The following is a 115343-nucleotide window of genomic DNA, read 5'->3' on the forward strand; positions in this document are numbered from 1 at the left end:
AATTGTAGCTTGGTCTCCTGACGATTGAACAATCCCGTCTTGGCCATTAATCCCCTTATATAAGAGGTCATTGATAGGAACAAAATAAACATGCTTGTAATCATCAAGAACGTCCTTAGTTTTATCGTTCCAATCGTCAATAACTTTTTGCATATCGGTTAATTCTGGAAAATTCAAGTAGAAAGGATTATAAATCCCCAGAACAAAAATGAGTAGTTCCTTATTATCTTTTTTTGCTAAATCAATAATCTTCCGCAACCGCTCTTGATACTGACGAGCTGGTTTTTTAAAACTGGACACTTGTAAGTCAGCTAAATTGTTTCGAATAACAGCCATAACATCGTTACCACCAACGGTTAAGGTCATCACATCAGCTTTTTTTAAGGCTTTTCGAATGTCTTTTTCTTTGGTCATTCGATCAAGGATTTGCTGGCTGGTATTACCGGATACGCCATAATTTTGAGAGATCACGTTAGCTTTTAGATAATCTCCCATATCACTTGCTAATAAGGGAACAAAACCGCCTTGATTGGTCAAGTCTCCCACGCCTTCAGTCAAGGAATCTCCTATGGCAACGTAATGAATATCCATTTGCTCATTTTTTAGAAAATCACTTTTTTTCAATCGTGAATCTGATTTAGGGATAAGAAAATTGAGCATTAGAAACGCCAGGCCTAAACTGACCAGAAAGAAAAGGAGACCGTTAAGAAATCGACGATTATTCATAACGAACCATAACCGCAAAGGCTCCCTCACCCGTATGCGTCTGGATAATAGAGCCAGTTTCTAAAACCGTAATAGATCCTGTGTAGTGAGCTGCAATTTTTTCTTTTAGCATTAAGGCAAAATCAGCTTCTCCAGCATAAGAAATGGCTACCTCAGCTATCGGACGGTGGCTGTTATCAGCCAGATAGCCATCTAACCATTTGGTAAAGGTTTTATTTCCTCTCCCTTTGACAAGAGTTTTGAGTTCATCATTTTTAAGTTCCATCAACACCCTAACATTTAGAAGTGAGCTAAGAACTCCCGTTACACGGCCGATTCGGCCCCCTTTGACAAGGTTTTCTAACGTTGAAACCCCAATATAGAGTTCTGTTTTTGACTTAATGTCTTGAACCGCAGCCAAAATATCTTCTAGGCTTGCACCCACTTGTGCCAACTTTGCTGCTGCAACAACTTGGAATTTCAAGGCTTGGTCTGTGAATCCAGAATCTAAAACCGTTACTGGCGCTTCAGCAATTTCTGCTCCTTGACGTGATGCTTCGATAGTTCCTGATAAAGCTGGGGACAGGTGGATGGCAACAATGTCGGTTGCCCCTTCTTTAACAAGCTTCTCATAAGTTTCAGCAAAAAGACCAACCGGAGGTTGACTCGTTTTGGGAAGAGACTTACTAGCCTTCATTAGGCTCAAAAAGTAACCTTCTTCTTTCAAGTCATTATCAGAATATAATTTGCTCTCAATCATAACGGATAGAGGCACGACAGTAATGTCCAATGCCTTAACTAATTCTGGTTCAATGGTCATTGATGAATCTGCAACAATTTTAATAGTTCCCATGTATTTTTCCATTCTAGACTAGTTTCTCACCTTCTTATTTTATCACTCCTTGGTAAATAAATCAAAATTAGTCACGTATCTTCTGAGTATTTATTAACTAAGAAGTTAACAAACCAGCTGTTTTGTTTTTTAAATATGATGATCGCAGAGTTTTAAACCAATATAAAACAGGAGCCTTATCTAAATAATCTGACTCCTGTGTTGTGTTATCCATGTCTTATCTTCTCAGACCTGCCTTATCAGCCAATTGATGAGGGCTCAGTTTTTTTAATCACCAGAAGAGTTGCAAAACCTAGGCAAGTCATCCCTAACCAAGGTAGAGTGGTCCACGATTGATCTCCTGTTACTGGTAAGTCTTTCTTCTCCTTGCGCACTAGGAAGCTAATTTTTCGGTTATAGGGCACGGGAACATCTTTTCTGTTATCCCTAATATAAGAAATAATGCGTCCTAACTCATCAATAATAACACTTGGTTTATTCGTTTGCTGACTAGCTTCTCTTCTCCTATCAATGGTTTGTTCGACCTTTTTCTTTTCATATTGGGCTGCTAAAACTTCGCCAAACACTTCACCATGAGAATACACCTGAGTTGTTAAATCAGACTTTTTAGACACTAAAGATGCTAATTTTGTAGTCGCTGCATTCAAAGCTTCCATTTTTTCAAGCAATTGACGCTTTGCTATCATATAACGCAGATCTGGGCTTGGGGCTGTTCTCACGTGTGGTGTCGGTTTATCACTATTTTCCTGATCATCAAGAAACGGAAGACTAACAGCGATAGCGTTCATCAACATAGGCGTATCAGCTTCACCAGCAGGGACTTCTGCTAAACTAGGCTTGTCTAACCCTTCATCTTCAGCGGATGGCTCATCTTCTCTTTCAAAGTAGTGACCCTCATCCTCTTCAAGGTCATCCTCAAAATCATCTGCTAATGGAAAATCTGGTATTTCCTGTTTTGATTCAGACTGCTCTTGAGGCACGGGTTTCGCATAGATTGATGTGTCTTGGTCAGTAGTTATTTGACGGTCTGCTTTCATATCCTTACTTGACTGTTGAGTTGCTCCCACTGTTGAAAAACCGCAACTTAGGACAGCCAATACCACAATGCTTGCGAAATACAATTTTTTATTAGACATGTATGTCTCCTGGATTAAAATTCTCTTATATATTCTACTATTTATCAGGGGTTTGTCAAGACAGTTGAGCAAAAAGAAACCGCCAAACGTCCTGCTAGATGGCATCGGAGCGCTATGACTCCAGAATCTAACCACAGACTAATCTGACGGTTTCTCTTTCTCATCAAAAGACTATTCTATTGAATAGTCACAGTTTTTTCTGTTTATTAATGTTTGGCCAGTAATTCACGAGCCTGAGTGAGAGCAGCTTCTGTCATGTCTGCACCAGCAAGCATTCTGGCAATTTCTTCCACACGTTCTTCAAAAGTTAACAACCTTACCTTCGAAACGGTGGATTCTTCTTTACTCTCTTTAGAAATAAAATACTGGTAATCAGCAATGGCAATGACTTGAGGTAAGTGTGAAATAGCGAGAACTTGCCCATGTCGCCCAATTTTATAAATTTTTTGGGCAATGGCTTGAGCAACTCGACCAGAAACACCTGTATCTACTTCATCAAAAACAATACTCGTTTTATCTTCTTTTTTAGAGATAGCTGCTTTGATGGCCAACATCAAGCGTGATAATTCACCTCCCGAAGCCACCTTGACAAGGGGCTTGAATCCTTCACCTGGATTAGTGGAGATGTAAAATTCTAAGCTTTCATTACCATCACGATTGAATTTTGATGTGGTAAAGTGAACTTTGAAGTCTGCTTTTTCCATATAAAGTTCCTTAAGTTCAGCTTTGATATCAGTTTCTAGTTGCTCCGCCAATTGATGGCGAGAGACACTTAACTCCGAAGCAGCAGCAACCAATTGTTTTTCTAAGCTTTTCAATTCTGCCTCTAGGTCCCCTGAAGACAACTCATCGCCTGTTAATAGCTGGTATTCTTTAACGATATTATCGTAGTAGTCAAGCACATCATTCACATCGCCACCGTATTTACGGGTTAAGCTATTGAGTGTATCCAAGCGAAATTCAATTTCCTGTAATCGCCCACCATCAAAATCCAGTTGGTCAATGGTATCTGATAATTGCTTGCTCACTTCTTCAAGAATATAATAGGCTTCAGAAATCGAAGTCGACATCCCCTTGTACTCAGAATCAAACTGCTCAATTGATAGCAAGTCATTCATGCTAGAGCGAATATTGGATAGGCTTGAAAAATCTTCATTATCTAGCATGATATAAGCATTGGTTAAGGTATCAGCAATTTTCTTATGATTTAACAAACGATCACGTTCTTGACCTAGTCGCTCATCTTCTCCTCGATGCAAAGCTGCAGTTTCAATCTCCGCTATCTGAAAAGCCAACATGTCGATACGATCTTTATGTTCTTTTTCATTTTTTTGTTTATCAATAACCTGTCGACGCAAGCTTTTATAGCGATCAAAAATAAGCTGATAGTGCTCTTTCAATTGCTCAAAAGCCTTATCACCAAAAGCATCCAAAATTTGCTGGTGGAGCTGTGGTCTCATTAATTCTTCTTGGTCATGTTGCCCATGAATATCTACCAAAAACTGCCCGACCTCTTTTAAGGTCGCTAAGTTAACCATCTGACCATTAATACGGCTCACGCTTCTGCCATTTTCAAAAATATCTCGACGGATTACCAAATCTTCTTCCATTGCAATTCCAGAGGCTTCTAAATATGCAACCAGTGCCGGATTGGCATCTACGGAAAAAAAGCCTTCAATTTCTGCCTTATTAGCGCCGTGGCGAATCACTTCTGTACTAGCACGCGCACCAAGCATCATAGTCATGGCATCAATAATAATGGACTTTCCAGCTCCTGTTTCACCCGTCAAAACTGTCATGCCATTTTCAAAATTCAGAGAGATTTCCTCAATAATGGCAAAATTTTTAATGGAAATTTCTAATAGCATCACTTTCTCCCTGTTCTTCTAAGTTTGCCTCTGCATCCAGAGCAAGACTTCCTGACGAATCTTATCGGCATCTGCTGCTGATTTAGCAATCAAAAGTAAACTGTCATCATCTGCAATAAGACTAAAAATAGCTTCTGGAAAATCAGTTAACAAGTAACGTTTTATGAGTTTGCTATTCCCAGGAACTACTTTTAAATAAAGATGTTGCTCAAGTCCTGCTGTAGGGTCCGAAATAGCCAAAATGGTACTTTTAATAGAACGTGGTCCTTGGATAATCTTTTTACGACTATCTTGAGAGAGACCGTAGACATAGCGACCACTGCCAGAAGGAATTTTAACAATGCCAATTTCATTCATGTCTCTTGAAATAGTAGCCTGGGTCAATTCTAACCCATGCTCTGCCAGCAATTTTAAGAGGTCATGTTGCGTCTCAATTGGATGCGTCAAAACCATTTTTTTGATTAATTCAAGTCGTTCACTCTTTTTCATGTTTCTCAAACTCCTTATGTGCCTTGGCAACAACTTCCTGAATCAGATGCGGGGCTAACGTTTCAGATGTCTGTGACTTAACAAGATGAGCTAAAAATTCGATATTGCCATGACCACCCTGAATAGGGGAAAAATCAAGTCCCTTAACTGTAAATCCGTAATCTAAGGCAAAATCCATGACCTTTTGAATCACTTTTTCATGAATCTGTTTGTCTTTGACGATGCCTTTTTTACCAATCTGCTCGCGCCCAGCTTCAAATTGCGGTTTAATGAGAGCGATAACCTGTCCCTGATCTGACAAAACGTTATGCAGGGCTGGCAAAATCAATCTGAGAGAAATGAAGGACACATCAATACTGGCAAATACAGGCTGTCCCTCACTAAAGTCCTCTAGCTGAGCATAACGAAAATTATACTGTTCCATACTTCTCACTCGTGGATCTTGTCTGAGTTTCCATACCAACTGATTGGTCCCAACGTCGACAGCATAGACTAATTTGGCCCCATCTTGTAACATAACATCCGTAAATCCACCTGTTGAAGCGCCAATATCAATCCCAATTTGATTAGCAACCGATACACCAAAAACATGCAGCCCCTTTTCCAGTTTTAATCCACCACGACTGACGTATTTGAGTTTTTCGCCTTTAAGTTTTAACTCAGTCCCATCGTCAATTTTGTCACCTGGCTTGTCATAGCGTTGGCCATTAATCACAGAGACCACTAACCCTGCCATAACACCGCGCTTAGCTTGCTCTCTGGTCTCAAATAATCCTTGCTTATAGGCTAACACATCTACTCTTTCTTTAGGCATTAAGTCGTAACCCTTCTATCAGTTTTGTAATCGTTTGAGGCTTAAAGCCTACATCGCTTTCTAGTGTCTGAAAAATCGTCAAAGCCTGATCTAAACTCTCTGTCAACAGTTGGTAAGAGGCTTCTAACCCCAGTAAACTTGGGTAAGTAGCTTTTTCTGCGAATAAGTCCTTTTTAGGTGTTTTTCCAAGATCTTCAAAGCTAGCTGTCACGTCTAAAATATCATCCCTAATCTGAAAGGCGTGTCCGATGAGCATTCCCGCCTGCTCTAGTTGTTGACGAACAGTAATAGTCTGTTCTGTTACAAGAGCTGCTGCTTTAAAAGGAAAAGCTAATAATTTTCCGGTTTTATTGAGGTGAATCAGTGACAACTGAGGGAGACTCAAAGCTTGATTTTCCCCTTTCATATCTAGCATCTGACCACCAACCATACCAAAAGTTCCTGAAGCTAGGGAAAGTTCTTGGATTAAGGCTACTTTAACCTCACTATTTAATTCAGCTTGAGCTATTAACCCAAAGGGGTCTAAAAATAAGCTGTCTCCCGCCAAAATGGCCGTGGCTTCTCCAAATTGTTTGTGATTGGTCAGTCTGCCACGTCGGTAATCATCATTATCCATGGCTGGCAAATCATCGTGAATCAGACTTCCTGTATGAATCATTTCAAGAGCTGCAGCCAAATCAAAATGAGCATTCTGTAACGATACCCCAAATCCCTCAATCATCTCTAATAAGATAAGTGGGCGAATGCGCTTGCCACCACTGTCAACAGAATACAAGATGGCATCAATCAACTCTTCAGATACACCGTTACTAGTCGTCTTATAGTAGCGACGAATGGCTTCGTCAATTCTAGCTAATTTGTCCATTAATCATCCATATCTACTTCTGTGCCATCAGCTTGCATCACTTTGACGAGTGTTTTTTCTGCCGCTTGTAAGGTCCTTTGAAGTTCTTTTGAGAGAAGCATTCCTTTTTGAAATTCTGAAATGGCTTCTTCTAAGGGCACATCCCCATTTTCAAGTTTGTTCACAATAGTCTCTAAATCTTGTAAATTTTCTTCAAATGTTTTCGTTTTTGACATCTTTTACCTCTACATCTAATTGTCCATCACGCATCTTAATGGTTAACTGATCACCCTTTGTTATCTGACTTACAGAGGCTACCAGTTCTTGATTTTTTTCAATCAACGCATAACCACGCGCAATAATTCGGCCAGTGTCCAGTGATAGCAAAGCATCCTGTGCTTTTTCAAATCGGGCCAGCTGGCTATCGTACTGATTTGTCATATTAGCCATCAGTAAACGCTTAGCGGTAGCAACACGGTCTTGGTACCGCTCGATTTTTGTCTGTAATTGACTATTAGCCAAGGCATGATCCAACTGAACCTTGTTTTCTTTGGCGGAACTCAGACGATCTTTCATCGTATTCATCAGGGTCATGCTAAGGCGATCAATTTTTTGCAAGTAGGCATCATATAATCGTTCTGGCTGCCTAAAAATAACAGATTGTGATAGTTTATCCACCCACTCTTGCCGCTGCTTAATCCGTCTTAAGCAGGCCTGATAGGAACGATTTTGCCGCTCTACTATCCAAGACATAAGTTCTGTTTTTGTAATAGGCGTTGCTAACTCTGCTGCTGCTGTTGGTGTAGCTGCTCTGCGGTCTGCCACAAAATCCGCCAGGGTTGTATCAGTTTCATGACCCACACTCGAAATCACTGGAAGTTTCGATTCAAAGATAGCCTGAACCATTATTTCCTCGTTGAAAGCCCAAAGGTCTTCTATCGAGCCACCTCCACGGCCAACAATGAGCAAGTCCAAATCCTCTCTTTGGTTGGCTCTTCGAATATTCGCCACTACTTCTTGGGCGGCTCCATCACCTTGTACTTTAGTTGGGAATAATAAAATCTCAACCCCTGGAAAACGCCGTGAAACGGTTGTGATAATATCTCGAATCACAGCGCCACTTGGACTTGTAATGACCCCAATTTTTGACACAAACTGAGGTAAGGGCTGCTTGTGTTTTTGCTCAAAATAACCTTCTGCAGTTAATTTTTTCTTTAATTGTTCAAACTGCAAAGCCAAGGCACCTATGCCGTCTGGCTCTGCCTTTTCAATCACGATAGAATAGGAACCACTCGGTTCATAAAGTTGGACTCGCCCAATCACATTAATTTTCATGCCTTCTTCTAGGTCAAATCCTAGTTTTTTATAGACTCCTGCCCACATGGTGGCTTGAATCACAGCACTTTCATCTTTTAAGGAAAAATATTGATGAGTCGGTCGTTTTCGAAAATTGGACACTTGACCAGTCAGATAAACCCGTTCCAAATAAGGGTCACGGTCAAATTTTAATTTTAAATATTTCGTCAAATGAGTGACGGTTAAATAATCTGCCATCAAGCCACCTTTCACTTAGTTGGACCTGACATAGTCCCTTTGCATACTAATGCAATTATACCATTTTTCTGAATAAATAGTGAGCAGAAAACCAGAAAAAGGAGCCTCTTTCGGCTCCTCTCTTACTCTATTCTAAACCCTTTATCAGCACTACTCATTTTCTTCGCTGAATGCTTTCATCCATTTTGGAATTTCCTGGCTAATAGCTGTTGGTAAGACCACATAAGCTTCTTGAGCTAATGCATCAGCAATGGCTGAGTGAAGATAGGCCGCACAGGCTACCCTATCAAACAAATCAACCCGCTTAAACTGAACAGCCATTGCCGCAATCATACCTGCCAAAGTATCCCCCATACCACCAGTTGCTTGATATGGCCCTCCAACAGTTAGCTCATAAATCTTATCATCTTGATAGAGTTTAGTTGCTGAACTTTTAGCCACCAAAATCGTACCTTGAGGAAATTGCTGCAAGAATTTTTGAGTGTTGGGCACCGTCTGTTGGTCAATGGCTAATCCAGAAAGGCGTTCCCACTCTTTCTGGTGGGGAGTAAGGATAATTGGTGACGTCAAATCTTGAAAGAAATAGTTTTTTTGAGCAGCAATCGTTAAAGCAGAGCCATCAACTAACAAGAGTTGATGACCTTTGATATGAGACACGACCCATTCAAATAATCTTTGTGCTTTGCTATTTTCAGAAAGCCCTGGACCAATAAGGACTAAATCTGCCACTTCAAGTTGTCTTAGCAACAAGTCCCTGTCATCCACTGAAAATGCCATTGCTTCTGGTAAATGGCTATGCAAGGCTGAGATATTTGATTGATCAGTCGCAACAGTGATTAAACCTACTCCACTGTTTAAAGCTGCCAGAGCTGCCATAATAATAGCACCACCATAAGGTGCTAAGCCCCCTATCAGAAGCAAGCGCCCGTAATTGCCTTTATTAGTTTCTTTTTGCCTTGGTAAAATCACTTTTCTCGCAAGATCATGGTCACTAATCATCGACTCACACTCCGTAAAGCTGCTTGGTAAGTTTGTTCTAATAACATGGTAATCGTCATCGGACCGACTCCCCCAGGAACAGGGGTAATTTTAGAGGCAACTTGAGAAACTTCATCAAAAGCCACATCTCCAATAAGTTTACCATTATCATCACGGTTCATTCCAACATCAATAACAACGGCCCCTTCTTTAACAAAGTCTTTCGTCACGAAATGACCTTGTCCAATGGCCACAATTAAAACATCCGCATGGCGGCAGACGTCTTCTAAATGTCGTGTCCTAGAATGCGTCAACGTTACCGTTGCATTCTTATCTAACAAGAGTTGAGCCATTGGTTTGCCTACAATGTTAGATCTTCCGATAATCACCGCATGCTTACCTTCAAGGTCCACCTCGTATTCGCGTAACATTTCCATAATACCTGCCGGTGTGCAAGGAACCATCAAGGGGCGACCAGACCAAAGGTGACCGGTATTCATTGGGTGAAAACCATCCACATCTTTTTTAGGATCAATAGCAAGGATAATTTTCTTATCATTAATGTGATTTGGCAAGGGTAATTGGACCAAGATGCCATGAATCGTGTCATCTTCATTATAGCGTTCAATGACGCCAATCAATTCTTCCTGGCAAATAGATTCTGACAACCTAACGGTTTCGCTTTTGAAGCCAGCAGCAATAGCTGCGCGTTCTTTGTTGCGAACATACACTTGACTGGCAGGATTATCCCCAACCAAGATAACTACTAAACCTGGTACAATCCCCTTCTCCTGTTTTAATTGCTGCGCCTTAATAGTTAATTCGCTTTGCATTTTTTGAGCTAGGGCTTTCCCATCCATTATTTCAGTCATCCAATTCCCCTTTCATTTTCATCTCTCTATTATAGCAGAAAATTAGTGGTGCGTTCTCTTATTTATCATCTTGGCCGGTTCCATGTCTATTTGCCATAGCATAAAGCCTATCGAAATGGCCTCCTAATTCAAAAAAGAAGCTTTCTGAAAGCCTCTTTTATTGACATGATAATCACTGAACCTGTTCCATTTTCTTGCGACAAGCTGCTTCAATAGCATCTAATTTAGCAAGACTATCAGCTTGTGTTTGCCCAATGGTGTAGAGATAAAGTTTGATTTTTGGTTCTGTTCCAGACGGCCTAAGAGCATACCAAGACCCTTCATCAAAATAATACTTGAGGCAGTTTTGTTTTGGAAATTCTTGATAACCTTCTTTGAAGTCAATCGTCGTTTTTAAAGTTAAATCTGCCACTGCTTTTAGAGGATATTGACGAAAATCATTCATGATTCTAGCAATACGTTCTTGACCTTCAATCCCCTCTAATTCCAAGGAAATCTGTCGTTCGTTATAATAGCCAAAAGTAGTGTAGATGGTTTCTAAAACATCCAGTAAGGTTTGGCCTCTTTCCTTATAATAGGCAGCCATCTCCACAACCATCATCGAGGCGCTAACAGCGTCTTTGTCCCGAACAAAGGTTCCGTAGCAAAAACCAATACTCTCCTCGTAACCAAAGAGATAGTTTTTAGCCTTGGTCACTTCGTATTCATTTGCCTTGCCACAAATGTTCTTAAAACCAGTCAAGGTTTCAACGGTTTCAATTCCATAATGGCTCGCAATAGCCCGTGACAAATCACCTGTAACAATAGACTTGACCAAAACAGGATGCTCTGGCAAATTGTCTAAGGCTGAACGCTGTGAAAAAATGTAATAAGACAAGAGCGCACCGATTTTATTGCCATTTAAAAAGACATACTCTCCTGCTGAATTTTTCACTTCTAAAGCCACACGATCACAGTCTGGGTCAGTCGCAATCAGAATATCGGCATCAACTTCCTCGCCTAATTTTTCGGAATAGGCAAAAGCTTTAGGGACTTCTGGGTTAGGGTAACCAACTGTTGTAAAGTCAGGATCGGGTAATTCTTGTTCAGGCACCACATAAACATTGTCAAAACCACGACGTTTCAAGATTTCACGCACTGGTAAATTCCCAACGCCGCTAAGTGGCGTATAAACCACACGAACAGACTTATCAATAGACGTATCGTTAATGGCTAAACCAAGCACTTCTTGCTTGTATGCTTCTTCAACACTATCATCAATATAGCTAACAAGACCGCTCGCTAAGGCTTCCTTGAAAGGCATTTGCTTAATGGATTGATAATCAGTTAACTCAGCCATATGGCCTGCAATCTGGTCTGCAATATCATCTAGAATTTGAGACCCTTCTTGCCAATAAGCCTTGTAACCGTTATAGGCTTGTGGATTATGACTAGCGGTAATCATGACTCCTGAGACACAACCCAAGGCACGAATAGCATAGGAACACATGGGTGTTGGTCTAATGCCCTTATAAATATAAGCCCTGATACCATTCGCCGCCATAATAGAGCACGTTAACTCTGCAAATTCTTGAGACTGATAACGCACATCATAGCTAACAGCAATTCCTCTTGCAACTGCCTCAGTACCATGATCAATGATGGTATTGGCTAAAGCTTGGGCAGCTTTTCCAACCATATAAGTATTCATACGATTGGTTCCTGCACCAAGCTTGCCTCTTAGCCCTGCTGTCCCAAATTCAAGTGTCTTGTAAAACCGATCTTGAATCTCAGTCTCATTATCTTGAATTGCTACTAAATCTTTCTTGATGTCTTCACTGAGCGCATCATTTGTTAACCACTCTTGATAAACCTCTTTGTAAGTCATATGACATTTCCTATTCTAAAATCACATAATAAAAGTTATTCTATCGTCAGGCATATCCTTTAAAGAAAACTAACTGAATAGTAACAAATAACGCCGATTAAGTCAACTTATTTTTTAAATTAATTTATGTTAAAAAATGCAAGTGACAGCCATTTTAATGAAGCCTCTCCTCTTGCATTTGCGCTTTTTCCTTCGCCCATTCATACCTAGCAATCGCTCGTTTGCGTTGCTCTGCATGATCCACTAGAGGATGAGGATAATCTTTCCCAATAATACAAGCAATACTTTCTTGTAGAGCCTCTGGCATTTTCCAAGGCTCATAAAGGTACTTTTGAGGAACGCTAACCAAGCTAGGCAGGTAAGACCTTATGAAGTCACCATCTGGATCAAATCGTTTGCCTTGAGTGACCGGATTAAAAATCCTAAAATAAGGAACCGCATCCGTTCCAACGGAGGCAGCCCACTGCCAACCACCAATATTACTTGCAGCATCATAATCAATCAACTGTTCTTGAAAATAAGCTTCCCCCAAACGCCAATCAATCTGCAAATCCTTGGTTAAAAAGGAGGCTACTACCATGCGTAAGCGATTATGCATCCACCCCGTCGCTCGTAATTGTTTCATAGCTGCATCAATAATAGGATAGCCTGTTTGTCCTTCTTTCCATGCCTTGAAAGCTGCTGGGTTCTCGTCCCATTCTAAATGACGAAAAGCTTCTTGTATAGCTAGCTTTTTCTGATTAGGGTTGGCCACATAGACCATATGGTAAAAATCACGCCAAGCTAATTCTTTGAGGAAAACTGCTTGTCCGGAACTAGCAGGTGCTTGGCTAACAGCTTGATAGACTGTCCGTATACTAACCATTCCTAATCTTAAATAAGGCGATAAGAAGCTTGTCCCACACCGGGATGGAAAATCTCTCGTTGTATCATAGTCAGCTAGTTGATTGTCCACAAAATGATTTAGCCTTTCCTTGGCTTCTTTAACAGTCATCACATCATTAAAAGTTGTGTCTTTTAACGTTTCAATCAGCTCCAAAGTTGCTTGAGGTGTTTTCAGACTTAACCAATTTCCCCGAGATAAATCAACAACAACTGGCGTTTCTTTAGGAAGGCATTGCCAGACGCGATAGTATGGTGTAAAGACCTTATAATACTCCCCTGACTGGTTCTTTATTTCTTGACTACCATGCAAATAATGATCCTGGTAAGCATGAATATTAATCTTTTTTGCTCTAAACCATTGCGCTGCTTGTTGGTCTCGCCTGCGACCAAACCCTGACTCATCATAATTGAAATACACATCCGTCCACTGGTCTAACTGTTGGGCTAACTGCTCAAAACAAGTGATTAAATCACCATTCATCACATAGAGATCAATCCCTTTTTCTTTCAACTCCTCTTTAAATGCCAAAACACTTGCTACAACAGCTGACTGATTTCGACTTGGAGGCTGACTGAGTTGCTCTTGATTAAATTGAAACACACATAAAGTTGGAGACTGACTGGCAATAGCACGAGCTAAAGCTTTTTGGTCTTCTATTCTTAAGTCTCTACGAAACCACATTACGGAAACCATATCTTATTCCTTTCTCGTTCTTTGTTAGGTCTCACGTGCACTGTCACTTTTTCTTATTGTAACAGAAAACGAAAGCAATCGCCTCTCAAAAACCTTAATAGCTGCATATCGAAAAGCCTTCAGTCCATATGAACCAAAGGCTTTTAACAAGTATGATGAGGTGAGCCACTAAAACATGACTTTTCTAAAGCGTTATTTTTTATTTGTTGAGGTTTTTCCATATCTTCCTTGATAGGACAAGAACACTGACAGTCCCCACAAGAGCCCTTTTGTTTATAATAATGGGTAAGGGGTAGGACAACAAGAATACCGATCACAGCTGCTAAAATAAGAGTTGACATTAGTTTTTTTCCTCCTGACTAATACGCTCAAGGTTGCTCATGGTAATAACTTGATCAGACACAAATGCTGGTTTTCTCAAAATAGCATATAAGAGAGCAACTATCTCGAGTCCTGCCAAAATCGTCCAGAAAGTGACTTCTTGCCCCATAAAGACCAACCCCACCTGATAAAGGATAAAACTGAGAAGATAAGCCAGACCTGTCTGAAAACCGATGGCTAATAGTGACCACCTGACGCTATTCATTTCACGTTTAATAGCACCGATGGCTGCAAAGCAAGGCGCATACAACAAATTAAACAGCAAAAATGAATAGGCAGCTAAGGCAATATAATCCATTTGAAGGCTAGCCCAGAGGGCCCCGCTGGTTTCCGTCGCATCTGCCTGATGATATAAGATACCGAAGGTAGCCACAACGGTTTCTTTGGTCAATAAACCAGTAAGAGCTGCCACGGTTGCTTTCCAATTGCCAAATCCTAACGGTTTAAAGAGCCAAGCAAAGAGGCGACCAAAGTCAGCTAGCATGCTGTGGTCTGTTTCAACAACCTGCAAATAGCCATTATAAGTTGACAAAAACCAGATTAAAATCGTCAATGAAAAAATAATGGTACCGGCTCGTTTGACAAAACTCCACGCCTTCCCAAAGGCATAATGCGTCACCGTTAACATATTAGGTAAATGGTAGGCTGGCAATTCCATGATAAAGGGACTAGCCTGTCCGCCTAATAACTTGGTCTTTTTAAGAGCAATTCCAGATAAAATAATAGAAGCAATCCCCACAAAGTAAGCACTCGGAGCAATGAAAGGATTATTAGGGAAAAAAGCTCCAGAAATTAGCGCAATAATCGCTAGCTTGGCAGAACAAGGCATAAAAGTAGCTGTCATGATTGTAATTTTCCGGTCTCGCTCATTTTCAATAGTGCGGCTGGCCATAATAGCCGGAACACCACAACCTGTCGCAATGAGCATAGGAATAAAAGATTTGCCAGAAAGCCCAAATCGTCTAAAAATACGGTCCATGACAAAAGCAATCCGACTCATATAGCCAATATCTTCTAAAATGCCTAGGCAGATAAAAAGAACAAAAATTTGAGGAACAAATCCTATAACAGCACCAATCCCTGCAAGAATCCCATCAATAATGAGAGATTGTAACCAGGCTTCAACCTTTAGATAATCTAAGGCTGTGCTGGCTGCATTCGGAAAGTAGTCGCCAAATAAAACATCATTGACCCAATCCGTTCCCATGGTTCCCACCGTTTGAATAGCTAAAAAATAGACCAAAAACATGGCTGAAGCAAAAATGGGGAGGGCTAAAAATCGATTGGTGACAATGCGATCAATTTGATCTGAACATCGCCATTCCAAATCATTAGTTTCAATCTGAGCCATGTGACAAACTTGTTCAATATATGCATAGCGCTCATTAATAACAATAGATTCAGCATCCTCCCCAAAAATATCTTCAGTGATCTTAATAATCATTTCAATTTCTTTGGCAAGAGCATCCTCCAAAGCTAACGCTTGCTGAACTAAAGGGTCTCGCTCAAATAATTTAAGACTATAATATCGCCAGGCCATTCCTAAATCAACTCCCTGCAACACTTCCATAATTTGAGCTAGTGCCGCTTCCAATCGATTATCATAAATCGGAAAATAAGGTGTTTCCTTAGGATATGCTATTTCCTTTTGGCAACTGCTAATTAGCTGGTTAAGCCCTATGTTTTTTAAAGCACTGGTTGCTACAATGGGGAAACCCAGTTGGTAACTTAGCTTATCCAGATTAATCTGTTTTTGACTAGCTTCTAACACATCAGACATGTTGAGCGCCATAACCAAAGGCAGGCCAATTTCCATCAGTTGTGTGGTCAAGTAGAGGTTCCGCTCCAAATGAGTACCGTCTACCACATTAATAATAGCTTGAGCATCTTGGCTAAGCAGGTAGTCTCTTGCAACCTGTTCTTCTGGACTATAGGGTGACATTGAGTAAACACCAGGGAGATCTTGAATCTCAATTGTCTTATTTGACTTTAAGAAGCCACTTTTACGATCAACCGTAACACCAGGCCAATTTCCTACCCGCTGATTAGTTCCTGTTAAGAGGTTAAAAAGACTCGTTTTTCCACTGTTAGGATTACCAATCAAGGCCATTTTTGTCATGACATGTCCTCATCTTCTAGCTGCCGTACAGCAATTAATTGAGCTTCCGACTGACGTAAACTTAGCTCATACCCCCTCAGACTAATTTCTAGGGGGTCACCTAAAGGCGCTCGCTTACGTAACTGAAAACGAGTTCCCTTCGTTAGCCCATATCCATTAAACGCCGCTTCGTTTCCTTGCTCGCATAAATAGCTTCGACAATAGCCACTTCCATGATTTCTAATTCTGATAAAGGAAGTGTTTGCCCTCCTTCATTAACTTCACTGACCTCAATAGCATCTAAAAGACTCTTATCAAAGGCCAGACGACTTGTTTTAATCATCAAAATTGCATTTTGCTTCGTCTGCGACATGACCTTGACTTGGCTTCCCTTCTTGATACCAAGATGAGCCATATGCCTTTGATGGTCTTGAGGTAATGCTATGCTAAGTACCTGATAGGCGATGCCACTTCTTACCTGAGATAATTTCACCATAAGCTCTCCTTTTAATTACAGTGTCCATTATAACATACTCTGTTCTTCCCACTACAAGGTACTTTAAGTTTTTTGTCTTTTTAATCTCATATAATAATGATTCTAAAAAAGAAATGGCAATAGCAATTCCTAAAGAGTTGTCATCAAAAAAACTTGAGTCTGCATAGACTCAAGTTTAACAAGAGGTAATTTGATTGTTAGAGAACTTTACTTAAAAAATCTTTTGTACGTTCTTCTTTAGTCAGATCAAAAAGTTGGTTTGGACTTCCTTCTTCCACAATAACGCCACCATCCATAAAAATCACACGGTCTGCGACTTCTTTAGCAAAGCCCATTTCATGGGTGACAATGACCATCGTCATCCCGGATTTAGCCAAATCCTGCATGACAGCCAAAACCTCACCCACCATTTCGGGATCCAAGGCTGAAGTAGGCTCGTCAAATAGTAAGACGTCTGGATCCATGGCTAGGCCACGCGCAATCGCAATTCGCTGCTGCTGTCCCCCAGATAGACTAGATGGGTAAGCCTTGGCTTTTTCTGACAATCCAACTTTATCTAACAGTGCCAAAGCCGTTTTGTCAGCTTCTGCTTTAGAAATGCCTTTCGTTTTAATAGGTGACAAGGTAATATTGTCTAAAACGGTCATATTAGGGAAAAGATTAAATTGTTGAAATACCATTCCCATTTTTTCACGCATTGTAAAAATGTCATTTCTTTTATCTGTAATGTCAATGCCTTCAAACGTTATCTGACCTTTCGTAGGAACCTCAAGAAGGTTCATGGTGCGAAGTAAAGTTGATTTTCCAGAACCAGAAGGGCCAATAATCACCACGACTTCTCCTGGCATAATGTTTAAATCAATTCCTTTAAGCACCTCGTTTTGCCCATAATATTTGTGTAACGCTTTTATTGCAATAATAGGTTCCGTCATTAATGATTACCTCCTTGTGCCATACGACGCTCTAAGACTGCCAATAATTGTGATAGCACTGTCGTGACCATTAAATAGTAAAAAGCAGCAACTAGTAAAGGAGCAATTGGAGAATAGGTAGCTGTTGCTACTGACTGAGCGCCATTCCAAAGTTCCATAACACCAATAGTTTGCAAGAGAGCACTATCTTTAATGATCGTGATAAATTCATTGCCTAAAGCAGGAAGAATATTTTTAAAGGCTTGAGGCAAAATCACATAGCGCATGGCATTTCGAGGGCGGATACCTAGTGAATAGGCTGCTTCAAGTTGCCCTTTTGGAACAGCTTCAATACCCGCTCTAACAATTTCTGAAATGTAAGCACCGCTATTTAACGAGATGATAATAATACCAGGAAGTAATCTTGAAAAATCTAAATTCAAAACGCCAAAACCGATAGTTGGCATTTGATTAAAATGCATCCAAGCAAAGGCAATCATAATTTGAACAACCATTGGTGTCCCACGAAAAATCCACACATAAGTATTGACTAGCCAAGTCAAAGGCTTTATTTGAGTACGTTTGATTAGTGTTACCAAAACCCCAATAATGGTTCCAAAAAAGACGACACTAGCCGAAATCATAATGGTGACGAGAACACCATAGTTAAAGTAGGCCCAGTATTTGGGCAAAAATGATAAATCCATCTATATCTCCTTATAAGTCCTAAGGTCACAACAATAAAGATAATTATACCATTTGATGAATATTAATACAATACTTTTTTAGCAACAAAAAAACCTGCCTCAGGCAAGTCTCTTTATGATATTCAGCTTAATATAATAAATCGTAGATTTCCATTGCAATCAAGTCAATACTATCAAAGGAATATGACTCACGCGCTTCGATATCACGCAATGTGAAAACTGGTCCGTTTTCAGGGTCATTTGAAAAGGCAACTTCTGCTACAACAACACCATCACGTTCAAAATTTCGCTTGAGATTACCGCCATCTGTTACCATCAATTCCAAACGATTGATGATTCTCACCAAATGTGATTCCATTTCGTTTCTCCTATTCGTTTTTTATCCCTATTATTTTAACACAATTCGCGCCAAACAAACAAGAAAAGTAGCATTTTTCTTCACATTTTCCCATTTTTAGCCTTTTGTGCCTCCTACCTCTTAACCTTTTGAAAAATAGCAGGGATGATAAGAACAATTATCACTCTCTCCCTGACAGTGCTAACATCCTAAGCTTTTTACTTGATTTCCAAAACAGTGGTGCTATAATATGAGTATAAAGTTTGACCATTTTTGACTAAATGACTTTGACTTTTAGATAAACCCTTGGAGGTATATTATGCTTTGTCAAAATTGTAATTTAAACGAATCAACCATCCACCTCTACACGAATGTTAATGGAAAACAAAAACAAGTTGACCTTTGTCAAAACTGTTATCAAATCATGAAGACTGACCCTACTAATCCTATTTTAGGTGGTCTAAATGGAGGTCAAAGAGCCCAAGAACGCTCATCCACCCCCTTCTTTGATGACTTTTTTGGTGATTTAAATAATTTTAGAGCCTTTGGTAACCTTCCGAATACCCCGCCTACACAAGCAGGCCAAAATGGCAACGGAGGAGGACGCCATGGTGGTCATTTCAATGGGCAACGTCCCACTCAGCCACAAACACAAAATCAGCAAGTAAAGGGCTTGTTAGAAGAATTTGGGATTAATGTTACAGATATTGCAAGACATGGTGATATTGACCCTGTCATCGGTCGAGATGACGAGATTACACGTGTCATCGAAATCCTTAACCGTCGGACTAAAAATAACCCTGTGCTTATTGGGGAACCAGGAGTTGGTAAAACAGCTGTTGTAGAAGGTCTAGCCCAGAAAATTGTAGATGGCACAGTACCTCACAAATTGCAAGGTAAGCAAGTGATTCGTCTAGATGTGGTTAGTCTTGTTCAGGGCACAGGTATCCGTGGTCAATTCGAAGAACGCATGCAAAAATTAATGGAAGAAATTCGTCAACGCAAAGATGTGATTCTCTTTATTGATGAAATTCATGAAATTGTAGGTGCTGGTTCTGCTGGAGATGGCAATATGGATGCTGGCAATATTTTAAAACCAGCCTTGGCCCGTGGTGAGTTGCAACTCGTTGGTGCTACTACCTTAAATGAATACCGTATTATTGAAAAAGATGCTGCCTTGGAGCGGCGGATGCAGCCGGTGAAAGTTGACGAACCTTCTGTAGAAGAAACCATTACCATCTTAAAAGGTATCCAGCCCAAATATGAAGACTATCATCATGTCAAATATAGCCCAGCAGCTATCGAGGCTGCTGCACACTTATCCAATCGCTACATTCAAGACCGATTCCTCCCTGATAAGGCCATTGACCTTCTGGACGAAGCTGGTTCAAAAATGAATTTAACCCTTAATTTTGTTGACCCTAAAGAGATTGACAAACGTCTGATTGAAGCAGAAAACCTCAAGGCTCAAGCAACTCGTGACGAAGATTACGAACGAGCAGCCTATTTCCGAGATCAAATTGCGAAATACAAGGAAATGCAAGCTCAAAAAGTCGACGAACAGGATATTCCTATCATTACTGAAAAAACCATTGAAGCCATCATTGAACAAAAAACTAATATTCCAGTTGGCGATTTGAAAGAAAAAGAACAATCTCAACTCGTTAATTTGGCTAATGATTTGAAAGCTCACGTGATTGGCCAAGATGATGCCGTTGACAAAATTGCCAAGGCCATTCGCCGGAACCGTGTGGGATTAGGAACTCCAAATCGTCCTATTGGTTCTTTCCTATTCGTTGGGCCAACAGGTGTTGGTAAAACAGAATTGTCTAAGCAACTAGCTATTGAACTCTTTGGCTCTGCTGACAATATGATTCGCTTTGACATGTCCGAATACATGGAAAAACATGCCGTTGCTAAATTAGTCGGGGCTCCTCCTGGTTATGTGGGCTATGAAGAAGCTGGCCAGTTAACGGAACAAGTTCGCCGCAATCCATATTCACTTATTCTCTTAGATGAAGTGGAAAAGGCTCATCCTGACGTCATGCACATGTTTTTACAAGTTCTTGATGATGGCCGTTTAACAGATGGTCAAGGACGAACAGTCAGCTTCAAGGATACTATTATTATCATGACCTCTAATGCCGGAACAGGTAAAAGTGAAGCTTCTGTTGGATTTGGTGCAGCTAGAGAAGGACGAACAAGTTCTGTCCTTGGTGAATTAAGTAACTTCTTCAGCCCAGAGTTCATGAACCGTTTCGATGGTATTATTGAATTTAAGGCCTTGAGCAAAGATAACCTCTTGCATATCGTTGATTTAATGCTGGAAGATGTTAATAAGCGCTTAGGCTATAATGGGATTCACCTTGATGTGACGCAAAAAGTCAAAGAAAAATTAGTAGATTTAGGCTATGATCCTAAAATGGGTGCTCGACCGCTCCGTCGTACCATCCAAGATTATATCGAAGATGCGATTACGGACTACTATTTGGAACATCCAACTGAAAAGGACTTGCGTGCCATAATGACAAGTAACGGTAATGTTATGATTAAAGCTGCCAAAAAAGATGAAACGGTAACAGCTAAACAAGATCAGACCGACGAGAACTAAACCTAAAAGAGAGTTTTCTCATTGAAACTCTCTTTTTTTCGTGAACTAGTCAAAAGAAAACATTTTTATAAGAATAATGGCTCAAAATTTAGTATAATAAGAAAAAGGAGGGATACGATGACAATTCCAACATTCGGTAACTATAGTGAACATGAAAACTATGTGGCACGTTATGGTGTTTATGCCATCATTCCTAATCAAGAACGCACCAAAGTGATTCTCGTGCAAGCTCCTAATGGCGCTTGGTTTTTACCTGGTGGTGAAATTGAGGCTGGTGAAAAGCATGCTCAGGCCTTAGAACGTGAGTTATTGGAAGAACTAGGATTTACTGCTCAGATTGGTTCTTACTATGGTCAAGCTGATGAATACTTCTACTCTCGCCATCGTGATACCCATTTCTATCATCCAGCCTATCTTTATGAAGTGACTGCGTTTCAAGAAGTTTCTCAACCCTTAGAAGATTTCAACACTTTGGCTTGGTTTTCTACTGAAGAAGCTATCTCTAAATTAAAACGCGGAAGTCATAAATGGGGTGTTGAGCAATGGCAAAAAAAAGCATCATTCTACTAACTAACTCTTTTAAATAGTGCTATAATAGGTATAGGATATTCAGGAGGACATTTATGAGACTCATCAACACGACTAGTAGTCACCCAGAACTCGTCAGAAATCAGCTGCAGAATACAGATGCTCGTTTAGTTGAGGTTTATTCAGCAGGAAATACAGATGTCATTTTTACCCAAGCACCAAAACATTATGAACTACTAATTTCAAATAAATACCGTGCCATCAAGGAAGATGAACTTGAAGTGATTCGTGAATTTTTCATGAAACGTAAAATTGACCCTGCTATCGTTATTCCTGGGCAATCCAAGACCCTACATACGAATAACTTGATTGAAATTTCATTCCAAACAACTGTCTAGAAGCAGTTAGCGACATTACTCTAACTTAGGTCCTTTTTAAAGGGCCTAAGTTTTTTTAGTTATCATGATGAGATCTTATTATATGTCATATCATCCTTACTTTAAAATGCAGTCACAGCAGTTAACATAGGCTAAATGAGCTTATGTCATCATACTAAAAGATCATCAGGTTGTAGACAAAATACCTCTAAGAGAATTTGTTTACAATATCATTTAAAAATAGTATCACTGTTTGCATTGTGTTAGTCAGAGGCGAGTGAAGCGAGCCCAAACTGGGTACTTTACGCTAGAACAAAAACGCCAGAAACATAATGTTTCTGGCGTTTGGAGATTTGGAGACTTAGGCTCACCGTCTAGGTATAAAATCCGTAGGGAGTTGCTACCATCCGTGCTACCTAAGTAAAGTATAGAATTATTTACCACTGTCTTCAAACCCTTCAGCAACAGCTTCTGGGAAATTTTCTTCAATGATCTTAGCGCTATGGTCGCAGACAAATGCATTGTAAGAACGCATGCGAGTAGTTGGGTCAATGCGGCGTGAACGCTCACAAACTTCTCCCACTGCATGTTCAACTGTAAAGGCAATACCTTCAAATGCTACGGCATCAGCAGGAGCATCTGCCAAGTCAGCGATGGTTAATTGAGACACAATCAAAAGTAAAGCAATATCGCTATCCAACGCTGTCAACAAGGTTTTCACTTCTTCGCTAGCGTAGATAGTCAAATGAGCTTCCAATGATTTCCCAATAACCTTGGCATTTCGCGCTTCTTCCAAAGCTTTTTGAGCTTGGGTACGCAAAGTCATGAAAGCTGACCAAGCTTCTAAAATATCCTCTTGAGCTGAGAAGGTTTCTGCCACAGGCATTTCTGCCAATTGAACAAATGCTTCTGACTCATGCTCTAGATAAGACCAGATTTCTTCAGTAGTGTGAGGCAAGATTGGCGTCAATAACTTCGTAATCTTAACCAAGATATCATAGAAGACTGTCTGCATGCGACGACGTTCTAAGCTGTTTGCAGCTTCAATATAGACAACGTCTTTAGCAAAATCAAGATAGAAGGCTGATAAATCAACCGTAACAAAGTTCACCACTGCTTTGTAAATAGTCATAAAGTCATAACGCTTATAAGCGTCATTAATCGTTGCTACCAACTGATTAAAGACAATTGTCATGTACTTATCAACAGCTCCTAGGTCTGCATAAGCTACTGTATCCGTAGCAGGGTTGAAATCAGATGTATTAGCAATCAAGAAGCGAAGGGTATTACGGATTTTACGGTAGGTTTCAGAGACTTGACCAAGAATCTCCATAGAAACACGGACATCATTATCGGTATCCACAGAAGCTACCCACAAACGGAGAATATCTGCACCATATTGTTTAGCCACATCATTTGGAGAAATAATATTGCCTTTTGATTTAGACATTTTTTCTCCCTTACCATCAAGAACAAAGCCTTGCGATAAGATAGCCTTATAAGGAGCATAACCGTTAACAGCCACAGAAGTGATTAAGGATGAATTGAACCAACCACGATACTGGTCAGAACCTTCTAGGTATAGGTCAGCTGGATAAGATAGGTTTTCCCTAGCATTCATAACACCATTCCAAGAAGAACCAGAGTCAAACCAAACATCCATGATATCAGTTTCTTTTGTAAACTCACCATTTGGTGACCCTGGATGAGTGAAGCCTTCTGGTAATAGGTCTTTAGCGTCTTTTTGCCACCAAATGATTGAGCCATTTTCTTGGAACAAATTGGCCACATGATCTGTTACTTCCTTAGTCATAATAGCTGTGCCATCTTCCGCATAGAAGATTGGAAGTGGAACACCCCAAGCACGTTGACGAGAAATAACCCAATCACCACGATCACGAATCATATTGTAAAGACGTGTTTTACCCCAAGAAGGATGGAAAGTTGTTTTTTCAATTTCATCTAAAATATCCTGACGGAAGTCAGAAACAGAAGCAAACCATTGCGGTACAGCACGCCAGATGATTGGTTTTTTCGTCCGCCAGTCAAATGGGTATGAGTGATTGATCACTTCTTGTGCTAATAAGAGGTCACCAAGTTTATCTATGACAATTGGCGTTACCTTATCATAAAATTGTCCGTGGAAATCTGGTCCTGCATTTTCCATCATGAGACCACGTTCATCAACTGTTACAGCAACTTCCAGTTTATATTTTGTACCAACATTGTAGTCATCCTCACCAAAACCTGGTGCTGTGTGGACAATCCCTGTCCCTGATTCAAGAGTAACATGATCACCTAGGATAACGAGTTCTTCTACGTCAGTGTCCCAAGGGTGTTCTGTCACGATGTACTCTAGATCAGCTCCTTTATGACTAGCTAAAGTCTCAAAAGACTCCCAACCAAATTTTCCAGCAAGGCTATCTAAAAGGCCTTCTGCCACAACATACTGACGGTCTGAACCAGCAGGTTTCACCACAAGATAATCCATATCAGGCCCAACTGTCAATCCACGTGATGCTGTAACGGTAAATGGTGTTGTGGTCCAAACAACGATATACGTATTGGTATCAAGGACGTTTTTACCATCTTTAACTTTATTGGCGTAGTATAAAGAGGTTGAGTCAATATCATGGTATTCAATTTCAGCTTCTGCCAAGGCCGATTCTGAAGACCAAGACCAATAAACTGGTTTAGCGCCACGATAGATGTATCCTTTATCAGCCATCACCCCAAAGACACGGATTTGATCAGCTTCAAATTGTGGATCCAAAGTCACGTAAGGGTTCTCCCAGTCCGCTGACACACCCAGACGTTTGAAGTCATCACGTTGTTTATTCACTTGGCTTAAAGCATATTGACGGCACATGTCAAGATAGTCAGCCAAATCCATTTCCTTACGCTTCACACCTTGTTTAGCCAAGACTTGTTCTATTGGAAGCCCATGTGTATCCCAACCTGGAACATAAGGTGCTTGGAAGCCTGACATAGACTTAGAGCGAACAATAATATCTTTTGAAATTTTATTAAGAGCATGCCCAACGTGAATATTGCCATTGGCATATGGAGGACCATCATGAAGATGGAAAGCTGGTTTGCCAGCATTAAGTTCTTGGCGTTTTGTGTACAAATCTGCTTCTTCCCAAGCTGCTTGCCATTGTGGTTCTTTATTAGGAAGACCAGCTCGCATTGGAAATGCTGTTTTCCCAAGATTAAGTGTTTCTTTTAATTTCATTGTATCAAACTCCTTCTAAACAATCTTGAAACTATATAAAAAAAGCCTCGTCTCAAAAAAGGACGAAAGCTCGTGGTACCACCTTAGTTCAGAATAGCTACAAAATAACTATTCCCTCTTTGCTCGTAAGGTGAACCAACCTCTTCGCCTACTGTCATTCAGCGAAAATATAAGAAAATGATAATGTGAATGCTCAGGGAATGCAGGACTCTCATCGTCTCCCGCTTGCTGTGATTGTAAGCAAACCATCTTGTTTTTCTATATCTTAAATATTCAATTTAAACGTCTGTGTCTCACTAAGATTTACAGGTTCAGCTTCTGCCTCATTCTGATGCTCTTGTTGGTGAGCTTCTAATTCTTTGTTACTTTCATCAACACGACGTTGCAATTCCTCTAGTTCTTCTGGAGTAAACTGACGTGTAGCATCAAAAGAAGCACTATCATCAGAATCCGGAATATCTTCATTAAGAACAGTCTTTACAACTTCTTTGAACGCTGCATCCGAATTTTGAAGGTAAATTGCGGTTGGCTGTAACAACTCATCCCATTCAGGTGAATTTGATAAGCTCAATTGTGACTCAATTGATGAAATCAAACGTTGATGGAAAACACGGGTTTGACGTTTCAATTCTTCTGTCTCAATCGCCACACGCTTTGCTTCGTCAGTTGCATCACGTAGCATTTGATTTGCCTTTGCTTTTGATGCATCCAGCAAGTGCTGAGCATCATAAGTCGCTTTGCTAACCAAGTTTGTTGCTTCCGCATTAGCCGTTGCTTTCACTTTTTCAGCTGTTTCTTGAGCTAAGATTACAGACTGGCTAAGTGACTCTTTCATTTCATCAAAATAAGATAATTTTTCCTCAAGGTCTTTAATACGCGCTTCGTTGTCACGATTTTTACGAACTAAAGCCTCATAGTCGTCAACAACAATGTCAAGGAATTCGTTAACTTCCTCTTCACTATATCCACGGAATTTGGTTTTAAACGTTTTATCTTTAATTTCTAGTGCTGTAAGTGCCATTATGTCTCCTTATTTATGCATCATTTTACTAAGCGTCAATTTGTATTTCCCATTTTTGGTCAATCCATTATCCGTTAGAAGGGTAAACCGACCATAACCTCTAATGCTCACCATATCCCCTATGGCTAAATGATCAGCTACCTTATGAACCTGCCGGTAGTTAACTTTCACTTTGTCAGTTTCAATCAATGTCATGGCTTGTGCTCGTGATTTTTTCAACACCGTCGCAACCAAGCGATCTAACCGCAGGCTCGAAACCATGATATCCACAAGTTGCGCATCATTAGAGGATTTGATCAGTTGATTCAAAGGAATTTCCTTCAACGAAACACTCGCTCTGGCTATTTTAGAAATGGTTGTTAACACATAATCTAATAGCTGTCGATTAATCATGAGTTGCGCATACCCTGTTTCCACAAAGATATCCCCAAGTAGATTTCGTTTAATCCCCAGTTCATTAATCAAAGTTCCTAAAATTTGACCATGCGTTAACTGATTAAACTTTGCTTGATAGGTTATTTCTACCAAAGCTATCTGAAAATCAGCTTCATCCAAGTCATAATAATCCGGTACAACAATCACACGACCATACTCACTTGGATAATAATCTGTTGAGGAAAAAACCTTTAAATCCGTTGGAGCAACCAGACTTTTTAGAATCGTTATCTCTCTAGGATTTAAAAAATCAGTGACTTCTAAAAAATAGTGACTATCCACCCTGTTAATCATATCAGACATTTTCTCAATAAAAGGGTATTCCTCAGGATAAAAATGCTGATAAAGTTGTTTGTGATTAACCATTAAATAAACACTCTAATCAAAATTTGAGCTAAGAAATTTAAACCAATGATAATAACAAAAATAGTAAAATCAAGGCCCGCAAATTGTAAGTTCAATGCTCTAAAGGGCTTCAAGACTGGTTCAACAATACCGCTAAGTAAACGACCAATCCAAGAGTTATAAGCTCCTGGGAACCATGATAATAGGGCATAAGCTATTAACAAGTAGCTGTAAACTCTGATTAAGCGAAGGAGGATAGATAATATCAATATCATATAAGTTACCGTCTCTTCATATCAAAGTCAAAACCAATATCTTGGCCGTTATTTGGGATATTCATATCTTCAATATTAACAGATACATTTGATGGGGTCAACAAATACATAGAAGACCCAACCTTCTGCAAGGTTCCATAAAGAACCTTACTTGCACCATCAATAAAATCCAAACAGCGTCTAGCTTGAGCATCTAGCATGTATTGAAAATCAATCAAGACACACTCATTGACAATCAGAAGATCAACAATTTCTTGAGCATCCTCATATTTACGAGGATATTTCAAGGCAATTGTTGTTTGATCAGGTTGACTAACATGCTGATATTGCTCACGACGACTAGCAGCAGTTTGAACGGTTGGATTTACCCTTCTCTCAATAGACTCTTGCGAAGTTCTTGCTTGCGTCTGATAATGACGTTCAGATGCACTTGGTCTTGGTTGTGTTTGAGGTCTTGACTGAGGCTGCGCTTGATGTCTCACTTGTTGACTTTGTTGTGATTGGCTGACTCTCGGTGCCTGTTTTGGCTGACTACTTGGTCTCACTGACTGCTGTGGTCTTGAAGCAACTTCTTCAGTTGCATCTGTTGCTTCTTCTTCCACCTCGTTAACACCGTCAGTATCAAAATAAGAAATCATCTTATTAAATGTGTCTTTAATTGCCATCTTATTCTCCATTTAGTGAAAGAAAGACGTTCCAATACGAACGAAAGTTGAGCCTTCCTGAATAGCAATTAAATAATCGCCACTCATACCCATACTCAATTCTGTAAAAGGCATGTTCTTTCTTTTTTTTGACTGCAAGTTTTTTCTCAATTGATTAGCTTCTCGGAAGATAGAGGCAATTCTTTCTTGACTAGCATCTGCTGGCGCCATCGTCATGAGACCGACAAGCTGGACATTTTCCATCTTACTAATCTCCTCAATTGCTACTTCAATCTCAGAGACCTTAAAGCCATGCTTGCTATCTTCTTCAGAAATATTAACTTGTAGAAAACACTTTACAGGATGATCAGCTCTCTTTTCAATTTCTGAAGCTAACTTTACAGAATCCAAAGCATGGAAATAATCAACAAAATTGATAACCTCCTTTACTTTACGACGTTGTAAAGTTCCAATGAGATGCCACGTCACCGATCTATCTTTTAATGCTTCATATTTATCAAGAAATTTATCCACACGGTTTTCAGCGATATGCTCGATTCCGGTATCAATAAGCTGACCTGCAATTGTACTGTCCACATATTTTGTCACAGCGATCACCGAAACACTATGCTCAGGTCTATGTGCTGCTTCAGTAGCTAAGCGGACATTGTCAAAAACAATCCTTTTATTTTTTTGTAAATCCATTATTAACGGTTTTTAAAAAATGGTGGTGTTTCTAATTCATCGTCAATGTCATCATTTGCTGAGAAAGTTGACATATTTAATTGGTTATCCAGTTCACCTTCTGTTGGCCGAGAAATATTATCACGTCTCAAATCCCAGTTACCAAATGCTGACCCTTGGTTCTGGTTATGACTTGGGGCAGACGTTTGTGCATTCGACATCTCGCGTGTTTCACCCATATCAAAATCGAAACTTGAACGACGGTCAAAACCTGGTTGAACGGGTTGCTTCACTTGTTCTGAAGCATATTGAGCACCAGCTGCTTGTTGAGCATTCGCTTGAGCAAATGTACGTGGTTGACGGAAGCCAGATACTTGTTCAGCCTTATCTTGTCGCACACCAGTCGCAACAACTGTGACACGAATTTCATCCTTCATCGTATCATCAATAGATGTTCCTAGCCAAATGTTAACTCCTTGACCAGCTGCTTGACCAACGATTTCAGAAGCTTCCTCTGCTTCTGTAAGGGTCATGTCAAGTCCACCTGTCACGTTAACGATAACGTCTTCTGCGCCATCAATGGTTGTTTCAAGAAGTGGTGAATAAATGGCTTTACGAGCTGCTTCAACGATGCGTTCTTCTCCAGAACCAATTCCGATACCCATAAGGGCATTTCCCTTATTTGCCATAACAGTCTTCACGTCGGCAAAATCAAGGTTAATAAGGCCTGGGCTTGTAATCAAATCAGTAATACCTTGAACACCTTGGCGTAGGACGTTGTCAGCTTCGCTAAGTGCTTCAAGCAATGGTGTTTTTTTATCAACGATTTCAAGAAGGTTATTATTTGAAATAATCAACAACGTGTCAACTTGCTCGCGCAATTCTTGGATACCTTCAATTGCAAAGTTACCACGTTTATTTCCTTCAAATCCAAATGGACGAGTAACAACAGCTACGGTCAAGGCTCCTAGACTTTTAGCAATACGTGCGATTACTGGTGCAGCTCCTGTACCAGATCCACCACCCATACCAGCAGTGATGAAGACCATGTCTGCACCAGTAAGAGCTTCTGACAAAACTTCTTCACTTTCTTCAGCAGCTTTACGACCAACTTCCGGTTGGCCTCCAGCACCTAGACCACGCGTTAATTTTGGTCCAAGCTGGATAACTGTTTCAGCCTTTGATGAACTCAATGCTTGAATATCAGTGTTTGCAGCGATAAACTCAACACCTGCAACACCTTCATCAATCATGCGATTGATAGCGTTTCCGCCACCTCCACCAACACCGATTACTTTAATGATTGCACCTTGAATTGATGCCGTATCGAATGAAAATGCCATTTTATTTCCTCACTTTATTACTTTTAGTCAAACATGCTTCCAAAGATACCACGAACGCGTTCTGAAATCTTTTGCTTAGGTTCAGCAGGTGCTTGTGGCTCATAGGTTGCTTGTGGTACTTGTTGCTCATAGCGAACAGGTGTTTCGGATCTTCTTGCCTCATTGTAGTCTGGCAAGTAAGACTCCTGACCAGTAAAGTCAATTGGCTTACGTCTCAAGAATTCCTCACCTGAAACCGCATTTTGAGCAAGAACATCTACTTCTGACATCATGCCCACGTATTCTACCAAGCTAATCACATTCGCAAACATTGGGTTTCGAATACCAACTTGGTTTGGAACGTGAAGTTTTACAGTTGTTCCAAAAATATCTTGAGCAACTTCAATCACACCTGGCATAATAGCACCACCACCAATGAGAACAATACCACCTGGTAAATCAAGCAAGCGTCCTCTTTCCAAATCTTGTTTCACACGATCTAAAATGTGGCGGATACGGGCTGAAATAATTTCAGACAAGTAACGTTCAGTCACTTCAACTGGTTCTTCGCTACCAACTACATCTACTTTAACCGTCTCTGTCAGGCTTGCTTCAGCCATGTTAGCTTGACCAAAATTATATTTCAAGGCTTCAGCAATAGATAAAGAGGTTTTCAACACTTTAGAGATATCTTTGGTGATATACTCACCACCCTCTGCATAAATATTAGTGTACTGTAATTCTTGAGCTCTCATTGAGGCAACTGTTGTTTGCCCACCGCCCATATCAATAACAGTAGCACCAAACTCACGTTCACCTTCATTTAAAACAGTCTTAGCCATTGCTAATGGTGAAATAATAATATTTTCAACCTTGATGCCCGCACGCTCCACCGTTTTACGTAAATTGTGTAAGATGGTACTTGGGCCAGTGTAAATCAAGCCACGCATTTCTAACCTAATCCCCATCATCCCACGTGGATCACGAATACCCTGGAAACCATCAACAATAAACTCTTCTGGAACCAATGAAATCACTTCACGTTCGGGTGTAATGCTTTTTGTGAGGGCTGATTTTACCACACTGTCAACATCTTCATCTTTGATTTCTTTTGATTCACTTGGAACAGGAATCATCCCCTGTGTTGGCTCAATTTGAAGCAGATTTGCTGGTAACCCAACATTCACCTTTTCAATTGTCATTCCTGCTTTTTCTTCTGCTTGTTCTACTGCAGTTTTGATGGCAGTCGCTGCTGCCTCAATATCAATTATTATGCCATCTTTTACGCCGGCACTTGGAACATTACTCACACCAATGACGTTCATCTCACCAGAAATAAATTCTGCAACTAAAACTTTTATTGAGCTTGTTCCAATGTCCAAACCAGTAAAAAAGCCATTTCTAGCCATTCACTTGACCTCACTTACTTTCCAAACTTTTACTATTCTAAAAACTGCTAAAAAACAGAATTATTCAGAGAATATTATAACATAAAAAAACGTAAAATGTTATCATTTTACGCATTTTGTTATATAAACTTAACTTTTTCTAGTCAATTTAATCAAACATGATTATATCTGGTTTTAAAAGGCTTTTTACAACTATTTTCGATACCAAAATTAGGTGTTCGATGGACTTGCCTGATTTGGATTAGTAACCTCTGTTGTTTCAGACGCTTGACCTTGTCCTGTATCAGTAGCATGTTGATTTCCTGACTGGTCTTGAGACGGATTGCTATCAGCACTTTCGCCTTCTTTGTTAGATGTATTTTGTTCTGCTGCTACTGGTACTTCTACTTGATTTTCAATGTCAGCTGTTGTGGTATAGATTCCCACTTCCATGTCAACTATACTATCACTTTCAAGATTTTTTTTCAATTTTTGATAGTAAGGTAGTTTTAAGGTAAGTTGTGACTGCGGAACCCTAATCAGATTGCCATCATGCATGTCAATGACCAATAAATCTGATGTAGTTTTAGAACCAGCCAAAGAAACTGATTTTATGTTTTTGACTAAAGATTTAGGCAAGGTTGTTAGTTGTTTAACCAATTCTTGGATAGCTTTTTTATCTTCTAAATTAATAATCAAAAAAGATTTTGGCAGTTCTGAAGCCTTAACCTTATCAACCCGCTTACCATTTTCCAAGATAGGTTGAAAACCTCCTTCGACTTGTGCGTAGGCAATGACCTCAAATTCGGTCACATTAAACTGAAAATGATTAGGAAACTGATAAGACATCTTAACAGACTTAACCCAAGGGTTAGCGTCAACAATAGCTTGTTCGTAAAGACCAGGGGATGTCAGTAAGGTGAGCCAGTAATCTGAAGCTTTCACCTTACTTGCTTTTACTAATTCTTCTAAATTCGTTTGATGATTACCTTTTATCGAAAAATCTTTAACCTTACTGTAAGGGGTAATCATGAAAATAGATGCTGCCATGAGTAATAGTGATACTAATATAACAGGTAAGGATTTTTGAAAGGCAATTTGACTTAAACTTTTCTCTTTTACTTTCTTGATCTTTTTTTTCTTCTTAGGAAGAACAGGTGGTTCATCCGCACTTGGGCTTTTCGTCTCATCTTTGGGCTCAACTGGTTTATCTTCTTCTGAAGTCGATTGAAGTTGTGCTTTTTTCTCAGTCAACAGTTTCTCTTTGAGTTTTTTTTCTTCCTCAGCTTGCTGTTTCTTTTTCTTCAAAAATTCGATATTGCGTTTTTGCCATTCTGTCAAAATGAGCTTATCGTCTTTTTTTTTCTCTTTATCTTTTGCCATTTACTTCTCCTTAATCGCGGAGCTAATATCGGCTCTCAAAAGGTCATAAAACAAGTCCAACGACTGAATGTCCTTTGTGGCTAACATCGTTGCCTCATAATGCGCTTGGTTATCGAACAATTCTCTTATTGCCTTTTTAAGATTATCCAAAGTTAATTCGGGTTCCAACAACTGCTTGGCATAGCCCTTTGCTTCAAAATAAGCGGCATTCTCCAATTGATCGCCACGGCTAGCTTCTCTTCCCAGAGGTACAATGAGATGTAGCTTAGCCATTGCCAATAATTCAAAGAGGGTATTCGAGCCTCCTCGAGTGATAACAAGATCCGCCATCCCCATTAAGGGCTGATATAGATCCGTGACATAATCTACACGATAGAGATTAGGACTCAGTTCATTAAGATTAGGATCTCCCGTCACATTAATAATATTATAAGCCTGCCTTAACTCCGGATGGTCGCTAACAAACTGATTAAAGACTTGAGCCCCTGCCGAACCTCCAATAAATAAAAGGTTTTTTAAGTCACTATTAAAATAAGACTTAATGGCATCAAGTTGAGTGGTCCCCGACACCTCTTGGGCAGTTGCTGAAACCTTTGTTACCGCACCAAGATGCTTGGTTCTAGGCAAGAGGTGGTCCTGCTCAAAAGTGGTATACATGGTGGTCGCGAGTTTATAGGCAATTTTATTAGCAAGCCCCATTGATCGATCCGATTCGTGAATAAACACTGGTTTCCCCAGAAACTTAGCAGCCATGACAGGTGGAACGGAAACAAAACCACCTTTGGAAAAGAGCGCTTGCGGTCGAATCTTAGCGATAATCACCAGTGACTGCAACAAGCCTAGCGCAACCTTAAAGATATCCACTACATTTTGCCATGAAAAATAGCGGCGCAGCTTTCCAGTGGCAATGGCATGGAAAGTCACATCAAGTCCTGATTTTTCGATTTCCTGGTGCTCAATGCCGTTCTTGTCTCCAATGTAATGTACTTCCCAGCCGTCGCTGATAAACTTTGGAATAAGAATTAAATTTAAGGTCACATGACCGACGGTTCCGCCACCTGTCAATACAATTTTCTTAGACATTAGGCATCTCCTTTTAATTTTGCAAAGGTTGCCAAAAATTCATCCCCGCGGACTTCAAAGTTAGGATACATGTCCCAACTAGCATTGGCCGGGCTAAGCAAGATTGTATCTCCTGCCTGTGCTTCTTGGAAAGCTAATTCAGTCGCGGCAGCAACATCAGCTGCTTCACGGTAAGGAACATTTGCCATTTCCGCTGCTCGCTTCATTCGCTCCGCTGATTCTCCCAAGATAATCATTTGTTTCAAACCTCTAAGGTCTGGTACTAAATCGTCAAATTCATTTCCCCGATCTAGTCCACCTGCAATCAAAACTAGCTTCTTATTGTCAAAGCCAGATAAAGCTTTCTGAGTTGCTAAAATATTGGTTGATTTACTGTCATTATAAAAGATTATATCTTTAATTTTCCCGACAAGTTGTAGGCGATGTTTAACACCCCCAAAATGGGAAAGAACTTCCACAATAACATCGTCGGCAATGCCAGACAATTTAGCCACGGCAATTGCTGCTAAAGCATTCTCAATATTATGCTCCCCCGGAACACCCAAGTTAACCACAGGCATTATAGGATGTCCTTTAAAATAAAGCATCCCGTCTTCCAGATAAGCTCCGTCAACCACTTCTTGAGTTGAAAAAGGAATGACCGTTGCCTTAGTTATTTTAGCTAAGGCTGCTGAGATTTCTTGATTAGCATTTAAAATGAGATAGTCTTCAGCTGTCATTTCAGCCTGAATCCTCCATTTGGCCGCCACATAATCCTCAAAACTCCCATGATAATCGAGATGAGTGGGCATCAGGTTTGTGATAACAGCGATATGGGGCTTAAATGTGTCAACCCCCATTAATTGGAAAGAGGATAATTCCATTACTAGCGTGTCATTAGCGCTAGCTTTTTGAACGATTTCGGAGGCAGGATAACCAATATTTCCTGATAATAAAGCAGATTGACCATCTGCATTTAAGACATCGGCAATCATTGTTGTAGTCGTTGTTTTTCCATTTGTCCCTGTAATCCCAACAATATAGGATTCGGATACCAAATAAGCCAACTCAACTTCGGTCAAGACAGGAATTTGTTTTTCAAGCGCACGTGTAACCATAGGGTTATCGTAATGAATTCCTGGATTTTTGACCATATATTCAAAGTCTTCATCCAATAATTCTAGGGGATGACTGCCACAAACAACCTTAATACCTTCTTCCAACAAGGCTTGTGCTGCTGGATTTTCTTCAAAAGGTTTTCCATCATTAACGGTGACAAGAGCACCTAGTTTGGCTAAGAGTCTTGCAGCTGCTTCGCCCGATCTCGCTAAGCCTAATATTAATACTTTTTTATTTTCAAATTCTCTGATTTTTTTCATCTGAGCCCACACTATCCATTCTATTTGGTTTCTATTTTACCTTTATTTAAAAGCTTTTTCAAGATTTTAAAAAAGGATCTGATGCTTTCTAGATTAGAATCCGTTTCCAAAAAGAGGTGCCATTGTTCTCATTATAAGTATCAAAAAAGACAAACATCAACAGAGATATTTGCCTTTTCTACTAACTACATCAAGTCTCCCAGCCTAACGTTAAGGATGTTATCACTCAAGAATCTCCCAATACCTTAAGTTAAACGTCCAAATTGGTCAAAAACGTACCATTTTCCTTCAATCTGATAGCTACCTGTCACTACATTACAATCGCTACCGCAATAATAGTAATCATTGTTATCTTTTACCCATTGATTTTGAACAAATTGACCATTTACAGCGTAGCGATATTGCCCTTGATCGTTATGATACCATGTTCCATGACTAACAACATTTTTAAAGGTAATGTTTCTATCATCCCCTAACACATCACCACCAAAAGTAGCTGGATTACTGAAAACAGAACCTTGACTGGTCATTGTTACTTCCTCAGCATAGTCTTCTCCATCTAACTGATCATAACCCTTAGACGCTTTTGGTGAATGACTCTTTGCTGATTGGTTTTTAAACAGCTCAGCAAAAGTTTGGTCATCTAAATAGGTTGTGGCACTTGCTTTTTCTCCTTGAAGGTTACGACCATAAACAAGCCATTCACTAGGGTTACTTCGCATCATCCAATCTTCAAAAGCTTTACTGTATTCCATTTCTCTAAAACCATTGGCCTCACGAACTGACATTTCCACAGGCGTATAGTTTCTTCCAAAATGAGTGATTTGTACTTTTTTACCTGGACGATTGCCACTCGTTGTGTCGAGATAATACCATGCCCCATCATAATGAACTCTGGTTACCTGGTGAGGAATGCCATTATAATTGACACCACCAACGACATAAGCTTTAATGCCCATTAGGTTAAGGGCTCTTGCTGTAATGGCGCTATAGCCGACACAAACAGCCTTTTGACGTTCTGTCACTGAAAAGATATCTGAGGCTCTATAATAAGCTTGTTTATTATCAATACTACTACCTTCTAAATCATAATCAAACGTATTTGTGACATACAGACACCATTTACGAAGTCTTTCTTTTTCAGTCGTTTCTTTCATCGCTCCCGATTCTTCAATCAAGGCTTTGATTTTCTCATCATTCGCAAGATAGCGTTCTAAACTAGCATTTGAATTTTCATAGCCTCCAATAGAACCACTACCAATCCCCTCAACATAATTCATCATGCGAATATTTCGTGAGTAAAACGTCTGAGAGCCAATAGTCATTGGTCGGGACTGTTGACCAATTGATAATCCTGCATTGGCTAATAATAATTTTAAAGGAACACTTTCAGTTAAATCAAAACTAGCAACCACTAACTTCTCTGTTAAATCAAAACCTTGAATTGTCTTGCGAACTAGCGCATTATATTCTTCTAAATTATTAAGAACATAACTTCCTTTTGGAATTAATAAAAGTATATTCCCCCCACTAGACCATCCATGATTTACTTTAACAAAGTCATATTTTGAAACATAATCTGAACCTAAGTGATCAGCTAAATTTCGTTCCATTTCAAACGGCCAAACTCGAAAATGCTTATCTGTTCCAAGTACATAAGCATTTAAACCTGTCAGTTTGTCGCCTCCTCTTTCTTGAATAACCCCTTCAATAATTTGGTCCGTGCTGATACTTACTTTTTCAAGATGGTCTGTTTGCGAAAGATGATCTTTCCGATCCAATTCGCGAGATACCATACTTGCTTGGTTAGTATCAGCTTTAACATATAGTGGTGCTACCAAAAAACAAGTTGATAGTGCCACTATTCCTAATTGACCTAGCATTTTTTTCATAGCTAGTCCTCCTTTTTATATCATCTATCCCCAATAGTATTATATTACTTTTTTTAGAAAATGTAAAATTTTTAATAAAAAATATTTAGTGTAAAAAAAATTAAAAATAGTTAAACTCTAAAGTGTAACAACGATGATAACAAAGAGTGAAGGGCTTATCTTTAGACATTAGTAATAAAGAGTGGACTGAGATGGTGACGAGAAAATTGTTATGACTTACAGAAACAGGTGTTATTTAACTCTGTTTTTTTTAGGCAGTTTGAATAAGTCTTTGAGAGCATAGTATCCCAATACTATCATCCCGAGTCCTACAAATATTTCAGGAGGTGTCTGCATGATTTTGATAAAACTCAGTCCAGCTAAAACAATGAGGAGGGCAACTAGACCCACAAGACCAATCATACCAATCGTATTACGCACACTTTTAGGTGCCATAAACAGATAGTAGGAAATAATTAAGGCCGCAATAATAAGATAGAACATCCTCATCTCCTTTGATTCTAATAAAGTAGGTAGCCCTTAGACGCAAAAAGACCTTTAGAAAAGTTTCTTTCCTAAATATCTTTTTGTTATTCATTTTTTATGGTTTATTCAGCTGATTTTTTCTTTTTATTGGCTTTATCACGCGCAGCTTTATTCAAGATTTGTTTACGCAAGCGGATAGATTCTGGCGTTACTTCCATGTATTCGTCGTCATTCAAGAACTCCAATGACTCTTCAAGCGTCAGAATACGAGGTGTTTTAATCACAGCTGTTTGGTCCTTAGTGGCTGAACGAACGTTTGTCATTTGTTTAGCCGTTGTGATGTTAACCCCAAGGTCATTGTCACGTGAGTTTTCACCGACAATCATTCCTTCGTAGACTTCTGTTCCCGGATTAACAAAGATAGTTCCACGTTCTTCAATACGCATGATTGAATAAGTGGTTGCCTTACCATTATCAATAGAAACAAGGGCTCCACGGTGACGGCCACCAATTTCACCTGCAACGACTGGCATGTATTGGTCAAAGGTATGGTTCATAATCCCATAACCACGTGTCATTGAAAGGAATTCTGTTGAGTAACCAATCAAACCACGAGCAGGAATCAAGAAAATCAAACGCGTTTGACCATTACCAACCATTTGCATATCAAGCATGTCCCCTTTACGTTCTGAAAGGGATTGAATAATAGCACCTTGGTATTCTTCTGGCGTGTCAATTTGCACACGTTCGAAGGGTTCACATTTGACACCATCAATTTCTTTGATAATAACTTCTGGACGCGATACTTGAAGTTCGTAGCCTTCACGGCGCATGGTTTCGATAAGAATTGACAAGTGCAATTCACCACGGCCTGAAACAGTCCATTTATCTGGAGAATCTGTTGGGTCAACACGAAGTGAAACGTCTGTTTGCAACTCTGCCAATAAGCGCTCTTCAACTTTACGAGACGTGATCCATTTACCTTCACGTCCTGCAAAAGGTGAATTATTGACCAAGAAAGTCATCTGAAGCGTTGGCTCATCAATCCGAAGAATTGGCAGAGCTTCCACAAAATCAGTCGGTGTAATGGTTTCTCCAACGAAGATATCTTCCATACCTGAAACAGCAATCAAGTCACCTGCTTTTGCTTCTTGAATTTCACGACGTTCCAATCCGAAGAAACCAAACAGTTTTGTGACACGGAAGTTTTTAGTTGTACCATCAAGTTTTGAAAGGGTTACTTGATCACCCACTTTAACAGTACCACGGAAGACACGACCGATACCGATACGACCTACGAAATCATTGTAGTCCAAAAGCGACACTTGGAATTGCAAAGGCTCATCTGAATTATCAACTGGCGCTGGAATATGATCAATGATCGTATCAAAGATAGGTGCCATGGTATGCTCTTGGTCAACAGGGTCATCTGATAATGATGATGTGCCATTAATAGCTGACGCGTAAACAACTGGGAATTCCAATTGCTCATCATCGGCACCAAGTTCGATGAATAATTCAAGCACTTCATCTACAACTTCTGCTGGACGAGCTGAAGGTTTGTCAATCTTGTTCACAACAACAATTGGGATAAGATTTTGTTCAAGTGCTTTTTTCAATACGAAACGAGTCTGAGGCATTGTTCCTTCGTAGGCATCCACAACAAGAACAACCCCGTCAACCATTTTCATGATACGTTCAACTTCACCACCGAAGTCCGCGTGTCCTGGGGTATCCATAATGTTAATACGAACATCGTTGTAGGCTACCGCCGTATTTTTCGCAAGGATTGTAATCCCGCGTTCTTTTTCAAGGTCATTGGAATCCATGGCGCGCTCTTGAAGCTCTTTACGCTCATCAAGAGTATGGGATTGTTTTAATAATTCATCTACAAGTGTTGTTTTTCCGTGGTCAACGTGGGCAATAATCGCTACGTTACGGATATCATTTCTTAAGTTAGTCATTTGTTCCTCTAAGTAAATATATTTTAACTAGATAAGTATAACACAAAATATTTTAAAAAACTGGTTTTAATCAATTGTAAATGTTTTCAGATTTTCAAAGCTCTTATATACCCAAAAAAGAGCTAAGGTTTCCTAGACAATGATTGCCTAAACTCCCTTAACTCCATGTTATGATTCCCTAAATTATTTATTTAACTTTGCCATCCCAGTAATCAATACCGTCTTTTAAAACATAGACATTCTCAAAACCAGCCTTTTTGAGTAATTTCACCGCACGCACACGGTACTGCGGCCGCATATTTTCGTAGATAAGAACGGGTTTGTCCTTGCGAAGACCTTTGATAGCTGCTTCAAATTGTTGCGCTGGAAAATTTCGAGCTCCTAGGATGTGTTTGTTTCTATAAGCCGCTGGCTCTCGTAAATCAATCAATTGACCTTGTCGCATCAAGTCCTTGAAGGTCTCATTATCAACTTGCTTCGCCATTCTCCGAAAAGAGAAATAGTTCCATGTGTAATAGCCAACAATTCCGACAAGAAGTAACCATCCGATAAGTGTGATTGGAGACATATCCCCCTCCTATTCTGAAACAAACTGTCTAGCAAGGCTAGCGGCACCGATAATACCAGCATCGTTACCAAGCTCTGCAATCTTAATTTTAGTTGAATACCTCACTTGTGGAAAGGTGAAGGTCACAAAATATTTTTCAATGCGTGAACGTAAGAATTCTCCTGCTGCCGACACGCCTCCACCAATAACCACTGAATCTGGATTCAAGATATTGGAAATATTTGCTGACGCAAGACCAAGGTAGTAACCAACCTTTTCCACAACAGAATCTGCAAAGGTATCCCCTGCTTCTGCTGCCATAAAAATATCTTTGCTGGTAACACCTTCGCCATTGTCAATAGCTGCTTTGATGGCAGAATCCCCTTCGTAGGCTTCTGCTAATAAGCGTGCCACCTTGACAACACCTGTTGCTGAGGCTACTGTTTCCAAACAGCCGTGTGAGCCACAAGTACAGGCAAAACCATTTTCCGGCTCAACAATCATGTGGCCGATTTCACCACCTGCTCCTGCAACACCATGAATCAAGTTACCATCGGCGATAATCCCCCACCGACACCAGTTCCTAGTGTCATGAAAACAACATCAGGATTATTTTCGCCAGCTCCAACCCAACGCTCACCAAGAGCAGCCACATTGGCATCATTATCAATGGCAAAAGGAATACCTAATTCTTTTTCAATAATGGAACCGACTTCCTGAGTTTCTTTCCAGTTAAGGTTGAATGCCCCAGTCACTGTATTAGCAGTACGGTCAACAGCCCCTGGTGACCCCATACCGATACCAATAAAATCTGCACTGCTTAGACCATATAATTCCAAGCGGTGTTTGATGGAAGCGATGATATCAGGGACAATGTGCTTGCCCCCTTCTAAAATATTAGTCTCAATCGCCCATTTTTCTTGGACTTCTCCTGCTGCTGTTAAAATACCAAATTTAACAGTGGTTCCACCTAAATCAATCCCCAGTAACTTTTGACTCATTTGCCTATCCTTCTTTTTCCATTTCTAATCTATGCTCACACCGTAAAATCAACTCGGCTTTTAAATAGTCATTCTTGTCTAACAGGCCGCTATCATAGAGGCGCTGCAATTCAATCTTCATCATTTCAATATCATAGAGACGTTTGCCAAGATAAACAAAAATGCCAAAGTTTTTTAACAGTTGTTGCACATCATATAGTGTTTTCATATAACTAGATTTTAGCAAATTCTAAGAGAGATTTCAAGACAAGTATGGAATCGCTTTCTATATTTCTGAAAATGAACCGATGATTCCATCAAAAAGAAGCCAATTTTATCATTGACTTCTTTCATCCTAAGGCATTGTTAATTAAAGTGCTGGACCTTGTCCACGCTCTGCTTGGAGCATCCAGATGGTTTTTTCAGCTTCTGTCTTAGCTGCTGTAAACAAATCATTTGTACCGGCATCCCCTTCTTCATCAGTAATGTCTAAACCAACTTGGTAAAGGCTGCTGAGGTAAAGGTAAACTTCGACCAATCTTGCTAAGTGTTGAGCTACTGTTTTATCGTAGCTGCCTTTTGTTTCGTCAAGTTTAGAGTGTTTTGAAAACTCAGCAAGAGTAGAATAAGGTGCTCCTCCAATAGTGATCAAACGTTCGCTCATTTCATCTAAGGTAGCGTTTAAGCTGTCCAGCAATTCATCCATTTTTGGGTGAAGGTACAAGAAACCTGGACCACGCATATACCAGTGTACTTGGTGCACAATAGATGCAGCCACAGATAAGTCAGCTACTGTTTGATTTAAAACAGCTTTTGTTTTTTCATTTTTAGAAGCTTCTTTTTTAGAAATATTGTGGGTTACTGAAGCATAAATATTGTCAACGAGTGTATTTGTCATAATAACGTCTCCTTACTTTTCGGCTTATAGGGCAAGAATGGAGGGTGAGCAACGATTACTATCAAGAAGAAATCATTGTCGCCTAATCCTATTCGACAATAACGGACTGAACTAATAGGCAAAGCACCTTATTTAGAATTATTCTCGTTTCATAGCTTTATTTTACAACGATTAGGAAAAGATTGCAAGTATTTGATTTATTTTCGAATAAGTAAGTATGAATATCTTTTTTAGTTTCTGTCTGGCTCTCTTTTTAAGCCTACTGTTTCGCTACCTGCTCCAATTTTTTACAGACACGAACCATAAAAAAATAGCTGAGATTGATAATGGTTCAATGACTCTCAAGGAAAGATTACAGCATTGTCAGTTATCATTGATGAAGTATGTCCTCGTCAGCTATCACACTTACTTTGCTTTAGAAATTAGTTTATTTACAATCTTTATGGCAACCTTGATAGGCTGGATGGGCGTGAAGCACTGCTATTTGCTGCTATTTTCTTTATTACTCAGTCTCTTTGATTGGCAGTCACAAGAATATCCTTTCCTTTTGTGGCTAGTGACTTTTGTTAGTTTGCTCCCTTTTTATTCCATTAACCACACCTCGCTTTTATTACTGTTGTTAGGACTGTTAGCCTATCTCCGACCTTTTTCAATTGGCGCAGGGGATTTCCTGTATCTCGCGAGTTTGGCGTTAGTGTTGGACTTAATGTCTCTTATCTGGTTAGTCCAACTGGCCTCTTTAGCAGGTATTGCTGCTTGCTTATTGCTACATACAAAACACATTCCCTTTATCCCTTACTTAACTTTTGGGTTACTTTGTATTATCTTTCTTGAAAAATACTTAATCTACTAAAAACCCTAGCCACTTTGGTGACTAGGGTTAAGGTTTTATAACATCCCTGCTTGTAATTGATACATTTTATAATACGTACCTTTTTGATTAAGCAATTCTTCGTGACGTCCATGTTCAATAATTTTTCCTTTATCAAGCACATAGATACAATTAGCATCTTGAATGGTTGATAAGCGATGAGCAATAGCAATGGTTGTACGGCCTTGTCGCATTTTAGCTAGAGAACGTTGTACAATAGCTTCTGTTTCAGAATCGATATTGGCAGTCGCTTCATCAAGAATTAGAATTTTAGGCTTGCTGGCTACTGTTCTTGCAAATGCTAATAACTGCCGCTGACCTGTCGAAAAGCTTGCCCCTCTTTCACTAACAGAAGATTGGTACTGGTCTGGTAATTTTTGAATAAATTGATTCGCATCGACAAAAGCAGCTGCAGCTTTGACTTCTTCATCACTTAGGCTTTGATACATCCGGATGTTAGAAGCGATAGTCCCATGATATAAAAATGGATCCTGCAAAACTAACCCAATAGACTGGCGCAATTCCTCTTGAGAATAATCACGAATATCATGCCCATCAAGTAAAATATGTCCCGATTGGAAGTCATAAAAGCGCATGAAAACGTTAATGATAGAAGACTTCCCAGAACCTGTCGCTCCTACAAAAGCAATGGTCTCTCCTTTCTTAACCTCAAAAGAAATATTATCCAAAACCTTTTGTTTACCATCATAAGAGAATGATACGTTTTTAAAGGCAATATTCCCTTCTGTGACTTTAATTGGTTGATTAGCTTGCTGTGGTTCAAAGGCTTCTTCGTCAATTAATTTGAAGACACGGCCTGCTGACACCATCGAGGTCTGCAAAGTTGAAAAGTTCTGAGTAACTTCAATTAAAGGATCAAATAAACGATTAATGTACTGGATAAAGGCGTACATCATCCCAGCCGTAATGGCACCACTAAGTCCTTTGAAACCAAAATAAGCCATTAATACCGCATACGCTAACAATTTCAAAAGGGACATGGCTGGACGTAAGAAAATACTATCTAAAGCTACCGATTTGTTGGCATAACGAACATGCTCTTGATTGATGACTTCAAACTCATCTTTCAATCGATCCTCTTGTCCAAATGCCTGAATAATACGAATCCCTTCGATACTTTCTGCCAGTTTGCTGTTGATATCGCTGAGTAAACTTCTTGTTTTATCAATCACTTGCACCGATTTTTTCCGATAAAGATTGACCAAAACCACAATAAAAGGAAGAAAAATCACGACTAGGCTTGTTAAGGTCACATCTAACAACAGCATGGTATAAAGGGTCACAGAAAAAATAAAAATAGCAGAAATAAAACTAGATAATATGCCCGAAAACATATCACTGATAGCTTCGGTGTCGTTGGTTATCCGAGAGACAATAGAACCTGCTGGCGTTTTATCAAAATAAGCCATACCTAACGCCTGCATTTTAGTAAAGGCATCCCGTCTGATATCTCTGACAATACTATATGATACACTCGCAAAAAAGAGATTCCCAAGGTATTGAACCACACTTTGAATGAGATACATGCCATAGTAACCCAATAAAAGTAGGAAAGCTGGCTGATTCAAAGCTGTCAAATAGTGATCAATGAAGCGTGACGCAATCAACGGTATGATACTTTTGATAACAGTGGTTAACAATAAGAGCGCTAAGGCAAATAGAGTGAGCCATTTATAAGGTTTCAAATAGGATAAGAGGCGTTTAAAAACTTGCCATTGATTATTTGTCCTCATGGTCTTCTACCTCCATTTCCAATTGTTGTGAGGCATAGGTTTTAGCGTACCATCCTCCCGCTGCTACTAAGTCCTCATGATGGCCACTCTCAATAATACGACCATGTTGTAAAACCAAAATCAAATCTGCGTGAACAACCGCACTCAAACGGTGAGCGGTAATAATGGTTGTCTTATCTTGTCTTGTTTGTTTCAGGTTCTCAATAATAGCATGCTCTGTTTTGGCATCAACAGCTGATAAGGAATCATCTAAAATTAAAATATCTGGGTCCAATATCATCGCACGACTCATCGCAATCCGTTGTTTTTGCCCACCAGATAAGGACACCCCTTTTTCACCGATTAAGGTATGAAAACCTTGTGGCATTTCCATAATATCATTATAAACATGGGAGAGACGTGTCGCTGCCTCTACTTCCTCAACCGATAACTTAGGATTACCAAAACGAACATTTTCTAAAATACTAGTCGCAAATAAAAATTGGTCTTGAGGAACATAGCCCATTAAATGCCGCAAATCTTTTAGACGATAATTCTTAATATTGTGATTATTCAAGCAAATAGCGCCATCAGTCACGTCATATTCTCTCAATAGAAGCTTAATAAGACTTGTTTTACCCGAGCCTGTCTGTCCAACCAATCCTAAGGTTTGTCCTTTTTCTAACCTGAAATGAATATCGATCAATGTTTCTTCTTTATCGTAAGAAAAATGATTGATATCGTAGGTCAAAGAACCATTAGAAATTGTTGTTAGGGGATGACTGCTCTCTTCAACATCCGAGGCTTGTTCTAATAATTGACTGATACGCTCATAGGAGACACTTCCCCGTTGAACCATATTGAATAAAAAGCCAACTGCCATCAAAGGCCAGACAAGCATATCGAGGTAGGTCATAAAGGTCACTAAATTCCCAATCGTTACTTGCCCAGCCTTGATCATAAAAGCCCCAACTAATAAGGTTAGCACATAGGATAAGCCAATAAAAAGAAGCACCACCGGATCAAACATGACATCATAAAACATCGTTCTCATATTCTTCTTAAAGGTCATCTGATTGATTTCCTGGAAAGAAGCTACTTCATCCCTTTGATAGCCAAACGATTTGGTCACTTTAATACCAGCTACACTTTCTTGAACCTTGTTATTCAATTCTGAGAAAGCTGCCTGAGATTCTCCAAATGCCTTGTGAGTTTTGCGTCCTAGACGACTAGTTACGTAAGCCATCAAGGGCAAAGGCAAGACTGCAATGACTGTCATTTGCCAAGAAATTGTGAAGAGCATGGTTAATAAGGTCATAATCGCTGTTATCGAGGCGTCAACCCCAGACATAACCCCACCTCCTGCCAAACGAGTAAGGGAATTAATATCATTGGTCGCGTGGGCCATCAAATCCCCTGTCCGATAACGTTGGTAGAAAGAAGGAGACATCTTGGTAAAGTGCTCAAAGAGTTTAAAACGCATGACACGTCCTAATCGATAAGACGTCCCAAAAATATAGATTCGCCAGACGTAGCGTAAGGCATACATTGCTAAAGCAGCTATTATAAGCCAAAAAAGGTACCAAAGCAACTCGCTTTTAGTTAGTCGTTGGCTAGTAATCCCATCAATCACAATCCCCATGATTTTTGGGGGAATTAAATTCAAAAAAGCCACCAAACTTAAGGATAAAATCCCGATAAGATAGGGTTTCTTTTCTTCCTTAAAAAACCACCATAAGTTTTTCAAAATAGACATTAACTCTCCCTCCACATTAATATATCTTTCAATCTAATCTTATATCAGTAATAAAAATTCTCTCCATTAGAGAGAATTTTAGCTTAAATTCGTCTTACAAAGACCTAGACAGGCGATGATGCAGCCATCGATAACTATAAAAGGCCAGTAAAGCACCCAAGCTATTTGTCCACAAGTCATCCAACTCAAATACTCGATTAGCATCTATCAGAACATCAAGCAACAGTTGGGTCAATTCGATAATCAAACTGATTCTAAACCCTAGCCATAAACTTTTGCTTGAGCTCTGCCAATTTTCCCATAGGCAATGGATCATAAAAACCAAGGGATAGAGTAAAAAAACATTCATTACATTTTGCCCAATAACCCAGCCAAGTTCCAAAGCGGTTAACAATTGAGGTAGCGACCATAGGCTATTCAAAGGTACCAAGAGGAAACGAAGGCGTCCAACTGCTATGACATGTGGTGTTTGTATGCCTTCAAACAAGTTGGGTTGAGGGGTAAAACACATCAAAACAATGGCCAAACCATAAGTCGCTAGAACAAGGAGGAAAAACCACCGCCATTTTCTCCTCACTAATCCTTCCTGATTAAAGACTTGCTTTAGCATCCTTTTATGCGTTGGTTGCTGCAGCTTTTTCACGGTCTTTTTTCATGGTATTGGAACGTAATTGTCCACAGGCCGCATCAATATCGGTACCGTGCTCTTGACGCACGACACAGTTGACACCGTTTTTCTTCAACACATCGTAAAATGCTGAAACGCGTTCTTTAGGACTTCTGCTGTATTGGTCGTGTTCTGAAACAGGATTGTAGGGAATCAAGTTAACGTAAGACAATTTGCGAATATTTTTAGTCAGGTCTGCCAACTCCTGGGCCTGCTCAACACCATCATTGACCTCATTTAACATGATGTATTCAAAGGTTACACGACGGTTAGTTGTTTCAATATAATACTCAATGGCTGCAAAAAGTTTTTCGAGTGGGAAAGATCGGTTGATTCTCATGATGCTTGAACGCAAGTCATTATTAGGGGCATGAAGTGATACCGCCAAATTAACCTGCACTCCTTCGTTGGCAAACTCACGAATCTTATGCGCCAAACCGGAAGTTGATACCGTAATATGGCGAGCACCAATAGCCAGACCATTGTCATCATTAATCGTCCGTAAGAAACTCATCACATTTTGGTAATTGTCAAATGGCTCACCAATTCCCATAACAACCACATGACTGACACGTTCGTCTTGACCACGCTCATCAAAGTATTTTTGAACTAGCATAATCTGAGCTGTGATTTCACCACTGTTTAAATCACGCTGTTTTTTGATTAAACCACTAGCACAGAAGGTACAGCCAATATTACAACCAACTTGTGTGGTAACACAAACAGAATGCCCATAATGCTGGCGCATCAAAACTGTTTCAATGAGCATACCATCTGGTAACTCAAACAAATACTTAACAGTTCCGTCAGCTGACTCTTGAACAATACGTTGCTTCAGAGGATTGACACAAAAATTTTCCTTTAAAATAGCAATAAAATCTTTGGAAATATTAGTCATGTCATCAAAAGACTGAACACGTTTTTTATAGACCCAATCCCAAATTTGGGTAGCTCTAAATTTCTTTTGTCCGTGGTCAATAGCCCAAGCAATTAAGTCTTCCCGGGTCAAGCTGTAAATGGATGGTTTCATGGATTACTGATCCTTCTTTCTGATAATAAAGTGATCAAACTTAGCATTAAGCTGCTTGGTCTGATTACGTTTCGACCTGCTCTTACTGTTTTCTTTACGCTTTTTACTAGTAAAGGTTTGTTTGTCAACTGGTTTTTCCTTTGGAGAACGCTTCTGTTTGTTTTTTTGAGGTGCTACCTGTGGATTTGTTTGACCTGATTTCCGTCGATTTGGTTTTGACTTAGAGGACTTTTTCCGCCTTGGCTGACGCTCCTCTTCGAAAGTGATTTCTTTGGGATTAGGATTTTCCAAAACAAAATAGGCACAGCCAAAACTGCAAAACTCTTTAATATAGTCTTCTAAGCGTGAAATGCGGTTTGTTTTTTTAACGTCATTACTGTCCTTGTAAAACCCTTTGAGACGTAGTTGCTCATTTCCCCAATCGCCAACAATATAGTCGTACTTGAGTAAAATCTCTGTATAACGTTGACCAAAACTGGTCGTATCAAAGGCATTTTTAACATTTTCAAGCAAGAGGAACGCTATACCTTCTGCCTTGACCTGCTGGTCAAAGTGACTAAATTCTGGCCCAGGAAATTTATTGTAGTTATACATTTCTGGTGAAATGTCTTTTTTCATGTGACTCCTTTCATAAGAATCCTTAAATATCAATGGTTAGGTTATTTCAATCGTGGTAACTCCTGCTACTCTTGTCAATCATGTAGGAATAGTTTATTTCCTTAGAATTAGAGTGACTGACAAAACCGAGTTTCAACGTTACCCGTAACTCATCTATTATACACTATTTTTAAGCTTTTGTAAGTAGGAAACAAGTCATCATACACGCCGTACGCATGAAAACTTTCTCTTCATCCTTTTGTGCCCGGACATCAATTTTGAAAAGATTCCTTTTTAAATCAATCATCTGCTTAGCCTCTTTCTTCAAATAATTGGACTAAATAATCTTCCAAATGGACAGAAATATACCGTTGTTTGCGACGATAACTGAGGTCTTTTTTAGGAAATACCATCACTTTGAGAAAATATAAGCACATTTTTCGGATAAGATTTAGGTTAAATGCGGCTCTTTTATCCAATGTCTGATGATGATCTTCATGATAAACAACGTCCAATAACCAGTGCATACTCTCTATCTGCCAATGACCTCGTACACAATTGGCAAATGTGAGGACATCCGGCTTAAAGCTAAAGATAAAATAACGTTTCTCTTGACTCAGCTGATCATCCTTATCAATCGTGTGACGAGTCATCCCAATACCACGTAACTTATGCCATTTGGGATGGTTTTGACACAACCATTTGATATCGGAAGACACCCAGTATTCTCTAACTTCAATCTGTCCCCTAGATTTTTCAACAGTCTGATAATACTGTCCATTTTCTTGGAGTTCTTCCAATAAGTTGACATCACTAAAATAAAGAGCAATATCATCATAAAGTGTTTCTTGATTTCCTTTGACGGCTAAGCAATAGTCTGCTTTACCTTTAATGATCGTATCAACGATAGCCGTCTGCGTGCCCATTGCGTCTATCGTTACAATGCTTTTACGGATATCAATCGTCCGCAATAACTGAGGAATGGCAACAATTTCATTACTTTTCTCCTCAACCGCTACCTGTCCCAAACTAAGATGATGACCCCCATCATAAGCCGTTACAATATGAACAGGCTTCTGATTTTTACCTCGATTGCCTCGAATCGTTTTACCGTCCACTGAAATCAGTTGATGAACGGCATCTAAGCTTGTCAATGATTGCTCAAATTGAACTTTAAGCTCTTTTAAACGGTCTGAATTAACAAGACTAATCACACGCTCTAAGGTATCATGAGACGGACAACCTTCACTCAAATCAACGTAGGTCGCAAACAATGGTTCATTCATTTCAATAAAATCTTCCATCTCCTTCCAGGTTTCAATGCCGGCTAACTGACAAACGAAGACAAGAAATAGAATGGTTAATAAGGGGTAGCGAATTTTCCAAGATTGACGACTATCCAATTCAACTGCGCAATCATCAATAGAAATAATAAAATCAATCATCGTAGTAACCTCATCTATAGTGTACTACTTTGATTGATTTTGTCATTATGAATCTAGTTTTCTGAAAACAAAAGTTTCTTCATGCGTTTGGCGTGAGTCATCATAGCAAGAACGGCTACCAATCACCATCGGTCTAAGTTAAATCTCTCACTTAAGATGTTTAAGAATGATTCTCTGTTAAGAACTGGTCTAAGGATTTAGCTGGTCGTCCTAAAACGGTTTCGATAGCTGGGGAAATACCCGATTGTTCACCTGCAGTGATAGCTGTATAGGTACTCACCCAGGCATCGTATTCCCAGTCTTGAGCTGGCCAAGATTGATGAGAGTCATAAACTTCTGGAATGGTTTCTGAACTATAAGGAATGCTTTTTTGAGACCAGTGACTAAGTTTCTGAGCAATAACTGACAAACTTAGGTTCTCAGGAGCAGTCAGATCCAAGGTTTTGTTCTCCCAATTTTGAGGGTTTTGACTGATTGTCGCTATTACTTCTGCCACATCAGACCGTACGACAGCTAACACTTTCCCCTCTGCAGCTGGCCCTCTTAATTCACCATTTTTTAAGCCCAAGTCACCCCAAAAATCTAGGTAAAATTATCTCTTAAAAAAGTATACGTTAACCCATTTTCTTTGATGTAAGCCTCGGTTGCGGCATGCTCTCTAGCTAAGGTAAAGGTCGAATTGGGGCTGGCTTGATAAAATGAGGTGTAAATGATGTGTCTAACTCCTGACATTTTGGCTGCACCAATAAAAGCTTTATGCTCTTCCAAACGATTAAGGCTCTCATGGGATGATACCATCATCAAGACATCTACTCCTCGTAAAGCTTTCTGTGTTTCTAAGCTACAATCATAGTTGGCTTGGTGAATGGTGGTATTAGGCAATGGAGCAACCTTATGTGGTCTTCTTGCCAATTGGCGAAAAGATACTCCTTCTTTAGCTAAAGCCTGTGCGACAGCCTGTCCTAAATGTCCAGTCACTCCTGTAATGACTAATATTATCATAACTTTCTCCTTAAGGATCTCTAGCTTGAGCGAAATGATTAGCGGTCTGTTTGAAACCACTATAGCACTTTTGAAGTTTCGATGCTAATGATGACTTTTTAAAAAAAGCCCTTAAGCCTAGGCTTAAGAGCAGTTATAGTTAATTTACCAATTGTATTTGTCAACATTTTCTTTGGTAACAAGGTAAATTGGTGAGACGGTCTCTTTATCCACTTTTTTTCCATTGTAGTGGTCAATAGCCGCTTGGATAGCAATTTCACCCATTTTAGCAGGTTGTTGAGCGATTGTTGCTGTAATATCACCTTTTTCAATAGCTTGGTGAGCATCTGGTTGACCATCAATACCAATGATTAAAACATTTTGAAGGCCTGCTGATTTAACAGCTTGAGCAGCTCCGAGTGCCATTTCATCGTTTTGGGCAAAAATGACTTGAACGTCTTTGTTTCCTTGAATCATGTTTTGTGCTGTGTTTAAGGCCTTAGCACGGTCAAAGTTAGCTGACTGACTTGATAAAACTTCTAATTTTTCTTTCGCAACTTTGTTAAAACCATTACCACGGTCTACAGTCGCTGAAGCTCCTGGAACGCCTGACAATTCAAAGGCTTTTGCTTTTTCACCAAGCTCTTTCACAATGTAGTCAGCAGCCATTTTACCCGCTTCAACATTATCAGAAGCAACTGTTGTTAAAACGTCACCACCATTGCTACCACGGTCAATAAGAATAACAGGGATACTAGCATTGTTAGCAGCTTTAATTGCTGGCACGATGGCATCTGAGTCCACTGGATTTATCAAAATAGCATCCACATTTTGGCTAATAAAGTTTTGCACATCATCCGCTTGACGTGCTGCGTCATCTTGAGCATCAGCGACTTTTAAGCTCACTTCTTTTTTATCAGCATACTTGTCTAAACCATCTTTCATAGCGACGAAGTAAGGGTTATTCGTAGTGGAAATAGATACCCCTAATTTCAAGTCTTTTGCAGCTTTTTTTGTCACCTCTTTGCTTGTTCCAGAAGAATTTCCTAGACCAGTTTTTCCACAAGCCCCTAGGACAAGAAGCATTGACATAAGTAAGGCTAGAAAGCCAAGTTTTTTCGTAAATTTCATGATGTCTCCTTTTTAAAAATTATTTAACACTAAGACCGTACATGCGTTAGCATGCCAACAATAACTGAAACATTTCCCTTATTTTGCAACTTTAAAGCGATCTAGTAACACGGCAATCAAGATAACAATCCCTTTTACCACTTGTTGCCAAAAGGCTGATACACCAATAATGTTTAACCCGTTATTAAGGACCCCAATAATCAAGGCACCAATCAATGTTCCTAGGATACGCCCTTTACCTCCTGATAAAGAAGTTCCTCCAAGAACAACGGCTGCAATAGCATCCATTTCATAACTGCTACCAGCCGTTGGCTGAGCAGAACTCAAACGAGAAGTAATAATTAATCCAGAAATAGCGGCCATCATTCCTGAAATGGTATAAATAATAAGTTTGACTTTATTGAGTTTAACACCTGAGATATACGCTGCTTTTTCATTGCCTCCTAGCGCGTAAACAGATTTCCCAAAGGCAGTTTTGTGCAAGAGCACATACAAAATAAGAAAGACTATAAACATAAGGATAACTGGGAAAGGAATACCGACAATATACCCTTGTCCTAAAAACTGAAAGAGGAATGAGTCAGACAATCCTTTAGTAATGGGATTCCCATTAGTATACACAAGCGTTGCTCCTCGGAAAATAGTCATGGTAGCCAAGGTGACGATAAATGGCGCTAATTTCCCATAAGAAATAAAGAGACCATTTAACATACCAAACAAGCCCCCCATGATAACAGCTAATAAAATAGCTAAGGGAACAGGTACACCTGAAGCTATAAATCCAGCTGAGAGAGCACTTGAGAGAGCTAAAATCGAACCTACCGATAAATCAATCCCACCAGTTAAAATGACAAAAGTCATCCCAAAGGCAATAAAACCATTAGCGGTTACCTGTAAAAGTAAGTTTAATAAGTTGTTTGTGGTTAAAAAGTTAGGATTAATCAGCGTGATGACAATCATTAACCCAACGAGTGCGACCAGAGTGGTTAACTCTGACATGTATTTCATTACTTGTTTCACCTTAATTTCCTCCTGTTGCCAACTGCATGACTTTTTCCTGACTAGCTTCTTCACGAGAAAGTTGGCCAGCAATACGTCCTTCGTGCATGACCATAATCCGATCACTAACGCCTAATACTTCTGGAAGGTCTGAAGAGACCATAATAATAGGCACACCTCTCTCTGCCAATTCATTCATTAATTGGTAAATTTCGCGTTTGGCACCAACATCTACCCCTCTAGTGGGTTCATCTAAAATCAACACTTTTGGAGCAATGCCAATCCATTTCGCAAGGACAACCTTTTGCTGGTTCCCACCAGAAAGATTTCCAACCGGTAAAGTGGGCGTCCCGGATTTTATACGCAAGCGGTTAATTAATTGCTCAACAAAGGTGGTAGTGGTTTTGTCGTCGAAGAAACCATGCTTACTGAAATCTTTGGTACTTGGCAAGGTCATGTTATCTTTGATGCTAAAGTCTAAAATCAACCCCTCATCTTTTCGATCTTCCGTCAAAAATCCGATGCCGTACTTAATCGCCTGAGCTGGATTATGAATCATGACTTCTTTCCCATCAATCATAACCTGTCCTGACTGTTTAGGATCTAAACCAAAAATGGTTCGCATCACTTCGGTTCGACCAGAACCCATTAACCCTGAAAAGCCAAGAATTTCGCCCTGTTTTACTTGGAACGAAACCCCTTGAAAAGTTTGTCCGGATAATTCCTTAACTTCAAAGGCAACTGAGCCAATAGTAGCTGTTTTTTCTGGATAATAATCTTCGATATCACGTCCAACCATTTTTTTGACCAGTTCATCTGGAGTCGTCTCTTGAGTTGGCTTCGTGTCAACGACAATCCCGTCTCGCATGACCGTTACCACATCAGTAATTTTGAAGATTTCTTCCATACGATGGGAAATATAGACAATACCAACACCTTCTTCTTTTAAACTGCCAATAATTTTGAAGAGATTTTCAGTTTCGCGATCAGTAAGAGCGGCTGTCGGTTCATCCATAATTAATAGTGACACTTCAGACAGGAGGCTTTTAGCAATTTCAATCATCTGTTGCTGACCAACTGAGAGATCTCCAATACGCTTATCCAAAGGAATAGACACTCCTAATCTTTTGAATGCATACCTAGCCTTCTCCTTCATGGCCTTATCATCTAGAAGTCCAAAAGCTTTTTTGATTTCTCGACCTAAAAAGAGGTTTTCAAGTACCGTCATCTCGGGCCATGTATTCATTTCCTGATGAATAAAACTAATGCCAAATGCTTCTGCTTCTTGTGGATTCGCAAAGACCATTTCTTTTCCATCAATCAAAATGGTTCCAGAACTTGCTGGAAAAAGTCCTGTCAAAATATTCATCAAGGTAGACTTACCTGCACCATTTTCTCCCATCAAGGCATGAACTTCTCCTGAAGTCACCACTAAATCAATGCCTTCCAGTACCTTGTTGGTTCCAAAAGACTTGGAAATCCCTCTCATGTCAATTTTCATGCTAGTGTCCCCTTTCTAAATTGTCACCCCTGACTGCAAGATGACATTGGAATAAGGAGTATTTTCACCTGTTCTCACAACAGCTTTAGTTGACTTGGTCAACGCTTTTAATTCCTCGTGGCTAACGTACTCCACAATAACTGAGCTATCCAATCTAGCTAATAAATCCTCTAATTGTTTTGGATTTTGGCTTTTAATTTCTTCTGCTAAGATAACTTTTTCGACTAACACATGCTCTAAGTAAACTGCTAAGACGTCTTGGAAATTAGGTTGTCCTGGTTTGAGTGCCAAATCAATTTTAGCAACACCGTCTGGAACAGGAAGTCCTAAATCACCGATACAGACACGGTCTGTGTGTCCTAAATCATCTGCCAGTTTAGCCAAATGACTATTCAAAATCCCATGCTTTTTCATAAGCGTCGTGCTCCTTCATTTCTGATAATGTTGGCATGCCACCTTGGGCACCAAATTGTTGAACAGATAAGTGTGAGGCCAAGGTCGCAAATGTTAAAGATTCACGCATATCTAATCCTTTTGAAACAGCAAAACCAAAGGCTCCGTTAAAGGTATCTCCAGCACCTGTCGTATCAATAGCTTCAGTCTTAATGGCTGGAATCAATTGAATAACTTGCCCATCAAAGTAAGTAGACCCCTTAGTTCCCAAAGTAACAATAAGACGATTTGGATATGCCTCAAGAATAGTGTCTAACTCTTTATCTGGGAAGAGTTCTTGAACTTCATGCTGGTTTGGTGTGAAATAGGTGACCAAGCCTAGCATCTCTTTATCTGTTTCTCTTGCAGGGGCAGGGTTATAGAGCACCTTGATGCCTTTATCATGACAAAACTGAGCTATGGCCAAATTAGCTTGGTGCGGGATTTCATTTTGAAGAATAACCAAATCAGCTGCCTCTAATACATCCCATTCTTTTTCCCAAAGAGTTGTGTCAACCTCTCCATTCGCTCCGGGACAGTAAATAATTCGGTTGTCATGGTTAAAAATAGTGATTTGAGCAATACCAGATGAAGATGGTACCGTTCCCACAAAATCCACATTAAGACTATTGTCTGCTAAATTTTGTAATAAAAGAGGGCCAAAGGAATCCTCACCCACAGCTCCCAGCATGTTAATCTGATCTTTTTGGGAGGCTAAGCGACCAACTGCAACAGCTTGGTTAGCCCCTTTACCACCAGGAACCATAGCAAAGCTATCTCCAAAAACCGTCTCTCCCTCTTGCGCAATCCGATTGGTCTTCATCACAAGGTCCATGGAGATACTGCCGACAATAACAATCTTACTCATTTTTTCTCCTTATAGTCTCACGTTCCACATAGTGAACTGGTAATTTTATGCGATTAGCTTCCACTGGCAACTGATTGGCAATGTTATAAACCAGTTCAGCTGCATAATGCCCCATCAAATAAGAGGATTGATGAATGGTTGACAGGGAAGGGTAAATAAATTGACTCATCAAAATATCGTCGTAACCCATCACTTGCACATCCTGAGGAATTTTCTTTCCACGGGAATGCAGCTCGTGAATGTAAGCAATGGCGTGAATATCTGACGGGGCTATAATACTATCAATGATTGGATAGACGTCGAGGTTCTTACTAGCTTCCAACTGAATGCTTTCAAAATCAAAACTCTGGCTATCGCAGATGCGAAGGGTAACCTCTTTTTCGTGTAGATAAGAGAGGCTTGCTTCAAACCGTTCATTAATGTTTTCGGCATTGTCTAGCGGTCCTCTAATCAAAAGCACTTCTTCTGTTCCCGCTTGCCAAACCGTTTGAGCAGCTAAGAGCCCTCCTGCTTTATTATCTGAAAAGACACCATACTGCGTTTCTTGGTCAACACGGTCTACCACCACAACTGGAATAGGCAAGTCTGGATAACGCTTGGTAAAGTCATGAGTCGTAATAATACCTGCCGCGTTGCTTTGAAGAAGGACATGAACATATTCTTCCTCTAGGGCTTCACTGTCTGAAATATTACCCAACATGACCCGATAACCTTTTTCTTTCAGGTATTCTTCAGCTCCTCTTGCTAGGCGCGGAAAGAAGGGGTTAGAAATATCAGGAAGGAGGAGGCCAACTAACTGATTCTTTTTAGTTTTTAAAGACTGGGCCAAGACGTTGGGACTATAATGTAATTTGGCAATGGCAGCCTTAATCTTATCTCTAGCTTCATCAGAAACATAGCCTTTTTGAGAAATATATCTGGAAACTGTTGATTTGGATAAACCTGCTTCTTCAGCGACTTGTTTGATCGTTGCCATTAGTTGTCCTCCTTTCTATTCATTTGTGGAACCGTTCTCACATTTGTTATTGTAACCGTTTTCTTTTTGCTTGTCAACTATTTTCTAGCATTTTAAAGAAAGAGATCATTCTTTTTTAGAACCACTAGTTCAACCTGTAAGCTATTAGAGCGTCGATTATCTTATTACTACCAGCTAAAGTTTTTAAGGCACATAAAAAAGCCAGCTAGATGAGGTCAAAACACATCTAACTGACTCAGCTGTTTCACGATTTAGTTGTCTTCTAGAGGACTAACCTCGTTTATTGACGAAGGTAGGCTAGGGCATCCTGAACAGTTGTTACAGGAACAATTTTCATTTTTGTTTTTAACTGCTTGGCTGCTCGCTTGGCCTCTTCATAATTGCTAATAGCTTTTGGATTGGCTTTTTTAACAGCTTTTTCCACAGGATTATTCGGCACAAAGAAAATCTCAGCACCAGCATCTGCAGCAGCAACGACCTTAAGACCCGCACCGCCAATATCTCCAACTTCACCATTTTTACCAATGGTTCCTGTCCCGGCGATATGTCTTCCTTTACGAAGGTCTTCTTTATTAATTTGGTCGTAGATATCTAGTGTAAACATTAAGCCTGCACTAGGACCCCCAACACCTTGGGTACTAAACTCGATTTTGTCTGCTGAATTGACTTTAGTATGGTCTGTTAAAGCAATGCCGATACCATTTTTACCATTTTTTAGTTTGATGATACGACCTGTTTCAGACTTAGATTCGCTATTACTAATAAACTGCACAGTCACCTTATCACCAAGTTTTAAATGAGAGACATAGTCCACAAGTTCTGTTGAACTCGTAAATTGTTTGTGATTCACTCCCGTTACCGTATCTGCTAAGTTTAAAGCACCTTTAAAGGTTGAATCCTTGCTAACATCTAACACATAGACCCCTTTGTAGTCCAAAGTAACTGGTTTGTCTGCCAAGGTCAATGCCTGATAGACCGCAGCATTTTGTGAGGTTTCCATGTAGAATTGATTAATGCGGATATAGTCTGCATCGCTATAACCGCCTGTGGTATCCTCAACTGAACTGATTTCAGTAAAAGGGGTTAGCCAAGCATAGAGCAATTGAGCTAAACTGGCTCGACTGAGACTGACTGCCACAAACTGATAGGAGCCTTTATCTTTATCTTCTTTGCCATTAACCTTGACCACAGATCGAATGTCATAGGCTCCGCCAGGCATTTCAACATAGTAAGGAAGAGGGAAAAAGAGGACGATAAGCAGAGCCACGAGGGCAATTAGGCTAATCAGCCACCATTTAATTTTTTTAATTGTTTTCATTCATTTTCTCCACTTGAGTCATAACTGATTGAGGCACTAGTCCTTCCAAAGAGGACTGAAAATGAATCAGCTCTCTGACTCGACTCGAACTAAGTTGTTGCCATTCATTTCTAGAAATGAAATAAACGGTCTCAAGTGTCGGAGCTAGCATGTGATTGAAATACTCCAAATTGGCTTCGTAATCAAAATCAGCACCGTTTCGTAGTCCTCTAACCAAGTGAGTGACCTGCAACTCTTTGGCTACATCAACAGCTAAGCGATTTTCTGCCATCACGACACTCACATTGGTCATTTCTGCTAAAGCCTGTTTAAGCATCAGTTGACGCGTTTGAGGGGTAAATAGCCCTTCCTTTATAGGATTATAAAAAATCCCGACATAGAGATGGTCACATAATTGGCTGGCTCGCTTAATAATATCCAGATGCCCATTGGTGACAGGATCAAACGATCCTGTATAAAGTCCTATTTTACTTGACATATACTGTTACCTTACTAATACCATAGGTTTTCTCTTTCCAAATCCCTAAGTTTGTAATTTCCTCTGGTAAAACCACGTTTTTATCCGTTTCGCACACCACCATAACGTCGTCACTCAATAACTCATTGGCAGCCAGAGCTTCAATGTTAGCGACAATAGTTTCCTTAGCATAAGGAGGATCCAAAAATACCAAATCGAATTGGCCACTCAACTGATGAATAGCACGTTCAGCCTCCATTTTCAGGAGAGTAAACTGTTGTTCTGCTTTGGTCATCTTGATGTTTTCTTGGATAATAGCCTGCGCCTTACGATCACGTTCTACCAAAACAGCAGATGACATGCCGCGAGAAACCGCTTCAATAGACAAACCACCAGACCCTGAAAATAAGTCTAGAACCCGACCCCCATCAAAATAGGGTCCAATCATGCTAAAAATCGCCCCTCTAACTTTATCAGATGTAGGACGAGTTGTTTTACCATCGAGCGTCTTCAAGGGACGCCCGCCAAATTCACCAGATACAATTCTCATACCATTCATTATAGCAAATTTCTAAGGTCAAACCTTAAAAATAATTTCTTTTTTCAAAATTCTTAGTAACTAACCTTAAAAATAATTTCTTTTTTCAAAATTCTTAGTAACTAACCTTAAAAAAAGGCTAGGACAAGGGTCCAAAGCCTTTACTGAGTTCAAAAATAATCGTCACTAAGATTAAAAGTAATCCGAGTCGCCTGTCTGTTTTACCCACAGAATTCTGCGATTAGCTTACAAGATATTATCGTAGCTATCACGAACCTCTTGAGGCCATACGGAAGTTTGGACTTCTCCAATGTGTTTTTTACGTAATAAAAACATGGCCATACGTGATTGACCAATACCTCCACCGATGGAGAGCGGGAAGAGCCCATTTAACAAGGATTTATGCCAATCAAAAGCTAATCGGTCTTGGTCACCAGTAATTTCTACCTGACGTTTTAGGGCTTCCTCATCCACACGGATCCCCATTGAGGATAATTCAAAGGCTGAACCAAGCTGGTCATTCCAAACCAAGATATCACCATTGAGGCCATGATAGCCATTTTCAGATTCTGTTGTCCAGTCGTCATAGTCAGGAGCACGACCATCATGCGGCTTGCCATCAGGTAGGATGCCACCAATACCAATCAAGAAGACCGCACCAAATTCTTTGGTAATCGCATTTTCGCGTTCTTTGGGTGTCAAGTTAGGGTATTTAGCTACCAATTCTTCGGTGTGAATGAAGGTAATTTTCTTTGGTAGAACCGCTTCAATATCATAACGGGCTTCAACAGCTAATTCGGTTAGACGAATCACCTTATAAATGGTTTCAACGGTTTCTTTGAGATAGGCTAGGTTGCGCTTGCCATCAGGAATGACCTTTTCCCAATCCCATTGATCAACATACACCGAGTGGGTTTGGTCAAGTGAATCCTCATCAGGTCGGAGAGCCTTCATATTAACAACAAGACCTTCACCTTCATTAAAGCCAAAACGGGCTAAGGTGTGACGTTTCCATTTTGCTAGTGAATGCACAACTTCAAAGGTTGCATTAGGAATATTCAAGACATTGACAGATACTGGATTTTCAATACCGGACAAATTATCTTGCATACCATCCCCGACCCGACTTAAAATGGGTCCTTGCACTTCAACAACATCAAGTTTAGCAATCAAATACTGTGTGAACGTATTTTTAACAAATGAAATCTCCTCTTGTTGATGAATAAAACTTTTCTTCATAGCTCCTCCTTCTTTTTTGGTGACCTCTTGGGTCTATTAGAATCAGCAACATTAGTAAAAGCTGAACCTAGCCTACTCTTATTTAATTTATTGTTGAAAAATAAAAAATAGTATGACTATTATACACTTATTAAAAGTAAAAGAAAAGACCAATTTCATTGAAATTTAGCCTTTCTTGTTAAATATAATGAGTCCTATCGTGAGAGCTATCATGAGGATTGAAAGCGTTAGAAGAGTCAAATCAATGATATCATCAAGAACAAATGATTCGTCGTTCCCGAATGGATTGTCTGACTAGTCAGTGACTTGACGAAAGTCCTCTTGTTTAGCCTGCGATAATTTGTGTACCAGCATTTGCTGACAACACATTGTCAATGTTTTCGAGTGATGTGATAATGGCTTTGGCATTTGGTTTGTTTTCCACAAAAGCAATGGCAGCTTCCACTTTTGGTAACATACTACCTGGTGCAAATTGGTCTTGTGTGATGTACTCTTTCATTTGAGAGACCGTTACTTCTTCCAATTTTGTTTGATCAGGTTTGTTGAAGTTAACATAAACATTGTCAACCCCTGTCAAAACGATAAAGAGGTCTGCATCCACCAATTCTGAAAGGGTTTGGCTAGCAAAGTCCTTGTCAATAACGGCTTCCACACCCGTAAGGGTCTTGCTAGTTGCATCTTCCACAACAGGCACACCGCCACCACCAGCACTAACCACAACGACGCCAGAATCAACCAGACTTCTGATGACGTTGGCTTCTTTAATGCCAACTGGTTTTGGTGATGGTACAACCTTACGCCAGCCACGACCAGCATCTTCTTTGAAACTTGCACCAGACTCTGCCATTTGTTTTTTGGCATCTTCTTCGGTAAGGAATGGGCCAATTGGTTTTGTTGGGTTTTCAAAAGCTGGGTCTTTGGCATCCACGATCACTTGAGTGACAACAGCTGCTACTTCTTTTTGAATGCCTTGGGCTTGCAATTCATTATCAAGGGCATTGACTAACCAAAAACCGATGCTACCTTCTGTCATGGCAACACAAGTGTCCAAAGGCATGGCTGGATTCTTTTCAGAATCTGCTGCCGCTTGTTGTAACAAGAGGTTACCAACTTGTGGGCCATTGCCGTGGGTCACGATAACTTCATGACCTTCTTTAATTAATTTAACCAATGATTTTGATGTGGAAATCAAGGCTTCTTGTTGTGCTTTTGCTGACGCATCTGTTGAAAGAATAGCATTTCCTCCAAGTGCGACCACGATTTTTTGTTTCGTCATAATTACTCCTCATGTATTGTTATCGCGTTAGTCGGTAAATAGCTTCCGCATAAATATCCATAGCGCGGTAAGCATCCGCTAAAACGATGTGTTCATTTTCTTGGTGTTCCGTTTGAACAGCATCAGGGAAAAGGGCACCAAAGGCAACACAATTGTCCATTGTTCTGGCAAAGGTTGCCCCTCCTGATGATTGGGCAGGGCTTTGATCACCGGTTTTTTCCCGATAGACTGTTAATAGGGTCGTTACCAATTCACTCTCTAATGGCACATATAAAGGTGCCAAATAATCAAATTCTTGGTAGGTTAGACCATATTCTTGCGCTTTTTGGCTTAATTGTTGGACCAATTTTTCCTTATCCGCCAGAACTGGAATCCGAATGTCTAGGCGAATTTCTGCCTTATCTTTGGTTAAGGTAAGCCCTGCGGCGTTAAAACTCAATTTGCCTGAAGGTTCATCTTCGACTGGTCCAAAAATGTTGATTGCTCTGCCATCTTCATCAACGACATTGGCAAGGAAATCAAGGGTTTCATTGGGTTCAAGGACCACTAAGGCTTTGGCAAGTCTGATGAGGGCATTGATCCCATCCGGAGCATCTTTAGCATGCTGAGCGAGACCATAAACCGTTAAACTGTCCTCTTTGACGACATACTCAAAGCCAAGCTTATCTAGTTCTTTTTGCAATGTCTCCAGCTTATCACCTTGATAAGAGGCTCTTGCAGGAACAACATTGTAGGCTTGTCCGATTTCAAGTGACAGTTTATCAGAACCTTTCCCCACTAGTTTTGCCTGAAGTAGGCCTTTTTCGGCATAAGTTAATGGAAAACTTGAGTCAGGAGCAAACCCAAAGGTCGCTTTTTCTTCTAGCTCATTGTAGCGATTCATGCACCGCCACAAGGTTTCTTCGTCTGTCCCGAAAATAAAGCGAATGCGTTTATTAAAGGTTACACCTGCATCTATCAAGGCTTTGGTGGCAAAAAGCGCCATCATGCTAGGCCCTTTGTCGTCTTGAGTACCGCGCCCAAACAAACAACCATCGGCTTCGACACAGTCAAATGGATCTGTCTGCCATAACTGACGGTCCCCTTCTGGGACAACATCTAAATGGCACAGAATAGCCAAGACCTCTTTTTGATTACCTAACTCAGCATAACCATAATAACCCTTAGGATCTATATAAGTATGGAAGCCAAGGCCTTGACATAAGTTTAAAGTGGCTTCAAGAACGTCTTGAATGGCCTGTCCAAAAGGTGTGCCATTTTCCCCTTCATTAAGAACAGAAGGGTAGGAAACAATCTGTTTAATGGCAGCCACACAGGCCTCTTGATGTTGGGGGTTGATATAGGATTCCATAGGAACCTCCTATCTGTTAAAAGAATGTTGCAACTACAAGTAATAGCACGCTCACAAGCATTACCATTACAATAAATTTACCAATGAATTTCCACCAAGTACCAAGGTCAACTCGACCAAGCGCAAGAGCTCCCATAACGATTGCTGAAGTTGGAGAAATCATGTTCAAAATACCAGAAGCTGACTGGAAGGCTGTAATAACAAGATGGGCAGGAACATTTGAGAATTGTCCAAGCGGTGCCATAATACCCATTGTTGCCCCAGCAAGTCCTGATGTTGATGGAATCAAGAAGGACATTGGGAGATAGAAAATATAGGCAAGAATGATAAAGACTTGAGAAGACAATCCTGAAAGTCCAGTTTCACCCCAGTGAAGAATAGTGGCTGTAATCATACCGCCGTTCATGATAACTTGAATACCACGCGCAATTGCACAGATTATGGCTACGCCCAAGAATTCACCTGCACCAGTCAAGAAGGAACTAAGGAAATCATCTTCACTCATACGATAAACGATAGCAACCAATACCCCCATCATGATAAAGAGCATAGTAATTTCTGGGAAGTACCATGTACCAAATGCTCCCATGGTTTTCCCAATAGCGCCACCTAAAATAGGCATAGTGGTTAACCAAGTATTAATATTAGTAAATAGCTTGATACCAAAATCTTCCCACGGAATCAAACTAAGAATCATAATGACAAAAGTCAAGGTAAAAATAGCAAGAACATGACGTTGGCGTTTGCTTAGTTCTTCACCAGAATTTTGCAATTGGAAAAATTCCTTATGCTCTTCTGCCTTGTCTGCAACCAACGATTTGCTTGGATCTTTTTCAATCTTACTAGCATAATTGTAAACGAACCAAATGGACATGCCGACAAGGATAAACCATTGAATAATCCGCCAAATCATCCCGTCTGCAATACTAACACCAGCAGCATCTGCTGCTACACCTGTGGCGAATGGGTTAATTGTTGAAGCCAAACACCCAATTTGAGAACCAATCAGAATAATAGCCACAGCAACAATACTGTCAAAACCAACGGCAATCATTACTGGAATCAAAAGTGGGTAGAAAGCCATGGTTTCTTCACCCATACCATAAGTAGAGCCACCTAATGCGAACAAAGGAATCAAAATAGCAATCAGCATTTTTTCTCTGCCTTTGTTTTTACGAACAACAGATGCGATTCCTGTATCAAGGGCACCTGTTTTATTGACAACTCCTAAAAAGCCACCAACCATTAGGATAAAGAAAGACACTTGAATAGCTCCATCAGTACCTTCAACACCCAACATGCCTCGGACAGGCGCCATCAAGATGTCAAAGAAACCTTGAGGATTGGATGCCACAGTTTTGTAAGTGCCTGAAATAACGCCACCGTCTTTGGCAGTTTCATAGGCACCAGCTGGAATAAACCAGGTTAATACTGCCATAATGGCAATAATGATAAAAAGAACGGTGTAAGAAGAAGGGATTCTAAAGCCCCGTTTTTTTTCTTCTGTCATAATGATTACCTCTTACCTTTTCATAAAAATAAGCCGTCCCAGTTCCGGTCAAGGACACGAGAACCAGAACGACTTGTCATGTAGTTAAAGTACGTTTTTTAAGTAGTTAAATTGTTAAATTAAAGGGGTCACATTGATATGTGAAATGAGTTAAGGAGTACCAAACCTTATTACACTTTTGGAATAAAGAGGTTGCCAAGAGTTGCTGCCATGACCGCTTTGATAGTGTGCATACGGTTTTCAGCTTGGTCAAAATGACGAGCGTATTTACTGCGGAAGACTTCATCAGTGACTTCCATTTCTTTCACGCCGAATTTTTCAGCAACATCTTTACCATAAACGGTGTTGGTGTCATGGAAAGCTGGCAAGCAGTGCAAGAAGATAAGTTTATCATTTCCTGCTTTTTTAACAAGGTCCATGTTGACTTGATATGGTTGAAGCAATTCAACACGTTCTTTGAATTTGTCTTCTTCACCCATTGATACCCAAACGTCTGTGTAAAGCACATCTGCGCCTTTAACAGCTTCGTCAGCATCTTCTGTGATGAGAATACGAGCACCGCTTTCTTTAGCATAGCCTTCAGCTAATGTCACAATCTCTTCTTCTGGGAAGAGTTCTTTTGGTGAGAAGATATGAACATTAACCCCAAGGATAGCACCAGTCACAAGAAGGGAATTGGCAACGTTATTACGTCCATCACCACAGTAAACAAGGGTAAGGCCCTCAAGTTTGCCAAAATTTTCTTTCACTGTTAAATAGTCAGCAAGCATTTGGGTTGGATGCCATTCATCAGTCAAACCATTCCAAACTGGCACACCTGAGAATTCTGCCAATTCTTCAACCATACGTTGGCTAAAGCCACGGAATTCAATCCCATCAAACATACGACCCAATACTTTGGCAGTGTCTTCAGTTGATTCTTTTTTACCAAGTTGGATGTCATTGGCACCAAGGTATTCTGGGTGAGCACCTAGGTCAATGGCTGCTGTTGTAAAAGCTGCACGCGTACGAGTTGATGTTTTTTCAAACAAGAGGGCAATGTTTTTACCTTCTAAGTAGTGATGAGGCACACCACGTTTTTTCAAATCTTTCAAATGAGCTGAAAAATCAATGAGGTATTCTAATTCAGCGCGTGTAAAATCTTTTTCTGCTAGGAAGCTACGTCCTTGAAATACTTGTGTCATCTATTGTCTCCTTCGAGTATTAACTTAATCTTTGGGTTCATTATTTTTTGTGAGATAGAGATAGCAGCCTAATAGACCACCAACAATCGCAACTAGCATTGCTATGTCCATATTCTTCTCCCATTAAGCAATGGTTTTAACAAGGGATTGACAATACTCACCATCTTCTAAATACTTGGGACCATAGGCCTGATAACCTAGGCTTTCATAAAAGGTTTGTGCTGTCAATTCGCTGTGAATGGTTAGTTGGCGAAAGCCTTCCTGTCGGGCATAAGTTTCGAGCGCTTCATGACTTTAGCTCCATAACCCTGCCCACGATAGTCTGCTAAGGTTGCAATTCGTGTTAATCGTGCTTCTGTTTTCGTTTCAGCTAAAAATCGTCCTGTTGAAACGGGCTGGTCATCATCATAAACAACTGCATAAACCGTCCCTTTTTCATCATTGGCATCAAATTCATCTACCATGGCAATGTTTCGTTCAAGGACAAAGACACAGAAGCGAAGATACAGACTAGCTGCCCTTTGAAAAGGCTCCTGACCTACAATCACCTTTACCATAACTTACTAAATATCTTCACGTTCAAATGGCATTGACATACAACGAGGTCCACCACGACCGCGAACCAATTCACTTCCGTGAATCTTAATCAACTTCAAGCCTTTAGATTCAAGAATGGCATTAGTAATGGTGTTACGGTTATAAACCACAACCACACCTGGTGCGATAGTAAGGGTGTTAGAACCATCGTTCCATTGTTCACGACCTGCTGCTACTAAGTTGTCACCACCACAACGGATAAGGTCAACTTTTTCAACACCAAGGTTAGAAGCAAGAAGTTCTGCTAAATCACCTTTTTCTTCAACGATATGAAGTTCTTCATTGTCGTAAGTGACAGAGTAAACACGAAGGTCGCCTTCAATTTCTGGGTGAATGGTAAATTTGTCATAGTCGACCATGGTAAAGACAGTGTCTAAGTGCATGAATTTACGGTTATTTGCAAATTCAAAGGCCAATACTTTCTTGAAACCAAGATTTTGTTTAAAGATGTTAACCAACAATTTTTCAATAGAAGCAGCATCTGTACGTTGAGAAATACCAACCGCAAGCACATCTTTTGAAAGAACAAGTTCGTCCCCACCTTCAATACGAGTGGTTTCATTACGGTCATAAACCATAGGCACTTTGCCACCACCATAGATTGGGTGATGAGTGAAAATGTATTTACCATAAAGGGTTTCACGGTTACGCGTTTCTGAGAACATGTGGTTGAGAGAAACACCCGTACCGATAGTTGCGAATGGGTCCCGTGTGAAATAAAGGTTTGGCATTGGGTCGATCGCAAATGGGTAATTGGATTCAACCAAGTCAGTCAAGCCTTTTTCAGATGCTGGGATCTCTGGAAGTTCAGATTTTTGAACTCCTGCCATGGTTTTTTCAATCAATTCTTGATTGTCTTCGATAGCCATCAACAATTCACGAATAGCTTTTTTAGTAGCTCTTCCACGAATGTTAGCTTCGCTTAGGAACTCATCAATGAAAGCTTCGCGAATTTCTGGAGTGACAAGAGATTCTGCAGCTAAGGTTTCAAGATACAGTACTTCCACACCTTCGTCACGTAAAGCTTGGGCAAAAGCATCGTGTTCTTTTTGGGCATCCTCTAAGAATGGAATGTCATCAAATAACAAGCGTTCCAAGTAGTCTGGCATAAGATTTTCAATTTCCTTACCAGGTCTGTGGAGCAACACTTTTTTTAATTTTCCAATTTCAGAATAGACATGAATTGGTGTTTGAGCAGTCATAAGAATTACCTCTTTCTAAATGGTTTTTTGTGAATTCACCGTCAAGATTCTTAACTCTTGCTTACATTCCTAGTGTACTCTATACCTGGGATAAAAATAGGATATTTCTCACGTTTACTTTGTGTAATCGCTTACACTTTTTTGGTGGAAAATCTATCTTTATAAATTTGTATTCGTTTACTTGTATGTTTTTTACATTTTATTGTAAAAATTTATAGTTATAAATTAAAAAAAATCAGAAAAAACTTTTAAATAAGTGTTTTCTGATTGTGTTATCATTTTGTATACTGTAAGAAGTAATCTTTGTCTAAATAGGTCAAGTACTTCCCTTTAATGGTGATCAACTTGTCTTTTTTCAAGTCTCTCAACACATAGCTGACAGTTTCTCTTGTAGTCCCACTCATCTGGGCAATGTCAGTCGTAGTCAACTGAAAAGGTAAAGTATCACTGTCTTTCCCCATTTCCACTAATAAAATTGCCAAAGACTGAATCACACGAGAACTGGCACTTGATGTAATCAAATTTCGGACCTTCAACTCATGTAACTCGAGCAGCTTAGACATCTTACTATACAAGTGTTTCATTTGTTGACGGTTTTGGATGGAGTAGTCTTCAAAAAGTTCGGTAGGCAGGTAAAAATAGGTCACATCTGTCATGGCTACTACTGAAAAATGGTAATAATCATCTGTAAAGAGGCCACCGTAAGGAAAAATGGTGCCGTGTCTGATGAAATCCGTATACATGAAAGTTCCTGATTGATCGGACTGCTCCACCTTGAAATAACCAGAGGTCACTAGAAAAAGCTTGTCTCTCTTGTCCCCTTCGAAAAAAAGGATATGATCTTTTTTAGCTTTTCGGAATTCCATTTGACCCACAATTTTGTCAAATTGTTCAATAGAAAAGTGACGAAAATCATTTAATTTTCTAAGGTATTGGTAATCTTCTCTTCGAATCACATAAGCCTCCTTTTCTAAACGTCACTTTTATTTTATCATAAAAACCTATATTTTGTAAGCGATTCATCAAAAACTTTACACCTTCTTCTCTTTTTGCTATACTCGGATTGTTATCAATTACGTTAAAGGAAGATTATAAAAATGAATAAGAAAGAGACACGTCATCAACTGATACGTTCCCTCATCTCCGAAACAACCATACATACCCAGCAAGAATTGCAGGAGCGATTGCGTAAAAATGGCATTACCATTACACAGGCAACCCTATCTCGTGACATGAAGGAATTAAATCTGGTTAAAGTGACTTCTGGTAACGATACACACTATGAAGCGCTAGCTATTTCACAAACCCGCTGGGAACATCGGCTTCGTTTTTACATGGAAGATGCCTTGGTCATGTTAAAGGTGGTTCAAAACCAAATCATTTTAAAAACCCTACCAGGACTGGCTCAATCTTTTGGATCCATCTTAGATGCCATGCAAATTCCAGAAATTGTAGCAACGGTTTGCGGGGATGATACTTGTTTGATCGTTTGCGAGGACAATGAGCAAGCTAAGGCTTGTTACGAAACCCTCAGTCACTACACGCCACCTTTCTTCTTTAGTAACAAATAAAACTTCACAGAAAACCTTTATGTGATATACAATCTAGTCATCACCTTAGTTCTCACCTTTTACTAGGGCAGCAGCAAGATCTCATCAAAAAGCGAGTAAACGAAAACCTAAATGACAGGACATTCGTTTACTCGCTTTTTTGTTAACCTTCTATTTTACAAAACTCATCATACTAATCTAGTTTTCTGTAAAAAGTGTCACGTGTGGATTGTCTTTATCCAACATATGCAAAGAAGTGATTGCATGAAGGTACATTTTAGCGCTGCCTTCAATGAAGTCAAGAGCATGTTGTAACCTATTCTGACCTTCTTGATCAAGGGCTTCGATAATCAAAAAAGCATTTTTAGTGTGTTCTGTCACCATGGTGCGTTCACCATCTCGCCAGTTAAGGCAACGGCAAACCGCTCCAATATCATCCTTATAACACAGTTCATTCGGCAAGGTTGGGTTGTTGTCAGCATCCCCAAACAAGTAAAAGTCGTCACCACCATCTGTTACCGTCAAACGTAAATCTCCAACAAAACTGTCACTGTCTTCGGCTCCAACAGGTAAACCAAAACGTAGACTAACCGCATTATAAATATCCACTAGTGGGTTAATAGACGGAAGCGTTTGACCATTTGATACTCGCTTGAGAAGAGCTTCAATGCTAGAGCGAGCCCCTTTTTTGGTTTTAAATTGTTGATAGGCCTTGCGGTAGACTTGAACTACCTGATTATCACTAAAATTGTCTGCTGTTAAATAAGCTTTTGCCAACTCATGGCTGTCTCCTAATAGCTGTTTGACATCTTCTGGTGACTCCCCTTGATTCTGAACATCCTTTAATAAGACGACACCTAGTTTGGCATCTGGAAAAAGTTCCCAAAAACTTTGATCTGCTACAAATTGAACCATCTCTTATTCTCCTTTAGTCCCCTTAGTTATTTTCTTTAAGATACTCTTTTTCCTTTAAAAATGCAATTAATTGAGAGCTTAATCGTCTTGGTCCTCTCACTGCAGCTACGCCATGTTCTTTCATAAGATCAAAAGACAAGAGATCATCCTCGTACTGTTGGCATTTTCGGAGACGCATGAGTTTGTCAATGTTAGAATTTTTACGATAGCCTTGGTTAGATATATTGGTTTCTAGAACTTGGCAGGTATAGCGAATGGATTTGACTGGGGCTGTCATATAAATCAGCACGTAGTCTCCCACGGCAATACCAGCTTTTTGAGTCCATAAAATCACATCATTGGCTGCAAATTCTGCATCAATATCATAGTATTTCAAATTAGCTGGAATGACCCAATAATCAGGACCATTAGGATTAGAAAGACCCTTGGGGTTGACTAGTTGACGACTTTGAGTGACTAACCCCAAAAGCTGATCATCTGTTACTTTATCATCCAAGACAACACTAACCCAATTGTTTTTTGACATATGGTAGGCAGGGTAAATGCCCTCTTGCTGCAGTAACTGAGGTAAATTCTTGGGATTAACTTTGACAGTCATCACTTCACATATCTGTCCTACTAATCTCTCTGGTATCTGGTCCAATTTATCAGCCAAGAGAGAAAAAATCATGGCATACCATTTCCCCCCTACCCGATAAGTTGCAAGGTCTGGGTGCTTCTCAAAAGGATAGTCCATTGGGTCAGACCATTCTTTGGTGATATGCTTAGCAAGTCTATTAGCTTGCATTGACTGAAAAGGAGTGGCTTCAAAACAGGCTACTGATAAACGCTCCAAAAGTTCCAAATAGGCCGCTCTGACCTGCCCACTATAGGTTCCTTGGCAGGCTGCCTGTTGTAAAGGCAAATAATCCTCCTCCAAGTCACAATCAATAACCCTGTCCCAGATATTACCAGCCTCATCAATTCTAAGTTGCGCCTCAAATTCCTCTTCCATAAACTGTTCGTTATAGAAGTAACCATTGTCTCGTTTCTCAAACCCGTAAGCTATTAACTTTTCAACTATGGGGGTCTGTCGGCTAAAATAGTCAGTTGCTAAACTCATGATGTCCTTTCTAAGGTTCCTGTTTCCAATACCCTAACTTAGGTAAAAGGCTGACATGCACTTCCTGTAATCTTACTCGTTTTCCTGTGTGTTGTCTGCCATTAACTCATGCATTTTAGGAAGGCTTAATTTTATTTCAGTGAACTGGTCTGACTGACTTTGAATGGTCATCTGATAAGCCTCTCCATATTGGAACTTCAATCGTTGGTCGACGTTTTTAAGACCTACTCCTCCTCTAGTCAGTAAACTTTGACTATTGGTTAAAGCAGATGCTTCTATTCCTTTACCATTATCCCAGACGGTCAAAATCAGATGTTGAGCTGTCTCAGATACCGTAACCTTGATCATGCCCTTGTGGTCCACTTCTTTAATTCCGTGGTAAATGGCATTTTCCACCAAGGGTTGTAAGATGAGTTTAGGAATAACAAAATCGGCATAGGCATCTAAGCCTTGAACGTCATAAGTTAACTTGTCTCCATAACGCTGTTTTTGAATAAAGAGGTATTGGCTAACGTGATCCAGTTCATCTGCTAAACGAATATAATCATTCCCCTGATTAAGGGCCAAACGAAAATACTTAGCTAGAGACTTGGTCACTTCTACCACGCGCTTGCTGTCATTAAATTCTGCCATCCAAATAATAGTGTCCAAGGTGTTATAAAGAAAATGCGGGTTAATCTGACTAGCCAAGGCTTGTAACCTGTACTGCCCAATCGCCTTTTCCTTATCCGCAACGGCAACCATTAAGCTATCAATTTGATCTAAGAGCGCATTAAACTGCTGGGCAAGGTCTGTCAATTCCGGAGAACCCGTTTCTTGGGCGCGCAGCTGACGGTCCCCTTTTTGAATAGCCAGAATCACCTGCTGCAATTGTTGAATGGGACGAATCCATTTACGTAAGACTAAAATAGTCGTAAGGCCACAGATAAAACAGGCTAGAAGTCCCATCCCAAGGAAGGACCAAAAAATCTGACGTTGGACCCGGTGCAATTGGTCCAAGGAAGCAACACCAATCAAAGTCCATTGACTATTTGGAATAACCTTTTGATAAACAAAGGATGATTTATCCTTAGCGTAGCCATTTTTAATAGCCAAATAAGGTTTCATCGCAGCCATTTCTCGAGAAGAGCTGTAAACACTCTTTTTGGGATGGTAAACAAATTCATGCTTATCATTCACAATAAAGGCAAAGCCTTGGCGGCCTAGCTGGAGATGGTCTAAAGACGCTTTAATGGTCGGATATGCAATATCAAGTCTTAGCACGCCTAAATTATGACCAGCAGCATCCACTACTTCTTGTGTCACAGAGACTACCCACTCTTTTTTAGAGGAGAGGGACAGTTGTCGGGCTGGGGTCAAGACTGGCATGGCTTGACGGTCTATGGCTGCTTTATACCAGGTTTCTGCCATCATGTCACGGGAGGTTTTCATGGTCAACTGAGGTTTGGTAGACACAGTTCGACCATCCTTAGTCACCAGAACAGCTGCTTGTAAATCGGAATTGGTCGCAAGAATCATCTTCATGAGCTGAAGAACCTGCTTGTCGTCTTCTTGATGAATTTGACTAGCAAAGGCTTGAATTTCTGAATTTTTCGCCAGCACCGAAGTTGTTTCTTTGAGAGGCTTGATGTAAGCGTCAATGAATTGGGAACTTTGCCGGATGCTCTGCCGGGTATCACGTTCAATTAACTGCCTGATATTACGAGAACTGGTCTGGTAATAGAGTAAGCCCAGTGTGGTAATAAGGGCAAGCACCATGACAAAGATATACGAAATCAACTGAACCAGTAGAGGGTAACGCCTCATGCCCGTCCTCCTTTTTTATATTGACTTGGCGTCATTCCAATAAGCTGCTTAAAACGCTGTGAAAAATAATTCATGTCTTCAAAGCCCACTTGCTCCGCAATTTCATAGATTTTCAGGTCGCTAGTTAACAAGAGGAGTTTCGCTTTTTTCAACCGCTCTTGCACCAAATAATCTTGGAAGGGCAAGCCTAACTCTTTTTTAATGAGCACACTAAGGTAATTCGGACTAAAACCAAGCTGATGGGCTAGGCTTTTTAAGGTCAAGCTAGAATCGGCTAGTTGGCCTTGAATGGCCATAGCTAGTTCAGATACCTCTTTTGGAGATTGTTCAACCAATTCCTGAATGGTTTCTGTTTTCTTGGAAAGGTCTAATTTTTGCTGAAGCTTTCCTAACATGTCTTCTACATCTGACTTGGAAAAGGGTTTGAGCAAGTAATCATCTGCCCCTAACTTCAAAGCAGATAAGGCATAGTTAAAATCATCGTAACCCGTCAAAAATACCAGATGGGTTTGGGGGGATTTCTGTTTAATGAGTTCTGCTAGTTGAATCCCATTTAATTTGGGCATATTGATATCCGTCAAAACAATATCATAAGGCTCTTTCTGAAACAAGTCCCAAGCTAACTGGCCATTTTCTGCTTCGTTGACCCAATCAATCTTGAACTGGCTAAAATCAACCAAAGAACGAATACCCTGGCGCACAAGGTATTCGTCTTCTACAATTAACAATGAGTACACACGGTGTCTCCTTATCTTTATAAAGGGCCTTGTATGATCCTTTCATACTAGTCTTTCTTCTATTATATCAGATTTTTAGGCCTAACCCTATTCTACAGATGATAATAAATAACCATAGCCCTTAGCTTCCATATCAGCCTTTGGAATAAAGGTAATAGACAAGCTATTGATGCAGTAACGAAGGCCGCCTTGGTCTTTAGGTCCGTCAGTAAAGACATGCCCCAGATGAGAATTCCCTGAACGGCTGCGCACCTCTGTTCTCGTCATATTGAAACTCTTATCTTCCTTGTAACGAATAACATCTGGGCTGATGGGGCGGCTAAAACTTGGCCAACCGCAGCCGGATTCAAATTTGTCTTTTGAAGAGAAGAGTGGTTCACCAGTAACAACATCCACATAGATTCCAGCCTCAAAAGAATCCCAATAGCGGTTTGAAAAGGCTCTTTCGGTTTCATTTTTTTGCGTCACTCGGTATTCGTCTGCAGATAGTTTTGCTTTGATCTCATCTGCACTTGGTTTTGGGTACTTGCTTTCATCAATCACAAGATAGGTAGCTTGGTTAATATCAATATGGCAGTAGCCATTTGGGTTTTTCTTGAGGTAATCTTGGTGGTACTCTTCGGCCTTGATAAAGTGTTTCAATGGAGCCTTCTCAACCACAATTTTTTTCTTGTAGTCTTTAGCTTTTTCCTTGAAGACCTCATCAATAACAGCTAAATCTGCTTTGTCAGTATAGTAAATCTCAGTTCGATATTGACTACCGCGATCATTTCCTTGCTTATTAACACTGGTTGGATCAATAATTCGGAAAAAATGCAGAAGTAACTCTTTTAAACTGACACGGTTCGCATCATAGGTCACTTCAACGGTTTCTGCGTGACCAGTCTGATGAATTAATTGGTAGTTAGTAGTATCACCTCTACCATTCGCATAGCCTGACACCGCATCTAGGACACCATCTACCTGTGAAAAATATTCTTCAACGCCCCAGAAACAGCCACCAGCTAGGTAAATCACTTTTTGATCAACAGGAACATTAGGATCTAATTTAGTGGATTTGACTTTTTTAGCCGGTAGTTGAGGCTTGCCTTGACTAAAAGCCCTGGCTTGACCTTTCTGAATGAGAATAGAAGCACCGCCTATTAACACGACCACTCCAACAATAAATAGTAATAATTTCCATTTGTGTTCCATATGACCAACTCCTTTTTTCTAATCTTCGATTCATTCTTCCTAGTGAATAGCTTTTAGATTCTTTTGGATATCTGCTTTTTTAGCGTAACCAATGTGTTTCTTGGCAAGCACTCCATCACTTCCAATGAAAACTTCTGTTGGGTAAGATCTAACACCGTAAGCTTCTAATAGTTTACCGTCGGGATCTAACAAGACTGGTAAGTCCTTATAGTCTGTTCCTTGAAACCATTTCTTAAAGTCTGCTTCTGATTTCTCCCCTTGATGACCTGGTGAGACAACTGTTAAGACCACATAGTCTTTGTCGGACATTTTGGCAAGGTCTTCGGTATCTGCCAAGGTTGACAGACAGATTGAACACCAGGATGCCCAAAATTTCAGATAAACTTTTTTACCTTTTAAGTCTGATAGGCGATAGGTCTTACCGTCTACACTTTTAAGCTCAAAGTCAGGTGCCATAGGGCCTTCGTTGGTCATCTTCTTATCTGATGACTTATCTGTCAACATGGACTTGTCCTTGGAGGTTGACATCTTATCGTTTGTCTTTGTTGCCATGCTCATCTTGTCCTGAGTCATTTCTTTTTTAGCTATATTGTCTTGGGCTGAGCAAGCAGTCAACAAACCGAGACAAGCCAAACCAGTTGTTACTAATAGTCCTTTTTTCATTGTGTTTCTCCTTTATCCAAAAAGTTGTGCTAAGTTGTTTAAGGTTCCTGTCATGAGCAGAATCCCCATAATAATAATCAGAACGCCACCCACTTTTTTCAATAAAAGCATATGGGGTTTGAGTTTATTAAAATGTTTCAAAACAAAACCAGATGCAAAAGATAAGAGCAAGAAGGGAATGCCTAATCCTAGCGTATAGACAATCATGAGCAGACCACCTTGCCAAGCACCATTGCCCCCGGAAGCGACCAAGGCGAGAACAGAGCTCAAAACAGGTCCTACACAAGGCGTCCATCCAAAGCTAAAGGTCAAACCAAGGATAAATGCATTGAGCAAACCGTTGCGATTCTTATCATTATGGAAAGTCAGTGATTTTTGAAATTGCAGACGCTTAATGGTAATCAAGCCCACCTGATGAATCCCCAAAATGATGACCAAGGCTCCCAGTAAGTACCGAAACCATACCGCATAAAGGATATTTCCTAAAAAACCAGCCCCATAACCTAAAATCACAAAGATAGTGGATAACCCAAAAATGAAGGCTAAGGTCTTGACAATGCCATACCAATAGAGTTTTTTACCAAATATAGTCATTGTCCTTGAATCATCTGCATCCAGTAAAATGCCTAAATAAACAGGAAGGACCGGAAAGATGCAAGGAGAGAAAAATGATAACAAGCCTGCCGCAAAAACGGAAGCAATTAAGACGATTGATAAGGTCATAAACAACTCCTCTCTAAGGTTATCCTTATTGTATCTAAAGCAAGACAGACAAACCATAGACTGGGGTATGCAAAAACTTGAATTTGATACGATATCAGATAAATGATTGACTAAAGGGACGTAAAAACCCGACCTCTCTTTTAATGAGGTCAGGTTCATGACGAAAATCATTTTCCATGCTATGTCAAACGTTACAGTAAATAAGGCTAACAAGAAAAGTTAAATACGCTTAGACGCATTGCGATTTCTCTTATGCACATACCAGTACATGACAACCATAATCAACAAGGCTACAAGGCTGGTTGTTAGTACAATCCAGAACCACACACTATCAACTTTGGCAAAAGGTAACTTCACATTCATGCCATAAAAACTAGTAACCATGGCAATAATTGAAATCCCTATCGAAAAAATCGTCAAACTGGTCACATTATTGTTCAAATTATTGCTGAGAACGTTGTTATAAGAAGACGAAATCTCCTTGAGCACACGAGTGTTTAAATCACACATATTAGATAACTGCCTAGCCTCAATAATGGCATCGCGGAGCTGCTCTGCCTCATCTTCTTCTAGGTCCTGCTGGCCAGGCATGTCTTTTAATTCTGCTAGCATTTGTTCATTTTGCTTAGAACCCATAAGGATGTAAACAGTGCCACTTTGCAAGTTAGCCAAACTTTCCAGATTCGTCTTATTGGCTTTTTGACGCAAGGCTTCAATCAACTTGTCTCGCTGCTGCGCTATTTCATCCATCAGGGGAACGTACTGTTTAGTAAAAGCCGTTAACAGCTGAAACACCAGGTGACGTGGCGAACGACTCTCATCCAGGCCAGGGAAAACTTCTTCGATTAGCGTCAAACTGTGATCATGCCCCAAAATATAGAGAGACTGATCATTCAAAAAGAGAGTAATCGGAATCACACGTGGAATATGGTTGGGATGATAAGCTTCTTCTTGACGATCCAAAATCTGAAAAACAATAGTCAGTTTTTCCTTGTTTTCCTCCATAAATGAGGTTTCATTTTTATCTTTAGCGTAATCAAAGACCTCAGAGTCAATGAGACTTTCTGAGACCAGTACTTCTTGATCGTGCTCTGTGAGCTGATCAAGGTTGATTAACGTGATTGCCGAATTGGCTTTAGGAAGTGTTGGCATGGCAAATCTCCTTTGGATATCTTACGCCTATTATGGATTAAAGGGGTGGAATACACAAGTCAAAGGCTTGAGAATTGCCTTCACTGAATCGTTATTTCCCCCAAGAACAGTAAAGTTTTTCAATCAAGCCAACACCCGACAGGGTTAGGGATTTGGTCATCACAGGACTCGTCAATTGACCCTCTAAAATCATCTGACTGACATAATGAGCTTCTGCCTCGAAATCACTAGACATGGTCGCCTCAATGACAGAACGACTCCCATCGGGTCTGACCAAAGTGGCATGCGTGGTTTTCCAAAAATGAGGAATTTCCAAACGCCCCTTAGTCCCATAAATCACTAGTTCATGAGGTAAGCTGAGATGAGTAGTCAGAAAAATATCCACTAAAACACCGTTTGATAAAGCCAAAACCAGCTTAGACTGGCTATCACTTTGTCCTTCAGGAAAATGGGCTACGCCACTAGCCGACACAATATCAGCATCAAAGAGATAAGGCAAATAAGAAAGAGCGTAAGGTGCCATAAAATGGACAGTTCCCCCACCTTTTCCCAAATCTCTAAACCAAGTCACATGATCAATATTGGGGTAGGCCGTTGTTGACGAAACCGATACAATATCACCCAATCCCCCAGCAGCAATGAGGCTTTTTAAACGCTGTGTCATAGGAATAAAGACAGCCTTCTGAGCCTCCATCAAAAACAAGCCGCGCTCTTGCGCTAAAGCAAAAAGTTCTTCAGCCTGAGCAGCTGTCAAGGTAAATGGTTTTTCCACCAGAACATGCTTGCCTGCCAGTAAAGCCTTCTTAGCCGCAGGAAAATGGTCCTGATTGATACTTGCTACATAAACGGCATCAATCGACGTATCCAACAACATGTCATCAAGACTACCATAAGCCTTAGGCAACTGATGCGCTGCCGCAAAAGCCTTTGCCTTATCAAGCGACCGACTGGATACCGCCACAACCTCGCCATTGCCAGCCAAGCGCACCCCCTCAATAAAACGAGGGGCCACCTGCGCCGTCGACACGATCCCATACCGAACCTTATCCATCCTAACTCCTTTACCATGCATTTATTAAGCTTATTATAGCATATGTGAGGGGGAAGAGAGGGGAGAAGACAAATGGAAATTTATGAGTGAAGAAAAACTCAAAATAGATCCATCAAAAATCTAGGATGCAATCCACTCACCCGTGAAGGGTGAGACTGCGCCAAATAACGCAGTTTATAGAGAAACGTATGGCAAACATAGAGGTGTTTTAAGCCTTTTTATCTCCATTTCGCTTCTTTTTGAAGTGATTTTTGCGCGAGCAAGCAATGTTCTTCTGTGAAACCTCGAGTCGCACTAAACGTTTTTACAATAATAAGACACCTTTATCTGGGTCATAGCTGTCTGAACGACCAAGTGTTTCCACACGCCTCTGCCAATTCTTACCCAATAAATAAAAGCGAATACTATCTGTTTCCCCATCAATGATTTGTGTTAAGCGGTGCTTTATATCCACAAATTCTGCGGGTGTCACAGAACATTCAAAAACAGAATTTTGAACACGTTGCCCATAGTCCACACAGAGTTTAGCAACATGACGCAATCTTTTTCTGCCCGCCGATGTTTCAGTATTTACATCATAAGTGACTAAAACCATCATATAAAATCTCCTAAACCATAAAAGGTGGATAGCTTTCTAAATCTCCTCGTATGGCCTTAGCTAAAAGCTGCGCTTGCACATAGGGTAATAACATCAGTTTTACTTTCTCTTTTGTAAAAGGATGCTCTACCTCAGTATGCTTACGCTTCTGCCACAAATCAATAAAAATAGCTCTGCCATTTTCCTTCAATAAAATGCTACCATTTTCTTTAAACTCAAAGTGTTTTTTCTGAAGTTGTCCTTTATTAATTAACGAAAAAACAAAACGATCAACAATATATGAGCGGAACTCTTCAACTAAATCAAGCGCTAAACTAGCACGCCCAGGACGATCCGTGTGAAAGAAACCAACGTAACTGTCTAATCCGACAGCTTCCAAGGCAGATTGACATTCAAAGGTCAGTAGACTGTAACCAAAAGACAAGAGGGCATTAACACAATCTAAGGGTGGTCGCTTACTCCGACCTTGGAAGTGAAATGTTTTTTTATCCGTCAGCACCAGGTCATTAAATATGCGAAAATACTGATTAGCAGCTTGGCCTTCAAGTCCTCTCAAAGAGTCTTTATTGTCTGCAATCTGAACCATTTCTAAAGCCCATATCAACTCATCGTTAACGGCCTCAAAAAGCGCGGTATCAACCTGTTGACGATGATCTCGTTTAAAGCGTAGTAAGTATTTCCTTGAATTGGAAATTTTAGCCAAAATAAACCGCTTTGCGTATTCCAACGATTCTTCACGATCAGATAAGCGATAATGTTCTCTACGCAATAAGACATTCCCATTGGTTGAACCAATATAGCGACCACAGAAACGACCTTGTGGCGTATGAAAAGATAAATTAATCTGATTCTCTGTACATAATTTGACCAAAGCAGGTGATGCCCCTAAATAAGAAAAACAGACAATACCGTCAATAATCCGAAATGGGAACCGTTTGAGAACCTTACCTTCTTGTTTGATGACAATATTATCACCCTCCTTGGTGACATAGAAATTTTCCTGAGTCAGATAAAGGGTATTGAGTAATTTTTTCATTCGCCCACCTCACTAATGATGGCTTGCTGGATATAATTATCCACACTCCGAGCTTTCTTGCTTAACCGTGGCTTGCAGAGGTCCACTAAAGAACACAAAGAACAATTTTTGAAAAATTCTGCTTTAGGCAATTGCTTTTTGTTATATAGTTCATGCATGGCATCCGCTAATTCCCTCACCTCTTGACGCAAAGCTGATGTCATTTCAACAGTCACTCTTTGATTTACACTATGGTAATAAAGACAACCTTCCTTAATGTGACAGCCTAACGTTTCTTCTAAACACATGGTCTGAGCCACCAACTGGACGATATCTCTTGCATCTTTTTTAGGTTTCCCGCGCTTGTACTCCACAACTTTTGGCAACTATTTCCCACATTTTCCCCTCAAAGACACACCTTGATTATCTTTATAAAATTCCACCACATCCATAATTCCTGAAAGTCCAAGTTCTGCAGAAGAAATGGGCATGGCACGTGAGACCAAAAGATCTTTTCGTTTTTCTTTAATGTATGGATTATCTGCTTTAGTATGTAGAATCTGCCCATGCGCTGTCGCATCATTATCAAGCCATTGTTGCTCAATATGGATCAAGGCCCATTGACGTTTACAAAATTGGAAATGCTGAATACCTGATAGCATTAAATAATCATCTTCGGCATAGACCATACTAGAGTCCTTCTAGGATTTCAACCGTTAAACCTTTCGCTTCATATTTAGCCAATTTTTCTTGATTTAGATGAATCTGATAAGCGTCATAAGTACTTTTCTCTTCTATTGATTGATGATACTCTAACAAATCAAAGACACGCGCACTTGAAATATTTCCTAATTTGCTTGAATGCGTAAACCAAAAGACTTCACGAACTCGCATAGAACCTTCCGGACGTGCAGACGACGCATCATTTTCAAACAAGCTAACCAAAACCTCTTTAATGGCGTCGGCATCTTCCTGAGAAAATCCAGTCTTTTCAGCAAAATAAGCATTGATAGAACCTTTAAGTACATACACACCATAATCTACAAAATGTTTTGTCCCCATCGTATCAGAAGAGCGACCGCTCTCATTCTTAGCTTCCATACCATTGGTACTACGCGTAATTTGAAGGCTGGAAATGACAATCGGCTCCAAGGACTTAGCCATACTGATGGAGACTGGTCCACGCACCCCAATTGATTTTTTCAGATAAGTAAAAACTTGTCCAAAAGCACGAACATCAAACCATAATGCATTTGCTTTTTCTTCAATTTCTGTGTCAGGTGTCTTAGCTGTAAAATGTTGTGAAAAGCGTTTTTCTAGTGAACGAAAGTCATCTTCAATACGTTCATTAGCTTGCACAAAAATAGGTTTCCCCATATCTTGCAGACGATTACGAATCTTACGTTTAATGGAGACATCACTCATCACACCATATCCTTTGGCATCTGTACGAGGCATGTTTCCATTTAAGGGATCACCATTTGCATTTGCTTCTTTCACTTCAAGGGTTACCATAAAATCAATTTTGTGTTCCAACATCTTTTTACTCCTCACTTTCCGTTACTTCAGTGTTTTGTTTTGTATAATAATAGTTTTTCTCAGCATAATACCCAAAAATAAAGCGGTAATCTAACGGTTTCTCCATTGTTTCTGTTTCTAACAGAGGATTTAACAGTTCTAAAATCTCTTCTTTTTCTTTTTCTAATTTCTTCCAACTGCCACGACGATTTAATTTCAATGGTTCTTCGTAAGGCTTAATTTTATTCTCCAATAACATCATCAATTTTGTTGGCTGTCCAGTATAGGCCGTCCAATAACGTTCAGCATTGGTAATGCGATCGCTGTCGGTTCCATCCAAACCATAACGCAACGTCTCGATTAATTCAAAAATTGCTAATAATCGCCCGAAAAGATAGGAACGATTTTGATTGGTATGATCTAGCATCGGTGAAAATTCCTCCCCATTTTGTTTGTGTAAAATTGCTAAGCAGACCTGCTCAACTTGATACCAGTGCTTACGGTAACGATGTCGTTCTTTAACATTGCTACCTAACTTTTTGACAATGGACTGTGGCATCGGTTTACCATCAATCAAACTTGTCACTAACTTTTGAACTTGATCACTTTTGAAGTTATCATTATCTAATTCAAGGAAGCGATCCCTATCAACCCCGTAGGACACATTAAGGATGTCATGAAAAGTAGGGGTTCTTAAGCGATTTTTCCCAAACTTAGATCGCGACTCCCAACTGTATTTTTCCTGCCATTTATCAAGATTGGTGAGTAATTGGGATGCTTGAAGCTGACGAAAATATTTTAAAGCAATCCGCCCATTGCTGGTTTTATTCAAAATAGCAACGTAGTAAGTGGCATCGTTAGCAAATAATTTTTGTCCCTTGATAAATGATTTACCAATTCTTTTATTGTCTTCAGTTGCTAATGCTATAACAGGGGGCGTATCGTCATCATCATCTTCTTCAAGTCCATCATCAAAGATTGGTGATACAATATCCAACCGACTATCATTTGTTAAATCATCGCTGAACCAGTTGATTAAATATTGAGAGGACCCTAACCAAGTACTAGTATTTTTATTTTCTAAAAGATACTTGATCATTAAGTGAATCTTTTCGGAGGTTTCATAGCCAACACTAAAAACGTCTTCGTGTTCTCTAAAACGTCCTTTATAAGCTTCTCTTTTATTACTAACAGAAATGATTTTAGCATTCCCCATCAGTCCTCTATGCTTATTGATAAGCTGCTCCTCTCGTCCACTAATATTACAAATACCAAGATTTTCACGATTTGCTTCAACAAAAGAAATATAGGATTGGTGTAAGGCTTTAAATGTCGAAACCGATTCATTTTTAAAGCCCTGAAATTGGTCAATTAAAAATTCTAAAAAACAAGCTGATAAATCAATTAGTTTTTCTTTTCCAGTAACATCACAAAAGGTGATTTTTAATTGATTATTTTGATAATCAGGACCAATTAAAGAATCGAGAATCAATGTTAGAAATTCTGGTTTCAAAATAAATTGCTGAACAATGGTTAAAAACCTCTTGACGTCACCCTCCTCACAATAATCAATCCAATTATTAAGTTGCTTATGAAAAGAATCATACTGGGATTGGTCCACTTCAGCACTATAATAAGCAAATTTATCGACTAGGGGATGCGGTGCAGGATTACTACCCGACCTAGCAACAGAATCAGCCGTTACAGGAAAAATAATCATTTGCTTATCTGCCATAAATTCTGCCTTGTGAAACTGGCCATCTTTGTCAAGTTTCACTGAAATGATATTTTTGCCATTTGACTTTAAACTCGTATGATAAATCGGCAGTAAAACCGGCTCATTATCTCTTTTTTGATTATCAACCAAGTCTGCTAGCTCTGCTTTCTCATAGGTCTTCAAGAGAGAACTAAAAAAATCCATCAGTTTTCTCCTTTCTCCATGTCATCATACTCCATGTATTCATCGTTAACCGACTTTATCTCCTCTGGTGCTTTAAAAGCATAACTAGAAAGTGTGTTAACAATATCGCATTCAGACTGTGCTTTAAACGTAATGACTCCATTTTTCATCACAGTCTTTGTAAAATATGATTTCAATGGTGTCTTTTTGTCTTTCGGATAGGCAAAAGAATGGAACATGATTCCCAAGTCGATATTGACACCATTATAGTACGATACAGCAGTCTCATACTCTTCTTGGCTGATATCATCTACAAGACCTACACATTCTCTTGTACCTAAAAACACATCTCGACGTCCACCTTTACAAATAGAACGCCCCATAATGGCTTCATGTTTAGCTGGAAGTCTATCTGTGTTCAAATCTTTTCTATCTTCATTCCAAACAAAATGAAACTTGATCAGATAAACAACATCACTCAAATATGATACATAACTTAAATCTGCACTATAATTATGCAACAGAGCCCTAACACCCTGTAATTCGATTTGAATTTGGTTAATAATCTTAACCTCTGTGACAATATTAGTAAAGGTCGGCTTATAATAGATGGCATCAACGATGCCATTCAATGCTTGCCTAGTCGGAACGGAATAGGATGACCGTTCCGATCCCCCCTTTGTGGCTGGATTGGTAAAAAGGGCTCGCTGACCACTTACTCTCACGTAGAAGTCTCTAGATCTGTACAAGCTATTTTCCTCCTTCTGTTTTTGAAAACTTACCTTATTAAATGATCTAAATTGATAATAATTATTAACGATGATTGGCAGGTTAACAAGATCCTCTGCCGACCTTTTGTTGACCTGCTTTCGTTTTGATTTATAAGCGAAAATTATCTGAGTCGTATTTAACTCCTCTTTCTGTGTCATAATACTCCGACGTCAAAACCAGAATCTGACCATTTAGATAAGATTTTGTTGCCTCAAGGAGAGGATCGTTCTCGCGGACATTAACCGTGAAAGGTTGTAAGTCTTTTAGTAATGATTTTATCGTTTGATAATCTTCTGCTGATAAAAAATGTGACGCACCTAATTCTTCTAAATAAGCCAATTTTTTCTCAGCTTCTCCATAAGATACAAGAATTCCTATCATGTCATTATTGATGAGGTTCATTTTGGCTCCTGCTGTTTTAAAAGCTTGTTTTAACTTACCTTTGAACTTTTTATTTACCGTCTGATAAGTATTAAGGCTTAAATAGTCGTAGATTGATATGTCGTCTTCCAAAGGATAATCCATCAGTCCTTGATTATTGGCATAATAATACTCAAAAAAGTCACGGTTTAAAGTTGAGATATCAATTGGAGACCCGATCTTATGAAGAATAGATTCTGTGGCTTCTTTTTTAGCTTTTATTTCTGTCAGCCTAGAAATATTTTCCTCTTCATTGGTCAGATTGACAAGAGTAACTTGACCTTTATCTCGTTTGCCTTCTCGATTACATCGTCCAGCAGCTTGAACAATAGAATCAATTCCTGAATAGGAACGAATGACGCGATGAAAATCAACATCTACACCTGCTTCAATTAATTGTGTGCTAATACAAATAATAGGGATATTATTTTGTAACTCCGTTTTGACCTTAGCAATCAAGTCAAGCCTATGCTGCGCACACATATTCGTCGAAAGCTGATAGACCGGTCTATCAGTCATGTCTTTTAGCATAGTATAGCAGCTATTAACCGTTTTTTTCGTGTTAAAAATAGTAAGAACTGAGTTTTGAACTGCACCCCAAAAGTTAGACAACAAATCTAACTTTTGGGGTGTTTTTCTATGAAATTAAGTTATGAAGATAAAATTGAAATCTATCGCTTACGACAATCTGGTTGGACATGGCCTAAAATCAGTCAAACATTTAATATGAGTAAGTATAACCTTCAATACATGGTCCGCCTTATTGATATACACGGATTGGAAAGTGTTTGTAAAAGGAAAAATAGGTATTATTCTCCTGAACTAAAGCAGGAAATCATAAACGAAGTTCTGATGAAAGGTAGGTCTCAGCTAGAGGTTTCTCTAGATTATGGATTACCAAACAAGGGAATGCTTCCTAATTGGATAGCGCAATACAAGAAAAACGGGTATACTATTCTTGAGAAATCAAGAGGGAGACCTGTAAAGATGGGACGCAAACCAAAGAGAAAACTTGAAGAAATGACTGAATTAGAGCGTCTTCAATATGATAATGAGTACCTTAGAGCGGAGAATGCCGTACTAAAAAAGTTGAGAGAACTCCGATTGAGGGTCGAAGCAAGGCTCAAAGAGCAACAGAAATCATTCAAGGACTAATCAATGTATTTGATTTAAGAATCCTACTTAATATTTTGAAGCTGTCTCGATCAACCTACTATTATCAGGTTAAACGTCTAACTCAGGGAGATAACAACAAAGAATTAAAAGAAGCTATTCAAGATATTTATTCTGAGAACAAAGGGAGATATGGTTACCGTAGAATTCACCTCGAACTTAAAAATCGAGGCTATAAAGTTAATCATAAGAAAGTTCAACGTTTGATGACAGAACTTGGTTTGAAAGCTAGAATCCGTGCGAAACGTCGCTATAACTCTTATAAAGGTGAGGTTGGCAAGAAAGCTGATAATCTCATTAAGCGTCAATTTAAAGCTACCCAACCACTTAAGAAGTGTTATACCGATGTCACAGAGTTTTCAATTCCTGCTAGTGATCAAAAATTGTATCTATCACCAGTTCTTGATGGCTTTAACAGTGAGATTATTGCATATCATTTATCTACCTCGCCAAACTTACAACAACTTAAAACGATGCTTTCCGAGGCTTTTCCTGAACAAACTTACCAGGGCACTATTTTACATAGTGACCAAGGATGGCAATATCAACACACTTACTACCATCATTTTCTTGAGGTGCATGGAATGAGACCGTCCATGTCGCGTAAAGGAAATAGCTTAGATAACGGCATGATGGAATCTTTTTTTGGAACATTGAAGACAGAAATGTTTTATGGGTTTGAGAAGGAATTTACTTCCCTCGAAACATTAAAAACAGCTATTTCAGAATATATCAACTACTACAACACTAAACGAATCAAACTTACATTAAAAGGACTAAGTCCTGTGCAATACAGAACTCAATCCTTAACTTAAAATATAATGTCCAACTTTTGGGGGTCACTTCATTTTCCTCTCCTAAAATAAGATTAATAACATTAGTCAAATGAACTTTCTGATTATTATCATCAAATTTCCTAAGCTCTGTCCTTGAAAAAATCTGTTTTTCTTCAATCGTTAACTCAACTATTTCAGCTGATTCTCCCAAGTTCCCTCCATAACAGATACGATGGTCAATCTCTGAAGAATCATAAGCAGGTTGTGTTGCTGTACAAAGAACAATGGTTGTGTTCATGACTTTGTTTAAAAAATTCATCGTTAAATTAAACAAACTTGTAACTTCAATAGGCAGGGACTGAACTTCATCTAGAATCACAACACTATTAATCAAACTTGAAAAACGTCTCAGATTAGCTGATTTTGTTTTAAAAAGTGTTTGGAAAAATTGAACCATAGAAGTCAAGACTACTTGACTATCCCAGCTATCACTAAGATAAGCTGACAGTAAATTGTTCTTGTCATCGTCATCTTCATTAGCCTGTTTAACCACATTGGAATGGTGTTCTAGAACACTAAGGTCACCTGTAACTTTTCTGATTTCGGAAGCATTTTGCTCAAGGACTGAGAGAAAAGGTGTTATGTAAAAAAATCTTGATTTATCTTGATGAACTAATTGGTGAAACGCATAGCGCATACTAAGATTAGTCTTGCCAGCTCCTGTTGGTAAATCTAAGCGATAAATCCCCTTAGAATCTCGTTTACCTCTTTCTTTAACACGCTCAGCGATTTCTGTCCGAATAGTATTCAACTGATTGTTTGGCCGCCCAAAGCTAGCATATTTTTGTTCAATGGCTGCTAAATAAGAGTGTTTTAGAGAGGATCGCTCTATTTTATCCATAGGACTTATTTTAAGACCATAGGCATTTACTGTGTCTAAAATATCAGCGTTTTTTAAGAGTGACAAGTAAAATCTCACCATACAAGACTGATAATAATCCCACTCACTCTTATCTTGCCAGTTTAAGGAAGACACGGCTTGTTGATAATTATCAAAAGCTTTATCAATAAGCTCCCTTAAATCTTTGTAGCCATAATCACATAATTTTTCTTCTAATTTTAAAGCGTATCCTTTAATATCTTCATGATAGTGATAACCATCTAAGTCTCTATTGATACGATTTTTAAATTTATTAAAGCTATAATATTCAGCATCGTCAGAATAGTAGCATAGATCATACATCCCATGATGAGCAGAGATGACATACCCCACCATTTCGTTGAATGTCATTCTCTCATTTTTATCAACCCCTCGGTTTTTTAGATGAGGCCCAATAATAGAACATAAGTATTTTGCCCCTGCATAAGAGTGATCAACATGCCGATTGGGATTATTTAATAATTTATCTTGAAAGGCTCGATCAGATTTGCCCAGGTCGTGGTAAAGACCAATTAAAAAAAGCACATCTCCTTGACCAATTATAGATGCTTCCTGTCGACTAGAACAGGCCACATGCCATAAATGCTCATCTAAAGACTGCTTTTTTTCAGATTCTTGTTCTGTTTTCTTTTGATAATGTGCCAAAGTTTCCTTAGTCATCATCAGCTTCTCTCCCTTATCCCTAACTCATATCCCTAAATGATATATTAACATTTTCGCAAGTAAATGTAAACGGATACATTGACTAATACTTCCTCAAACGGCCACTAAATTAGTTGACAAAAAAACAAGAATCTTGATGACTCAAGATTCTTATTCGGAGTTCTGTAAAAAGAAATTATTTTTCGGCTAAGCGTAGTTTAGCTTAGGAAACTTAAACCTAGCTTAATCAAAGGTTAAAGCGCCCTATTAAACTGGAGTTTGGTTAATTACCCCACCAACTTCTGCATCTCCACAATCCGTTCTTGGGTGGCGTCGTATTTAGCTTGGTAGTCGGCTTGTTTATCTTTTTCTTTTTGGACAACTTCTGGTTTGGCGTTGGCGACGAAGCGTTCGTTGCCGAGTTTTTTGCCGACCATGTCCAGTTCTTTTTGCCATTTAGCCAGTTCTTTATCTAGGCGAGCGAGTTCTTCTTCCACGTTAAGCAAATCTGCTAGTGGCAAGTAGATTTCAGCACCTGTGATGATGCTGGTCATAGCCAGTTCTGGCGCAGCAATGGCTGAGCTGATTTCTAATTTTTCAGGATTGGTGAAGCGTTTGATGTAGTTGATATTATCATTGAAGAAATCTTCCAACTCACTATCTGCTGTCTTCACCAAAATGGTAATTGGTTTTGATGGCGCCACGTTTACTTCTGCACGCGCATTTCGTACAGCACGGATAAGATCCTTCAGACTTTCCACACCTTTATGCGCAGCCTCATTTTCAAAAGCAGGAGTAACTGTAGGGTATGCTGCGGTCACAATCGAACTTTGGGCATATTGGGCATAGATTTCTTCGGTTACAAATGGCATGATTGGGTGAAGGAGACGCAAGATTTTGTCTAAAGTATAAAGAAGGACAGAGCGCGTGATAACTTTCTCAGCTTCGTTGTCGCTATACAGCACTTCCTTGGTCAATTCCACATACCAGTTAGCAAATTCTTCCCAGATAAAATTGTAAAGAATGTGTCCTGCCACACCAAACTCGAACTTGTCAAAGTTTTCCGTAACTTTAGCGATTGTTTCATTGAGGTTGTGGAGAATCCACTGGTCAGTCACATTTCCAGCTTCTGAGGCAGCTACCTTAGCCACATTACTTTCAGCTTCTTCCAAGATCAACCCTTCATTATTCATGAGGATATAGCGAGAAATGTTCCAAATCTTGTTGATGAAATTCCAAGAGGCGTCCATTTTTTCATAGCTGAAACGAACATCCTGACCTGGCGCAGAGCCGTTTGACAAGAACCAACGGAGGGCATCCGCACCGTATTTCTCAATAACATCCATCGGATCAATCCCGTTCCCCAATGATTTAGACATTTTGCGTCCTTCTTCGTCACGAATAAGACCGTGAATGAGGACATTTTGGAATGGCTGACGCCCTGTAAATTCAAGCGATTGGAAAATCATACGTGACACCCAGAAGAAAATGATATCATAACCTGTTACTAAGGTTGACGTTGGGAAATAACGTTTGAAATCTTCTGAATCTGTATCAGGCCATCCCATGGTTGAGAACGGCCATAAAGCAGATGAGAACCAAGTGTCAAGAACATCTTCATCTTGAGTCCAGCCATCACCTTCTGGTGCTTCTTCGCCAACGTAAATCTCACCTTCTGCATTGTACCAAGCAGGAATTTGGTGACCCCACCAAAGCTGACGCGAGATTACCCAGTCATGGACATTTTCCATCCATTGAAGGAAGGTATCGTTGAAACGTGGTGGGTAGAAATCTACTCGGTCATCTGTTTCTTGGTTGTCCATAGCTTGTTTAGCAAGCTCATCCATTTTTACAAACCATTGAGTGGATAGACGAGGCTCAACGACTGCACCAGAACGTTCTGAGTGACCTACTGAGTGAACACGTTTTTCGATGTTTACTAGGGCACCAAGTTCTTCAAGTTTAGCAACGGTAGCTTTACGAGCTTCAAAACGGTCCATGCCTACAAAGTCGCCAGCTAACTCATTCATGGTTCCATCATCGTTCATGACATTGACTTGTGGTAGATTATGGCGTTGACCAACCTCAAAGTCATTAGGGTCATGAGCAGGCGTGATTTTAACTACCCCAGTCCCAAATTCAGGATCCGCATGCTCGTCACCCACGATTGGAATCAATTTATTCACGATTGGTAAAATAACATGTTTACCAATCAAATCTTTGTAACGAGGGTCTTCTGGGTTTACGGCAACGGCAACGTCTCCAAACATGGTTTCTGGTCGCGTTGTTGCCACTTGAAGGGCGCGTGAGCCATCTTCCAACATGTAGTTCATGTGGTAGAAAGCCCCTTCCACATCCTTGTGGATAACCTCGATGTCGGATAGGGCAGTTCTGGCAGCTGGGTCCCAGTTGATGATGAATTCACCACGGTAAATCCAGCCTTTTTTGTAGAGGTCAACGAAAACCTTGCGAACTGCTTTTGACAAGCCCTCATCTAGTGTGAAACGTTCACGGCTGTAGTCCACAGAAAGACCCATTTTGCCCCACTGTTCTTTAATCGTAGTGGCATATTCGTCTTTCCATTCCCAAACCTTGTCTAGGAATTTTTCACGACCCAAGTCATAACGGGTGATGCCTTGACCACGCAAGCGTTCTTCGACTTTAGCCTGTGTCGCAATCCCTGCATGGTCCATCCCTGGCAACCAAAGCGTATCAAAGCCCTGCATGCGTTTTTGACGAATGATAATATCTTGAAGCGTTGTGTCCCAAGCGTGTCCCAAGTGCAACTTACCAGTCACATTTGGCGGTGGAATCACGATAGAATATGGTTTTGCTTTTTGGTCTCCTGATGGCTTGAAAACATCTGCATCAAGCCATTTTTGATAACGACCCGCCTCAACCTCGGCAGGATTGTATTTAGGTGATAGTTCTTTTGACATAGTATGTCCTTTCTAGTTTCTATAGTACTTGCTTAATAAGACTCATAATATATTCTAAATTTCTAGTATCTGTGACCTTAATTTCATAGTCACCATTTCCATAATGACCAATTTGTGAAACATTTCTAGTCACTCCCTTTGCATCATCAATTTGACCCATTTTAGCATTGATGAATAGCTTTAGTTGTTTATGTTGAACTTCGATATCAATAATATTATGATTATCCTTTTTAAAGGCGATATAAAATTTTTTAGGTACAATTTCACAATCTACTATTAACTGTAAAATAGCTTGTTTATAAGAATCATACAATTCTTGAATTACTTCAGATCTATTAGCCAACAGATCGTCTTCTGAATAAGTTTTCACCTCTTTAGTAACAAGCGAAAGATCTGAAGAATTTCCCTTAACAGATGTTTTTATACTAGGTGCATTGACTGATTTTTTAATCCCATTGATAACGACAATATTAGTTTCAAAGCGCTTAACTTCCCATAGTTCAATTGGAAGATCTTTAAAATCAATAGCTTGTTTTTGGAAAGAAGTAAATTGAGGTGAAACAAAGACAATCTTACTTTGTGACCAATCAATTGACTTTTTAGGTAAAATTTTCCCTGTTTTTTCTTGATACTCTAAAACAAAGTCAGCTTTGTACCTTAATAGTGTGTTAAGGTAGGAAACTCCTTGATCTAAAACACTATAATTTGTTGAGCGTTTATATTCAATAATAACAAAGGCTTGATTTTCTAAATCAAAGGCCAAAGTATCTATCCGCTGATTTTGAATAACAAACTCAGATGAAATAAACTCTAGAGCTGTTATCTTTTCCAAATTTTCCTCAAATAATAACTGAAGTTCGCGTTCTAGCTTAAAAGGTAACTCCTCTAAATGTTCTAATTGCTGTGCTTTTATCTGAAAAACAGTCATCTTAGTTCTCCTTGATATGAGTCATTTTTTGGATAATAAGCTGCGCTGTTTCAGCAGCGATGAGATGAGTATTATTGATTTTCTGGTAATGAGTGAGCGTTTTGGGTGGTTCTGAAGGATTGAAAACAGCATATGCCATCGTTGACTGAATATCTTGCTCTGACCACTTAATGTTTCGTTTAAGTGGTTTATGTTTGAGACGATTTTCTGTGCGATTGCGCTTGAGGCGTTCATTGACATCTGTTTCCAATTCGACAAAGAGAACCTCTTGGTCATAAGACTGAAAAACCGCTTGAATCTTTTCAAGAAATGCCACATCATTTGGATCATTGAAATCAATCACGATGGTGAAAATCATTTCTTGGCCTGTTTTAGCAAAGGTTTCAAAAAAAGCGAAACGAATATGCTCAATCAAGGCTATGCTCTCTTGAGACCAAGGCATAAAGCGCAACACAAAATCAATGGAATCGTGATTATGAAACAAGGTCATACCTGTCTGCTTGGCAACTTCTTGCCCAATGGTCATCTTGCCCGACGCTTGAGCCCCAATGATAATAAGGCTCATTTACTTTTCCATACCTCCCATTCACTTCTTAGTAAGCCAAAACGCATGTCGCCACAGCGGCGACCTTGAACGTCCTTACGGTCACGAAGAGTAGCTTCTAGGGTAAATCCTAATTTCCGAGCAACAGCCTGACTTTTTTGATTGTAATCATAACAGCCTAGTTCAATTTTATGTAAGTCAAGCAAGGTAAAACCAATTTCAACAAGAGCGGCAGCTGCTTCTGGAACAATCCCTCGTCCCCAATAATCTGGATGGAGCAGGTAGCCAATCTCAAAGACATCATCCGCCCGTCGATGATTAAAGTCAATTGAACCAATCACTTTGTCATCGCCTTTTAGGGTAATGCCATATCCTGAAGGCAGTCCCTCTTTTTCAAGATTGGCAGGATAAATGTCTTGAAGGTAAGTGATTTCATCTGCTAAGCTTTTAACAGGCGGAAAACCAGCAGGATAACTGACTTCAGCCAGTTTAGCAAAGGCAAATATGGCCTCGGCATCCTCCAATTTTCGTTGACGTAATACTAGCCGTTCTGTTTCCACTTTGGGCAAAGCTTTGCCATTGTATGCTTCTAGCATCTTAACGATCATCCATCACCTTCTTTCAATTCCCAACCACCTCTATTTTGATTCCATCCGGGTCTTCAAAATAGAGAGCGTAGTGATTCTCTCCTCCTGCGTAGGGATAGCGGTCTTCATAGAGGAGATTGACACTTCTAGTAATCAAGTCTTTTCTCAGTTGGTCAACTTGTTTACGACTGCCACCATAAAAAGCTAGGTGATTGAGGCCTATTCGGCAACGATGGTAGCCTACTTCAAGGAACTCAGCTGGTATTTGGACAAAAACGATGTAGTGTTCTGACTTTTTGAAAGAGAATCCATCCTCCCATTCTTGATAGGGATAATAGCCTAGTTTAATCAAAAGTGGTTCATAAAATTCACGTGACTTTGCTAAGTTAGATACATAAACCTCAACATGATGTAACATGATTTTCTCCTTTTAAAACTGCCTGTCTCAACAAAAATTTCTAGTGGACTTTTCCTATTCCATAGATTAGTTTTGACAAAAATTCGATAATAATTTTTCCAAAACGTCAAAATCCCTATCCAGTTTACACTAGACAGGGACGAATTTCGTGTTACGATTTCCGCGGTACCACCACTGTTTCAGACCACAAAATAGATCTGCTACTTTTCATATCTGATTTCTGATCGTCAGCTACCAGCCTTGACATCTGTACGGATTTCTCAACACCACCGCTCTCTGTAACAGACCAACTCAATGCACCTCTGATTGCTAATATTCTAACAAATTTATAGGCATTAAGCAACGAGAAGATGACTATTTTTTTAAGCTTGCGCCATTTTCGACCAATTTTTTAACCGTTGCTGGACCAATACCTTTAAGAGCAAGAAGGTCTTTTTCCGTCCACTCCTTAAAAGCTTGCGCTGAATGAATGCCTTCTGCATATAAGGTTTCCACAAGATCTGAGCGAATCCCTTCCACGACTGCTAAGGCGGAAAACTCATCTAGAGAGAGGCTTTCATGAGGAGTGATTAGGTTGCTAATGGTTTGGCTTCCTTTTTCCACAAGGTCCTTGCTGGCTGTCATCGTCTTGTCCACAGCTGTTCCCACACTTTCAACTGCTTTATCAAAAACTTGACCTGCTTTTTTTAACAAGCCATTGCGCTTCATTTCTAACTTCAGTGCTTTTTTACGATTTTTTTGTTTTGCCACTGTTTTGTGTCTCCTTGTCCTTAATAATGCCTTGCTCCAAATAAATCATCCGGAATATCATGAAAGGCTTTGCCATTTTTATAATTGTCAAATTTACCTAGTAAAAATTTGTAGGCATCTAATTTGCTTTCGTAGCGAATAAAGGCGTCTTTAGCTCTCTCATCGCCATCTTCTTGAGCTACCTGTTGACTGGTGGTCATGGCTAGCTGATTGACTTGAATCTGAGTTTTAACCCAGTCTTCAAAATCTCTTAAAAATTCTGCTTCATAAGACATGTTGAGTTTCCTCTTTCTGAAATCATCCTTACTATTATACCATAAGGCATGGCTCTTGTGCTATCTTATTCCAAAAAAGCTCATCAGTAATAGGATATGACTTAGAATGGAATGGTCATTGAGAAAACACTTTCCTTAATTTTTTTAGGTAATCTTCTAGAAAAAGATAGGAAGCTATGTTATACTATTATTCCATAGGGAACGATGTATTTAGAAAGGAAAGACAATGCCTAATCATCATATTGGTATTTTAATCAAGATGGCCAGTCTAGCTTTTGACCGTACTGCCAATCAGCTACTAACCGATGCTGACTTAACACCAAGTCAATTTAAAATTCTTAAATACCTAAGCACTCACCAAAATCAGTTAACCAGGCAGATTGATTTGGAAACCTTCTTTAAAATGTCCAACCCAACCGTTACTGGGTTATTACAGAATCTAGAGAAAAAAGGGATGATTGAACGACACCCTCATCCTCAAGATAAACGTTGCAATATCATTAGATTGAGTGAGGCAGCTAGCTTGAAAGCTGATGATTATTTGCAAAAAAGCAAAGTCATTGAAGAGCAGTTTACCCAAGCACTGTCTGAAGCAGATCGGTCTCAGCTCAGACAACTGCTACAAACTCTCATTGATCACAACCCTCAACAAAAGCATTGATAGAAAGGACACCATGCAAACCAATAAATTACAAACAGCTCCTATTCCAAAATTACTAGCCACTATGGCTATGCCAGCGATTATCGCCAACCTCGTTAACTCCCTCTATAATATTGTAGACCAGATTTTCATTGGACACGGAGTTGGGTATTTAGGAAATGCAGCAACTAGCGTCGCCTTCCCCCTTACGATTATCTGTTTAGCCTTCGGCTTAACCCTTGGTTTAGGAGGGGCCTCTAATTTTAATTTGTCTTTAGGCCGTGGGCAAAAAGAACGAGCAGCTCATGTTATCGGAAATGCTATTTTCCTATCATTGGCCCTCGGAATACTCATTGGTGCAGTGATTATCCTATTTTTAAAGCCTCTACTTATTTTATTTGGGGCTACTGATGCAACCTTGGCTTATGCCATTGATTACACTGGTATCACAGCATTCGGGATTCCTTTTTTAATGTTTACCATGAGCCTCAATCCCTTGGTCAGAGCGGATGGCAGCCCAATTTATTCGATGATGGCCATTGTGGTTGGGGCCATCTTAAATACGATTTTAGACCCTATCTTTATTTTTGGCTTTCAATGGGGAATTAAGGGGGCAGCATTTGCAACCTTAATTAGTCAAATTCTTTCTGCCCTCTTTTTAGGCCTTTACTTTAGACGATTCAAATCCATTCACCTCAAAAGTAGTGACTTTAGGTTGGACCGTGCTGTGATTAAAAGCATTGTCAGCGTTGGCTCTTCATCTTTTATATTTCAATCGTCCACCATGTTGATTCAAATTGTCACTAACAATATGTTGCGTAAATATGGTGCCGAATCCATTTATGGTAGTGATATTGCCATTGCTGTCGCTGGGATTGTTATGAAAATTAATTCGCTTTTTATTGCGGTTATTATCGGACTGGTTCAAGGCGCTCAGCCAATCGTTGGGTTTAACTATGGGGCACGTCAGTTAGAGCGCGTTAAGGAGACCACTGCTCTGATGCTAAAAACAGCTATTGTCATTTCTCTGGTTGCCTTTTTAGCCTTTGAACTCTTCCCTAAACCTTTCTTGACCTTATTTGGTCATGGCTCTGCCCTTTATTTCCAGTTTGGTATCAAATATGTCCGCGTTTTCCTCTTTTTTGTCATTCTGAATGGGGTTCAAATCGCATCCACAACCTTTTTCCAAGCTATTGGTAAAGCCAGCATTGGCGCCTTCTTGTCTCTAACCAAACAAGTTATCTTTCTCTTACCTCTCTTATTTATCCTACCACATTTCTTTGGCGTAGAGGGCGTGATGTTTGCTGGGCCGATTTCGGATGCTATTGCTTTTATCACTGCTTTAACTTTCCTCAAACGGGAATTTAAACGCATGCCCCACGATTTACGGGTAACGCGTTAAAGAACTTTAAGCTACCTAAAAGGCGGCTTTTAAAATCGATTTTTTCGCCAGTTGTCAAGTCAAGTGCAACCAGTTCATAGATAACTAGAGTTCCAGAGGTTAAGCTGTTCGAGATAGCTCAAACAGGAATTTTGAGGATTGATATTGAAGAAGTCGTCTTGGGCGCTCATTGATGGCTGTAAGATAATTGTCAAGTTCTTCAGAGGTTAGTGGATTAAGTGAGATTCCTTTAGGGACCTATTCTCTGAGGAGGCCATTGAAGTTCTCGTTTGTTCCTCTCTCATGTGAAGAATAGGGATGTGCAAAGTAAACGTCAACAGCTTCTAAGGTTGAGAGTAAACTAAACTCAGAACCATTATCCGCTGTGATGGATGCAATAGGATACTGACTGATGAGATGCGTGACAGCGCGGTTACTGGTAGAATTAATGTTAGACATGTTCATCTGCTTTCCATACTGAATTGGGGAATTCTAGTATATCAGACGAACCTGTCTTTTTTGTTGCACTTCATTTTACAACGCGGGAATCGATTTTTTTGAAAGAAAGACTTGCGCCAACTCATAAGTTATAGTATTATAAAAAGGTAGCCGCTATAGTTAAATGGTATAATAAAGCAATGGTAATGCTTCGTTCCGAGTTCGATTCTCGGTGGTGGCAGAAAATATATGAGTGAAACCTTATTATAATAGGGTTTCTTTTATTTTTGTTCTTAATTTGTTCTTGATAGTCATTTTAAAAACTACCTTTATTATTAAGAATTTTTAAAAGCTGATCATTTTCCTTTTCTTCCACTTCCAGAAGCAAATGACCATATGTTTCTATTAATTGTTTAATATCTTTATGCCCCATTAATTTTGCAACCGCCCAAATATCTACTCCGTTAGCCAACAAATAACTTCCATAAGTATGTCTAGCACCTGTTGATGACATCTTAGATTCTATTTCTAATTTTTCCAATGAGCTTGCCAAGAATTTGTTAACAGCATTATTTGATAACATACCAAACCTATAGTCATAAAAAATCAATTGATCTGTATTTTTTATATGCAAACCTTTCAGCATTCTTTCTTGTTGAAATTTTAGTTCAAGCAATAACTCTTTTAAATCATGACTTACTGGAACTCTCCTTATTGAAGTCCTTGTTTTAGGCTTTGTAAAGTCCTTTTTTATTGAAGAATATCTTCGATATGTATAAATACTATTTCTTTCAAAATCAATATCATCCCAAGTTATTGCCATTGCTTCACCAAACCTAAAACCAGTTTGTAACATCGTGAAAAGAAAAAAAGGGATTATTGAGTCTGAATAATTAGCTATTCTTTTTAAATATGCTAATAATTTTTGATAATCTTCAATACTTTTTAAATACTTATCTTCTGGCGACTTCTTATATGGTTTTCCAAAAATTTTAACTCCTTCTGTAAAATCTTCAATTAAAACCCCGTCCCTTTTAAAAAAAATTATAACCTTTCTAATATCTGAATTCAAACAAGTCATTAAATTCAAAGTTACATTTTTACCATAAAACTTAATAAATTCTTGATACTTACTATGTTTAATTCTATTAGCAGGGATATCAGATAAATATTTTTCAATTATCTTTCCTCGGGCTTGATATTTTTGCTTAGTAAGAATATCTAATTCACTTGGCTCAACAACAAGATCATACCATATTTGCCACATCTCAAATAATGTAGCATTGGAATTTATAACATCTGAATAATATTTTTTTTGCTCAATTTTTAAAGCTTCATATGATGCTTCTTTTTTTGTTCTAAAGCCTGAACCAGATGCTATTAATTTTCCATCTTTACCATAAACACGATAATCCCATAATTTCTTTTTACCTCTTTGTCTATATGTTGCCATTTTTCTCCTTTCCTAGACATCAAGGAATTTATCCTCAATATTATATCATTTAGTTATTTAATAAAATAGAACCAAAATTTTCTTCAAAGTATTTTCTAGCTCTAGTTGCTAATATTTTATAACGGCTACCTTTCCCCCTAGGATAAACAATAAAACCATTTGGATTAATTGATAAATCAACTTCCTTTTTAATATCTGGGTTTAATAAGATATCATTAATTAACTTTGACCTACCAATGCCCAACAATTCTTGCAAATTATCAATATCCCACCATTTTCCTTGTTCATTATCACTTAACAAATCTAAATATTCCTCTTTTGATATGATAACGACATCATCTGGTACAGGAACACTCACATTAAAAACTTGTTGCATACTCATCCTCCTTATAACTTGCTTAATCCGAACGTTATTTGTTCCAGGTAATTAGGTTTTCCAATTTAAAACCGAACTATTTTTTAATTACAGTTTTAATTTAAAATCCATATCTCCCGAGCATTACTCTTTAATAAAAAAACAAACAAAAAAAGCCATGAAATTAATCACAACTTTATTTCTATCAACTTCTTATCCTTCAAGGTCATTTAAAATCCTTCTTAATGCACCTTTTATCTCCTCAGCTTCATTATAACCACCATCTTCAAATCTTGCTAACTGACTTTCAAAGCTTCTAATAGACGAACGCAATTTTGATATTTCTTCATTTTTAGGTTGATTAGATAAATCAACTATTTTTTCTTCTAAAGAATTAACTTTTAAAAATAACTGTTGATTTTGTACTTCTAAATTAGCATTTTGTACAATAGTCTCTCTCATAATATCAATAGTCTTTAGTACTTCACTTGCGTTAGAAACATTTTGATATAAATTACGACGAGACGTTCTTTCTTCTAATATTTCATCATAAATAAACTTTGTATCATGTTTAATTGATACTGTTTCTTTGGTTGTAATTTCTCTTTCACTTTTAAGATTTGTTAATAAATTACCATTTCCATTGATCAGAATTTGGTGTTTATCATTGATTAGCTTTTCTATAGCATCTTTTAAATTATTCTGTTCTTTTGATAATGAATTAAATCTTTCTTTAATCCCCTCATTGTCCCAATAACTTTTTATCAAAACACATATAAGAGTTACTATTGAACCTATTCCAACCCAATCCATAAAACTTATTTCTCCATTCATAATTTACCTCTATTCTATCATGTTTTATTCCAAACTATACGATTTAATGAAATAAAGCCATGAAGTTAATCATGGCTTTATCTTATTTTTCACTTTTCTTTTTCAAAAATGTTAAATACTTTTTGATATTATCTTTCCAACCTACCCAGATAGCTCCTAAAATAGCTAAACCTCCCAAAATGGCTAAGATTGTTTTAGTCTCTCCAGTTGATGGTAAGACTTCTAACTTCCCATCTTTTGTTTTTAAGGAAACTGTACCATCTTTTTGCTTTACAGCACCAATTGCTATCGCAGGTTTCAATACATTACCGGTTTCTGTTTGAACCCAAACATTGCCATCTTGCGTTCCCAAAACCGTATAGCCTGTATTAGTCACAATCGGTGTCTCAATAACAGGTTTTGTTACAGGTTTAGGAGTTTCAGTTGTACTAGCACCTGTATTTTCTTCAGCTTTTTTCACCTCTTCTGACTTAGGTTGTTCTGGAATCACTTCTGAATCATTGGACTTAACAGGCTCTTCCCTCTTCTCTTTGCTTGGCTTAGTCTCCGTTGGATCTGTTACTTTATCCTCGCTTGTTTCTGAATCTGATTTAACTGGAGGGATTAGCTGATCAGTACTATCTGCCACCTTGTCCTCACTTGGCTTAGTCGGGTCAACAATTTTATTGGTAGTATCTGTTGCTGTATGCTCACTCGGTGTCGTTGGTTGAGGTGAGACTGGTACCACCACTGCATCCGTTGTTCCTGCTACTGGATCTGCTACATCATTAGCACAAACCACCCCACTTCCAAGCAAAGCAATACTTGCAATCGTCATAAAACTCATCATTTTTTCTTTTGTCATCTTATTTTTCCTCTTTTCGTTTAATTAAAACATGACATTTTTTGGAGTGCCATGTAAACTCACAAATTCAAACTGACCTGTACCAGTAACATAATTACCAACAAGACTTAATTGTTCTTGCTGATGAGTCACTAATAAAATTGTAAATTGATACACATTATCAGAATTGCTCTGATAAACCGTCAAGCTATCTAAATCAAAGTGATACCCTGCTAAAAGCATCGTTTTAATGCTTGCTGCCATTGCTGGATTAGTAATGGACAACTTATTATCATAAGTAACCTTAATATCATCTTGACTTGATACACTAGCTAAATAATCAATCGGTATTACAATAGCTGATTTCACCTGTTTAGCTTCTTTTTCGTTAACACGCTCCTCAGGCATCTCTAAAGTGGCCTTGGCTTCTTTGGCAACATTTCTCTTAACCTTAGTTTTACTTTTACTCGGTGTAATTGGTTTTACAAGTATTTCTTGATTAGCTTCTATTAACTGAGATGGCTTTTGACGATGATACAACCGATAAAATCCTAATGAAAGAGCTACTACCAGCATAACAATAATAACTTTTCTTATCTTCATTATTTACCTACCGTTCCTACTGATTTCGTAATCTGATAACCGAGTTTCGCAGGATTGTAAAAAGTATATCCTTCATTTTTTAATTCTGCAGTAGTGACATAGCGATAGTTCCAAGAGTATTTCCCAAAGCCACCATCATCACCCGAATAAGACGCATAATTTTGTTCCACAATTAAAATGTCCCCATTTTCAAAAACATGGCTGACAACACCTGTATGGCCAGCAGAACTAGTCCCTGCAGAGGAAAATACAGCACCTGAACTTGGCGATTTATCAGATGAACCGCCAAAAGTCCTAACCCAATTAGCAACAACCATATGCCCATTACCTGCTTTTTGTGTTGGATGGCTACCGTTTTTTGACCACAAAGCATACATCAAACTCGCAGAAAGATCGGTACATTGACCTCCTGTCGAAGCAATCGCATACCAGCCAGCCGCTTGTCGATAATTCAAGCCAACTGATCTGGGATCGAGCGCATAAGGTTTTAAATCTGCAGGCAATTGTTCTGGTCGCCAAGCATTGTAGGAAGTATAGTTGACTTTGCCTGTACGATCTTTCCCAAAAGCCCCCTTAGAGTAAGAACCTGATTCACATAATGATAAAACGACTTCTTTTGATTCCCCTTCCCCCGGCTTTAATGGACCAAAAATGTCAAAAGATTTATGAAATACTATTTCATTATAACTATATTTAGCTCCATCGAATAATTCATACGCTTTCTGAGCATCTGCTTGCTTTTGAAATGGATTAATATGGGCAGTACTACCACGTTCATAAGCTTGCCAAACTAGCGTAGCCTGTTTCGGATCGGTCATCTGGGCCATTTGCTTAAAGGTATGATTTCCTCCTGTCAAATCCATTGAAGCATTCCAATCACCAGCTAGAATGGCTTTTGCAACAAATTCGTTCATGGCATCCGCATTCTCCCACTTGGGATCACCTAAAGGGGCATATTTGGTATAAGGGGTAAATTGATAAATACCTCCACCTGCTTCTGTCGTATAGTAACTCAAACCAATTGGTTTCACTCCAAAAGCTATAGAATTAGTTCGTAAATCATTACCATAATGTCCTTCTGCTCGACCTATCATGGCAAAACCACCTTCGGAATTAACCCAACCTACAATTCCTGCGGCAGAAGCGCCTGACAAGCCTTTCGATACCCAAGCGTGAAAGACTTTACCTGCTGTAACATTCGCAATTGAGCCTTTCTTTGTCCAATCGGTTTGTGAAGCAGAATCACTTGAGGTAACAAATTGTGTTGATAGATCAGGAGTTACTTGACAATCACCTTGACTGCTGCTAAATATGATCGTAACGATAACTACAATAAAAAAAGGAATGCTCATAAGCACTCCTAGACATCCAAGTTTCTTCTTGATAACATTCCCTCCTTCTTAAACTGGTCAGACAGAGATACGGTATGTTATAATAAAAAGGCAGAAAAGTTAAGACGGTGGCTCTTATTTCTGAAAGGTAGGTGGTGCCCATGGGCAATTCATCAAAATCCAACAGAAAGGAGGAGCTAGATTTGTCTACCTTTGAGGTCTTAACACTCATGTTTATAGCAGGTAACTTCGTTATCGCTCTCGTGAAGTTAGTCCTTGAACTGGTAAAATCGACAAAAAAATAACCGTCTCAACTTTGGCGAGTTAACGGTTATTTTTTAACGGTTATTTTCTGCCACCGTCTTAAACGGTTCTGCATTGGGTAGTTGTTTCCGCAACTGCCCTTTTCTATTTTCATTATAACTCTTATCTCCAAATTAAGCAACTATTTGATAACATCACAATACTTCCTTTAAACATGTCCTCTAAGTTTATCTAATTCAGCTAAAATAGTCGCCTTTCTTTCTAAATTTTGTTTTAACCGTAACTCTTTTGATTTACTGGCGTTAAATCCTCTTTTAAAGGCAGTCCCTCCATGTGCTTTATAATAGCTGGCATCATCAGTAAACTGACCTAATTCTGCTTCTAATTTAGATTTTTTCCGATTTCCTAAAGGTTTTTGTCGCTTAGCTTTTAGACGTTGATATTCTGCTTGAAGATTAAATCTCTCTTTAGCGTCCGTTTCTGGTTCAGACCTTTCAGGAATAATTGGAGAATCAAATGAATTTTCCAAAGATTTTTTATCAGAGGAATAATTATTTCCAATAGAAATATTTTTCTTCTGACTGCTTTGATAAATCATATCATCCATTTCTGGAGTTTCAACGATAATTGAAGAGTTTTGAGATTGATAATCACTTTCTGACTGAAATGGACTTTCCATCTCCTCATTAACACCTGGTAAATCATAATGAACATCATGATCAATTGATTCAGTCATCTGACTTGGTTTAGAAAAATTCGTTGGGGAATGTTTACCCAAGGGTTCTGAATTATCTAATGAAGCTCCAAAAGATTGGCTGTATAAGTTGTCTCTTTCAAAATCACTTACTTGAGAGAGATTGTAATCAGAAGAAAAGTTACTCTCTTGATTATCGAAAACACCTTGTTCTACTTGATGTCCAGAGGTAGGATTACCATTATCAGAAACATGCGGAACACTATTTGTGGAAAATTCTTGATCTCCTGCAAAATCTCCTAATTCTGAAAACTGATGGTCGAAATTAGTTTCATTAGAAAGGTCACTATAATTAGAAGTGTCATCTCCTTTGAAACGGTTTTTAATGGCACTAAGATTATCCTTAGCATGTACAAGGCTACCAACACCATAACCAGCTCCCATCATCGCAAGATTAGAAATATCATGCGCCTTATCATAGATATTTTGGGGTGTAACTCCTAAACTATTCGCTTTTTGAGCAACCATATTTCCTGCTTGTGTGACTGCTTGTGCAGCGTCTGCTCCTACAATTAAACTTAATACCTTTTCTTTATGTTTCCAAATTTGCCAAAAAATAACCCCCTGAACAACAATAGTAATAAACAACATAAATAAAATAGATTGTCCCTTAAGGTTATTGCTGCTTAACAAATGATTGTCTGTAAATCGAGACTTAATAAATGTCGCAATCAATGACTGTATATAAAAGACTATTAAAGTTAAAAAACCTGTTAGAGCTGGAAAGGAAACACCTCCAAGCATTAGCTTAAGCATATTAAAAGCAATATGTTGCATTTTAGGTAAAAAGGACACCAATAAAGCCAGTGGGAATAAAAACATTAACAATATGACCACAATATCTGCTAAAAAAGCAATTAATTGAATCAATAATAAAGGTATAGCTAATATCACTGCTTCAAAAATTTTCAAAATAACATAAATAGACTTGATCCAAATATAGTCACTAACAGCTGACATCCACCTGTTTTGTTCTTCTCCTTTCAAAGCTCCGTCACCAAGTTTATTTGTATACTCTAATATTTGTTGACTTTTTGGTACTACAAACTGATTTGACTTATCATATTTTCCTAGAATTTTGCTATTATCTAACTCCTCTTCTTTTCCTGATTTATTATTATGAAACTTACCATTTAACTGACCAGTATTTACAAAAAGATAAGCTGTATAAGACGTTTTCATAACATAATTATCAGCTACCGAAGCCTCATGAGAAATGATTTGCTTCTCATCTTCTGGACTCACTACCGATAGATTAGTTACTGCATCACTAAAAGAACTAGCTACCGAATGAACCATATCCAACACATAGACACCGCCCGAAGTTGACTGCACCGTCCCAAAGTAACCGAACGCTAATAACATAACCGCAAACAAATGAAGTAATCGCCTTGAAAAATCACCTTTTGAAAAAATAAAAGCTAGAAAAATGGAAAAAGCGGATAAGGCAATTAAGAGATAAAGTAATGAATTCGTAAAATCTGCGGATTTAGAGAGGTTATCCCACAAAACTTTGGAACTATCAAACACAGTCTGACGATAAGTATTATACAAGCTAAAGTTTTCAAAAAATCGTAGAATAATGGAAAAGAAACCAACAATCAAGTTAAGTAGAAAAAAGGGAAAATTAACAAAAATATCTGTCAAAGTTACTTGTAACCCCGTCTCAAGACCTTCTGTACTTTCCATGTAAGCCTTTAATGCAAAAATATCCACATCCTTGACTTTCTGAAAGGTAGAAGCTATTAATCCATCATCAATCTTATCCATTTGGCCTCTCCTTTCTACGAAGCGTATTTATTTTCTAAGTGGCTTGAAACAGACTGTTTCATTGGTTTTAATAAGGGATCAATATCTGGATGAATGTTATGGACAGACATCATATTGAGGTTGCCATAAACATCATAATAAAGGCATTGTCCTGAAATCATGTTATCAATCCACTCCAGGTTCTTTTCGTTCACTTCCAAACCAACATGAGTTAAAATAGCTTCACGTTCTGATTTCTCGTAAAAAGCGAAAATAGTACCAAAACCAGTCGTATCGTCATCATTTTCGGCATCATGTACTGATTGAGACACTAACATTAAAACATTGTACTTAGAACGACCAACGCGGCGCATAGACTTGATAACAGCCTTACCTTCTGATGACTGCATCAGAATCCAAGCCTCATCAAAAATTTCAACAGTTTCCTCATTGGTTCGTTCCCCAAAGTGCTTACAAAAAGCACCTAAAGCAAACATTAAAGCGATTGAATTACTTTCATGATCAGATATATGATCTGATCCATCTTTAGGTAACGATAAGTCCGCAACTTCTAAAACTGTCACACGCTCTTCATATGATAATCCTTTAACATTACCATCCGAAAAAGCCAATTCCAAAATAGAATTCTTAATAATAGCTTTAAAATAATGTCCTACATCTACAATATCCTGATTATCTGATTGACATAATGTCTCAATGACTTGATTAAAACCAACGACTTCCTCATTTTCACGTCTTGAGATTACTTCGCTAATGGCCTCTGTCAAAGCAGTAGTTTGTACAATCTTAACTTCTGTCGCATTTCTTAACAGATAAAGCAACATATTTTTAGCAGTAGACGAGGCATCTTCTTTATCCAAGATAACGATAGGATCTAAAACCCCATGGTTTTCCTTCATCGCACTATCCAATGTCACAAAATTAATTTGCTCAATCTGGTGTTTTCTCAGTGGAAATTGTTTCGCATACTCGGGATCAGACACTACTTGTAAATAGTGTTGCCTTAACTCTCTCTTAGGATCAATATAAAGCACTCTAACATTTTGTTGCGCAGTATGTAAAAAAATCATCTGTGCAAGGTAGGACTTTCCCTGACCTGTCGCACCTGTAATGATAATATGAGGATTTTTAGTTACTTTACCAGCAACATCCTCCTTATTCGCAACCGTTGCATTAAACAAAACTAAGTTCTTCGAGCCCATAATCGCTTCACCAATATTATCCCAAGCAGATAAACGATTATCGACTCGACCAATATACCAGCCAATCCTGTTACCTGACTGGGTATTTGTAAATAACATCATTTCACTAAACCCACGACTGGTCACTAAGTGATTCCATTTACGTGTTGTCTTCTGTAAGTTTTGGCCATAAAGTAAAGCTTGAAACAAATAAGGTGTATCATGACTAGCTTCATGTACATTGACTTGCATATCTGCAAAGTAACTTAAAACAGCATGCCTACGTTGCCTTAATTGTTTGATACTAGACCCAGAAACCACCAAAAAACAACCGTATTCAATGATTTCTTCTTTATTTCCAACTTTCTTCATCAAGTCTTTTAATGAATATGAGCCCATTAGAATATCATCTTGTTGCACTGTATTCGTGGAGTAGGCTTCTTTCATAATTTGATCATAACGTGTATTCGAGCGTCCCATTGTTCCACTTAACTTAGTTTTATCAATAAATGCTGCTTTAAATCGTAACTCAACAGGAAAACTCATCCGTTGCACTAGTTCTCCTAAGTGGAACCCATTGAAGATAGTATTAAATTTCCCAACTGGTAGAATCGTTATAAATGAACTGCCATACGGACTTTCTAACTTTAAAAACCCTCCCGACAGAGGCTTAACTAAAGTATCTGTTACGTTCAACAATGTTCTATTGGCAATAACTTCATTTTTAGCATGTGGAATATAACGTAAGTATTGCATACGTTGATAATAAAATAAATCTTCTTCAGATAATCTCTTAGCTTTCAGTGATGATAACAAACCATACAGCAATAATTCCTCATCTTGGTACTCTTTATACCACTCTTTATCAAGTTCCACAGTATATCCCAACAAAGAGGCTACATTGTCTGCAATTAAATCCAATTGCTTTACCGCAAGTTCTTTCAATGTGGCACTCATTGCAGTACTACCTAGATTAACACCCACAAGCCAATCAAATTGATAAGGTATCTCAATCTCAGCTGTCAACGTGTCAACAGTGTAACTCAATGTATCTATACCTAAATCCTTAACATCATCTGCTAAGTCACCAATAAAATCAGACATTTTTTCCTCTAAAAGGTAATCTTTTGGTACCAGTGAAATATCAAAATGCTTGTATTTAGCTAATTTTTTGATAACCTGTGCTACCTTGTCTTTATGACTATCTTTTTTATCACTATCAGTAATAGTGATTGGCGTATTTGGAATCCGATAGTAGGCAATAACCACTTTATCTTTTCGCAAAGCTAAATTACTGTGAATGCTATTAATTGGATATTCCAACTTTTTTACCATCTGATCTCCTTTCTTAATCTTTAAATGTTTGTTTTCTCAAATACAATTTCTTCTAGTACCTCTACTCTTTCTCCCTGATAAATAGCTTTTTTATTAAAACCATAATCTATTAAATAGACAAGATAATCCCAAAGATAAGTATGCATCTTTTTACCTTGTGGCTCATACTCCGTATAAAATTTTGAAAGTCGATATGGGACAAACCAATACAGTAACAGAGAAATAGAATGCGTTAGCTGATTTAGCAGTTGCATAGGAGCCGAAAAGACTGTCAACATCAATACTAAAATCAAAAAGAAAACAATAAAAAAGGAAAGCTGCATTGGTGTTGAGAAATACCACAATAACTTTCCTTTTGACGTTTTTATTTCTTGAATCCAGTAAGGGGCGTTTAGGCCCCTACTGTAATCAAAATATTTTTCTTCTTCCATTTTTATAAACCTGTCTCAATACCGAACCAGCGAAGCATCCCTCCTAAAAAGGCAAGAATTTCTTGCCCTTTAAACAGAGAAACCACAATCGCATAAATTGACAGTACTGAGCCAACTTTTAGCCAATCTGCACTTTTCCAATTTTTAATCACTAAAAAAGCACAGATAACACTAATAAGATAAATCCCATCTCCCTGAAAAAATTGTTTTAGTCCTGAAACATTAGGGCCTCCTCCTGTTAAAACAACTTGAGCTACTTTTGATACTTTCATTAATTAAACCTCGCTTTTTTATTTAAAATAATGGTACAACTTGTCAACATACCAACCATTATCTGACTTAATCAGATACAGCGTGAAATTCTCTGACCGTGTACCTCCTGTTACCATATCTTCAAAGGTAACCATTAATTGCACAACTTGATTTGATTTATCTTGATAATACCGAGCATTGTTAGCGTCTAAAGATTTGACTCGATAGTTTCCACCCATCAGTTCAGGATGCTTCATTAGTAACTTCAGATCTATTTCATTACTTAAAGCATACTTATCAAAAAATACAGGTAAAAATTTTTGTATTGATAACATTTCTTGCTTCGGTAAACTCTTGGCTTGATCCACAGTTTTTCTTTCAAAACTTTTTGATTTCCCTTGGAAAAGATCCTCCGCTAAGGTATATGGAGGACTTACTATTGCCAATAATCCATTAGCCATACGAAATGGGATAGCCAACGTCATCTGATAAGATTTACTATCTACCTCATAGCCTATTCTCATTAAAGCAATATGATAATCCTCTTCTTGTTCTACACTAACCAGTCGTTGAGTCTGAAGCTTACGCTCCTTTTTAACATCATCAACAAGATTAGCTGTTGAAAAAGAATAATAATTATCTAATTCTTCTTTACGTTTTGTAGCCGTATCATCAGAATAGTTGATGTAAGTATACACAAAATTGTTCATGTAATACTGCACTCTAGGAATGTCTAAGATTTCCTTTGTATCTTTTCCGTTTTGTTGCTTGCTTGATAAAACCGTAGCTTTTAAACTATTTACTTGATTTGACAAACCAATTGCCCTTAATGAGCCAAAAAATCCTACAATAAATAATAATCCTAAAATTCCATAGACAATAATATTGGCTGTCTTTTGTTTTACTTCCTTTGGTTTAGGCTGCTTTCCTCCTTTTTCTTTCTTTGTATATCTCAATAGAAACTTTTTTATTTTCACTAAATAATCCATCTAACCTCCTTCTGTTTTTAACACATAAAATCCTTTGGATGTATTTAACAATATTCCACTTTGTATGTAAGCGTTTAAAGCATTTGCCCAAGTTACTGACCGTTGCCAAAAATCAATCAATGAATCAAATGATACATTTTTCAAAACATATCCCATTGCTTCTTTTTCATCTTTTGACAAAAAAACATAAAACTTTGTCACTATGGCTGGCACTGACAAGCCTTTCTTTAACAAATATTGAACAATGTAATCATCGCCATCATAAAGACCAACAATACATCTCTTTAAAAGGTAAACTTCCGAAAGTGACATAATCCTATCAACATTCCAATCAGAAAAACCACAAATGAAAAAGGCATCATCCTTGATACCTCTTTCTATCATGCGATCTCTTACTTGATTTTCCGTAAACTGCATGATGTCTAACTCACATAAAAATTGACTTCTACCTTTTTCATGAGTTCTTATAATTGCAATCATTATCTACTTACCCTGATATTTCGACATATCCGTAGTCTGAAAAACCACCTTGGCTTTCTAAGTCAATATCTCGACCATAAGCTTCACAATCAAAATAGAGTTCCATATTTTCTTTACCAACACCTTCTGAACCTAATTCATTAAACCAGTATTCGCCTAATTCTCGTCTAGTTGTGACATCAGGCAGTAAACAACAGTCACCAAAATTAAAATCATAATCTACAAAGTCTGAGGCAGTATAACCTGTTACCTGATGCACTGCTTGAACAAGTTCACTATCAACATTCTCTACCAGTTCAACAAATTGATTAATCATCTCAATAGAATCATGTTCTTTTAGTAACTGACAATCCGAATCTGCAATAATATACTCTAAATCATCTTCTTCACGAAGCCCCAAAGCTAACTTAAGCTCACTCATTTCCACAGGAAAACAAACTAACGTAGCTCTACCAGTTTTTATATCTCTAACAATTGCACTAACATCCATTTTTGACACTCCTTAATTAAAAAAGGAGCAAGCCATTGACTTGCTCTCACCCTTAATGAAATTCTTGTAGTTTATGACCAGTCGCTGACATAGACTTATGAGCCTTATTAATCATATTATTTTGGTAGTAGTATGATTTCAAATGTTGTTGAATCATGTCGACCATATAACCTGGTAAGGTCAATTCTTCACGTTTTTTAAGTAAGCTATTTAACTCTCCAGCTTTTTCCCATGACTGGTCATACTGATGACTAATCAGCAGTTCTGATAGCTCCTGAGTAACCACTAACAACTTTTTATCTGCTTCTGAACGTGTATTTGACATTTTTCTTTTCCTCTTTTTCTTTTTTTATACTCAATACCAATAAATCAACATATGATAGTTGGACACCTAATTTTCATCATTTTCCCTCATAAAAAAGAACCTCTTAAGGTTCATGAATCTAAAACTAACTGTTTAAGCATCTGAAATACCTAATAAATAATTTGGAGTAGTATTTAATAGTTTAGATAGCTCAATTAGTTTTGAAAAACTTGGTTCTCACTTTCCGTTCTCCCAATTTGAATATGCTCCTCTATTAATACCAATTCTATCAGCAAGCTCTTGTTGTGTTAATTTATTAAGCTGTCGTTGTTTTCTTAAACGATCTCCAAGTTTTTCCATTTACCTTACCCCTTATGATTTATAAGTTGGATTTTAAATGATCCCAAAAATCAATCGACTTCTTCATCTCTAAACATTTCCTTCTTCATCAGAATTCTCTTTTCCAAATGATATTTAGCAGCTAAACGAATAACTATCTCTTTTTGCTTTTCTAAAGGCTGCATAAGCAAACCAAACTTTAAAAGTTTCCGTTTAAAATCAGCAAGTTCCCTTAACTTATCTTCGTAGTCTTTTTGAATTTCATAAACACCAACATAACCAATCTTAATCAAATCATAAATGTCTATCTGATAATCTCTAAGCTCACCTGTTTGAATCTCAGGATAATAAAATTCACGATCAGGAATCATTAATACCAAAGAATCAATGACCAGCTCTAAATTATTTCTCGTTGATATAAAATAATTAAATTCATTTTCTAAAAACATCTACGCCCCCTTATCTAAACCTAGATTATATCGAATAGTTTCTAATATTTTTTCACCTCGTTCATTCACTTCACCAGAATTAATGATCATTTGTAGATTATCCCCATCAATCATACTGTCATATTCACTAACCATAGCTAGAGAATCAGATACTTGATGAATCAACCAGCGAATAGTACGTTCAATATTATAAGATTCTGGTCTCGTGACAAATGTTAGAGGTTCAACACCTCCAAACATCATCTGCCACTTTTGATCAGCCATAAATGCACCATACTTATTTTTTCCATCATAAACTTGAATTTTACTATTAATCAATCCTCTCGCAATTTCTCCTAATGGAATACCAGAAATAAATTCATCTACCACTGCATTCGCCTTAGATTGAGATAATCGGATTTCATACCGATTCCATATTTCAAATATTTCTAAAGATTCTTCAACAGAGATGCCCTCTAATTTAGCTAATTCATACCTTTTCTCATAAAAGTTAAAATACATTTCAGACTGTCGACTACCAAAATATAACGAAATACCTTGACGATTCTGTTCAATTTCTTCCATATCATTAAAATTTAAAGCACCACCACCAATATAATTCCATGTTCGCAAACTTTCAAAAGCTAACTCATGATGATAATATTTGGCAATCATATCCGATAAAAGAAAGTGTTCATTTTCTCTATCCTTACCCAGATACAATTCATCAATAGCTAAGTCAAAACGTGTAACATTCATTTCATCTCGATAAGAACGTCTTAAGTAGATTAGCCAATCTAACCAAGCAAAATTTTCTTGTTCCATAAGTAATTCTAATTGTCTACATCCTTGACCAGATAGCTGTAATGTTATTTGATAGTTTCCTGTATCATGTTTATCTGCATAATCAAATATCCAAATATCTCCACGTTTCCAAATATGGTTATAATTCATCAACTTAGATTCAACTGATGAAAATTCTTTAAATCGACAATGTAAAAAATTCCGACAAAAAAATTCCAAATCTCTAACGCTTTTTAACGTAATCCTGACATAGTCAATTGTCACTTGTAATCTTGAACTATCATTATCAGTCAAATAACCAAAATGTGTTTTCATTTCTTGAAATTTTTCAAGAGATAATTTTTTCTTACCAGATTCATATTGAGATAACATAGCTTGACTAATACCTATACATTTTGCAAATTCTTTCTGCTTTAAGCCTGATTTCTTCCTAAATTTCTTTAAATACATTGGATTCATCTATTTTCTCCCTAAATATTATCAATTTTTAGCTATTTTTTGATAAAATATAACCTGTTTTTGCTCGTTTTATAACCTATTTTTGAAACTTGAAAACCCTTGATACATATGGGGTTTCGGGGGTTTTACTTCGTAGATTTTTCAAATCTTACCCCCCTATTAGAAAACGGGGGTCTTAAGAAACTAACGTCCCTTTGCAGAGCCATAGTGTGTCCGCTGGTGCGGCGTGTTCGTGTTGATCGCTTCGCTACACTACGCCTCCAGCTACACTATGGCTCTGCAAAAGGATATTATTATCCTTTTACACTGATTTTCCTGTAAAATATTGACTTAACAAGTCCTTCCAAGACCCTTCAAAGTTATCTTTTTGAGTTAATAAACTAACTAATACAACTGTGTCTGCTTCAGATAAAACGATTTTATCCTCTACACGAGTAAATGTCATATAGTTATCTTTTTCAATCATATCAATGACATTTTTGATTTTACCGAAAGTAAAACCACTTGTTTTAACTAAATCGCCAAGACTCATTGTCTCCTCCTGATTATCGTCCATAAAACCATCTATATCAGGCATCTCTCCCTGAGAAACACCTTCGGCAAACTCCCTCAATGATTCGTCCGAAATAATGTCCTTGGAAACCAAAGTATTTTCAGTCGGATCAAATGGATTTTCATGACGCGAAAGTTTCGCAAACTCATCATAAAATGAAAATTGCTTCGTTAGTAAAGGAGAATAAAACTCTCTCGCCACCTCACCAAAAACAGCCGAATAGCCACGACCATAAACACGCCGACCTGATAAATATTTAATATACCTAAACTCTTTATTACGGTTTTCATCGCCAAAAAGCATCATATAACCACCATCATCAAGGCGTCCAACAGAAATATGATGCATCATATTTGACCTAATTTTCGTTGGTAAATCATCTGCAGATGGCTTTTGCATGGCAATAATCGCATTGCAGCCTACTTGACGACCAAGTAAAATATACTGTGTAAAAGCATTTTCAACAATATCTCTTTCCTGATACGATAATGAAGACATCAAGGCATTATATTCATCACAAATAAAAAAATATGGTTCCAAACCGTAATCATAAAATTTCCCCATATCTTTATGCCCTAAACGTTTCATCTCCTTACGAATAAAGTCATAGCGTGCATACATGATTGTAATAGCATTCTCAAATTTAGCAATAATATCTACTTTTTCGAAAACAATTCTATTTTGAAAAGCAGGTAAATCAGCCATTGTCACAAAATCAGCTCGCTTAGGATCACATATATCCGCAACACCAATAGCTGCAAGACACTTTAAAATTGATCTAAGTAAAACTGTTTTACCGCCACCAGTACCACCTGCAACCAGCAAATGAGGATCATTGATAAAATCCCAATAATAACCATTCATCAGCTTAATTCCCTTATCCTTTTCCCATACAACATCATTAACAGTTATACGAGCCAAAAAAGCGGAATAAGCTAATTTATAAATCTTAAACCTAGGATCATCAGTTTTTTCCATAAAATCCATAAAAAAAGTATCTTCCAGTTCACCACCAATATCCTTGAAACGCTTTTGAAATTTATTTCCTGCCATTTCAAAGGAAACATTTAAATCAAACTTACCTTGTTTTAAATAGACTTTTGGAAACCTAACCTGCTGCTTTTTATTAGATTTATTACGTTTCTCATAAACAAAACCATTTTCAAACAGGAATTTAGACAAACGTTTTAAACGATCTAATTTTTTAAATAACGGCGTTGCTTCCTGTAAAAACCACGTTAAGTATAAAGATAATAACAAAGCACTTAAAAAACTGACTCCAATACTAATAAGAACTACTAAATCCATCATTTTTAACAAGTCAAAATGATAATAACTATACAACCCAATCGGTATCAAAAACAAACCTAACAAAATAGAAAAAAGGTAATAGCTCAAATACCTCATATACGGCTTTACCTTAATTCCTCTATATTCGGGTATCAAACGCATCTTACCTCTCCCCTATTGTTTACTTTTCTTGCTTATGATTACCTTCACTGGCTACTTTTTGACCAGCAGAGCGTTTAATTTTAGAAGCAAACAACTTAAATTGATTACTTCCTACAGAAGAATAAGTCACAATAACCCCTTCTAATTCAACTGGCTCACGATATTTCAGCTGCAATGCTTCAAACTCCGCAAGACTCATGTCTACCAAAGTAACAAATTCTGTTTGTTGCTGCACTGGTGAGAAAATGCCAACAACAAGTCCACGTGATTCCCCTGTAGGAATTTGTGGATAAGAACCATCTTGACGTCTTGGCTGCGTCATATCGTCTTCATAGATTAAATCTGTTTCTTCAAAGGATCGTAATGATAAGTCACCAAAAATTTCTTTCAGATCAACTAGACCGTCATTTAATACACGATAACTTTTATCTACAATCTGCATTTTCTCTCCAAAATTTAAACCTACTTTTGCCATTCCTATTTACCTCCAGCTAATTTCAATCCTGCTGCACGTACATTAAGTGCAGGTG

The 115343-nt window shown here is 38.8% G+C and carries 107 protein-coding genes, 1 tRNA gene and 8 pseudogenes (2 of these 116 running past the window's edge); 10 read left to right on the forward strand and 106 right to left on the reverse strand.

Annotation, left to right across the window (positions count from 1 at the left end):
• From DYD17_RS07630 to DYD17_RS07720, 19 genes and pseudogenes are all read right to left on the reverse strand, one after another.
• Positions 1-726: the 5' portion of an SGNH/GDSL hydrolase family protein gene (locus DYD17_RS07630; protein WP_003051796.1), read on the reverse strand. Its footprint begins 117 nt before the window's first position; 726 of the gene's 843 nt are visible here — the first part of the coding sequence; it begins with the start codon at positions 724-726; its stop codon lies off the left edge, out of view.
• On the reverse strand, positions 719-1558 hold the full coding sequence (locus tag DYD17_RS07635) for a DegV family protein (RefSeq protein WP_003051798.1): 840 nt from the start codon (positions 1556-1558) through the stop codon (positions 719-721). Before DYD17_RS07635 ends, DYD17_RS07630 begins: the two co-directional genes overlap by 8 nt.
• Before the next feature lie 239 nt (positions 1559-1797).
• Positions 1798-2694 carry an LPXTG cell wall anchor domain-containing protein gene (locus tag DYD17_RS07640; RefSeq protein ID WP_003051802.1) on the reverse strand — a complete coding sequence of 299 codons (897 nt, stop codon included), beginning with the start codon at positions 2692-2694 and terminating at the stop codon, positions 1798-1800.
• A gap of 206 nt (positions 2695-2900) precedes the next feature.
• Entirely contained in the window at positions 2901-4562 is a 1662-nt protein-coding gene (gene recN / locus DYD17_RS07645) for a DNA repair protein RecN (protein ID WP_115252991.1), read from the reverse strand.
• An 18-nt stretch (positions 4563-4580) separates the two neighbouring features.
• The gene (locus DYD17_RS07650) at positions 4581-5051 is read right to left on the reverse strand and encodes an arginine repressor (protein WP_115252992.1); all 471 of its coding nucleotides are present in this window, start codon (positions 5049-5051) and stop codon (positions 4581-4583) included.
• Positions 5038-5865, reverse strand: a complete 828-nt coding sequence (locus tag DYD17_RS07655) for a TlyA family RNA methyltransferase (protein WP_115252993.1) — start codon at positions 5863-5865, stop codon at positions 5038-5040. The genes DYD17_RS07650 and DYD17_RS07655 overlap by 14 nt, the downstream gene beginning before the upstream one ends.
• Positions 5858-6730: a polyprenyl synthetase family protein gene (locus DYD17_RS07660; protein ID WP_115252994.1), complete on the reverse strand. Its 873-nt coding sequence runs from the start codon at positions 6728-6730 to the stop codon at positions 5858-5860. The genes DYD17_RS07655 and DYD17_RS07660 overlap by 8 nt, the downstream gene beginning before the upstream one ends.
• Positions 6730-6945, reverse strand: coding sequence for an exodeoxyribonuclease VII small subunit (locus DYD17_RS07665; protein ID WP_003051811.1), 216 nt, complete (start codon positions 6943-6945; stop codon positions 6730-6732). The genes DYD17_RS07660 and DYD17_RS07665 overlap by 1 nt, the downstream gene beginning before the upstream one ends.
• On the reverse strand, positions 6923-8263 hold the full coding sequence (gene xseA / locus DYD17_RS07670) for an exodeoxyribonuclease VII large subunit (RefSeq protein ID WP_115252995.1): 1341 nt from the start codon (positions 8261-8263) through the stop codon (positions 6923-6925). Before xseA ends, DYD17_RS07665 begins: the two co-directional genes overlap by 23 nt.
• A gap of 150 nt (positions 8264-8413) precedes the next feature.
• Positions 8414-9262: an NAD(P)H-hydrate dehydratase gene (locus tag DYD17_RS07675; RefSeq protein WP_115252996.1), complete on the reverse strand. Its 849-nt coding sequence runs from the start codon at positions 9260-9262 to the stop codon at positions 8414-8416.
• Positions 9259-10113 (reverse strand): bifunctional methylenetetrahydrofolate dehydrogenase/methenyltetrahydrofolate cyclohydrolase, encoded by an 855-nt coding sequence (locus DYD17_RS07680; protein WP_003051816.1) that lies wholly within the window; start codon positions 10111-10113, stop codon positions 9259-9261. Before DYD17_RS07680 ends, DYD17_RS07675 begins: the two co-directional genes overlap by 4 nt.
• A 172-nt stretch (positions 10114-10285) precedes the next feature.
• Positions 10286-11980: a phospho-sugar mutase gene (locus DYD17_RS07685; protein WP_115252997.1), complete on the reverse strand. Its 1695-nt coding sequence runs from the start codon at positions 11978-11980 to the stop codon at positions 10286-10288.
• 154 nt (positions 11981-12134) lie between these two features.
• The gene (locus DYD17_RS07690; protein ID WP_115252998.1) at positions 12135-13559 is read right to left on the reverse strand and encodes a cryptochrome/photolyase family protein; all 1425 of its coding nucleotides are present in this window, start codon (positions 13557-13559) and stop codon (positions 12135-12137) included.
• A gap of 197 nt (positions 13560-13756) precedes the next feature.
• Positions 13757-13900: pseudogene (locus tag DYD17_RS07695) on the reverse strand (FeoB-associated Cys-rich membrane protein); the annotation flags it as partial.
• Positions 13900-16059, reverse strand: a complete 2160-nt coding sequence (feoB, locus tag DYD17_RS07700; RefSeq protein ID WP_115276446.1) for a ferrous iron transport protein B — start codon at positions 16057-16059, stop codon at positions 13900-13902. The gene feoB and the pseudogene DYD17_RS07695, both read right to left, overlap by 1 nt.
• Positions 16056-16534, reverse strand: a pseudogene (locus DYD17_RS07705) (FeoA domain-containing protein). Before DYD17_RS07705 ends, feoB begins: the two are co-directional and overlap by 4 nt.
• 197 nt (positions 16535-16731) lie before the next feature.
• A complete protein-coding gene (locus DYD17_RS07710; protein ID WP_115246232.1) occupies positions 16732-17466 on the reverse strand; it encodes an amino acid ABC transporter ATP-binding protein in 735 nt (244 codons plus the stop codon).
• Positions 17466-18152: an amino acid ABC transporter permease gene (locus DYD17_RS07715; RefSeq protein ID WP_003051835.1), complete on the reverse strand. Its 687-nt coding sequence runs from the start codon at positions 18150-18152 to the stop codon at positions 17466-17468. The genes DYD17_RS07710 and DYD17_RS07715 overlap by 1 nt, the downstream gene beginning before the upstream one ends.
• A gap of 127 nt (positions 18153-18279) precedes the next feature.
• Entirely contained in the window at positions 18280-18510 is a 231-nt protein-coding gene (locus DYD17_RS07720) for a DUF1797 family protein (RefSeq protein WP_003051836.1), read from the reverse strand.
• Between the two features lie 298 nt (positions 18511-18808).
• On the opposite strand from DYD17_RS07720, the gene DYD17_RS07725 reads away from it, so the two are divergent.
• The 3 genes from DYD17_RS07725 (at position 18809) to DYD17_RS07735 (ending at position 22026) form a co-directional block, all read left to right on the forward strand.
• Positions 18809-21100 carry an ATP-dependent Clp protease ATP-binding subunit gene (locus DYD17_RS07725; RefSeq protein ID WP_115253001.1) on the forward strand — a complete coding sequence of 764 codons (2292 nt, stop codon included), beginning with the start codon at positions 18809-18811 and terminating at the stop codon, positions 21098-21100.
• 117 nt (positions 21101-21217) lie between these two features.
• On the forward strand, positions 21218-21670 hold the full coding sequence (locus tag DYD17_RS07730; protein WP_236593276.1) for an NUDIX domain-containing protein: 453 nt from the start codon (positions 21218-21220) through the stop codon (positions 21668-21670).
• 53 nt (positions 21671-21723) lie between these two features.
• Positions 21724-22026, forward strand: a complete 303-nt coding sequence (locus DYD17_RS07735; protein ID WP_003051842.1) for a DUF1827 family protein — start codon at positions 21724-21726, stop codon at positions 22024-22026.
• A 412-nt stretch (positions 22027-22438) separates the two neighbouring features.
• Here DYD17_RS07735 and ileS read toward each other — a convergent pair whose 3' ends face one another.
• The 18 genes and pseudogenes from ileS to DYD17_RS07825 form a co-directional block, all read right to left on the reverse strand.
• On the reverse strand, positions 22439-25240 hold the full coding sequence (ileS, locus tag DYD17_RS07740) for an isoleucine--tRNA ligase (RefSeq protein ID WP_003051844.1): 2802 nt from the start codon (positions 25238-25240) through the stop codon (positions 22439-22441).
• Between the two features lie 265 nt (positions 25241-25505).
• On the reverse strand, positions 25506-26261 hold the full coding sequence (locus tag DYD17_RS07745; RefSeq protein ID WP_003051845.1) for a DivIVA domain-containing protein: 756 nt from the start codon (positions 26259-26261) through the stop codon (positions 25506-25508).
• Between the two features lie 9 nt (positions 26262-26270).
• The gene (locus tag DYD17_RS07750; protein WP_003051847.1) at positions 26271-27062 is read right to left on the reverse strand and encodes a YlmH family RNA-binding protein; all 792 of its coding nucleotides are present in this window, start codon (positions 27060-27062) and stop codon (positions 26271-26273) included.
• Positions 27062-27316, reverse strand: coding sequence for a YggT family protein (locus tag DYD17_RS07755; protein ID WP_115253002.1), 255 nt, complete (start codon positions 27314-27316; stop codon positions 27062-27064). The genes DYD17_RS07750 and DYD17_RS07755 overlap by 1 nt, the downstream gene beginning before the upstream one ends.
• 5 nt (positions 27317-27321) lie before the next feature.
• The gene (gene sepF, locus DYD17_RS07760; RefSeq protein ID WP_003051852.1) at positions 27322-27981 is read right to left on the reverse strand and encodes a cell division protein SepF; all 660 of its coding nucleotides are present in this window, start codon (positions 27979-27981) and stop codon (positions 27322-27324) included.
• A 12-nt stretch (positions 27982-27993) separates the two neighbouring features.
• On the reverse strand, positions 27994-28665 hold the full coding sequence (locus tag DYD17_RS07765) for a YggS family pyridoxal phosphate-dependent enzyme (RefSeq protein ID WP_115253003.1): 672 nt from the start codon (positions 28663-28665) through the stop codon (positions 27994-27996).
• A 2-nt stretch (positions 28666-28667) separates the two neighbouring features.
• Entirely contained in the window at positions 28668-29987 is a 1320-nt protein-coding gene (gene ftsZ, locus DYD17_RS07770; RefSeq protein WP_003051855.1) for a cell division protein FtsZ, read from the reverse strand.
• A gap of 23 nt (positions 29988-30010) precedes the next feature.
• Positions 30011-31375, reverse strand: coding sequence for a cell division protein FtsA (gene ftsA / locus DYD17_RS07775; protein ID WP_003051859.1), 1365 nt, complete (start codon positions 31373-31375; stop codon positions 30011-30013).
• 210 nt (positions 31376-31585) lie between these two features.
• Entirely contained in the window at positions 31586-32737 is a 1152-nt protein-coding gene (locus tag DYD17_RS07780) for a cell division protein FtsQ/DivIB (protein WP_115253004.1), read from the reverse strand.
• Complete coding sequence (locus DYD17_RS07785) at positions 32738-33820, reverse strand: UDP-N-acetylglucosamine--N-acetylmuramyl-(pentapeptide) pyrophosphoryl-undecaprenol N-acetylglucosamine transferase (RefSeq protein ID WP_003051867.1); 1083 nt, start codon at positions 33818-33820, stop codon at positions 32738-32740.
• Positions 33820-35178, reverse strand: a complete 1359-nt coding sequence (gene murD, locus DYD17_RS07790) for a UDP-N-acetylmuramoyl-L-alanine--D-glutamate ligase (protein WP_115276447.1) — start codon at positions 35176-35178, stop codon at positions 33820-33822. The genes DYD17_RS07785 and murD overlap by 1 nt, the downstream gene beginning before the upstream one ends.
• 245 nt (positions 35179-35423) lie before the next feature.
• Complete coding sequence (locus DYD17_RS07795; protein WP_115253006.1) at positions 35424-37070, reverse strand: transglutaminase domain-containing protein; 1647 nt, start codon at positions 37068-37070, stop codon at positions 35424-35426.
• Positions 37071-37301: 231 nt separating this feature from the next.
• On the reverse strand, positions 37302-37553 hold the full coding sequence (locus tag DYD17_RS07800; protein WP_003051872.1) for a DUF3165 family protein: 252 nt from the start codon (positions 37551-37553) through the stop codon (positions 37302-37304).
• Positions 37554-37657: 104 nt separating this feature from the next.
• Positions 37658-39499 carry a translational GTPase TypA gene (typA, locus tag DYD17_RS07805; RefSeq protein ID WP_115253007.1) on the reverse strand — a complete coding sequence of 614 codons (1842 nt, stop codon included), beginning with the start codon at positions 39497-39499 and terminating at the stop codon, positions 37658-37660.
• A gap of 187 nt (positions 39500-39686) precedes the next feature.
• On the reverse strand, positions 39687-40067 hold the full coding sequence (locus DYD17_RS07810; RefSeq protein ID WP_115253008.1) for a rhodanese-like domain-containing protein: 381 nt from the start codon (positions 40065-40067) through the stop codon (positions 39687-39689).
• A gap of 9 nt (positions 40068-40076) precedes the next feature.
• Positions 40077-41047, reverse strand: a pseudogene (locus DYD17_RS07815) (ROK family glucokinase).
• 4 nt (positions 41048-41051) lie between these two features.
• A complete protein-coding gene (locus DYD17_RS07820) occupies positions 41052-41255 on the reverse strand; it encodes a YqgQ family protein (protein ID WP_115253009.1) in 204 nt (67 codons plus the stop codon).
• A gap of 141 nt (positions 41256-41396) precedes the next feature.
• Positions 41397-41924: a Dps family protein gene (locus tag DYD17_RS07825; protein ID WP_003051878.1), complete on the reverse strand. Its 528-nt coding sequence runs from the start codon at positions 41922-41924 to the stop codon at positions 41397-41399.
• 217 nt (positions 41925-42141) lie between these two features.
• Between DYD17_RS07825 and DYD17_RS07830 the strand changes: the two genes are divergently transcribed.
• Complete coding sequence (locus tag DYD17_RS07830; protein WP_003051879.1) at positions 42142-42777, forward strand: A24 family peptidase; 636 nt, start codon at positions 42142-42144, stop codon at positions 42775-42777.
• Positions 42778-42812: 35 nt separating this feature from the next.
• Here the strand turns inward: DYD17_RS07830 and DYD17_RS07835 are convergent, their stop codons facing one another.
• From DYD17_RS07835 to DYD17_RS07955, 24 genes and pseudogenes are all read right to left on the reverse strand, one after another.
• On the reverse strand, positions 42813-44549 hold the full coding sequence (locus tag DYD17_RS07835) for an ABC transporter ATP-binding protein (RefSeq protein WP_115253010.1): 1737 nt from the start codon (positions 44547-44549) through the stop codon (positions 42813-42815).
• Entirely contained in the window at positions 44536-46284 is a 1749-nt protein-coding gene (locus DYD17_RS07840; protein WP_115253011.1) for an ABC transporter ATP-binding protein, read from the reverse strand. The genes DYD17_RS07835 and DYD17_RS07840 overlap by 14 nt, the downstream gene beginning before the upstream one ends.
• A gap of 94 nt (positions 46285-46378) precedes the next feature.
• The gene (locus DYD17_RS07845; protein WP_115253012.1) at positions 46379-46894 is read right to left on the reverse strand and encodes a VanZ family protein; all 516 of its coding nucleotides are present in this window, start codon (positions 46892-46894) and stop codon (positions 46379-46381) included.
• Positions 46895-46898: 4 nt separating this feature from the next.
• Complete coding sequence (gene rlmN / locus DYD17_RS07850) at positions 46899-47981, reverse strand: 23S rRNA (adenine(2503)-C(2))-methyltransferase RlmN (protein ID WP_003051885.1); 1083 nt, start codon at positions 47979-47981, stop codon at positions 46899-46901.
• Between the two features lie 3 nt (positions 47982-47984).
• Positions 47985-48599: a YutD family protein gene (locus tag DYD17_RS07855; RefSeq protein ID WP_115253013.1), complete on the reverse strand. Its 615-nt coding sequence runs from the start codon at positions 48597-48599 to the stop codon at positions 47985-47987.
• Between the two features lie 290 nt (positions 48600-48889).
• Positions 48890-50023, reverse strand: coding sequence for an ISAs1-like element IS1548 family transposase (locus tag DYD17_RS07865; RefSeq protein ID WP_115276448.1), 1134 nt, complete (start codon positions 50021-50023; stop codon positions 48890-48892).
• 160 nt (positions 50024-50183) lie between these two features.
• Positions 50184-51019 (reverse strand): annotated as a pseudogene (locus DYD17_RS07870) (SDR family oxidoreductase).
• A gap of 150 nt (positions 51020-51169) precedes the next feature.
• Positions 51170-52135: a substrate-binding domain-containing protein gene (locus tag DYD17_RS07875; RefSeq protein ID WP_022554978.1), complete on the reverse strand. Its 966-nt coding sequence runs from the start codon at positions 52133-52135 to the stop codon at positions 51170-51172.
• Between the two features lie 78 nt (positions 52136-52213).
• Positions 52214-53155, reverse strand: coding sequence for an ABC transporter permease subunit (locus tag DYD17_RS07880; RefSeq protein WP_037584987.1), 942 nt, complete (start codon positions 53153-53155; stop codon positions 52214-52216).
• Position 53156: 1 nt separating this feature from the next.
• Positions 53157-54635 (reverse strand): sugar ABC transporter ATP-binding protein, encoded by a 1479-nt coding sequence (locus tag DYD17_RS07885; protein WP_115253015.1) that lies wholly within the window; start codon positions 54633-54635, stop codon positions 53157-53159.
• Positions 54636-54650: 15 nt separating this feature from the next.
• Complete coding sequence (gene rbsD, locus DYD17_RS07890; RefSeq protein WP_003051896.1) at positions 54651-55049, reverse strand: D-ribose pyranase; 399 nt, start codon at positions 55047-55049, stop codon at positions 54651-54653.
• On the reverse strand, positions 55024-55935 hold the full coding sequence (gene rbsK, locus DYD17_RS07895; RefSeq protein ID WP_115253016.1) for a ribokinase: 912 nt from the start codon (positions 55933-55935) through the stop codon (positions 55024-55026). Before rbsK ends, rbsD begins: the two co-directional genes overlap by 26 nt.
• Complete coding sequence (locus DYD17_RS07900) at positions 55928-56911, reverse strand: LacI family DNA-binding transcriptional regulator (RefSeq protein ID WP_003051900.1); 984 nt, start codon at positions 56909-56911, stop codon at positions 55928-55930. The genes rbsK and DYD17_RS07900 overlap by 8 nt, the downstream gene beginning before the upstream one ends.
• 280 nt (positions 56912-57191) lie before the next feature.
• Positions 57192-58229, reverse strand: coding sequence for a SepM family pheromone-processing serine protease (locus tag DYD17_RS07905; protein WP_115253017.1), 1038 nt, complete (start codon positions 58227-58229; stop codon positions 57192-57194).
• The gene (coaD, locus tag DYD17_RS07910) at positions 58216-58707 is read right to left on the reverse strand and encodes a pantetheine-phosphate adenylyltransferase (RefSeq protein WP_003051905.1); all 492 of its coding nucleotides are present in this window, start codon (positions 58705-58707) and stop codon (positions 58216-58218) included. Before coaD ends, DYD17_RS07905 begins: the two co-directional genes overlap by 14 nt.
• Complete coding sequence (gene rsmD, locus DYD17_RS07915; protein WP_003051907.1) at positions 58697-59236, reverse strand: 16S rRNA (guanine(966)-N(2))-methyltransferase RsmD; 540 nt, start codon at positions 59234-59236, stop codon at positions 58697-58699. Before rsmD ends, coaD begins: the two co-directional genes overlap by 11 nt.
• Before the next feature lie 234 nt (positions 59237-59470).
• Positions 59471-60463 carry an aspartate--ammonia ligase gene (asnA, locus tag DYD17_RS07920; RefSeq protein WP_003051908.1) on the reverse strand — a complete coding sequence of 331 codons (993 nt, stop codon included), beginning with the start codon at positions 60461-60463 and terminating at the stop codon, positions 59471-59473.
• Between the two features lie 325 nt (positions 60464-60788).
• Positions 60789-61739, reverse strand: a complete 951-nt coding sequence (gene arcC, locus DYD17_RS07925; RefSeq protein ID WP_003051912.1) for a carbamate kinase — start codon at positions 61737-61739, stop codon at positions 60789-60791.
• A gap of 19 nt (positions 61740-61758) precedes the next feature.
• On the reverse strand, positions 61759-63090 hold the full coding sequence (locus DYD17_RS07930) for a dipeptidase (RefSeq protein ID WP_115253019.1): 1332 nt from the start codon (positions 63088-63090) through the stop codon (positions 61759-61761).
• A gap of 16 nt (positions 63091-63106) precedes the next feature.
• A complete protein-coding gene (locus tag DYD17_RS07935; protein ID WP_003051915.1) occupies positions 63107-64600 on the reverse strand; it encodes a YfcC family protein in 1494 nt (497 codons plus the stop codon).
• 170 nt (positions 64601-64770) lie between these two features.
• Complete coding sequence (gene argF / locus DYD17_RS07940; RefSeq protein ID WP_003051917.1) at positions 64771-65784, reverse strand: ornithine carbamoyltransferase; 1014 nt, start codon at positions 65782-65784, stop codon at positions 64771-64773.
• 123 nt (positions 65785-65907) lie between these two features.
• Positions 65908-66341: pseudogene (locus DYD17_RS07945) on the reverse strand (GNAT family N-acetyltransferase).
• A gap of 6 nt (positions 66342-66347) precedes the next feature.
• Complete coding sequence (gene arcA, locus DYD17_RS07950) at positions 66348-67583, reverse strand: arginine deiminase (protein ID WP_115246259.1); 1236 nt, start codon at positions 67581-67583, stop codon at positions 66348-66350.
• 275 nt (positions 67584-67858) lie between these two features.
• Positions 67859-68539 carry a Crp/Fnr family transcriptional regulator gene (locus DYD17_RS07955; RefSeq protein WP_003051925.1) on the reverse strand — a complete coding sequence of 227 codons (681 nt, stop codon included), beginning with the start codon at positions 68537-68539 and terminating at the stop codon, positions 67859-67861.
• Between the two features lie 141 nt (positions 68540-68680).
• Between DYD17_RS07955 and DYD17_RS07960 the strand changes: the two genes are divergently transcribed.
• Entirely contained in the window at positions 68681-69154 is a 474-nt protein-coding gene (locus DYD17_RS07960) for an arginine repressor (RefSeq protein WP_003051927.1), read from the forward strand.
• A gap of 177 nt (positions 69155-69331) precedes the next feature.
• On the opposite strand, the gene DYD17_RS07965 is transcribed toward DYD17_RS07960, so the two are convergent.
• The 16 genes and pseudogenes from DYD17_RS07965 to DYD17_RS08040 form a co-directional block, all read right to left on the reverse strand.
• A complete protein-coding gene (locus DYD17_RS07965) occupies positions 69332-70048 on the reverse strand; it encodes a B3/B4 domain-containing protein (RefSeq protein ID WP_115276449.1) in 717 nt (238 codons plus the stop codon).
• Between the two features lie 22 nt (positions 70049-70070).
• Complete coding sequence (locus DYD17_RS07970) at positions 70071-71150, reverse strand: MmcQ/YjbR family DNA-binding protein (protein ID WP_115253021.1); 1080 nt, start codon at positions 71148-71150, stop codon at positions 70071-70073.
• A 72-nt stretch (positions 71151-71222) separates the two neighbouring features.
• Positions 71223-72956: a cache domain-containing sensor histidine kinase gene (locus tag DYD17_RS07975; RefSeq protein WP_115253022.1), complete on the reverse strand. Its 1734-nt coding sequence runs from the start codon at positions 72954-72956 to the stop codon at positions 71223-71225.
• Positions 72953-73693, reverse strand: coding sequence for a response regulator transcription factor (locus DYD17_RS07980; RefSeq protein WP_115253023.1), 741 nt, complete (start codon positions 73691-73693; stop codon positions 72953-72955). Before DYD17_RS07980 ends, DYD17_RS07975 begins: the two co-directional genes overlap by 4 nt.
• Before the next feature lie 87 nt (positions 73694-73780).
• A complete protein-coding gene (gene msrB, locus DYD17_RS07985) occupies positions 73781-74887 on the reverse strand; it encodes a peptide-methionine (R)-S-oxide reductase MsrB (protein WP_115276450.1) in 1107 nt (368 codons plus the stop codon).
• 39 nt (positions 74888-74926) lie between these two features.
• On the reverse strand, positions 74927-75550 hold the full coding sequence (locus DYD17_RS07990; protein WP_115253025.1) for a TlpA disulfide reductase family protein: 624 nt from the start codon (positions 75548-75550) through the stop codon (positions 74927-74929).
• Between the two features lie 12 nt (positions 75551-75562).
• Complete coding sequence (gene ccdA2, locus DYD17_RS07995) at positions 75563-76273, reverse strand: thiol-disulfide oxidoreductase-associated membrane protein CcdA2 (RefSeq protein ID WP_003051940.1); 711 nt, start codon at positions 76271-76273, stop codon at positions 75563-75565.
• Positions 76274-76492: 219 nt separating this feature from the next.
• On the reverse strand, positions 76493-77425 hold the full coding sequence (locus tag DYD17_RS08000; protein ID WP_115253026.1) for a magnesium transporter CorA family protein: 933 nt from the start codon (positions 77423-77425) through the stop codon (positions 76493-76495).
• A 91-nt stretch (positions 77426-77516) separates the two neighbouring features.
• Positions 77517-78476 carry a Gfo/Idh/MocA family protein gene (locus DYD17_RS08005; RefSeq protein WP_115253027.1) on the reverse strand — a complete coding sequence of 320 codons (960 nt, stop codon included), beginning with the start codon at positions 78474-78476 and terminating at the stop codon, positions 77517-77519.
• Between the two features lie 304 nt (positions 78477-78780).
• Positions 78781-79074 (reverse strand): CRISPR-associated endonuclease Cas2, encoded by a 294-nt coding sequence (cas2, locus tag DYD17_RS08010; RefSeq protein ID WP_003044506.1) that lies wholly within the window; start codon positions 79072-79074, stop codon positions 78781-78783.
• 10 nt (positions 79075-79084) lie between these two features.
• Positions 79085-80110, reverse strand: a complete 1026-nt coding sequence (gene cas1c, locus DYD17_RS08015) for a type I-C CRISPR-associated endonuclease Cas1c (protein WP_115253028.1) — start codon at positions 80108-80110, stop codon at positions 79085-79087.
• Positions 80107-80778 (reverse strand): annotated as a pseudogene (gene cas4 / locus DYD17_RS08020) (CRISPR-associated protein Cas4). The gene cas1c and the pseudogene cas4 overlap by 4 nt, the downstream one beginning before the upstream one ends.
• Position 80779: 1 nt before the next feature.
• Entirely contained in the window at positions 80780-81628 is an 849-nt protein-coding gene (gene cas7c, locus DYD17_RS08025; protein WP_111717182.1) for a type I-C CRISPR-associated protein Cas7/Csd2, read from the reverse strand.
• Positions 81629-81632: 4 nt separating this feature from the next.
• The gene (gene cas8c, locus DYD17_RS08030) at positions 81633-83528 is read right to left on the reverse strand and encodes a type I-C CRISPR-associated protein Cas8c/Csd1 (protein ID WP_115276451.1); all 1896 of its coding nucleotides are present in this window, start codon (positions 83526-83528) and stop codon (positions 81633-81635) included.
• On the reverse strand, positions 83528-84256 hold the full coding sequence (gene cas5c, locus DYD17_RS08035) for a type I-C CRISPR-associated protein Cas5c (RefSeq protein ID WP_115253260.1): 729 nt from the start codon (positions 84254-84256) through the stop codon (positions 83528-83530). Before cas5c ends, cas8c begins: the two co-directional genes overlap by 1 nt.
• 130 nt (positions 84257-84386) lie before the next feature.
• The gene (locus DYD17_RS08040; protein WP_374188323.1) at positions 84387-85313 is read right to left on the reverse strand and encodes a helicase-related protein; all 927 of its coding nucleotides are present in this window, start codon (positions 85311-85313) and stop codon (positions 84387-84389) included.
• A gap of 24 nt (positions 85314-85337) precedes the next feature.
• Here DYD17_RS08040 and DYD17_RS08045 point away from each other — a divergent pair.
• Positions 85338-86686, forward strand: a protein-coding gene (locus DYD17_RS08045; RefSeq protein ID WP_115252561.1) for an IS3 family transposase whose coding sequence is annotated in 2 segments (ribosomal slippage) — positions 85338-85779 and positions 85779-86686 — 1350 coding nt in all. Because the reading frame shifts where the segments join, the coding sequence is not laid out codon by codon here.
• A gap of 25 nt (positions 86687-86711) precedes the next feature.
• Here the strand turns inward: DYD17_RS08045 and DYD17_RS08050 are convergent.
• The 8 genes and pseudogenes from DYD17_RS08050 to DYD17_RS08090 all read right to left on the reverse strand — a co-directional run.
• Positions 86712-88250, reverse strand: a pseudogene (locus tag DYD17_RS08050) (CRISPR-associated endonuclease Cas3''); the annotation flags it as partial.
• A 266-nt stretch (positions 88251-88516) separates the two neighbouring features.
• Entirely contained in the window at positions 88517-91168 is a 2652-nt protein-coding gene (locus DYD17_RS08055; RefSeq protein ID WP_115253030.1) for a valine--tRNA ligase, read from the reverse strand.
• 19 nt (positions 91169-91187) lie between these two features.
• The gene (locus DYD17_RS08060; RefSeq protein ID WP_115253031.1) at positions 91188-92096 is read right to left on the reverse strand and encodes a DUF5655 domain-containing protein; all 909 of its coding nucleotides are present in this window, start codon (positions 92094-92096) and stop codon (positions 91188-91190) included.
• A 1-nt stretch (position 92097) separates the two neighbouring features.
• Positions 92098-92661, reverse strand: coding sequence for an AAA family ATPase (locus tag DYD17_RS08065; protein WP_115253032.1), 564 nt, complete (start codon positions 92659-92661; stop codon positions 92098-92100).
• A complete protein-coding gene (locus DYD17_RS08070) occupies positions 92658-93248 on the reverse strand; it encodes a GNAT family N-acetyltransferase (protein ID WP_115253033.1) in 591 nt (196 codons plus the stop codon). Before DYD17_RS08070 ends, DYD17_RS08065 begins: the two co-directional genes overlap by 4 nt.
• A gap of 13 nt (positions 93249-93261) precedes the next feature.
• The gene (locus DYD17_RS08075) at positions 93262-93645 is read right to left on the reverse strand and encodes a VOC family protein (RefSeq protein ID WP_115253034.1); all 384 of its coding nucleotides are present in this window, start codon (positions 93643-93645) and stop codon (positions 93262-93264) included.
• Positions 93646-93999: 354 nt separating this feature from the next.
• Positions 94000-94395 (reverse strand): helix-hairpin-helix domain-containing protein, encoded by a 396-nt coding sequence (locus DYD17_RS08085; protein ID WP_115253035.1) that lies wholly within the window; start codon positions 94393-94395, stop codon positions 94000-94002.
• 20 nt (positions 94396-94415) lie between these two features.
• Positions 94416-94670, reverse strand: a complete 255-nt coding sequence (locus DYD17_RS08090) for a DUF1912 family protein (RefSeq protein ID WP_003051964.1) — start codon at positions 94668-94670, stop codon at positions 94416-94418.
• A 226-nt stretch (positions 94671-94896) separates the two neighbouring features.
• Here DYD17_RS08090 and DYD17_RS08095 point away from each other — a divergent pair, with 226 nt between their 5' ends.
• Together DYD17_RS08095 and DYD17_RS08100 are read left to right on the forward strand one after the other, a co-directional pair.
• Complete coding sequence (locus DYD17_RS08095) at positions 94897-95331, forward strand: MarR family winged helix-turn-helix transcriptional regulator (protein WP_003051966.1); 435 nt, start codon at positions 94897-94899, stop codon at positions 95329-95331.
• A gap of 13 nt (positions 95332-95344) precedes the next feature.
• Positions 95345-96712 carry an MATE family efflux transporter gene (locus tag DYD17_RS08100; protein WP_115276452.1) on the forward strand — a complete coding sequence of 456 codons (1368 nt, stop codon included), beginning with the start codon at positions 95345-95347 and terminating at the stop codon, positions 96710-96712.
• A gap of 99 nt (positions 96713-96811) precedes the next feature.
• Here the strand turns inward: DYD17_RS08100 and DYD17_RS08105 are convergent.
• Positions 96812-97132: pseudogene (locus DYD17_RS08105) on the reverse strand (IS30 family transposase); the annotation flags it as partial.
• Positions 97133-97299: 167 nt separating this feature from the next.
• Between DYD17_RS08105 and DYD17_RS08110 the strand changes: the two are divergent.
• A tRNA-Thr gene (locus DYD17_RS08110) sits at positions 97300-97370 on the forward strand.
• A 75-nt stretch (positions 97371-97445) separates the two neighbouring features.
• Here DYD17_RS08110 and DYD17_RS08115 read toward each other — a convergent pair.
• The 6 genes from DYD17_RS08115 to DYD17_RS08140 form a co-directional block, all read right to left on the reverse strand.
• Positions 97446-98582, reverse strand: a complete 1137-nt coding sequence (locus tag DYD17_RS08115; protein ID WP_015057919.1) for a site-specific integrase — start codon at positions 98580-98582, stop codon at positions 97446-97448.
• Positions 98583-98631: 49 nt separating this feature from the next.
• Positions 98632-98958: a DUF771 domain-containing protein gene (locus DYD17_RS08120; RefSeq protein ID WP_115246279.1), complete on the reverse strand. Its 327-nt coding sequence runs from the start codon at positions 98956-98958 to the stop codon at positions 98632-98634.
• A gap of 192 nt (positions 98959-99150) precedes the next feature.
• Complete coding sequence (locus DYD17_RS08125; protein ID WP_015057921.1) at positions 99151-99750, reverse strand: hypothetical protein; 600 nt, start codon at positions 99748-99750, stop codon at positions 99151-99153.
• A gap of 103 nt (positions 99751-99853) precedes the next feature.
• A complete protein-coding gene (locus tag DYD17_RS08130; RefSeq protein ID WP_115246280.1) occupies positions 99854-100615 on the reverse strand; it encodes an LPXTG cell wall anchor domain-containing protein in 762 nt (253 codons plus the stop codon).
• Between the two features lie 24 nt (positions 100616-100639).
• Positions 100640-101197: a hypothetical protein gene (locus tag DYD17_RS08135; RefSeq protein WP_115246281.1), complete on the reverse strand. Its 558-nt coding sequence runs from the start codon at positions 101195-101197 to the stop codon at positions 100640-100642.
• Entirely contained in the window at positions 101197-102549 is a 1353-nt protein-coding gene (locus DYD17_RS08140) for a phage tail tip lysozyme (RefSeq protein WP_115253036.1), read from the reverse strand. The genes DYD17_RS08135 and DYD17_RS08140 overlap by 1 nt, the downstream gene beginning before the upstream one ends.
• 209 nt (positions 102550-102758) lie before the next feature.
• On the opposite strand from DYD17_RS08140, the gene DYD17_RS11225 reads away from it, so the two are divergent.
• A complete protein-coding gene (locus DYD17_RS11225; RefSeq protein ID WP_228775696.1) occupies positions 102759-102833 on the forward strand; it encodes a hypothetical protein in 75 nt (24 codons plus the stop codon).
• A 167-nt stretch (positions 102834-103000) separates the two neighbouring features.
• Here DYD17_RS11225 and DYD17_RS11230 read toward each other — a convergent pair whose 3' ends face one another.
• The 14 genes from DYD17_RS11230 to DYD17_RS08220 form a co-directional block, all read right to left on the reverse strand.
• Positions 103001-105316: an MFS transporter gene (locus DYD17_RS11230; RefSeq protein WP_232009577.1), complete on the reverse strand. Its 2316-nt coding sequence runs from the start codon at positions 105314-105316 to the stop codon at positions 103001-103003.
• A 14-nt stretch (positions 105317-105330) separates the two neighbouring features.
• The gene (locus tag DYD17_RS08160) at positions 105331-107832 is read right to left on the reverse strand and encodes an ATP-binding protein (protein WP_164549230.1); all 2502 of its coding nucleotides are present in this window, start codon (positions 107830-107832) and stop codon (positions 105331-105333) included.
• A 20-nt stretch (positions 107833-107852) separates the two neighbouring features.
• A complete protein-coding gene (locus DYD17_RS08165; RefSeq protein ID WP_011284999.1) occupies positions 107853-108263 on the reverse strand; it encodes a conjugal transfer protein in 411 nt (136 codons plus the stop codon).
• A gap of 2 nt (positions 108264-108265) precedes the next feature.
• Positions 108266-108535: a hypothetical protein gene (locus DYD17_RS08170; protein ID WP_037581342.1), complete on the reverse strand. Its 270-nt coding sequence runs from the start codon at positions 108533-108535 to the stop codon at positions 108266-108268.
• An 18-nt stretch (positions 108536-108553) separates the two neighbouring features.
• On the reverse strand, positions 108554-109504 hold the full coding sequence (locus tag DYD17_RS08175; protein ID WP_115246283.1) for a conjugal transfer protein: 951 nt from the start codon (positions 109502-109504) through the stop codon (positions 108554-108556).
• On the reverse strand, positions 109505-109984 hold the full coding sequence (locus tag DYD17_RS08180; RefSeq protein WP_015057929.1) for a hypothetical protein: 480 nt from the start codon (positions 109982-109984) through the stop codon (positions 109505-109507).
• A 7-nt stretch (positions 109985-109991) separates the two neighbouring features.
• On the reverse strand, positions 109992-110474 hold the full coding sequence (locus tag DYD17_RS08185) for an antirestriction protein ArdA (RefSeq protein WP_046159650.1): 483 nt from the start codon (positions 110472-110474) through the stop codon (positions 109992-109994).
• Positions 110475-110526: 52 nt separating this feature from the next.
• A complete protein-coding gene (locus DYD17_RS08190) occupies positions 110527-110799 on the reverse strand; it encodes a hypothetical protein (protein WP_115253037.1) in 273 nt (90 codons plus the stop codon).
• Positions 110800-111015: 216 nt separating this feature from the next.
• On the reverse strand, positions 111016-111138 hold the full coding sequence (locus DYD17_RS11235) for a helix-turn-helix domain-containing protein (RefSeq protein WP_226324574.1): 123 nt from the start codon (positions 111136-111138) through the stop codon (positions 111016-111018).
• A 50-nt stretch (positions 111139-111188) separates the two neighbouring features.
• Complete coding sequence (locus tag DYD17_RS08200) at positions 111189-111566, reverse strand: hypothetical protein (protein WP_011285007.1); 378 nt, start codon at positions 111564-111566, stop codon at positions 111189-111191.
• Positions 111567-112808, reverse strand: coding sequence for a replication initiation factor domain-containing protein (locus DYD17_RS08205; RefSeq protein WP_011285008.1), 1242 nt, complete (start codon positions 112806-112808; stop codon positions 111567-111569). It abuts the gene before it with no gap.
• Positions 112809-113109: 301 nt separating this feature from the next.
• The gene (locus tag DYD17_RS08210; protein ID WP_164549231.1) at positions 113110-114813 is read right to left on the reverse strand and encodes an FtsK/SpoIIIE domain-containing protein; all 1704 of its coding nucleotides are present in this window, start codon (positions 114811-114813) and stop codon (positions 113110-113112) included.
• Positions 114814-114832: 19 nt separating this feature from the next.
• Positions 114833-115288: a conjugal transfer protein gene (locus DYD17_RS08215; protein WP_115276453.1), complete on the reverse strand. Its 456-nt coding sequence runs from the start codon at positions 115286-115288 to the stop codon at positions 114833-114835.
• 2 nt (positions 115289-115290) lie between these two features.
• Positions 115291-115343, reverse strand: the 3' end of a protein-coding gene (locus DYD17_RS08220) for a cytoplasmic protein (protein WP_115276454.1). The gene runs 253 nt beyond the window's last position; the window shows 53 of its 306 coding nt (coding positions 254-306); the start codon falls outside the window, past its right edge; the stop codon is at positions 115291-115293.

The organism is Streptococcus dysgalactiae subsp. dysgalactiae (assembly GCF_900459225.1).
Lineage (GTDB): Bacteria > Bacillota > Bacilli > Lactobacillales > Streptococcaceae > Streptococcus > Streptococcus dysgalactiae.

What these genes read in the sequence shown, in the direction of transcription:
- DYD17_RS07725 (WP_115253001.1), top strand. Translation starts at nt 18,809, where the DNA reads ATGCTTTGTCAAAATTGTAATTTAAACGAATCAACCATCCACCTCTAC.
- DYD17_RS07785 (WP_003051867.1), bottom strand. Translation starts at nt 33,820, where the DNA reads ATGTCTAAGAAAATTGTATTGACAGGTGGCGGAACCGTCGGTCATGTG.
- DYD17_RS07835 (WP_115253010.1), bottom strand. Translation starts at nt 44,549, where the DNA reads ATGAGGACAAATAATCAATGGCAAGTTTTTAAACGCCTCTTATCCTAT.
- ftsA (WP_003051859.1), bottom strand. Translation starts at nt 31,375, where the DNA reads ATGGCTAGAAATGGCTTTTTTACTGGTTTGGACATTGGAACAAGCTCA.
- DYD17_RS08190 (WP_115253037.1), bottom strand. Translation starts at nt 110,799, where the DNA reads ATGTCAAATACACGTTCAGAAGCAGATAAAAAGTTGTTAGTGGTTACT.
- arcA (WP_115246259.1), bottom strand. Translation starts at nt 67,583, where the DNA reads ATGACTGCTCAAACACCAATTCATGTCTATTCTGAAATTGGAAAATTA.
- sepF (WP_003051852.1), bottom strand. Translation starts at nt 27,981, where the DNA reads ATGGCAATTAAAGACACATTTAATAAGATGATTTCTTATTTTGATACT.
- coaD (WP_003051905.1), bottom strand. Translation starts at nt 58,707, where the DNA reads ATGTCAAGTAAAATAGGACTTTATACAGGATCGTTTGATCCTGTCACC.
- DYD17_RS07640 (WP_003051802.1), bottom strand. Translation starts at nt 2,694, where the DNA reads ATGTCTAATAAAAAATTGTATTTCGCAAGCATTGTGGTATTGGCTGTC.
- DYD17_RS07730 (WP_236593276.1), top strand. Translation starts at nt 21,218, where the DNA reads ATGACAATTCCAACATTCGGTAACTATAGTGAACATGAAAACTATGTG.
- rbsD (WP_003051896.1), bottom strand. Translation starts at nt 55,049, where the DNA reads ATGAAAAAGCATGGGATTTTGAATAGTCATTTGGCTAAACTGGCAGAT.
- DYD17_RS07820 (WP_115253009.1), bottom strand. Translation starts at nt 41,255, where the DNA reads ATGAAAACACTATATGATGTGCAACAACTGTTAAAAAACTTTGGCATT.
- DYD17_RS07885 (WP_115253015.1), bottom strand. Translation starts at nt 54,635, where the DNA reads ATGAAAATTGACATGAGAGGGATTTCCAAGTCTTTTGGAACCAACAAG.
- DYD17_RS07930 (WP_115253019.1), bottom strand. Translation starts at nt 63,090, where the DNA reads ATGGAATCCTATATCAACCCCCAACATCAAGAGGCCTGTGTGGCTGCC.
- DYD17_RS07680 (WP_003051816.1), bottom strand. Translation starts at nt 10,113, where the DNA reads ATGACTGAAATAATGGATGGGAAAGCCCTAGCTCAAAAAATGCAAAGC.
- cas2 (WP_003044506.1), bottom strand. Translation starts at nt 79,074, where the DNA reads ATGATGGTTTTAGTCACTTATGATGTAAATACTGAAACATCGGCGGGC.
- DYD17_RS07990 (WP_115253025.1), bottom strand. Translation starts at nt 75,550, where the DNA reads ATGAAAAAAGGACTATTAGTAACAACTGGTTTGGCTTGTCTCGGTTTG.
- xseA (WP_115252995.1), bottom strand. Translation starts at nt 8,263, where the DNA reads ATGGCAGATTATTTAACCGTCACTCATTTGACGAAATATTTAAAATTA.
- asnA (WP_003051908.1), bottom strand. Translation starts at nt 60,463, where the DNA reads ATGAAGAAAAGTTTTATTCATCAACAAGAGGAGATTTCATTTGTTAAA.
- DYD17_RS08100 (WP_115276452.1), top strand. Translation starts at nt 95,345, where the DNA reads ATGCAAACCAATAAATTACAAACAGCTCCTATTCCAAAATTACTAGCC.
- DYD17_RS11235 (WP_226324574.1), bottom strand. Translation starts at nt 111,138, where the DNA reads ATGGAAAAACTTGGAGATCGTTTAAGAAAACAACGACAGCTTAATAAA.
- DYD17_RS08140 (WP_115253036.1), bottom strand. Translation starts at nt 102,549, where the DNA reads ATGAGCATTCCTTTTTTTATTGTAGTTATCGTTACGATCATATTTAGC.
- DYD17_RS08175 (WP_115246283.1), bottom strand. Translation starts at nt 109,504, where the DNA reads ATGGATTATTTAGTGAAAATAAAAAAGTTTCTATTGAGATATACAAAG.
- DYD17_RS08200 (WP_011285007.1), bottom strand. Translation starts at nt 111,566, where the DNA reads ATGTTTTTAGAAAATGAATTTAATTATTTTATATCAACGAGAAATAAT.
- DYD17_RS07765 (WP_115253003.1), bottom strand. Translation starts at nt 28,665, where the DNA reads ATGGATTTACAAAAAAATAAAAGGATTGTTTTTGACAATGTCCGCTTA.
- DYD17_RS07650 (WP_115252992.1), bottom strand. Translation starts at nt 5,051, where the DNA reads ATGAAAAAGAGTGAACGACTTGAATTAATCAAAAAAATGGTTTTGACG.
- DYD17_RS08215 (WP_115276453.1), bottom strand. Translation starts at nt 115,288, where the DNA reads ATGGCAAAAGTAGGTTTAAATTTTGGAGAGAAAATGCAGATTGTAGAT.
- DYD17_RS07800 (WP_003051872.1), bottom strand. Translation starts at nt 37,553, where the DNA reads ATGTTCTATCTTATTATTGCGGCCTTAATTATTTCCTACTATCTGTTT.
- feoB (WP_115276446.1), bottom strand. Translation starts at nt 16,059, where the DNA reads ATGACAAAAATGGCCTTGATTGGTAATCCTAACAGTGGAAAAACGAGT.
- typA (WP_115253007.1), bottom strand. Translation starts at nt 39,499, where the DNA reads ATGACTAACTTAAGAAATGATATCCGTAACGTAGCGATTATTGCCCAC.
- DYD17_RS07710 (WP_115246232.1), bottom strand. Translation starts at nt 17,466, where the DNA reads ATGACGGAACCTATTATTGCAATAAAAGCGTTACACAAATATTATGGG.
- DYD17_RS08185 (WP_046159650.1), bottom strand. Translation starts at nt 110,474, where the DNA reads ATGGATGTTAGTGCAATTGTTAGAGATATAAAAACTGGTAGAGCTACG.
- DYD17_RS07840 (WP_115253011.1), bottom strand. Translation starts at nt 46,284, where the DNA reads ATGTCTATTTTGAAAAACTTATGGTGGTTTTTTAAGGAAGAAAAGAAA.
- DYD17_RS11230 (WP_232009577.1), bottom strand. Translation starts at nt 105,316, where the DNA reads ATGGATAAGATTGATGATGGATTAATAGCTTCTACCTTTCAGAAAGTC.
- arcC (WP_003051912.1), bottom strand. Translation starts at nt 61,739, where the DNA reads ATGACGAAACAAAAAATCGTGGTCGCACTTGGAGGAAATGCTATTCTT.
- DYD17_RS07855 (WP_115253013.1), bottom strand. Translation starts at nt 48,599, where the DNA reads ATGAAAAAAGACATTTCACCAGAAATGTATAACTACAATAAATTTCCT.
- rsmD (WP_003051907.1), bottom strand. Translation starts at nt 59,236, where the DNA reads ATGAGAATTGTATCTGGTGAATTTGGCGGGCGTCCCTTGAAGACGCTC.
- murD (WP_115276447.1), bottom strand. Translation starts at nt 35,178, where the DNA reads ATGAAAAAAATCAGAGAATTTGAAAATAAAAAAGTATTAATATTAGGC.
- DYD17_RS08125 (WP_015057921.1), bottom strand. Translation starts at nt 99,750, where the DNA reads ATGGATTGGGTTGGAATAGGTTCAATAGTAACTCTTATATGTGTTTTG.
- DYD17_RS07965 (WP_115276449.1), bottom strand. Translation starts at nt 70,048, where the DNA reads ATGGTTCAATTTGTAGCAGATCAAAGTTTTTGGGAACTTTTTCCAGAT.
- DYD17_RS07960 (WP_003051927.1), top strand. Translation starts at nt 68,681, where the DNA reads ATGAATAAGAAAGAGACACGTCATCAACTGATACGTTCCCTCATCTCC.
- cas8c (WP_115276451.1), bottom strand. Translation starts at nt 83,528, where the DNA reads ATGGATTTTTTTAGTTCTCTCTTGAAGACCTATGAGAAAGCAGAGCTA.
- argF (WP_003051917.1), bottom strand. Translation starts at nt 65,784, where the DNA reads ATGACACAAGTATTTCAAGGACGTAGCTTCCTAGCAGAAAAAGATTTT.
- cas7c (WP_111717182.1), bottom strand. Translation starts at nt 81,628, where the DNA reads ATGTTGGAACACAAAATTGATTTTATGGTAACCCTTGAAGTGAAAGAA.
- DYD17_RS08070 (WP_115253033.1), bottom strand. Translation starts at nt 93,248, where the DNA reads ATGATCGTTAAGATGCTAGAAGCATACAATGGCAAAGCTTTGCCCAAA.
- DYD17_RS08160 (WP_164549230.1), bottom strand. Translation starts at nt 107,832, where the DNA reads ATGGTAAAAAAGTTGGAATATCCAATTAATAGCATTCACAGTAATTTA.
- DYD17_RS08205 (WP_011285008.1), bottom strand. Translation starts at nt 112,808, where the DNA reads ATGAATCCAATGTATTTAAAGAAATTTAGGAAGAAATCAGGCTTAAAG.
- DYD17_RS08115 (WP_015057919.1), bottom strand. Translation starts at nt 98,582, where the DNA reads ATGGCAACATATAGACAAAGAGGTAAAAAGAAATTATGGGATTATCGT.
- DYD17_RS07975 (WP_115253022.1), bottom strand. Translation starts at nt 72,956, where the DNA reads ATGAGGCGTTACCCTCTACTGGTTCAGTTGATTTCGTATATCTTTGTC.
- DYD17_RS07735 (WP_003051842.1), top strand. Translation starts at nt 21,724, where the DNA reads ATGAGACTCATCAACACGACTAGTAGTCACCCAGAACTCGTCAGAAAT.
- DYD17_RS07660 (WP_115252994.1), bottom strand. Translation starts at nt 6,730, where the DNA reads ATGGACAAATTAGCTAGAATTGACGAAGCCATTCGTCGCTACTATAAG.
- DYD17_RS08095 (WP_003051966.1), top strand. Translation starts at nt 94,897, where the DNA reads ATGCCTAATCATCATATTGGTATTTTAATCAAGATGGCCAGTCTAGCT.
- DYD17_RS07935 (WP_003051915.1), bottom strand. Translation starts at nt 64,600, where the DNA reads ATGACAGAAGAAAAAAAACGGGGCTTTAGAATCCCTTCTTCTTACACC.
- ccdA2 (WP_003051940.1), bottom strand. Translation starts at nt 76,273, where the DNA reads ATGACCTTATCAATCGTCTTAATTGCTTCCGTTTTTGCGGCAGGCTTG.
- DYD17_RS07875 (WP_022554978.1), bottom strand. Translation starts at nt 52,135, where the DNA reads ATGAAATTTACGAAAAAACTTGGCTTTCTAGCCTTACTTATGTCAATG.
- DYD17_RS08120 (WP_115246279.1), bottom strand. Translation starts at nt 98,958, where the DNA reads ATGCAACAAGTTTTTAATGTGAGTGTTCCTGTACCAGATGATGTCGTT.
- recN (WP_115252991.1), bottom strand. Translation starts at nt 4,562, where the DNA reads ATGCTATTAGAAATTTCCATTAAAAATTTTGCCATTATTGAGGAAATC.
- DYD17_RS08170 (WP_037581342.1), bottom strand. Translation starts at nt 108,535, where the DNA reads ATGAAAGTATCAAAAGTAGCTCAAGTTGTTTTAACAGGAGGAGGCCCT.
- DYD17_RS08180 (WP_015057929.1), bottom strand. Translation starts at nt 109,984, where the DNA reads ATGATTGCAATTATAAGAACTCATGAAAAAGGTAGAAGTCAATTTTTA.
- DYD17_RS07865 (WP_115276448.1), bottom strand. Translation starts at nt 50,023, where the DNA reads ATGATTGATTTTATTATTTCTATTGATGATTGCGCAGTTGAATTGGAT.
- DYD17_RS08165 (WP_011284999.1), bottom strand. Translation starts at nt 108,263, where the DNA reads ATGGAAGAAGAAAAATATTTTGATTACAGTAGGGGCCTAAACGCCCCT.
- DYD17_RS07690 (WP_115252998.1), bottom strand. Translation starts at nt 13,559, where the DNA reads ATGGTTTCCGTAATGTGGTTTCGTAGAGACTTAAGAATAGAAGACCAA.
- DYD17_RS07825 (WP_003051878.1), bottom strand. Translation starts at nt 41,924, where the DNA reads ATGACAAATACACTCGTTGACAATATTTATGCTTCAGTAACCCACAAT.
- DYD17_RS07635 (WP_003051798.1), bottom strand. Translation starts at nt 1,558, where the DNA reads ATGGGAACTATTAAAATTGTTGCAGATTCATCAATGACCATTGAACCA.
- DYD17_RS07905 (WP_115253017.1), bottom strand. Translation starts at nt 58,229, where the DNA reads ATGAAAACAATTAAAAAAATTAAATGGTGGCTGATTAGCCTAATTGCC.
- msrB (WP_115276450.1), bottom strand. Translation starts at nt 74,887, where the DNA reads ATGGAACACAAATGGAAATTATTACTATTTATTGTTGGAGTGGTCGTG.
- DYD17_RS07655 (WP_115252993.1), bottom strand. Translation starts at nt 5,865, where the DNA reads ATGCCTAAAGAAAGAGTAGATGTGTTAGCCTATAAGCAAGGATTATTT.
- DYD17_RS07675 (WP_115252996.1), bottom strand. Translation starts at nt 9,262, where the DNA reads ATGATTAGTGACCATGATCTTGCGAGAAAAGTGATTTTACCAAGGCAA.
- DYD17_RS07970 (WP_115253021.1), bottom strand. Translation starts at nt 71,150, where the DNA reads ATGAGTTTAGCAACTGACTATTTTAGCCGACAGACCCCCATAGTTGAA.
- DYD17_RS08065 (WP_115253032.1), bottom strand. Translation starts at nt 92,661, where the DNA reads ATGAGCCTTATTATCATTGGGGCTCAAGCGTCGGGCAAGATGACCATT.
- ileS (WP_003051844.1), bottom strand. Translation starts at nt 25,240, where the DNA reads ATGAAATTAAAAGAAACACTTAATCTTGGGAAAACAGCATTTCCAATG.
- DYD17_RS07845 (WP_115253012.1), bottom strand. Translation starts at nt 46,894, where the DNA reads ATGCTAAAGCAAGTCTTTAATCAGGAAGGATTAGTGAGGAGAAAATGG.
- DYD17_RS07745 (WP_003051845.1), bottom strand. Translation starts at nt 26,261, where the DNA reads ATGGCACTTACAGCACTAGAAATTAAAGATAAAACGTTTAAAACCAAA.
- ftsZ (WP_003051855.1), bottom strand. Translation starts at nt 29,987, where the DNA reads ATGGCATTTTCATTCGATACGGCATCAATTCAAGGTGCAATCATTAAA.
- DYD17_RS07795 (WP_115253006.1), bottom strand. Translation starts at nt 37,070, where the DNA reads ATGAAAAAAATGCTAGGTCAATTAGGAATAGTGGCACTATCAACTTGT.
- DYD17_RS08055 (WP_115253030.1), bottom strand. Translation starts at nt 91,168, where the DNA reads ATGTCAAAAGAACTATCACCTAAATACAATCCTGCCGAGGTTGAGGCG.
- DYD17_RS07755 (WP_115253002.1), bottom strand. Translation starts at nt 27,316, where the DNA reads ATGATATTGATATTATCTATCCTCCTTCGCTTAATCAGAGTTTACAGC.
- DYD17_RS07665 (WP_003051811.1), bottom strand. Translation starts at nt 6,945, where the DNA reads ATGTCAAAAACGAAAACATTTGAAGAAAATTTACAAGATTTAGAGACT.
- DYD17_RS07830 (WP_003051879.1), top strand. Translation starts at nt 42,142, where the DNA reads ATGAATATCTTTTTTAGTTTCTGTCTGGCTCTCTTTTTAAGCCTACTG.
- cas1c (WP_115253028.1), bottom strand. Translation starts at nt 80,110, where the DNA reads ATGAAAAAATTACTCAATACCCTTTATCTGACTCAGGAAAATTTCTAT.
- DYD17_RS08210 (WP_164549231.1), bottom strand. Translation starts at nt 114,813, where the DNA reads ATGCGTTTGATACCCGAATATAGAGGAATTAAGGTAAAGCCGTATATG.
- DYD17_RS08000 (WP_115253026.1), bottom strand. Translation starts at nt 77,425, where the DNA reads ATGCCAACACTTCCTAAAGCCAATTCGGCAATCACGTTAATCAACCTT.
- DYD17_RS08060 (WP_115253031.1), bottom strand. Translation starts at nt 92,096, where the DNA reads ATGACTGTTTTTCAGATAAAAGCACAGCAATTAGAACATTTAGAGGAG.
- DYD17_RS08090 (WP_003051964.1), bottom strand. Translation starts at nt 94,670, where the DNA reads ATGTCTTATGAAGCAGAATTTTTAAGAGATTTTGAAGACTGGGTTAAA.
- DYD17_RS07715 (WP_003051835.1), bottom strand. Translation starts at nt 18,152, where the DNA reads ATGGATTTATCATTTTTGCCCAAATACTGGGCCTACTTTAACTATGGT.
- DYD17_RS08135 (WP_115246281.1), bottom strand. Translation starts at nt 101,197, where the DNA reads ATGAAGATAAGAAAAGTTATTATTGTTATGCTGGTAGTAGCTCTTTCA.
- DYD17_RS07810 (WP_115253008.1), bottom strand. Translation starts at nt 40,067, where the DNA reads ATGTCTCCAATCACACTTATCGGATGGTTACTTCTTGTCGGAATTGTT.
- DYD17_RS08075 (WP_115253034.1), bottom strand. Translation starts at nt 93,645, where the DNA reads ATGTTACATCATGTTGAGGTTTATGTATCTAACTTAGCAAAGTCACGT.
- DYD17_RS07780 (WP_115253004.1), bottom strand. Translation starts at nt 32,737, where the DNA reads ATGGCAAAAGATAAAGAGAAAAAAAAAGACGATAAGCTCATTTTGACA.
- DYD17_RS08130 (WP_115246280.1), bottom strand. Translation starts at nt 100,615, where the DNA reads ATGACAAAAGAAAAAATGATGAGTTTTATGACGATTGCAAGTATTGCT.
- rlmN (WP_003051885.1), bottom strand. Translation starts at nt 47,981, where the DNA reads ATGAAACCATCCATTTACAGCTTGACCCGGGAAGACTTAATTGCTTGG.
- rbsK (WP_115253016.1), bottom strand. Translation starts at nt 55,935, where the DNA reads ATGAGTAAGATTGTTATTGTCGGCAGTATCTCCATGGACCTTGTGATG.
- DYD17_RS07750 (WP_003051847.1), bottom strand. Translation starts at nt 27,062, where the DNA reads ATGGTTAATCACAAACAACTTTATCAGCATTTTTATCCTGAGGAATAC.
- DYD17_RS07720 (WP_003051836.1), bottom strand. Translation starts at nt 18,510, where the DNA reads ATGGAATCACATTTGGTGAGAATCATCAATCGTTTGGAATTGATGGTA.
- DYD17_RS08005 (WP_115253027.1), bottom strand. Translation starts at nt 78,476, where the DNA reads ATGGATAAGGTTCGGTATGGGATCGTGTCGACGGCGCAGGTGGCCCCT.
- DYD17_RS07900 (WP_003051900.1), bottom strand. Translation starts at nt 56,911, where the DNA reads ATGGCAACGATCAAACAAGTCGCTGAAGAAGCAGGTTTATCCAAATCA.
- DYD17_RS07685 (WP_115252997.1), bottom strand. Translation starts at nt 11,980, where the DNA reads ATGACTTACAAAGAGGTTTATCAAGAGTGGTTAACAAATGATGCGCTC.